The sequence below is a fragment of the Bacteroides fragilis NCTC 9343 genome (assembly GCF_000025985.1).
GTDB lineage: Bacteria > Bacteroidota > Bacteroidia > Bacteroidales > Bacteroidaceae > Bacteroides > Bacteroides fragilis.
This window is the reverse complement of sequence record NC_003228.3, coordinates 4,152,106-4,267,448: the sequence shown is the minus strand read 5'-3', so window position 1 is coordinate 4,267,448 and position 115,343 is coordinate 4,152,106. Positions and strand designations below refer to the sequence as shown.

Annotated in this window: 82 protein-coding genes, 2 tRNA genes and 2 pseudogenes (2 of these 86 only partly in view); 61 read left to right on the top strand and 25 right to left on the bottom strand. The window is 43.2% G+C overall.

Annotation, left to right across the window (positions count from 1 at the left end):
• Nucleotides 1-1,029: the 5' portion of an N-acetylmuramoyl-L-alanine amidase family protein gene (locus BF9343_RS17440; protein ID WP_005790917.1), read on the bottom strand. Its footprint begins 216 nt before the window's first position; only the first 1,029 of its 1,245 coding nucleotides appear in the window; it begins with the start codon at nt 1,027-1,029; the stop codon falls past the left edge of the window.
• A 107-nt stretch (nt 1,030-1,136) separates the two neighbouring features.
• On the opposite strand from BF9343_RS17440, the gene BF9343_RS17435 reads away from it, so the two are divergent.
• Nucleotides 1,137-2,054 carry a bile acid:sodium symporter family protein gene (locus tag BF9343_RS17435; protein WP_005790916.1) on the top strand — a complete coding sequence of 306 codons (918 nt, stop codon included), beginning with the start codon at nt 1,137-1,139 and terminating at the stop codon, nt 2,052-2,054.
• 17 nt (nt 2,055-2,071) lie between these two features.
• The gene (locus BF9343_RS17430; protein ID WP_005798182.1) at nt 2,072-2,527 is read left to right on the top strand and encodes a GNAT family N-acetyltransferase; all 456 of its coding nucleotides are present in this window, start codon (nt 2,072-2,074) and stop codon (nt 2,525-2,527) included.
• Nucleotides 2,528-2,554: 27 nt separating this feature from the next.
• Here the strand turns inward: BF9343_RS17430 and BF9343_RS24210 are convergent.
• A pseudogene (locus BF9343_RS24210) lies at nt 2,555-2,803 on the bottom strand (hypothetical protein); the annotation flags it as partial.
• Between the two features lie 137 nt (nt 2,804-2,940).
• The gene (locus tag BF9343_RS17420; RefSeq protein ID WP_010993485.1) at nt 2,941-5,247 is read right to left on the bottom strand and encodes a family 20 glycosylhydrolase; all 2,307 of its coding nucleotides are present in this window, start codon (nt 5,245-5,247) and stop codon (nt 2,941-2,943) included.
• A gap of 435 nt (nt 5,248-5,682) precedes the next feature.
• Here BF9343_RS17420 and BF9343_RS17415 point away from each other — a divergent pair, with 435 nt between their 5' ends.
• Together BF9343_RS17415 and BF9343_RS17410 are read left to right on the top strand one after the other, a co-directional pair.
• Complete coding sequence (locus BF9343_RS17415) at nt 5,683-6,219, top strand: HD domain-containing protein (protein WP_005790909.1); 537 nt, start codon at nt 5,683-5,685, stop codon at nt 6,217-6,219.
• Nucleotides 6,220-6,310: 91 nt separating this feature from the next.
• Nucleotides 6,311-9,049, top strand: coding sequence for a putative LPS assembly protein LptD (locus tag BF9343_RS17410; protein WP_010993484.1), 2,739 nt, complete (start codon nt 6,311-6,313; stop codon nt 9,047-9,049).
• A gap of 103 nt (nt 9,050-9,152) precedes the next feature.
• Here BF9343_RS17410 and ung read toward each other — a convergent pair whose 3' ends face one another.
• On the bottom strand, nt 9,153-9,815 hold the full coding sequence (ung, locus tag BF9343_RS17405; protein ID WP_005798174.1) for a uracil-DNA glycosylase: 663 nt from the start codon (nt 9,813-9,815) through the stop codon (nt 9,153-9,155).
• 6 nt (nt 9,816-9,821) lie between these two features.
• A complete protein-coding gene (gene asnA, locus BF9343_RS17400) occupies nt 9,822-10,859 on the bottom strand; it encodes an aspartate--ammonia ligase (protein ID WP_005790904.1) in 1,038 nt (345 codons plus the stop codon).
• Nucleotides 10,860-11,078: 219 nt separating this feature from the next.
• Here asnA and BF9343_RS17395 point away from each other — a divergent pair.
• A tRNA-Arg gene (locus BF9343_RS17395) sits at nt 11,079-11,150 on the top strand.
• 55 nt (nt 11,151-11,205) lie between these two features.
• Here BF9343_RS17395 and BF9343_RS17390 read toward each other — a convergent pair.
• Nucleotides 11,206-11,934, bottom strand: a complete 729-nt coding sequence (locus tag BF9343_RS17390; protein ID WP_005798173.1) for an HAD family hydrolase — start codon at nt 11,932-11,934, stop codon at nt 11,206-11,208.
• 97 nt (nt 11,935-12,031) lie between these two features.
• Here BF9343_RS17390 and BF9343_RS17385 point away from each other — a divergent pair, with 97 nt between their 5' ends.
• Nucleotides 12,032-12,538, top strand: a complete 507-nt coding sequence (locus BF9343_RS17385) for a DUF5035 family protein (RefSeq protein WP_005798172.1) — start codon at nt 12,032-12,034, stop codon at nt 12,536-12,538.
• A gap of 84 nt (nt 12,539-12,622) precedes the next feature.
• Here the strand turns inward: BF9343_RS17385 and BF9343_RS17380 are convergent, their stop codons facing one another.
• From BF9343_RS17380 to lysS, 3 genes are all read right to left on the bottom strand, one after another.
• Nucleotides 12,623-13,960 (bottom strand): glucose-6-phosphate isomerase, encoded by a 1,338-nt coding sequence (locus tag BF9343_RS17380; protein WP_005790898.1) that lies wholly within the window; start codon nt 13,958-13,960, stop codon nt 12,623-12,625.
• Nucleotides 13,961-14,007: 47 nt separating this feature from the next.
• A complete protein-coding gene (locus BF9343_RS17375; protein ID WP_005781396.1) occupies nt 14,008-15,003 on the bottom strand; it encodes an NAD(P)H-dependent glycerol-3-phosphate dehydrogenase in 996 nt (331 codons plus the stop codon).
• Between the two features lie 99 nt (nt 15,004-15,102).
• Nucleotides 15,103-16,830: a lysine--tRNA ligase gene (gene lysS / locus BF9343_RS17370; RefSeq protein WP_005790897.1), complete on the bottom strand. Its 1,728-nt coding sequence runs from the start codon at nt 16,828-16,830 to the stop codon at nt 15,103-15,105.
• 107 nt (nt 16,831-16,937) lie between these two features.
• Here lysS and BF9343_RS17365 point away from each other — a divergent pair, with 107 nt between their 5' ends.
• Entirely contained in the window at nt 16,938-18,329 is a 1,392-nt protein-coding gene (locus BF9343_RS17365) for an MATE family efflux transporter (protein ID WP_005798170.1), read from the top strand.
• A gap of 188 nt (nt 18,330-18,517) precedes the next feature.
• Nucleotides 18,518-20,728 (top strand): patatin-like phospholipase family protein, encoded by a 2,211-nt coding sequence (locus tag BF9343_RS17360; RefSeq protein ID WP_010993482.1) that lies wholly within the window; start codon nt 18,518-18,520, stop codon nt 20,726-20,728.
• Nucleotides 20,729-20,945: 217 nt separating this feature from the next.
• Here BF9343_RS17360 and BF9343_RS17355 read toward each other — a convergent pair whose 3' ends face one another.
• From BF9343_RS17355 to BF9343_RS17345, 3 genes are all read right to left on the bottom strand, one after another.
• Entirely contained in the window at nt 20,946-21,437 is a 492-nt protein-coding gene (locus BF9343_RS17355; RefSeq protein ID WP_008657524.1) for an HU family DNA-binding protein, read from the bottom strand.
• Nucleotides 21,438-21,721: 284 nt separating this feature from the next.
• Entirely contained in the window at nt 21,722-22,291 is a 570-nt protein-coding gene (locus BF9343_RS17350) for a Crp/Fnr family transcriptional regulator (RefSeq protein ID WP_005790890.1), read from the bottom strand.
• A 40-nt stretch (nt 22,292-22,331) separates the two neighbouring features.
• Nucleotides 22,332-23,684 carry an MATE family efflux transporter gene (locus tag BF9343_RS17345; protein ID WP_009292596.1) on the bottom strand — a complete coding sequence of 451 codons (1,353 nt, stop codon included), beginning with the start codon at nt 23,682-23,684 and terminating at the stop codon, nt 22,332-22,334.
• Between the two features lie 165 nt (nt 23,685-23,849).
• Here BF9343_RS17345 and BF9343_RS17340 point away from each other — a divergent pair, with 165 nt between their 5' ends.
• Nucleotides 23,850-24,479, top strand: a complete 630-nt coding sequence (locus BF9343_RS17340) for a cytidylate kinase-like family protein (RefSeq protein ID WP_011203450.1) — start codon at nt 23,850-23,852, stop codon at nt 24,477-24,479.
• Nucleotides 24,480-24,566: 87 nt separating this feature from the next.
• On the opposite strand, the gene BF9343_RS17335 is transcribed toward BF9343_RS17340, so the two are convergent.
• The gene (locus tag BF9343_RS17335; RefSeq protein ID WP_005790885.1) at nt 24,567-26,231 is read right to left on the bottom strand and encodes a putative transporter; all 1,665 of its coding nucleotides are present in this window, start codon (nt 26,229-26,231) and stop codon (nt 24,567-24,569) included.
• A gap of 248 nt (nt 26,232-26,479) precedes the next feature.
• On the opposite strand from BF9343_RS17335, the gene mutA reads away from it, so the two are divergent.
• Together mutA and scpA are read left to right on the top strand one after the other, a co-directional pair.
• Nucleotides 26,480-28,378 carry a methylmalonyl-CoA mutase small subunit gene (gene mutA / locus BF9343_RS17330; RefSeq protein WP_005790884.1) on the top strand — a complete coding sequence of 633 codons (1,899 nt, stop codon included), beginning with the start codon at nt 26,480-26,482 and terminating at the stop codon, nt 28,376-28,378.
• Nucleotide 28,379: 1 nt separating this feature from the next.
• Nucleotides 28,380-30,527, top strand: a complete 2,148-nt coding sequence (gene scpA / locus BF9343_RS17325) for a methylmalonyl-CoA mutase (protein ID WP_005790883.1) — start codon at nt 28,380-28,382, stop codon at nt 30,525-30,527.
• Between the two features lie 106 nt (nt 30,528-30,633).
• Here the strand turns inward: scpA and BF9343_RS17320 are convergent, their stop codons facing one another.
• Nucleotides 30,634-32,034: an alpha-L-fucosidase gene (locus BF9343_RS17320; protein ID WP_005798159.1), complete on the bottom strand. Its 1,401-nt coding sequence runs from the start codon at nt 32,032-32,034 to the stop codon at nt 30,634-30,636.
• 126 nt (nt 32,035-32,160) lie between these two features.
• Here BF9343_RS17320 and BF9343_RS17315 point away from each other — a divergent pair, with 126 nt between their 5' ends.
• The 5 genes and pseudogenes from BF9343_RS17315 to BF9343_RS17295 all read left to right on the top strand — a co-directional run bounded on the left by BF9343_RS17315 (nt 32,161) and on the right by BF9343_RS17295 (nt 37,012).
• Complete coding sequence (locus tag BF9343_RS17315) at nt 32,161-34,311, top strand: DNA topoisomerase 3 (protein WP_010993481.1); 2,151 nt, start codon at nt 32,161-32,163, stop codon at nt 34,309-34,311.
• Nucleotides 34,312-34,400: 89 nt separating this feature from the next.
• Nucleotides 34,401-35,123: a DUF4396 domain-containing protein gene (locus BF9343_RS17310; protein WP_005790879.1), complete on the top strand. Its 723-nt coding sequence runs from the start codon at nt 34,401-34,403 to the stop codon at nt 35,121-35,123.
• Between the two features lie 198 nt (nt 35,124-35,321).
• Nucleotides 35,322-35,718 (top strand): annotated as a pseudogene (locus BF9343_RS23780) (aldehyde dehydrogenase family protein); the annotation flags it as partial.
• A 13-nt stretch (nt 35,719-35,731) separates the two neighbouring features.
• A complete protein-coding gene (locus tag BF9343_RS23990; RefSeq protein WP_224223205.1) occupies nt 35,732-35,893 on the top strand; it encodes a hypothetical protein in 162 nt (53 codons plus the stop codon).
• A 63-nt stretch (nt 35,894-35,956) separates the two neighbouring features.
• Entirely contained in the window at nt 35,957-37,012 is a 1,056-nt protein-coding gene (locus BF9343_RS17295) for a linear amide C-N hydrolase (RefSeq protein ID WP_010993480.1), read from the top strand.
• 84 nt (nt 37,013-37,096) lie between these two features.
• Here the strand turns inward: BF9343_RS17295 and BF9343_RS17290 are convergent, their stop codons facing one another.
• Both BF9343_RS17290 and aroC read right to left on the bottom strand, forming a co-directional pair.
• A complete protein-coding gene (locus tag BF9343_RS17290) occupies nt 37,097-38,461 on the bottom strand; it encodes a dipeptidase (RefSeq protein ID WP_005790875.1) in 1,365 nt (454 codons plus the stop codon).
• Nucleotides 38,462-38,473: 12 nt separating this feature from the next.
• Nucleotides 38,474-39,550, bottom strand: coding sequence for a chorismate synthase (aroC, locus tag BF9343_RS17285; protein WP_005790873.1), 1,077 nt, complete (start codon nt 39,548-39,550; stop codon nt 38,474-38,476).
• A 260-nt stretch (nt 39,551-39,810) separates the two neighbouring features.
• Between aroC and BF9343_RS17280 the strand changes: the two genes are divergently transcribed.
• The 15 genes from BF9343_RS17280 to BF9343_RS17210 all read left to right on the top strand — a co-directional run bounded on the left by BF9343_RS17280 (nt 39,811) and on the right by BF9343_RS17210 (nt 69,342).
• A complete protein-coding gene (locus tag BF9343_RS17280) occupies nt 39,811-40,389 on the top strand; it encodes an RNA polymerase sigma factor (RefSeq protein WP_010993479.1) in 579 nt (192 codons plus the stop codon).
• Nucleotides 40,390-40,487: 98 nt separating this feature from the next.
• Entirely contained in the window at nt 40,488-41,684 is a 1,197-nt protein-coding gene (locus BF9343_RS17275; protein WP_005817455.1) for a FecR family protein, read from the top strand.
• A gap of 128 nt (nt 41,685-41,812) precedes the next feature.
• Nucleotides 41,813-45,265, top strand: coding sequence for a SusC/RagA family TonB-linked outer membrane protein (locus BF9343_RS17270; RefSeq protein WP_005798155.1), 3,453 nt, complete (start codon nt 41,813-41,815; stop codon nt 45,263-45,265).
• Between the two features lie 29 nt (nt 45,266-45,294).
• A complete protein-coding gene (locus BF9343_RS17265; protein WP_005798153.1) occupies nt 45,295-47,181 on the top strand; it encodes a RagB/SusD family nutrient uptake outer membrane protein in 1,887 nt (628 codons plus the stop codon).
• Between the two features lie 28 nt (nt 47,182-47,209).
• The gene (locus BF9343_RS17260) at nt 47,210-48,532 is read left to right on the top strand and encodes a BT_3987 domain-containing protein (RefSeq protein ID WP_010993476.1); all 1,323 of its coding nucleotides are present in this window, start codon (nt 47,210-47,212) and stop codon (nt 48,530-48,532) included.
• An 812-nt stretch (nt 48,533-49,344) separates the two neighbouring features.
• Nucleotides 49,345-52,560, top strand: coding sequence for a SusC/RagA family TonB-linked outer membrane protein (locus BF9343_RS17255; protein WP_010993475.1), 3,216 nt, complete (start codon nt 49,345-49,347; stop codon nt 52,558-52,560).
• A gap of 22 nt (nt 52,561-52,582) precedes the next feature.
• A complete protein-coding gene (locus BF9343_RS17250) occupies nt 52,583-54,424 on the top strand; it encodes a RagB/SusD family nutrient uptake outer membrane protein (protein WP_005790751.1) in 1,842 nt (613 codons plus the stop codon).
• An 835-nt stretch (nt 54,425-55,259) separates the two neighbouring features.
• Nucleotides 55,260-55,832, top strand: a complete 573-nt coding sequence (locus tag BF9343_RS17245) for an RNA polymerase sigma-70 factor (RefSeq protein WP_010993474.1) — start codon at nt 55,260-55,262, stop codon at nt 55,830-55,832.
• A gap of 73 nt (nt 55,833-55,905) precedes the next feature.
• On the top strand, nt 55,906-56,931 hold the full coding sequence (locus tag BF9343_RS17240) for a FecR family protein (protein WP_005790745.1): 1,026 nt from the start codon (nt 55,906-55,908) through the stop codon (nt 56,929-56,931).
• Between the two features lie 160 nt (nt 56,932-57,091).
• A complete protein-coding gene (locus BF9343_RS17235; protein WP_005798139.1) occupies nt 57,092-60,538 on the top strand; it encodes a SusC/RagA family TonB-linked outer membrane protein in 3,447 nt (1,148 codons plus the stop codon).
• Between the two features lie 12 nt (nt 60,539-60,550).
• On the top strand, nt 60,551-62,344 hold the full coding sequence (locus BF9343_RS17230) for a RagB/SusD family nutrient uptake outer membrane protein (RefSeq protein WP_010993473.1): 1,794 nt from the start codon (nt 60,551-60,553) through the stop codon (nt 62,342-62,344).
• Between the two features lie 104 nt (nt 62,345-62,448).
• The gene (locus BF9343_RS17225) at nt 62,449-64,905 is read left to right on the top strand and encodes an outer membrane protein assembly factor BamB family protein (protein WP_010993472.1); all 2,457 of its coding nucleotides are present in this window, start codon (nt 62,449-62,451) and stop codon (nt 64,903-64,905) included.
• Between the two features lie 13 nt (nt 64,906-64,918).
• On the top strand, nt 64,919-65,842 hold the full coding sequence (locus tag BF9343_RS17220) for an alkaline phosphatase (protein WP_005798135.1): 924 nt from the start codon (nt 64,919-64,921) through the stop codon (nt 65,840-65,842).
• Between the two features lie 78 nt (nt 65,843-65,920).
• A complete protein-coding gene (locus tag BF9343_RS17215) occupies nt 65,921-66,859 on the top strand; it encodes an endonuclease/exonuclease/phosphatase family protein (protein WP_005798133.1) in 939 nt (312 codons plus the stop codon).
• A gap of 611 nt (nt 66,860-67,470) precedes the next feature.
• Entirely contained in the window at nt 67,471-69,342 is a 1,872-nt protein-coding gene (locus BF9343_RS17210) for a PCMD domain-containing protein (RefSeq protein WP_010993471.1), read from the top strand.
• A gap of 517 nt (nt 69,343-69,859) precedes the next feature.
• Here the strand turns inward: BF9343_RS17210 and BF9343_RS17205 are convergent.
• From BF9343_RS17205 to BF9343_RS17195, 3 genes are all read right to left on the bottom strand, one after another.
• Complete coding sequence (locus tag BF9343_RS17205; protein WP_009292612.1) at nt 69,860-70,645, bottom strand: porin family protein; 786 nt, start codon at nt 70,643-70,645, stop codon at nt 69,860-69,862.
• 10 nt (nt 70,646-70,655) lie between these two features.
• Nucleotides 70,656-71,753 carry a PCMD domain-containing protein gene (locus tag BF9343_RS17200; protein WP_010993470.1) on the bottom strand — a complete coding sequence of 366 codons (1,098 nt, stop codon included), beginning with the start codon at nt 71,751-71,753 and terminating at the stop codon, nt 70,656-70,658.
• Nucleotides 71,754-71,902: 149 nt separating this feature from the next.
• Entirely contained in the window at nt 71,903-73,030 is a 1,128-nt protein-coding gene (locus BF9343_RS17195) for a glycoside hydrolase family 43 protein (protein ID WP_005790726.1), read from the bottom strand.
• Nucleotides 73,031-73,205: 175 nt separating this feature from the next.
• Between BF9343_RS17195 and BF9343_RS17190 the strand changes: the two genes are divergently transcribed.
• Together BF9343_RS17190 and BF9343_RS17185 are read left to right on the top strand one after the other, a co-directional pair.
• Nucleotides 73,206-74,492, top strand: a complete 1,287-nt coding sequence (locus BF9343_RS17190) for an L-cysteine desulfidase family protein (protein ID WP_010993469.1) — start codon at nt 73,206-73,208, stop codon at nt 74,490-74,492.
• A gap of 108 nt (nt 74,493-74,600) precedes the next feature.
• A complete protein-coding gene (locus BF9343_RS17185) occupies nt 74,601-75,119 on the top strand; it encodes a hypothetical protein (RefSeq protein WP_005790723.1) in 519 nt (172 codons plus the stop codon).
• Nucleotides 75,120-75,210: 91 nt separating this feature from the next.
• Here the strand turns inward: BF9343_RS17185 and BF9343_RS17180 are convergent, their stop codons facing one another.
• Nucleotides 75,211-75,801 carry an FKBP-type peptidyl-prolyl cis-trans isomerase gene (locus BF9343_RS17180; protein WP_005790721.1) on the bottom strand — a complete coding sequence of 197 codons (591 nt, stop codon included), beginning with the start codon at nt 75,799-75,801 and terminating at the stop codon, nt 75,211-75,213.
• Nucleotides 75,802-76,128: 327 nt separating this feature from the next.
• Between BF9343_RS17180 and BF9343_RS17175 the strand changes: the two genes are divergently transcribed.
• The 13 genes from BF9343_RS17175 to BF9343_RS17115 all read left to right on the top strand — a co-directional run bounded on the left by BF9343_RS17175 (nt 76,129) and on the right by BF9343_RS17115 (nt 95,350).
• Complete coding sequence (locus tag BF9343_RS17175; protein WP_005790717.1) at nt 76,129-76,977, top strand: helix-turn-helix domain-containing protein; 849 nt, start codon at nt 76,129-76,131, stop codon at nt 76,975-76,977.
• Nucleotides 76,978-77,008: 31 nt separating this feature from the next.
• The gene (locus tag BF9343_RS17170; protein WP_041926257.1) at nt 77,009-78,316 is read left to right on the top strand and encodes an OmpA family protein; all 1,308 of its coding nucleotides are present in this window, start codon (nt 77,009-77,011) and stop codon (nt 78,314-78,316) included.
• A 5-nt stretch (nt 78,317-78,321) separates the two neighbouring features.
• Entirely contained in the window at nt 78,322-80,478 is a 2,157-nt protein-coding gene (locus BF9343_RS17165; protein ID WP_041926256.1) for an FISUMP domain-containing protein, read from the top strand.
• Nucleotides 80,479-80,496: 18 nt separating this feature from the next.
• A complete protein-coding gene (locus BF9343_RS17160) occupies nt 80,497-82,647 on the top strand; it encodes an FISUMP domain-containing protein (protein ID WP_010993465.1) in 2,151 nt (716 codons plus the stop codon).
• Between the two features lie 16 nt (nt 82,648-82,663).
• Complete coding sequence (locus BF9343_RS17155; RefSeq protein ID WP_025814003.1) at nt 82,664-84,739, top strand: PL29 family lyase N-terminal domain-containing protein; 2,076 nt, start codon at nt 82,664-82,666, stop codon at nt 84,737-84,739.
• A gap of 386 nt (nt 84,740-85,125) precedes the next feature.
• Entirely contained in the window at nt 85,126-86,304 is a 1,179-nt protein-coding gene (locus tag BF9343_RS17150; RefSeq protein WP_010993463.1) for a DUF4221 domain-containing protein, read from the top strand.
• Between the two features lie 323 nt (nt 86,305-86,627).
• On the top strand, nt 86,628-88,430 hold the full coding sequence (gene ilvD / locus BF9343_RS17145; protein ID WP_010993462.1) for a dihydroxy-acid dehydratase: 1,803 nt from the start codon (nt 86,628-86,630) through the stop codon (nt 88,428-88,430).
• A 55-nt stretch (nt 88,431-88,485) separates the two neighbouring features.
• On the top strand, nt 88,486-90,183 hold the full coding sequence (gene ilvB, locus BF9343_RS17140; protein WP_005790701.1) for a biosynthetic-type acetolactate synthase large subunit: 1,698 nt from the start codon (nt 88,486-88,488) through the stop codon (nt 90,181-90,183).
• A 13-nt stretch (nt 90,184-90,196) separates the two neighbouring features.
• Complete coding sequence (gene ilvN / locus BF9343_RS17135) at nt 90,197-90,757, top strand: acetolactate synthase small subunit (protein WP_005790699.1); 561 nt, start codon at nt 90,197-90,199, stop codon at nt 90,755-90,757.
• Entirely contained in the window at nt 90,758-91,501 is a 744-nt protein-coding gene (locus BF9343_RS17130) for an acyl-[acyl-carrier-protein] thioesterase (RefSeq protein WP_005797964.1), read from the top strand.
• Between the two features lie 17 nt (nt 91,502-91,518).
• Entirely contained in the window at nt 91,519-92,103 is a 585-nt protein-coding gene (locus BF9343_RS17125; RefSeq protein WP_005790695.1) for a porin family protein, read from the top strand.
• Nucleotides 92,104-92,184: 81 nt separating this feature from the next.
• A complete protein-coding gene (gene ilvC / locus BF9343_RS17120; RefSeq protein WP_005790693.1) occupies nt 92,185-93,228 on the top strand; it encodes a ketol-acid reductoisomerase in 1,044 nt (347 codons plus the stop codon).
• Nucleotides 93,229-93,430: 202 nt separating this feature from the next.
• Complete coding sequence (locus BF9343_RS17115) at nt 93,431-95,350, top strand: LruC domain-containing protein (RefSeq protein WP_010993461.1); 1,920 nt, start codon at nt 93,431-93,433, stop codon at nt 95,348-95,350.
• A 112-nt stretch (nt 95,351-95,462) separates the two neighbouring features.
• On the opposite strand, the gene BF9343_RS17110 is transcribed toward BF9343_RS17115, so the two are convergent.
• Nucleotides 95,463-97,367: an AAA domain-containing protein gene (locus BF9343_RS17110; RefSeq protein ID WP_010993460.1), complete on the bottom strand. Its 1,905-nt coding sequence runs from the start codon at nt 97,365-97,367 to the stop codon at nt 95,463-95,465.
• A gap of 258 nt (nt 97,368-97,625) precedes the next feature.
• Between BF9343_RS17110 and BF9343_RS17105 the strand changes: the two genes are divergently transcribed.
• From BF9343_RS17105 to BF9343_RS17080, 6 genes are all read left to right on the top strand, one after another.
• Entirely contained in the window at nt 97,626-99,869 is a 2,244-nt protein-coding gene (locus BF9343_RS17105) for an aconitate hydratase (RefSeq protein ID WP_010993459.1), read from the top strand.
• A gap of 162 nt (nt 99,870-100,031) precedes the next feature.
• The gene (gene icd, locus BF9343_RS17100) at nt 100,032-101,222 is read left to right on the top strand and encodes an NADP-dependent isocitrate dehydrogenase (RefSeq protein ID WP_010993458.1); all 1,191 of its coding nucleotides are present in this window, start codon (nt 100,032-100,034) and stop codon (nt 101,220-101,222) included.
• Between the two features lie 12 nt (nt 101,223-101,234).
• Nucleotides 101,235-102,578 carry a citrate/2-methylcitrate synthase gene (locus tag BF9343_RS17095; protein WP_005790680.1) on the top strand — a complete coding sequence of 448 codons (1,344 nt, stop codon included), beginning with the start codon at nt 101,235-101,237 and terminating at the stop codon, nt 102,576-102,578.
• Nucleotides 102,579-102,783: 205 nt separating this feature from the next.
• Nucleotides 102,784-103,545 (top strand): DUF1295 domain-containing protein, encoded by a 762-nt coding sequence (locus BF9343_RS17090; RefSeq protein WP_008657484.1) that lies wholly within the window; start codon nt 102,784-102,786, stop codon nt 103,543-103,545.
• A 14-nt stretch (nt 103,546-103,559) separates the two neighbouring features.
• Nucleotides 103,560-104,792, top strand: coding sequence for an NADH:flavin oxidoreductase (locus BF9343_RS17085; RefSeq protein ID WP_010993456.1), 1,233 nt, complete (start codon nt 103,560-103,562; stop codon nt 104,790-104,792).
• Nucleotides 104,792-105,661, top strand: coding sequence for an SDR family NAD(P)-dependent oxidoreductase (locus tag BF9343_RS17080; protein WP_005790670.1), 870 nt, complete (start codon nt 104,792-104,794; stop codon nt 105,659-105,661). The genes BF9343_RS17085 and BF9343_RS17080 overlap by 1 nt, the downstream gene beginning before the upstream one ends.
• A 56-nt stretch (nt 105,662-105,717) precedes the next feature.
• On the opposite strand, the gene pfkA is transcribed toward BF9343_RS17080, so the two are convergent.
• From pfkA to cmk, 3 genes are all read right to left on the bottom strand, one after another.
• Nucleotides 105,718-106,698, bottom strand: coding sequence for a 6-phosphofructokinase (pfkA, locus tag BF9343_RS17075; protein ID WP_005790668.1), 981 nt, complete (start codon nt 106,696-106,698; stop codon nt 105,718-105,720).
• Between the two features lie 73 nt (nt 106,699-106,771).
• Nucleotides 106,772-107,644, bottom strand: a complete 873-nt coding sequence (locus BF9343_RS17070) for a 4-hydroxy-3-methylbut-2-enyl diphosphate reductase (protein ID WP_005797949.1) — start codon at nt 107,642-107,644, stop codon at nt 106,772-106,774.
• Nucleotides 107,645-107,756: 112 nt separating this feature from the next.
• Nucleotides 107,757-108,446 (bottom strand): (d)CMP kinase, encoded by a 690-nt coding sequence (cmk, locus tag BF9343_RS17065; RefSeq protein ID WP_008769932.1) that lies wholly within the window; start codon nt 108,444-108,446, stop codon nt 107,757-107,759.
• Between the two features lie 155 nt (nt 108,447-108,601).
• Between cmk and BF9343_RS17060 the strand changes: the two genes are divergently transcribed.
• The 9 genes from BF9343_RS17060 to BF9343_RS17020 all read left to right on the top strand — a co-directional run bounded on the left by BF9343_RS17060 (nt 108,602) and on the right by BF9343_RS17020 (nt 114,554).
• On the top strand, nt 108,602-109,285 hold the full coding sequence (locus BF9343_RS17060; RefSeq protein ID WP_005790660.1) for an energy transducer TonB: 684 nt from the start codon (nt 108,602-108,604) through the stop codon (nt 109,283-109,285).
• Between the two features lie 79 nt (nt 109,286-109,364).
• Entirely contained in the window at nt 109,365-110,339 is a 975-nt protein-coding gene (locus tag BF9343_RS17055) for a polyprenyl synthetase family protein (RefSeq protein ID WP_005802353.1), read from the top strand.
• Between the two features lie 7 nt (nt 110,340-110,346).
• Nucleotides 110,347-111,057, top strand: a complete 711-nt coding sequence (locus BF9343_RS17050) for a hypothetical protein (RefSeq protein WP_010993455.1) — start codon at nt 110,347-110,349, stop codon at nt 111,055-111,057.
• A gap of 3 nt (nt 111,058-111,060) precedes the next feature.
• Complete coding sequence (locus BF9343_RS17045; protein ID WP_005817413.1) at nt 111,061-111,837, top strand: TatD family hydrolase; 777 nt, start codon at nt 111,061-111,063, stop codon at nt 111,835-111,837.
• A gap of 161 nt (nt 111,838-111,998) precedes the next feature.
• Nucleotides 111,999-112,086 (top strand) — tRNA-Ser (locus tag BF9343_RS17040).
• A gap of 78 nt (nt 112,087-112,164) precedes the next feature.
• Complete coding sequence (locus BF9343_RS17035) at nt 112,165-112,986, top strand: MotA/TolQ/ExbB proton channel family protein (RefSeq protein WP_005790652.1); 822 nt, start codon at nt 112,165-112,167, stop codon at nt 112,984-112,986.
• Between the two features lie 6 nt (nt 112,987-112,992).
• Nucleotides 112,993-113,463 (top strand): hypothetical protein, encoded by a 471-nt coding sequence (locus tag BF9343_RS17030; protein WP_005790650.1) that lies wholly within the window; start codon nt 112,993-112,995, stop codon nt 113,461-113,463.
• Between the two features lie 36 nt (nt 113,464-113,499).
• Nucleotides 113,500-114,090, top strand: a complete 591-nt coding sequence (locus tag BF9343_RS17025; RefSeq protein WP_005790648.1) for an ExbD/TolR family protein — start codon at nt 113,500-113,502, stop codon at nt 114,088-114,090.
• Complete coding sequence (locus BF9343_RS17020; RefSeq protein ID WP_005781259.1) at nt 114,090-114,554, top strand: ExbD/TolR family protein; 465 nt, start codon at nt 114,090-114,092, stop codon at nt 114,552-114,554. Before BF9343_RS17025 ends, BF9343_RS17020 begins: the two co-directional genes overlap by 1 nt.
• A 508-nt stretch (nt 114,555-115,062) precedes the next feature.
• Here the strand turns inward: BF9343_RS17020 and BF9343_RS17015 are convergent.
• Nucleotides 115,063-115,343: the 3' portion of an IgA Peptidase M64 gene (locus BF9343_RS17015; RefSeq protein WP_010993454.1), read on the bottom strand. Its footprint extends 1,000 nt past the window's final position; 281 of the gene's 1,281 nt are visible here — the last part of the coding sequence; the start codon falls outside the window, past its right edge — the gene reads right to left on this strand; its stop codon occupies nt 115,063-115,065.

Below are 115,343 nucleotides of genomic sequence, written 5' to 3'. Positions count from 1 at the left end.
TTTATCATTTTTAGATAGTGGACGTGAAGAGGTCAGTATTTGTATCTTAAACGTAATTTCAGAGTCGTTTGTTGTGCTTTCTACAACAATTGGGCGTTGAGTTTTTGCTTCTGTTACAAGCTTGTCGGTGCGTGGAGTATTTTGGGGCTTTTTGTTTTCGCTTTCTGTGCTGTCTATCTGTGCAACCTCAGTATCGGTTACTTCATCATCATTGGGAAGTGCAGTGCGGCTGCTGCCTGTCAAACGGATTTCGTGTTCTCTTTTATAAGAGAGAAATGCCCGATATATACCTTTTGCCAAAGTAGAACTTCCTTCTTCTGTATTAAGATAACGTTCTTCTTCAGGCGTAGAGATAAAACCGAGTTCAACCAGAATGCTTGGCATGGCACTAGCCTTCAATACAAGGAATCCGGCCTGATGTACTCCCCGGTCCACCCGTTTACAGTGATGGCGGAATTGTTTTTGAACCAATGAAGCCAAGTGTACACTCTGCTCCATATATTTGTCTTGCATAAATTCGAAGATAATATACGATTCAGCGGAATTGGGATTAAATCCGGCGTAACGAGTTTTGTAATCATCTTCATATAAGATTACAGAGTTCTCCCGTTTGGCCACTTCTAGGTTGGCGTCTGATTTGGCTAGACCTAATGTCCATGTAGAAGCACCTTTTGCGGTCCGGTTATTGGCCAGAGCGTTAGTGTGGATTGAAATAAACAGGTCGGCTTTTGCATTGTTGGCAATCTCTGCACGGCGGTCAAGTGGTATAAATACATCTTTGCTACGGGTATAGACCACCTTCACATCATTGCAGTTTTGTTTGATCAGATTACCCAATTTCAATGCTACTTTCAGATTGATATTCTTTTCTTTGGATATCTTTCCGATGGCTCCGGGATCGTGACCGCCATGTCCGGCGTCAATAACTACAACGAAATCTTTTGCCCAGACGCTACTGACGTTTGATGGAGAAACGAGTAGCCAAAGGCAAATCAATATATATAATATGTGTGGTCTACGTAGTTCCATATAAAATAATGTGCAAATGTAGCAGAAATTTGTTGAAAACTCACTATTTAGTGTTAAGTTTTGAGTTTTTTACGTTACTTTGCACCTGAAATTTAAACGATATAACAATGCTGAAGTTCTTGAAAAATTGGACGCTTCCGATAGCTATGCTGGTAGGTGCTGTTGGTTATCCGGTATTTATCAGCTTTTCTTTCCTTACTCCGATACTGATTTTCACTATGTTGCTTCTCACTTTTTGTAAGGTATCTCCGCGTGACTTAAAACCGAAGCCGTTACACTTATGGCTTTTATTGATTCAGATATTCGGATCTTTGATTGTTTATCTGCTACTTTATCGTTTTAATAAAATTGTGGCAGAAGGAGCGATGGTTTGTGTTATTTGCCCCACGGCTACTGCGGCTGCCGTTATTACATCGAAGTTGGGGGGAAGTGCCGCCAGTCTGACAACTTATACATTGATAGCCAATATTGGAGCTGCAATTGCTGTTCCGATCCTGTTTCCATTGATAGAGGCCAATCCCGGTATTAGTTTTATAGATGCTTTTCTGGTGATTCTCAGTAAGGTTTTTCCTTTATTGATCTGTCCTTTCTTAGCAGCCTGGTTCTTGCAGAGGTTTATTCCCAAGGTGCATAAAGTGCTGTTGGGTTATCATGAACTGGCCTTTTATTTATGGGGAATTTCTCTTGCTATTGTCACTGCACAAACGCTTTATTCTTTGATTAATGATCCGGCAGACGGACTTACGGAGATTATGATTGCGGTTGTCGCCCTGATAGCATGTTGTCTTCAATTTTTTCTGGGCAAAACATTGGGCAGTATATACAACGATCGTATTAGTGGTGGACAGGCTTTAGGGCAAAAGAATACTATTCTTGCCATCTGGATGGCTCATACTTATCTGAATCCACTTTCTGCTGTAGGGCCGGGAAGCTATGTATTGTGGCAAAACATTATTAATAGCTGGCAACTTTGGAAGAAGAGAAAGAAAGAGAGTGAAAAATGCAGTAATAATGTAAGCGGCTAATAAATAAGATTATAATTATGGATATCATTTCATTACGGAAAAGCCCTCAATATTTAGAGGAGGCAATTGCTTATTTCCAAAGGAAGTGGGCTGACGAAAATAGTAGAATGGTTTATGATAACTGTTTCAGAACTTGTTTGGAGTCGGAATCTCCTCTGCCACAATGGTATCTTCTGATAAATGGAGAAGGAGAAATTATAGGTTGTGCCGGACTTGCCACAAATGATTTTAATTCACGTATGGACTTATACCCGTGGTTGGTTGCTTTATTCATCGAAGAGCAGTATAGAGGGCATAATTACGGAAACTTACTAATCAAAGCAGTAGAAGAGGATACCCGGCGGTTAGGCTTCGGGAATTTATACTTGTGTACAACTCATACAGGCTATTATGAACATTTTAATTTTGTATATATAGGAGATTGCTATCACCCTTGGGGGGAGCATACACGTGTCTATCAAAAAGAAATATAAATTCCCGGTTGCCTTCTATGACGGATTTTTTTGTTCTACAGAAGCGGAATCGTTATATAACTCCCACAACCGGAGAGCATCCGGATAGTCGTTCAAGGTTAACACTTTCGCCCGCAAGGACGAAGTTGTTTGAGAAAAGGCGGTCATCGATAGGCCGATCGCCCATACAAGAATGCTTAGTTTAAGTTTTATCATGATATCGATTTTTTGTGTTATGGAGCGGAACTGAATTATAATCCGTGTATCGGAGGGTGTACCTAAACTCGTATTCACCACAGAGTACACCGATTTACACAGATAAATATCATTTATCAATAATAGATTAAGTTCGATCTGTCGAATTCGGTGCTACTCTGTGGTGGATCATGACACACCCTTGTGTGTCATGTCAATTTATCCTTTGAGCAATAATGTTAGTTTGCATATAAGTCACTTGTCGGAATTTCGTTTCCTTCAGTGCCGGTTACCGTCATTTTCAGTTGGCCACCGTTTTGGTCAAAATAGCGTACTTCTATCGGATGATACCCTTTCGATAATGCTTTCTGGCCGATAACTTCACGCGGCCCGTGCGGTCCGTCGTTATCGATCACCTGTTCACCGTCTATTACCAGCGTACTGCCGTCATCCGACAAAAGGGCAAAGGTATAGATATCGTCTTTCGGCACATTAATAAACCCTTTGATAACCAGTCCTATATTTCCTTTTGCCTTTTCGGGAATCATAACTTTTTCTATCGGGTAAGTTCCGTTCAGCGGTGCTTTAGTGATGTCTGCACACTTGTTGCCTTTAAACTCATACCATTCAGCCTGCAATCCTTTGGCAGAGGGAGTGACAGTCGTAGCCGGAGCATATTCGCTCTTGATGAAGCGTGTCCGGGAGATGTCACCGGCTTTTCCGTTGGGACGGAAGGTGCGGAACGTAAAGTCCGTTGTTTCTTTTACTTGAATAGGCCCTTCGTATTTAGGCGATTGCAGAGTAGGAGTGCTGCCGTCCGTCGTATAATGAATTTCGGCATTGGGATCGAGGCAGGTTACCTTTACGGTTCCTTCACCGATAAAAGCATTGTTGCGATGGAAGCCTTCCAAGTCGGGGATGCGATAATTGATACCCATGATGTTGAGGCGTTCGAATTGGTTTGCCATGCGTTGTGCAAAGTCATTCCAGTTCTTTTGTGAGGGTTGGCTCCAACCCAGTTCGGCAATAGCCAGCAAGCGTGGAACAGCCATATACTGCATGCGTTCGCGTGAAGGAATCCATTCACACCAGATGTTTCCTTGTACGCCTTTGACTAATGCCTGTTGTTCGGAAGTCAATCCTTCGATTGCCGGATTGAAGTTATAAATATTGCGTACAGAGTTTTTGTCTTCCTGATAATCCAGATAGAACTGTCCGTTTGGAGTGAAAATGATGGAGTTCCCCTGTTGAGTTGTCTTTGCGGGAGCATCTTTTGCCCAGCTTCTCCACCACATTACGGTAGCCGTCGGGCTCAGTCCGCCTTCGATGATTTCGTCCCAGCCGATCATCTCTTTCCCCTTTGCATTGAAAAATTTCTCCATATCGTGGATAAACCAGGATTGCAGCTCTTCTTCGGTTTTCAGATGATTATCCCGCATACGTTTCTGGCAATCGGGACATTTCTTCCAGTTTGCTTTTTCAACTTCATCTCCTCCGATGTGTACATATTTGTAGGGAAACAGGTCGATCAGTTCACTATATACATTCTTACAGAATTCCATTGCCGATTCTTTTCCGGGGCAGACGGGTGAGGAGAAAGTGGTTCCCCAGCCTACTTTATCGGTACAGGCTACTCCGGAATAGTTGCTGACAGCAGCCAACATATGTCCCGGCATGTCAATTTCGGGAATGATATCTATCCCGCGTACTTTGGCATATTCAATCACTTCTTTGATATCCTCCTGCGTATAGTATCCGCCATATAATGTGTCGCCTTCGATGATGCGGAGTTTGTTTTCCGGAATCAGAAAATCCGGATTGTCTTCTGATTTAGCGGACTTCATACACGATCTGTCGTGTGAATTAAAGGTACGCCATGCGCCTTTCTCCGTCAGTAACGGATATTTTTTTATTTCGATGCGCCAACCTTGATCGTCTGTCAGATGCCAGTGGAACTTATTCATTTTGTAGAGTGCCATCAGGTCGAGTAATTCTTTTACCTCCTCTTTGGTGTAGAAGTGACGGGATACATCGAGCATAATCCCGCGCCACTCGAATCGGGGGGCGTCTTGAATCTCTGCCGTGGGAATGGCCCATGCCACACTGTCTACGATTTGTTTGGATTCGATTTGCGGTGGGAATAACTGGCGAAGCGATTCGATACCGGCTATCACCCCTCCATAAGAGTTGCCTGTGATGTCTATCCGGTCTGATTTTGCCGAAAGTGTATAGGCACCTTCTTTTCCTTCGATGTTGGCTTTCGCAAGAGTGATTGTCCCCTTGCCCTCTTTAACCTGAAGGTCGTAGCCCGTGGCGGCCGAAAGAATTTCTTTCAGGTATTGGGCGGCTGGCTGTAATTCCGGGTCGGTGGTACCGATTGTAGTGTTCGGGGTTAGTACAAAAGCGTTGCCGGATTGTTGAATTTGGTTAGGCAACGGTACGATTGATGCGTCTCTGGTAACGGGAGCGGAACCGCAAGCTCCCAATAGCAATGTACTCGTGAGAGTACAGGCTGCTATCCACTGTTTGTAAGAAGGTTTTGTCATAGGAATAAATATTGGATTGTTTTTAATATGATATCAGATCCGTTTTCCGGGTTACTATGAAATGCACAAATATACAATCAATTCTTTTGATTATCTTCATTCCGTATTAAAAAACAGTTGTTATCTTTGCCTTTGGCAGGAACCTTCCTCATTCATGACTTGTTTTCTATGTGGGAGAAGTTAATTTGTTTAGCCGGTTTGCCCTCTTGGATAAGCCTGAATGGGAGTATTAACGACTTTTGACTTGTTCATCAGCGGGTTCGGGTATCCGAGCTGATGGGTACATGAACCCGGGCCCACTAAACAAGGCCGGGAAAGAGGGGTAAAGAAGGAAAGAAATGTGCTTAAGAAACCAATCGAACACACTTGGCTTATGAAGGGGTTCCATTCCGGAAACCAATGGCAAGTGGTTTTTGAATTAATGAATAATAGAATATGAAAGTGCTTGATTTGATAGACAAATATTATCCTCAGGATAATGAACTGAAACATATTTTGAACGTGCATAGCCGGTCGGTGGCTGATAAAGCTCTATGGATCGCCGGAAAACATCCGGAACTGAATCTGGATACTGTCTTTCTGGAAGAAGCCGCCATGCTGCATGATATTGGTATCTTCCTGACACATGCTCCGGGTATTCAATGTTTTGGGACGGAACCTTACATTTGTCATGGATATCTCGGAGCCGGGCTTGTCCGTAAGGAAGGTTTCCCTCGACACGCATTAGTCTGTGAACGGCATACCGGGGCGGGACTTTCACTGAAAGATATTATGGATCAAAAACTTCCTGTCCCCCATCGCGAAATGTTGCCGGTGAGTATGGAAGAACAAGTGATTTGCTTTGCCGACAAGTTTTTTTCGAAAACCCATCTCGACCGTGAGAAAACTGTGGAGGGGGCTCGTAAGAGCATCGCCAAGTATGGAGATGAAGGTTTGCAACGTTTTAACAATTGGTGTAAGCTATTTCTTTAGTGCCTAAAAAAGAATTAAAAATGAAGATTCTCAAGTATATTTGGTGAAGATTGTGTACTTTTGCCCCTTCAAGCGTAAACTCTATTAGTTAATGACGCCATTGAAAGCAAATACGATAATATCATCCATACTACTGTTGATCCTCCTGATGCTTCCGTACGAAGCTATGGCTCAGCGTCGCCGTGTCAGGGAGTTGAAAGGGCCGGTGGTCTATTCACCCCCTAAGAACGATTCACTGAGAGTCGACACACTGAAAAACGATACATTGAAAGCCAATGTATTGAAGGCCGATACATTGTCGGCGGAATCGGTGAAGAAAAAGAAACAACCCCTGGACGCTCCCGTTGTATATTCTGCCAATGACTCTATTGTCTTTACACAAGGAGGATTTGCCCATTTGTATGGAGATGGAAAGGTGAACTACGAGAACATCGAACTGGGAGCCGAAATTATCACCATGAACATGGACAGCAGTACGGTCTATGCCCGTGGAGTGATCGACTCTGTGGGAGTGGAGAAGGGGAAACCGGTGTTTAAGGATGGAGAGACTCCTTATGAAACGAAGGCTATCCGGTATAACTTCAAGAGTAAAAAAGGATTTATCAATAACGTCGTTACCCAGCAGGGGGAAGGCTACGTGGTAGGTAACAATGCGAAGAAAGGCGCAAACGATGAACTGTTCATGGAGAATGGACGATATACGACCTGCGACCACCACGATCATCCGCACTTCTATATGCAGTTGACCAAAGCCAAGGTCCGTCCTAAGAAAAATGTGGTAACGGGGCCTGCTTATCTGGTAGTGGAAGATGTACCGTTGCCTTTGGCCGTACCGTTTTTCTTCTTTCCGTTTTCCAGCAGCTATTCTTCGGGCTTTGTCATGCCGAGTTATATGGATGACTCCAGCCGTGGTTTCGGTTTGACCGGTGGTGGTTACTATTTTGCTGTCAGTGATCTGATGGACCTCAAGCTGACTGCCGATATTTTTACCAAAGGTTCATGGGCCGCCAATATGGAAACCAATTATAACAAGCGTTATAAATATTCCGGCTCGTTACAGGCCGGCTATCAGGTAACCAAACTTGGGGATAAAGGTATGCCGGACTATTCGGTTGCTAAAGACTTCAAGATTGTGTGGAATCACCGGCAAGACCAGAAGGCGAGTCCCAACAGCACTTTCTCGGCAAGTGTAAACTTCGCTACCAGTAGTTACGAACGTACCAATATCAACAACCTCTATAATTCTCAGTTGATGACCCAGAATACAAAAACTTCGAGTGTAAGCTACTCTCGTAGTTTCCCGGATCAGAAGCTGACACTCGCGGGTACTTTCAACATAGCGCAAACCATGCGTGACTCTTCTATTGCTGTCACCCTGCCTGACTTGAATATTACTCTGAGTACTATTTTCCCTTTTAAGCGTAAACGTGCGGTAGGTGAGGAGCGTTGGTACGAAAAGATCTCATTGCGTTATTCGGGACGTTTGACCAACAGCCTGAAGACAAAAGACGACCGTTTGTTTAAAGCCGGTTTCAGGGAATGGGAGAATGCAATGCAGCATAACATCCCGGTACAGGCAACTTTCACTCTTTTCAAGTATTTGCAGGTGGTACCTTCATTTAATTACACTGAACGTTGGTATACCCGTAAGGTGATGAAGAGCTATGACGAAACTACCCAGAAATGGGATACACACCCCGGCGATACGATTCATGGATTCTATCGGGTGTTCAACTATTCGGCCAGCCTGGCTTTAAGTACCAAGATGTATGGTATGTACCAGCCGCTGTTTATGAAGAAAAAAGAGATACAGATTCGCCATGTCTTTACCCCGCAGATTTCATTGAATGGCTCTCCAAGTTTCGGGCAATTCTGGGAATATTATCGTGATGCAGACGGTAATGATCAGTATTACTCGCCTTATTCCAGTCAGCAGTTTGGTACAGCTCCGCGTGAAAAGTCCGGAACGGTTAGTTTTGATGTGTCGAACAACTTGGAGATGAAATACCGTAACAAGAAAGACTCTCTTGTGAAAGTCAGTTTGATTGATGAAATCGGTTTCAATCTTTCTTATAATATGGCTGCAAAGAAGCAACCATGGAGTAACCTGAATATGCGTTTGCGTATGAAGTTCAAGAAGTTTAATAACTATACGCTGAATATGAACGCGGTATTCGCAACCTATGCCTATACATTCGATAAGTCGGGTAATGTAATAGTGGGTGACCGCACCGAATGGTCTTATGGCCGCTTCGGGCGTTTCCAGGGATGGGGATCTTCCATCAACTATACATTCAATAATGATACCTGGAAGAAGTTGTTCGGGAAAGATAAGGATAACGATCAAAAGAAGAAAAAGGACGGTGTCGACGAAGAAAAAGGAAATTCTACCGGTGACGAAGCGGTTACTGAGAAGAGGGTAGAAAAAGCACAGGCGGATCGTGACGGTTATCAGGTATTTAAGATGCCATGGTCGCTGAATGTGAACTATTCGTTCCGTATTTCCGAGGATCGCAGTAAGCCGATCAATCGTAATACGATGCGTTATCCGTTTAAGTATACGCAAAATATCAACATGTCGGGTAACCTGAAGATTTCCAATAATTGGTCGTTTACATTCAATTCCGGATATGATTTCGAGGCAAAGGAGATCACTCAGACTTCTTGCACGATTACACGTGATTTGCATTGTTTCAATATGTCTGCCAGTATTTCGCCTTTCGGCCGTTATCGCTATTATAATTTTACGATTCGGGCTACGGCAAGTATCCTGCGTGACTTGAAGTGGGATAAGAGAAGTCAGACTCAAAGTAATATTCAGTGGTATTAAATATCTGATGGACGAACGATAAACAGCCGGCAATTTATGCTTAAAATTTCTATAGCATAAATTGCCGGCTGTTTATCGACTATCGTTTGATAGTTTGCTCTGTTTACCAGTTTATTTCTGTTTTTCCATGGGCTTTCAGGTATTCGTTTGTTTTACTGAAATGCTTATTCCCAAAGAAGCCATTGTAGGCAGAGAGGGGAGAAGGATGTGCCGAACTGAGTACCAAATGCTTGTTACGGTCAATGAAGGCACCTTTCTTTTGTGCATAACTTCCCCAAAGGATGAATACCAGATTTTCTCTTTCTTCGGCCAGGACACGGATGGCAGCATCTGTAAACTCTTCCCAACCGCGACGTTGGTGTGAACCGGCCTGGTGGGCGCGTACTGTCAGGGTGGCGTTCAGCAACAGGACACCCTGTTCAGCCCATCTTGTCAGGTTACCGGTGGACGGGGCTGGCGTGCCGATATCTTCTTTTATTTCTTTGAAAATGTTCACCAGAGAAGGTGGAAAGGCTACTCCGTCATTCACCGAGAAACAAAGGCCGTGTGCCTGACCGGGACCATGGTAGGGGTCCTGACCGATAATGACTACTTTTACTTTATCAAACGGACATAAATTGAATGCATTGAATATCAACTTTCCCGGAGGAAAGATCTGATACTGGCTATATTCACTTCTGACAAATTCAGTCAGTGTGCGGAAATAATCCTTCTCAAATTCTGGTTCTAAATGAGTTTTCCAGCTCTCTTCTATTTGTACGTTCATAGGCTATTAAATAAGGTGTATATTAAGGGCTGTACATTCACGACGCATTTCTTCTGGCCAGATACTTGCCTGAATCTCGCCGATATGAGCTTTGCGTAAGTAGAACATGCACAAGCGTGATTGTCCGATACCGCCGCCGATAGAGAGTGGAAGCGTATCATTCAATAATCTTTTATGGAAATAGAGTTCCAGTCTTTGTTCCTGATTCTCTTGCTTCACCTGGCGTAAAAGAGCCTCTTTGTCTACACGGATACCCATTGAGGACAACTCAATGGAGCGTTGCAGCACATCGTCCCAGAGCAACAGGTCACCATTCAGTCCGGGTAGGTCGTTCAACCCTTTGCTGGTATAGTCGTCATAGTCCGGGGCGCGTCCGTCATGTTTCTTGCCATCACTCAGCTTGCAACCGATGCCGATGATAAATACGGCTCCATACTTTTTACAGATGGCATGTTCGCGGCATTTAGGTTCCATATCGGGATACAACTGGCGTAATTCTTCCGAATGGATAAAGTGCAACTTCTGTGGCAGGCAAGGTTTGATTTGCGGGTACATTTCGTACACCATATATTCCGTACGGATCATAGCGGCATAAATGCGGTTTACGATCTCTTTTAAGAAGTCGGCATTACGGTCTTCGGCAGTAATTACCCGTTCCCAGTCCCACTGGTCTACATAAAGTGAATGCAGATTGCCCAGTTCTTCGTCCGAGCGGATGGCATTCATGTCCGTATAAATACCATAACCCGGTTCAATGTGATAATCTGCCAAGGTCAGGCGCTTCCATTTAGCGAGTGAGTGTACTACTTCCGCTTGTGCATCGCCCAGGTCCTTGATGGGAAATGAGACAGGACGTTCTATACCGTTCAGGTCATCATTGATACCCATTCCTTTGAGTACGAAGAGTGGGGCTGTGACACGGCGTAGACGCAGCTCCGAAGAAAGATTCAGCTGGAAGAACTCTTTAATTTGTTTGATGCCCAGTTCTGTCTGTTTCAGGTCAAGCAAAGGTTTATAATTCTGAGGTTTTATTAGGTAACTCATAGGTTTATTGATTGTTATTTGTCGGCAAAGATATGAATAATATCTATATCTGTATGAACAATAGGCTAAAATGTTATCAAATTGATCGTTTTATATAGCATAAGAGTTGCAAAATAATATTTGATAATATAGCGTTCGGTAGATGAATACTACAAAAAAAGGTGAATCATTAGGAAAATGCGAAGATTTTTTATACTTTTGTCGTCGCATAAAAACAATGCTCCTGTAGTTCAACGAATAGAATGTAGGTTTCCGGTACCTAAGATAAGGGTTTGATTCCCTTCGGGAGTACAAAGAAATGGCTGATAATTAAACAATTATCAGCCATTTTAGTTTTATTGGCCAATTAATGTAGGAGTCGGACTAATTTCTCCCAGGATTCACATAAGGCTTGCATTGAAGGGAATAATAAATCGGCACCGGCATTCAGCAGTATTTCCCCGTTCAGAGGTCCGGTGTTGACAGCAATGGTGAATATTCCGGCTTTATGTCCGGCTTCTACACCTAAAGGGGCATTTTCGATGACAATAGCTTCATTAGGTTTCAATCCTCCTTTTTCCAATGCCATCAGATAGGGTTCCGGATTCGGCTTTCCGTATTTGACATCGAAGGCAGTCACCATCAATTCCTGACGAAACATTCCCGGAAAGTTATGCTCGAGTCTATCCAGCAGTGAGGCTTGTCCGGAACCGGTAACCACGGTCGGGATGATACCTTCCGCTTTGATTTTTTGTAGTAATTCCCATGCACCCGGCATGCGTTCGGCTTGGGGATGCTTGTTGAATTCGATGCTCTTTTCGAGATAAATACTCTCTATTTCTTCTTGAGTGGCGTCACGTCCCAATTGACGTTGACATACGATGTTGATAGTTCCGGCCCCCGTACGGCCTTCGTGCATGTAAGCTTCTTCCCGACTTAAATTCAGCCCATGGGCCTTCATGGTCTTGTGCCATGCTTCGGCATGATAAGGCATGGAGTCGAAAAGTACGCCGTCCATATCGAAAAGCACGGATTTCAGTTGGATAGATTCATAATGATTTTGCTTGAGATATTGCGCAATTGCTTCCTGAAACATGATATATACCTATTGATTTGGAGTGCAAAGATACGATTATTTTGGTGAATCGAACAGAATATGTATTTTTGCAAAATCTATTAAGTGATATGATTGCATGAAAAAACTATTTTTCCCTTTACTGTCGTTATGCTTGCTGACTACCGCTTGCAAAGATTCTGTTCCAAGTCCTACGATCGAAATGCAGGGACTGTACGTCAATGACGGAGAGATGGATTATACCCGGCAAATGGAGGCCTTACCTCCTCTCAAAGTAGATGATGAACTCGAAATTTCATTGAAACTGGACGGCAATGGAGAGGAGTTGAATACGTTTCTGGTAAAAGAGGAAACTCCGGGTAGTAAAGAGACTGCTGTGGAGATTGATTTTAATGATTTGCCGGAAGAGACGCTCAGTGATGATAAAGAGTTTACGGATAAGGATAATGGCAAGTTAGGGTTTAAGGATGGAGTTTCTCAGACTCAAATAGGTATCAGGGCAAAGGTGCAGCAAGTGACCGAAGATGGAGTGAAACTTAAATTCTACCTTTTCTCCAAACCTGTTAATTGTGAAGGGGCCAAGTATGAATTGGAAATCAAAACTTCCGATAAACAAGACGATTGATCTGACGGATCGGTATATAATAGAAAAGAGCGATACTTCCGATAGTACCGCTCTTTTCTATTATATACCTGTTTTATTGGGCTCTTACAGTCTTGCCTGAATAGCTTTTGATTCTTCTTCGTATCCGGGTTTGTTCAGTAAAGCAAACATGTTCTTTTTGTATGCTTCTACACCCGGCTGGTTGAACGGATTTACGCCCAGCAGATAGCCGCTGATACCGCAAGCTTTTTCGAAGAAATAGAGTAATTGTCCGATGCTGAATTCGCTCAGTTCCGGAATCACGATACGCATATTGGGAACTCCTCCGTCTACGTGAGCCAATTGGGTTCCCAATTCGGCCATTTTGTTTACTTCGTCTACGCGCTTGCCGGCCAGGAAGTTTAAGCCATCCAGGTTAGCTTCATCCGAAGGTACTTCTAACTTATGGTTCACTTTGTCTACAGAGATCACTGTTTCGAAGATTGTGCGTTCACCTTCCTGAATCCACTGACCCATCGAGTGCAGGTCTGTAGAGAAATCGACTGCTGCCGGGAAGATACCTTTATTATCTTTTCCTTCAGATTCTCCATAAAGTTGTTTCCACCATTCGCTTACGTAGTGAAGCTTCGGGCAGAAATTAACAAGAATCTCTATCTTCTTGCCGTTCTTGTATAACTCGTTACGAGTAGCGGCATAAATCGCTGCAGGGTTTTCTGCGAAAGGAACATCGGCTCCACAAGCTTTCTCCATGTCGGCAGCACCGTTTACCAGTTGCTCGATATCGAATCCGGCTACTGCAATGGGCAATAAACCTACCGGAGTCAACACGGAAAAACGTCCTCCTACATTGTCAGGGATAATGAAAGATTTGTATCCTTCTTTATCTGCAGTAACGCGTGCCGCACCTTTCTTGGCATCTGTAACGGCTACGATTACTTTCTTTGCCATCTCTTTGCCGCGTTGATCTTCACACTGTTTCTTCAGTAGGCGGAATGCCAGAGCGGTCTCTGTAGTTGTACCGGATTTAGAGATATTGATTACACCGAATTTTTTATCTTTCAGAAACTCAGTCAGTTCGTACAGATAATCTTCACCAATATTGTGGCCGGCATAAATCATGACCGGTGCTGTTTTCTTTTCCTGTAACCAAGTGAAGCTGTTTGACAATGCCTCGATCACCGCACGGGCACCCAGGTAACTTCCTCCGATACCGGCTACGATCACTACCTCACAATTGTCTCTCAATACTTGTGCGGTAGCTTTCAGGTCGGCCAGGTGCTCTTTACTGATAGAAGAGGGCAGATGCAACCACCCCAGAAAGTCGTTACCTTTACCAGTGCCGTTTTCCAGCGCTTCCTGTGCGGCTTTTACCTGAGCTTCGTAGGCAGAAACCGATTCCTTGGAAATGAATCCAAAAGTTTTTTCAATGTTCAAACTAATCATATCTTTCTTTATTTAGGAGTTAAAGAGTTATTTGTCTGCTTTCTTGTTTATCTAAACGAGTCAGTCAGCAATTTTATTTCAATCATCGGAGATATGCGCTCATATAAGATGTTGTATACAGCATCCAGTATCGGCATATTTACGTGATGATGTTTATTGATTTCCTTAATACACTTTGTTCCATAATATCCTTCCGCTATCATCTCCATTTCGATTTGGGCACTTTTTACAGAGTATCCCTTACCGATCATGGTACCAAACGTACGGTTACGGCTGAAGTTAGAGTAGCCGGTCACCAACAAATCACCCAGATAAACAGATTCATCTACGTTTCTGTTTATCGGATGTACCGTATTTAAGAATCGATTCATCTCTTGGATAGCGTTTGATATCAGTACGGCCTGGAAGTTGTCTCCATATTTCAAACCGCTACAGATGCCTGCTGCTATGGCATATACATTTTTCAGTACGGAACTGTATTCAATTCCTATCACGTCATCGCTAACAGAAGTCTTGATGAAACTGCTGCCCAGTCGACGGGCAAAAACGCGTGCTTTATCCTTGTCCGGACAAGCGATGGTGAGATAAGAGAGACGTTCCAGAGCCACTTCTTCGGCATGACATGGACCGGCCAGTACGGCAATATTTTCGGGAGGAACGCCATATTCCTTGTTAAAGTATTCCGAAACAATCAGATTGTCATCGGGGACAATACCTTTGATAGCGGTAATAATGAACTTGTCTCTGATCCGTGTTTTCAGCTTTTTCAGGTGAGCTTTCAGATATGGAGAAGGGGTGACGAAGATTAGCGTATCAGACTCTTTCACCACATCGTTGATGTTGGAGCTGAAATTGATGCGCTTCATGTCGAACTTTACGCCTGTCAGATAGGCTGGATTATGCCCGAGCCGTTTGAAATCGGCGATGCGGTCGTCGCGCCGCATATACCAATTGATAGACTCTTCCTGAGCCAGACACATCTTTGCGATGGCTGTAGCCCAGCTTCCTCCGCCCATTATCGCTATCTTACCGGGTAATTTCATTTCTATAAATTAAGAATTAAAAATGAAGAATGAAGAATGGTGCAGGGAAGGCCGGAGGTCAAATGCTCCGGCTCCTCATCGCCATTCTTCATTCTTAATTTATTTAATTTTCTGTATCCACTCGGCTACATCGTTAACTGACGGATTGGTCAGTTCCAATTTGTATTTCTTGTTGATGCCACAAATATCCTGGTGGAATTTCTGCGGATTAACCTCTTTCATGTCGGCCACCTGATTGTATCCTGCTTTCTGGATGACAGGTACCCACTCTTCGGCAATGCCCAGTTCCATAAATTTGGAAGCACTGTCTTTCGGTACGACTTTCTCCGGACGCATCTGCGGGAAGAACAATACTTCCTGAATGGTCGACTGACCGGTCATCAGCATAGTCAGACGGTCCATACCAATACCCATACCCGAAGTAGGAGGCATACCATATTCCAATGCACGGACGAAGTCCTTATCGATGATCATCGCTTCATCATCTCCCTTTTCGCTCAGCTTCATCTGGTCTTCGAAACGTTCCAACTGGTCGATCGGATCGTTCAACTCAGAATATGCGTTACACAACTCTTTACCGTTTACCATCAACTCGAAACGTTCTGTCAGTTCAGGGTTGTCACGATGCTTCTTGGTCAGAGGAGACATCTCGATCGGGTAATCCGTGATGAATGTAGGCTGTATATAAGTGCCTTCGCAGAACTCACCGAAGATCTCATCGATCAGTTTACCTTTACCCATCGTATCATCGATTTCCATGTTCAGTTTCTTGCAAACTTCGCGAATCTGCTCTTCATTCATTCCTGTCAGATCGTAACCGGTGTGCTCTTTGATGGCTCCCAGCATAGTGACACGCTTATAGGGCGCTTTGAAATTGATGATGTTGTCGCCTACTTTTACTTCGGTAGTACCGTTTACGTCCAGACAGATCTTTTCGATCATTTTTTCAGTAAATTCCATCATCCAATTGTAGTCTTTGTAGGCTACATATATCTCCATACAGGTGAATTCTGGATTGTGTGTACGGTCCATACCTTCGTTACGGAAGTTTTTACCGATCTCGTATACACCTTCAAAACCGCCGACAATAAGGCGTTTCAGGTAAAGCTCACTGGCGATTCGCATGTATAAAGGAATATCCAAAGCATTGTGGTGAGTCATGAACGGACGCGCGGCTGCTCCTCCGGCAATGGCCTGCAGGATCGGAGTTTCCACTTCCATGTATCCCTTTGAGTTGAAGTATTCGCGCATGGAACTGTATACTTTGCTGCGTTTGATGAAAATATCTTTAACACCTTCGTTGACAGCCAGGTCGACATAGCGCTGGCGGTAACGCAATTCAGGATCTTCAAAAGAGTCGTAAGTTACGCCGTCTTTGTATTTAACAATAGGCAGTGGTTTGATCGATTTGGCGAGCACCGTCAGCTTTTGTGCATGGATACTGATTTCGCCCATCTGTGTGCGGAATACGAAGCCTTCGATTCCGATGAAGTCGCCTAAGTCGAGCAGGCGTTTGAACACAGTGTTGTACATTTCCTTGTCTTCTCCCGGGCAGATGTCATCACGGGTGATATATACCTGGATGCGGCCTTTAGAGTCCTGCAATTCAATGAAAGAGGCTTTACCCATTATGCGGCGGCTCATCATGCGACCGGCTACGGATACCTGGCGGGGTGTCTCGTCATCTTTGAATTCGGCTTTAATATCAGTTGAGAAAGCATTGGTTACATACTCTGCTGCGGGATAGGGTTCGATGCCCATCGCGCGAAGTTCATTCAGACTGTTACGTCGGATGATTTCCTGTTCACTTAGTTCTAATATGTTCATTTCGTTAGATATTAACTCAATTTTGGAGGCAAAAATACGAAACTTTTCTTAGAAATACGGCATTGTAACTCTTATTCTTTATTCTTCACCTTTAATTCTAAATAGATTTGTATCTTTGCACCCTCAAAATAATAGGTATGACAGGACAAAAGACGCCCACTGCGCTGGGCACCGAAAAGATTGGAAAACTCTTGATGCAGTATGCCATTCCGGCTATTATCGCTATGACCGCATCTTCACTTTACAACATGGTAGACAGCATTTTTATTGGTCACGGGGTTGGTCCGATGGCTATTTCGGGGCTTGCTCTGACATTTCCGCTGATGAATCTTGCGGCGGCTTTCGGTTCGCTGGTCGGAGTGGGGGCTGCCACGCTGGTTTCGGTAAAGCTGGGACAAAAAGATTACGATACGGCGCAACGTGTGCTGGGAAATGTATTGGTGCTGAATATCATCATCGGGCTTGCTTTTACGATACTTACCCTTATTTTTCTCGATCCTATCCTTTATTTTTTCGGAGGCAGCGACGAGACTGTGGGGTATGCCCGCGATTATATGAAAGTGATCCTTTATGGTAATGTCATTACCCATCTTTACCTGGGACTGAATGCCGTGCTTCGTTCGGCCGGTCATCCGCAAAAGGCAATGTATGCCACTATTGCTACAGTGGTTATCAATACGATTCTCGATCCTCTGTTTATTTACGGCTTCGGCTGGGGCATTCAAGGAGCAGCCATAGCCACTATCCTGGCACAGGTCATTTCTCTGATGTGGCAGTTCAGGCTATTCAGCAATAAGGAAGAGTTGCTCCATTTTCATCGGGGCATTTTCCGGTTGAAACGGAAAATCGTATTCGACTCGCTCGCCATCGGTATGGCTCCTTTCCTGATGAACCTTGCGTCGTGTTTTATCGTAATCCTGATTAACCAGGGGTTGAAAAAATATGGCGGAGATCTTGCTATCGGTGCGTTTGGTATTGTCAATCGTCTTGTTTTCTTGTTTGTGATGATTGTGATGGGGCTGAACCAAGGGATGCAGCCCATAGCCGGATATAATTTCGGCGCCCGGCTCTATCCCCGGGTGACCCGTGTGTTGAAGCTTACCATTTATGGAGCCACCATTGTAACAACTACGGGTTTCCTGATGGGAATGTTGATCCCCGGCTTGGCCGTATCTATCTTTACTTCCCACGAAGAATTGATCCGTCAGTCGGCCGAAGGACTTCGGATTGTGGTGCTGTTTTTCCCGATAGTCGGGTTCCAGATGGTGACGTCGAACTTCTTTCAAAGCATCGGGATGGCGAGTAAAGCTATCTTTCTGTCTATCACCCGTCAGGTGCTGATACTGATTCCCTGCCTGTTGATCCTGCCCCGGTATTTCGGTCAGACAGGCGTATGGGTAAGTATGCCTGTTTCCGACTTGATAGCCAGTCTGATCTCGGCAGGGATGTTGTGGTGGCAGTTCCGCTTGTTCCGTATCCATGGCAGACAGGCTGCCTGACTTCGGTGGCAACTGCCGGAGAACGTTGCGGCGTATACCATGCGGACCGTCTTCCTTCATGCACACCTTATTCTATTCTTTCGGTTGAAACAAAAATAAGGATTGACTACTTTCATGCCGGTGGGCTAAACAAATTGCAGCCGGCATTTGTCTTTTATCTGTAATGATCAGAAACCAATGTAGTAGTCATGAAAAAGCGAATCTGTTTTGTCCTTATCCTGTGTATCAGTCTGTTTGTTTTCTCACCTGTACATGCCCAGCAGCGTAAGAGTGTTGCTGTGGTCTTGAGTGGTGGAGGTGCCAAGGGAGTGGCCCACATCGGCGCTCTGAAAGTGATTGAAGAAGCAGGTATCCCTATCGATTATATTGTCGGAACCAGTATGGGGTCCATCATCGGCGGGCTTTATTCCATCGGTTATACTCCCCATCAGCTCGATAGCATGGTCAATCATCAGAATTGGCCTCTCTTGCTCAGCGACCGTATCAGTTGGGAAGACCAGACCATGACCGAACGTCAGAACTCGGAAACCTACGTCCTCTCTGTTCCTTTAAAGAAGAATCTGAAGGCCAATGTGTTCGGAGGCGTTATCAAAGGCCAGAATCTGGCCAATCTTTTTTCGGAACTGACAGTCGGTTATCACGACTCCATCAACTTCAATAAACTGCCTATCCCGTTTGCCTGTGTTTCGGAGAATATAGTAAACGGAGATGAAGTCGTATTTCATAACGGAGTGTTGGCTACCGCCATGCGCGCCAGTATGGCTATTCCCGGCGTATTCACTCCGGTGCGCCTGGGTGATAAGATTCTTGTGGACGGTGGCATGAAAAATAATTTCCCGACCAACATAGCCCGTACCATGGGAGCTGATGTCATTATCGGTGTCGATGTGCAGAATGATCTCCGGACTGCCGATGAACTGAACAACCTCAGTGAAATCTTCAATCAGATTATCAATCTGACCGGGCAGACCCGATACGAAGAGAATATCAAACTGGCCACTGTCTATATCAAGGTGGATGTGAAAGGGTATTCTGCTGCAAGTTTCAATATTCCCGCGCTCGATACTTTGGTGAACCGGGGCGAAGAGGCTGCCCGTGAACAGTGGACCGCTTTGCAAAAGCTGAAGAAGGGAATAGGACTGCCTGAGAACTATGTTGCCCCGCGTCATGGCCCGTTCAGTTCATTGTGGTCTTCGAAAGACATTTTTGTTAAGGAGATCACTTTTGACGGCATCGAGGATAGTGACAAGAAATGGATCATGCATCGCTGTCACCTGAAGGAAAACAGCAAGATGCGTATGGAACAGCTTTATGAAGCTCTGACCACCTTGCGCGGCAGTCAGGCTTACTCCAATGTCAGCTATAAACTGACCGACACCCCTCAGGGATATCAGTTGCACTTCATCCTGGAAGAGAAGTATGAACGTAATCTTAATCTGGGTATCCGTTTTGATTCGGAAGAGATTGCCTCGCTTCTGTTGAACGTCAGGAGCCGGCTCGATACGCGTGTTCCTTCGTGGGTTTCGGTGACGGGAAGGCTGGGAAAACGTTATCTCGCCCGGGTCGAATATACATTGGCACCGATGCAGATGCGCAATTTCAATTTTGCTTATCAGTTTGAGTACAACGATATCAATATCTACGATCACGGAAGGCGTTCCTATAACACTACTTATAAGTATCATTCGGGTGAGTTTGGATTCTCGGATGTATGGTTTCGCAACCTGCGCTTTGGCGCCGGGCTGAATTTTGAGTTCTTTAAGTATAAAGACTTTCTTTACAACACCGGCGGGCAGCGTCTGGAGGTGAAGCCCCAACACTTCTTCAGCTATTTTGCACAGTTGCATTACAATACGTACAACAAGGGATATTTCCCTTCCAAGGGGACCGATGTGCAGGGACGCTACTCGCTCTATACCGATAATCTGACACATTATAAAGGCCATGCTCCCTTCTCTGCCCTTGCGGCATCATGGGCCGGTGTCTTTTCACTGACCGATCGTTTTGCCCTGATTCCCTCTTTGTATGGGCGGGTGCTTATCGGTAAAAATATACCTTATCCGTATCTGAATGCCATGGGAGGCGAGAATTTCGGGCACTATCTGCCTCAACAACTTCCTTTTGCCGGCATCACGAATCTGGAGATTGTGGACAACTCTGTTCTGGTGACAAGCCTGAAGTTGCGGCAGCGTATCGGTAGCAAGAACTATGTCACCTTTACCGGAAACGTGGCTTTCCGGAATGATAACTTTTTTGATATCTGGGGAGCAAAACCGGTTTGGGGCGGTAGTGTGGGATATGGTTACGATAGTCTGTTCGGTCCGCTCGAGGCTTCTTTGGGATACTCCAGCAGATCTCACAAGGTGGGATTTTATGTAAATCTGGGATATGTCTTTTGATAAACCGGTTCGGGAACGAGACAGAGAGCTTGTCCCGGACCGGTCTCCTTTGCCGCAGACCACCGGATGACGCAGGCCTGAAGTTCAAGTCGGTTCGTCAGTTTACTCATGAATCCGGAGGGCTGCTGTCATCTGGCTGTAATGGGGTGTATCAGATTCCTCTTTTGATCGGGCAGAGATGCCGGACAAGCTCCATGTTTTTTATGCGGTATCCGTTTCATTCGTCATCGTCAGGAATGAACTCCGGTTCCTCTTCCCGAGTCTCTTCTTCCCTGATTGTTTCGGGTCGTAACAAGTCCTTTGGGAAATATTTGGATAGTGGGTAGCGAAAGAATTTCATCCGGCTGACACGTTGGGTAAACTTGCGGTCGGCAATGAAATATACTTTGGATACCCGTACCTCGTGAGGCAATACATCTTCCGGATGCTCGAAGCCATTGCTTGTAATGGAGGCATGAAACGATCCCAACCCTCTGATGGATACGGATTCTCCATTTTTCAATATCTCTTCTATCACGTCCGGCAGATCGGTGAGGATGCTCAATACTTCCCCTTTGCTTCGTGAACTGTTTGCCGAAAGGATTTCGGCAAGGTCTTCTTCGTTCTTGCCGCCTCTTTTCTGAAGTTTCCGCTGGATGGCAAAATAGAGTTCTCTGATCCCTTCGGCTGTTCTGAACTTTTTCTTTCTGACTAAATAAATGAGTCCCATAGTGCTTTGTATGAAAGGTTAATATGATTCGATGTACCGGTTACACAACTTGTACGTTACCAGTTGTACAACTCGTCGTATACCAGTTGTGCAACTCGTCATGTACCAGTTGTGCAACTCGTATTCGGTTCCTTACAAAGGTAACTAAAAAGAGATAGAAAGGAAAGAGATTGAGGACTAAATGGAGCGAATGATTGGTATAACGAGAGAAATATGGAAAGAGGAGTATGGCAAAGCCTCTGTTGAGGTCTTCACCCGCTCTGTCGCTGTGTCAAGCTCCGAAATTACATTTTCATTTCTCTCCGGATTCTGCTCAGCGACTGTGGTGTAATCCACAAATAAGAGGCTATATGCTTTAAAGGCACATTTTGTAATAGTTCGGGATGTTCTTTGATAAGGGTCAGATAACGTTCTTTAGCTTTGGGGCTTCCGGCGCTGATCAGCCAGTTTTCGAGGCTGAGCAGTTGCCGTTCCATCAGTTGCCGTCCCAGGTTGGCGAGTCCGAGCGATGAAGCATAAAGATTGTTCAGGGTTGATCCCGGAATACAGTAGGCTATGCTATCGCACATGACTTCAATCGTGATGTGCGATGCAGTATTTTCCACATATCCCCATACCGAAAAGGCAGCTTCGCCTGCACCGGCAAACCAAATGGTAGTGTCCACTCCATCTTTCAGATAATGGGCACGCCAGATGCCCTGCTTTATCAGATACAGATTTCCGTTTTTGGAGCCTTCATGGACGATGACTTCTTTCTTTTTGAAACGGATCTCCTCCATATAGCTGAGCAGGGTTTGCGTGTCGTTTTCTGAAAGATGATAGCTGTTTCTGAACTTTTCAATAAATGTTTCCATAAGACTCTTTGCATCTGTTTGAATGATGCAAAGATACGTATCATCGGCGAACGGCGAAAGAGTCCTTCAGGTAAATTCCGATAATAAGCAATAAGGTCAGCAGTTCGGCCAAAGGAACGGCCAGCCAAATGCCCCTTACTCCCAGCACCGGAGGCAAGAGCAGGAAACCTGCCAGCATGAACAATGTTCCCCGGAAAAGGGTGATGACAGTGGCGCGCCGGGCACGTTCGATACTTTGATAATAGCCGATGCCCACTATGTTGAGCGCAAAAAACAGATAGCCGACTGCAAAGTAAGGAATACCGTTTACCGCAATATCATAGGCTTGGTAGCTTTTATCGATAAACAGCCCGACTATTTGGTGATTGAATACCAGAGTGGCAGCAAAGAAAAAAATGCCGCAGCCTAAAGCTGTCTTCAATGCCAACCGGATGGTACGTGCGACCCGTCCCGGGTTCTGTTGTCCGAAATTATAGCTGATGATGGGTTGTGCCGATTGGGCGATGGCATTGTATACCATAAAAATGATAGGAAAGAAGTAACATACAATGCTGAATGCGGCTACACCGCTTTCTCCCAAATGGCTGATAAATACATAATTCCCCAGGAACATCATGCTGGCAATGGATGCCTCGCTGATAAAGGCGGAAGATCCCAGCCTGATCATGTAGCCGATGTTACGGCAGGTAAGCCGCATGCTTTTCCGGCTCAGCTTGATACGGTAAATACCTACGTTACGGGAAAAACGGAGGAGATAAATGAGTGTCATCAATCCGCCGACCATAGTGCCCAGGCTGGTGGCAAAAGCAGCTCCCATCATTCCCCAGCCCAATTGGAAAATGAAGACATAATCGAGTATGATATTGATAATGGCCGATACGGCGTTGCACATCATGGCATAGTTGGGCGATCCGTCCAGGCGGATGTAAAACATGCCGGCGCTTAGGAGCAGGTAGAATACGAGGAAAGGTACGTACCAATTCATATACTCCACCACCAGAGGCAACAACCGTTCCGAGCTGCCGAGTAATCGGCCGATAGGCTCTGCGAAATAGCAGCAGAGTGCCGATAGCACTAGAATAAGTAAGGCCGAAAAGGCAAGTGCCTGTGTGATGTTGATACTCGCAACTTTTCGTTTACCTTGTGACAGGTGAATGGAAGCTACAACAGATGCGCCCACTCCAAACATCAGTCCGATGCCGGTGGTTATCATAAATAGCGGAGCCGTGATGTTGACCGCTGCCAGGGCATCACTGCCTATACCTTTACCGACAAATATACCGTCGGTGATTACAAACACGGCGGAAAAGACCATTCCAAGTACTGTTGGAATCAATAATTTCCTGAATAGTCTCGGAATTTCCATATTTCCGAAGTCAATGCTGTCCTTCATAAAAACAATGTTTATTTTTTTGCGGCTGCAAAGATACGACTCTGAAAATGGATAAAAGTTACCAATTGATAAGAAATGCGGCACTCTGTATATTGGTACATTATTTATTTTCTTCTTTCGGAAATAATGTGTATGTTTGCTATTGAACCAATATACAAAAGTACTATGAATGGTAATTATGTCATCAATATCGGCCGTCAGTTGGGCAGTGGCGGAAAAGAGATCGGAGAAAAATTGGCAGCCAGGTTAGGCATCGATTTCTATGATAAAGAGCTGATTAATCTGGCTTCGGAGGAAAGCGGACTCTGTCGGGAGTTTTTCGAGAAAGCCGACGAGAAAGCCTCTCAGGGTATTATCGGCGGGTTGTTTGGGATGCGTTTTCCTTTTATTAGTGATGGTGCCATGCCTTGCACCAATTGCCTGAGCAATGATGCTCTTTTTAAAATCCAGAGTGATGTCATCCGGCATCTTGCGGCAAATAAATCCTGTGTGTTTGTGGGGCGGTGTGCCGATTACATCTTGCGTGAACATCCCCGTTGTGCCAATATTTTCATTTCTGCTTCGCAAGAGGATCGTATAGCCCGTCTGTGTCGCATCCACGGAATTTCTGAAGAAGCAGCCGCAGAAAAAATGAATAAGGCGGATAAGAAGCGTTCAGAATATTATAATTACTATAGCTATAAAACCTGGGGAGCAGCTGCGACCTATCATCTTTGCATCGATTCTTCGGTATTGGGAATTGATGAAACGGTAAGGTTTATAGAAGAATTTGTGGTGAAGAAACTGGCTTTGTAATAGAAGCTGTTACCATATAGAAATGGCCAATTACTATGTAAATAAAAACATGGTAACTGGCCATTGCTGTATCAGGGTGTATAGTTATCACATCATTAGCAACAATATCATTTGTCCCGCAAGGATACGGAGAAACATCGATAGCGGATATACGGTAGAATAACCTACTGCCGGTGCGTCGCTACCGGTTGCCTGATTGGAATAGGCCAATGCGGGAGGGTCGGTATTGCTACCCGCAATCAATCCCATCAGCATGAAGTAATTGATTTTATAATACGAACGTGCTATGACCCCGATTATCAGCAAAGGAATAATCGTGATCAGGAAACCGCAACCTACATAAAGCAGACCATCTCCATGGATTACCGTATCCACGAAATTTGCTCCGGCTTCGATACCTACACTGGCAAGGAAGAGAACGATACCGATTTCACGTATCATCAGGTTGGCGCTTTGAGTTGTATAAGTTACCAGATGTAGTTTGTGTCCGAAACGTCCTATCAGAATGGCTACCACCAGCGGTCCGCCGGCAAGGCCGAGCTTGACAGGAGTCGGCATACCCGGAAATGCAATGGGAAGACTACCGCACAGGATACCCAGGAAGATGCCCACAAACAATGTGATAATGTTCGGTTCGTTGAGGCGTTTCAAAGAGTTACCAAGCACGCTGGCTACCCGTTCTACAGCGTCTTCGGAGCCTACTACCATGACACGGTCACCCACTTGCAGTATCAGGTTGGGGTTAGCAAACAGGTCGACACCCGAACGGTTGACACGGGTAATGTTGACATTATACATGCTGCGGAAGTTCAGCATACCGAGCTTCTTTCCGTTTATTTCCGGTTTGGTTACCAAGATACGACGTGATACCATCGGCATATCCTGTTTCTCCCAGTCTACTTGCACTTCGCGTCCGATAAAGGCTACAATGGCATCTGAATCTTCTTCTGAACATACCACAAATAACTGGTCATTCTGTTCCAGGATAGTGCCGTGGTTCGGAATGCTGACGTGCCCGTTTTTACGGATGCGCGAACAAACAAACGGACGTCCGAGGAAGCTGCTGATTGTGCCCAGGGTTTTTCCGTAGATGGCTTCGTTGTGTACTTCCAGACTCATAAGGTGTGGCTTGTGGTGAGTGCCGTCAGTCTCTTGATTCCAGTTCTCTTCTTCTTTGGCGAAGTTGATGCGGAAGATGTAACGCACTGCGATGATAGAGCCTATGATACCTACTACTCCCAACGGATAAGCACAGGCATAACCTAATGCAATCTGCGGGCCGGAGTAACTCAATTGATTCAGTGCTTCTTGTGCGGCACCGAGTCCCGGGGTGTTTGTGACTGCGCCGTACAGGATACCTACCATCATGGGGAGCTCGATTCTGCCTCCCAGAATGAAATAGAGCGCCATTGCTACGGCAATGTTCAATACCACAATTCCTACGGCCAGCATGTTTAGGGTCATTCCGCCTTTCTTAAATGAAGAGAAGAAAGAAGGCCCCACCTGAAGACCGATACAGAATACGAACAATATCAATCCGAATTCGCGGATGAAATGTAGGATATGGGTATCGCCTGTGAAGCCAAAATGTCCCATTAGGATGCCGGCAAACAAAACAAAGGTAACCCCTAAAGAGACTCCGAAGATCTTGATCTTTCCCAAATAGACACCTGCCGCCACTACGAAAGCGTAGAGGAAGACGATGTGGGCTACGGAGTTGGGGTTCCATAATAAATCTTGTAACCAATCCATAATATAGTAGTTTATAATTTTATGTAAACGGGTGCAAAATTAGCTATAACCTCGGAGGTAATCAAATATTTGCCTGCCTTTTATTTGGGGAAGTCACAGGGGTAGCAGGTAGTGCGAATTTTCCCTAAAAAAAGCGTGAGGTTTAGAGTATTTCAGTATATTTGCAAGTCGCAATCTTACATTTTGATTAAAGAATTAGAGACATAAATTGAGATAACAATCTTATTTTAATTTAAAATAAATAAACTATGGCAGACAGTAAAGAAAAACTCTTCTCAGATTTTTCTCCTGTTTCCACCGAGAAGTGGATGGAGAAGGTCACAGCTGACCTGAAAGGAGCTGATTTTGAGAAGAAACTCGTTTGGAAGACAAACGAAGGATTCAAGGTAAAACCTTTCTACCGGATGGAAGACCTGGAAGGACTTAAAACAACCGATGCGCTTCCCGGAGAATTCCCTTATTTAAGAGGCACGAAGAAGAATAGTAATGAGTGGTTGGTTCGTCAGGAGATTAAGGTGGAATCTCCGAAAGAAGCCAATGCGAAAGCTCTGGATATTCTGAACAAAGGCATCGATTCTCTTTCTTTCCATGTAAAAGCAAAAGAACTCAATGCGGAATACATTGAGACATTGTTGAACGACATTTGTGCAGAATGTGTTGAACTGAATTTTTCTACCTGTCAGGGACATGTAGTGGAGCTTGCCGATTTGTTGGTAGCTTATTTCCAGAAAAAGGATTATGATTTGACGAAGTTGCAAGGCTCTATCAATTATGACTTCTTCAATAAGATGCTGGCCAAAGGCAAAGAAAAGGGAAACATGGTGCAAACAGCCAAAGCCCTGATCGAGGCTACTGCACAATTACCCAAATATCGTGTGCTGAATGTGAATGCACTGACCCTGAATAATGCGGGTGCTTATATTTCTCAGGAACTGGGATATGCATTGGCATGGGGCAATGAATATATGAATCAGTTGACTGAAGCCGAGATTCCCGCTGCCATCGTGGCTAAGAAAATTAAGTTTAATTTTGGTATCAGTTCTAATTATTTCCTTGAAATTGCAAAATTCCGTGCTGCCCGTATGTTGTGGGCGAACATTGTGGCTTCTTACAATCCCGAATGTCTGCGTGATTGCGAAAACAAGGGACCTAACGGTGAGTGCCGTTGTGCTGCCAAGATGAAGGTACATGCCGAAACATCTACTTTCAATCTGACATTGTTTGATGCTCACGTGAATCTGCTTCGTACACAAACAGAAGCAATGTCTGCTGCATTGGGAGGCGTAGATTCAATGACGGTAGTTCCTTTCGATAAAACCTATGAAACTCCCGATGAATTCTCCGAACGTCTGGCCCGCAACCAGCAGTTGCTGTTGAAAGAAGAATCACACTTCGATAAAGTGATTGACCCGGCAGCCGGTTCTTACTATATTGAAAACCTTACGGTATCTATCGCTAAGCAGGCATGGGAAATCTTCCTTGCCGTTGAAGAAGAAGGCGGCTTCTATGCTGCTTTGAAAGCCGGTACTGTTCAGGCGGCTGTAAACGAAAGTAACAAAGCGCGCCATAAAGCGGTGGCTCAGCGTCGTGAAGTCCTGTTGGGTACTAACCAGTTCCCTAATTTCAATGAAAAAGCCGGTGATAAGAAACCGGTAGAAGCGACTTGTTGTTGTGGCGGGCACGATACTTGCGAAAAAGATGTTGCTACATTGAACTTCGATCGTGCTGCAAGTCAATTTGAGGCATTACGCCTGGAAACGGAAGCCAGCGGCAAACGTCCGAAGGCCTTTATGCTGACAATCGGTAATCTGGCTATGCGTCAGGCACGTGCACAATACTCTTGTAACTTCCTGGCTTGTGCCGGATATGAGGTGATTGATAATCTTGGTTTTGAAACGGTTGAAGCAGGCGTGGAAGCAGCGATGGCTGCCAAAGCTGATATTGTGGTGCTTTGCTCAAGCGATGACGAATATGCAGAGTACGCTATTCCGGCCTTCCGGGCCTTGAACGGTCGTGCCATGTTCATCATTGCCGGAAATCCGGAATGTGCCGAAGAGCTGAAAGCTGCCGGTATCGAGAACTTCATCCACGTACGTGTCAATGTACTGGAAACGCTTAAAGAGTTCAACGCTAAATTATTGAAGTAAGATGAGAAAAGATTTTAAAAACTTAGATATCTACGCAGCATTCCAGCCCGCTAACGGTGCGGAATGGCAAAAGGCTAACGGAATCGAAGCCAACTGGAAGACTCCGGAACACATCTGCGTAAAGCCTGTTTATACCAAAGAAGACCTTGAAGGAATGGAACACCTGGACTATGCTGCCGGTCTTCCTCCCTATTTGCGTGGTCCGTATTCAGTGATGTATACTCTTCGTCCCTGGACTATCCGCCAGTATGCCGGATTCTCTACAGCTGAAGAGTCAAATGCTTTCTATCGCCGTAACTTGGCTTCCGGACAGAAAGGTCTGTCGGTTGCGTTCGACTTGGCTACACACCGCGGCTATGACCCCGACCACGAACGTGTGGTAGGTGATGTGGGTAAGGCCGGTGTATCCATCTGTTCACTCGAGAATATGAAAGTCTTGTTTGATGGTATCCCTTTGAACAAGATGTCCGTATCTATGACTATGAACGGTGCTGTACTCCCGATCATGGCATTCTATATCAATGCCGGACTGGAACAAGGAGCTAAACTCGAGGAGATGGCCGGTACGATCCAGAATGATATTTTGAAAGAATTTATGGTGCGTAATACTTATATTTATCCACCTGCATTCTCAATGAAAATCATCTCTGATATTTTTGAATATACCTCACAAAAGATGCCGAAGTTCAACTCTATCTCTATCTCCGGTTATCATATGCAGGAGGCTGGTGCGACAGCCGATATCGAATTGGCTTACACATTGGCTGACGGTTTGGAATATCTCCGTGCAGGTGTTGCCGCAGGTATCGATATTGATGCTTTTGCTCCGCGTCTCTCTTTCTTCTGGGCCATTGGAACGAATCACTTTATGGAAATTGCCAAAATGCGTGCAGCACGTATGTTATGGGCGAAGATTGTGAAGCAATTCAATCCGAAGAACCCGAAATCTCTAGCACTGCGTACGCACTCTCAGACTTCCGGTTGGTCATTGACAGAACAAGATCCGTTCAACAATGTGGGACGTACTTGTATCGAAGCCATGGCTGCTGCACTGGGACATACCCAGTCGTTGCATACCAATGCTCTCGATGAAGCTATTGCTTTGCCGACAGACTTTTCTGCACGTATTGCCCGTAATACTCAGATCTATATTCAGGAAGAGACTTATATCTGCAAGAACGTAGACCCGTGGGGTGGATCTTATTATGTGGAATCTCTGACCAATGAATTGGCTCACAGTGCTTGGGAGCATATTCAGGAAATCGAGAAGTTGGGAGGTATGGCAAAGGCTATCGAGACCGGTATTCCGAAAATGCGTATCGAAGAAGCGGCTGCCCGTGCACAAGCACGTATCGACAGCGGATCGCAGACCATTGTCGGTGTAAATAAGTATCGTCTTGAAAAAGAAGATCCGATTGATATTCTTGAAGTAGACAATACTGCTGTTCGTAAAGAGCAGATCGAGAACCTGAAACGTTTGAAAGAAGGTCGTAATCAGGCCGAAGTGGACAAGGCACTGGCCGCTATCACTGAATGTGTGAAAACCGGTAAGGGCAATTTGCTCGAGTTGGCGGTAGAAGCTGCCCGTGTTCGTGCTACATTGGGTGAAATCTCGTATGCTTGCGAACAAATAGTAGGACGTTATAAAGCAATAATCAGAACTATATCAGGCGTGTATTCATCAGAAAGCAAAGGCGACGCTGACTTTAAGCGCGCTTGCGAACTCACTGAGAAGTTTGCAAAGAAAGAGGGACGTCAACCCCGTATTATGGTTGCAAAGATGGGCCAGGACGGTCACGATCGTGGTGCCAAAGTAGTAGCTACCGGATATGCCGATTGTGGCTTCGACGTGGATATGGGACCGTTGTTCCAGACTCCTGCCGAAGCAGCTCGTGAGGCGGTAGAGAATGATGTTCATGTAGTGGGAGTTTCTTCGTTAGCGGCCGGACACAAGACCTTGGTTCCGCAGATTATTGAAGAACTGAAAAAACTGGGACGTGAAGATATCGTAGTAATTGCCGGTGGTGTAATACCTGCTCAGGATTACGATTTCTTGTATAAAGCTGGTGTGGCTGCTATTTTTGGTCCGGGTACTCCGGTGGCCAAGGCTGCTTGTCAGATTCTGGAAATCCTGATGGATGAGGATTAAAGACCATCTTTAAAGAATGACAATAAAGAGGCGAAGTATTTTTTTATACTTCGCCTCTTTTGGGTTCTATCCGTTGGCTTATTATCGGATGTTTGTCCTTTGCGCTTTATTGAATAGCTTGTCTGGTAAAAGAGAATGCGAGTGCATTAACTTCTGTCTTTAGGTTTTGAGGCAGGTAGACACGTACTCGGTTATTCTTTATTTCCCATTTTACTTTTTTCCCGTTCTGTAAACAATAGATGGCACTTCTTTTTGCAGGGATATTGTTTTCCCATTCTATATAGTCGGGAAACTTTTCAGTTTCCGGATTACTATATAATGCATACATCGTTTTTCCATCTTTATTCATGGTAAACCAGATACCTTCACTATAATATTGGGGTGTTGTAACAGTGTTGTAAATAGCCGTACCATTCTTCTTCATCCATCCTCCTATGGTTTGCAGACGGCTGACAATCTCATCCTGTAATATCCCTTCGGGGGTAGGACCTACACCAAGTAATAAACTTCCTCCTTTTGCTACGATTTCCATTAGTTTTGCTATTACTGTAACTGGTGATTTGAATACTGCATGCGGAGTATATCCCCAGTCTACTCCCAGTGTCATACAAGTTTCCCACGGGTAGGGGAGTTGTTTGTCTGGAATTTGCTGTTCCGGGGTCTGATAGTTTTCATATTTGCCATGGATGGTACGGTCTACGAATAAAATACCCGGTTGTGCCTGTCGTGCCATTTGTGAAATACGGTCCATGTCTAAAACTGACTTCGTTCCGGGATTGTTTACCCATCCGCCGTCTAACCATAAAATGTCGATCGGACCGTAGTTATGCATTAACTCTCCGATTTGATTGTAAGTGAACTCTTTGAACTGATTCCAACGCCAGGGATTCTTGTCAATGTTGTAATTTTGTGTACGTCGGGGAGTGGCGTAGCGTGGCCACCAATAATATTCCGAATGCCAGTCCGGTTTAGAAAAATAGGCTCCTACCATTAAATCATTGTTACGGAAAGCCTCAAACACGTATTTGGCAACGTCTGCCCGGGGATCTGTTTGGAAGGGACCTTTGGCTATTGAAAAATCGGAGAAAGCCGTATTGAACATATTGAATCCGTCGTGGTGCTTAGTTGTAAATATTGCATAGCGCATACCTGCTGACTTCGCCGCTTGTGCCCATTGCTCCGGATCGAAACGGGTAGGATTGAATGAATCTTTCAGCCCCCAATACCATTTTTTGTAGTCTTCATAGGCCATAGTGCTGTCGCGTGGAATCCAATCTGCCTCTTCCGAACAGATAGACCATGATTCTACGATTCCTGCAACGGAATATAAACCCCAGTGAATCAGCATTCCAAATTTCTGGTCCTGCCAGTGATGTAGTTTTTGTATTACCAGACTATCTTCAGGAGGCGTATATTGGTCGGAACGTTCGTGAACGTATTGTGCTTTCATATTGAAAGCAAATGCAAGGAATAAGGTAAATGCCAATAATAATTTGTAGCTTTTCATGTTTTTTCGGATTTTAAAGATTATACGAAGCAAAGCTACAAAATAAATGGAGACGGATTACTACTTCTCCCTTCCTATTTTTTTGTACCTTTGTCTGCTCAATTCTCATTATAATAAGAAAAACAAATGATAGTTTGCATAGCCGAAAAGCCCTCTGTGGCACGTGATATTGCTGATATTTTAGGAGCCCGCGAAAGGAAAGAAGGGTATATTGAAGGAAACGGATACCAGGTTACCTGGACATTCGGTCATCTTTGTACCCTGAAAGAACCTCACGAATATACTCCCGGCTGGAAGTCATGGAGCCTGGGCAGCCTGCCTATGATTCCTCCACGTTTTGGCATCAAACTGATAGAGAATCCTACTTACGAGAAACAATTCCATATTATTGAGGGATTGATGCAAAAGGCTGATGAGATAATAAACTGCGGTGATGCCGGTCAAGAGGGGGAACTGATTCAGCGGTGGGTGATGCAGAAAGCCGGAGCGCGGTGTCCGGTAAAACGTTTGTGGATCTCTTCACTGACAGAAGAAGCTATTAAAGAAGGATTTGCGAAACTAAAAGATCAGAAAGATTTTCAACCACTTTATGAGGCGGGGATGTCCCGGGCTATTGGTGACTGGTTGCTGGGGATGAATGCCACGAGGCTCTATACTGTAAAATATGGGCAGAATCGGCAAGTGCTTTCGATCGGACGAGTACAGACCCCTACACTCGCACTGATCGTCAACAGGCAACTGGATATTGAAAATTTTCAGCCTAAACAATATTGGGAACTGAAAACCATGTATCGTGATACAACTTTCTCGGCCCTTATTCGTAAAAGTGATGAAGAGCTGGCGGCTGAAGAAGAAAAGTCCGGTGGTAAGGCTAAGAAAACAGAGAACCGGGGCATTGATCCGATAGCTAATCGTGAAGAGGGGATGGCATTGGTGGAACGCATTAAAGATCTGCCTTTTGTCGTGACTTCTGTGGCTAAAAAAGACGGAAAGGAGTATGCTCCCCGTCTGTTCGACTTGACTTCTCTTCAAGTGGAATGCAATAAGAAATTTGCCTATTCTGCCGATGAAACTCTGAAACTTATCCAATCTCTTTATGAAAAGAAAGTGACCACCTATCCACGTGTAGATACTACTTTCCTGAGTGACGATATTTATCCTAAGTGTCCGAATATCCTGAAAGGACTGAAAGATTATGAAGTACTTACTACGCCGTTGGCAGGAGCTTCATTGCCTAAGTCGAAAAAGGTTTTTGATAGTTCGAAAGTAACCGATCACCATGCCATTATTCCTACAGGAGTTCATCCGCAAAACCTGACGGATATGGAGCGTAGGGTATTTGATTTGATAGCTCGCCGGTTTATAGCGGTTTTTTATCCTGATTGCAAAGTTTCTACTACAACAGTGATGGGAGAGGTTGATAGTATCGAGTTCAAGGTAACCGGTAAGCAGATTCTGGAACCGGGATGGCGGGTAGTATTTGCCAAAGACGTAAAAGATCCGAATGAAGAAAAAGAAGGTGAAGATGAAAACGTGCTTCCTGCTTTCGTGAAAGGGGAAAGTGGTCCGCATATACCGGATTTGAATGAAAAATGGACTCAGCCGCCTAAACCCTATACGGAAGCTACCCTGCTTCGTGCGATGGAAACAGCCGGTAAGCTGGTGGATAATGATGAACTTCGGGATGCATTGAAAGAAAATGGTATCGGCCGTCCTTCTACTCGTGCAGCTATTATCGAAACTCTCTTTAAACGTAACTATATCCGTAAGGAAAAGAAGAATCTGATAGCTACCCCTACCGGAGTGGAATTGATTCAGTTGATTCATGAAGAGTTGCTGAAGTCGGCTGAACTGACGGGTATCTGGGAAAAGAAATTGCGTGAGATAGAAAAGAAAACTTACGATGCTCGTCAATTCCTGGAAGAATTGAAGCAAATGGTGTCTGAGATAGTAAATAGTGTGCTATCTGATAATACGAACCGTCGTATCACCATTCAGGAGGCTACAGTGGTAGAAGAAGAAAAGAAAAAGAAAGAACCGAAAAGACGGGAACGGAAATCTGCTACTCCGAAGGAAAAGAAAGGTAAATCGGAGCCTGCAACAGTCGATGTGTCTTCTACCGGTCAATCTGTTCGGGCGGATGCCTTAAAAGAAACAGATTCTTTGGTAGGGAAACTTTGTCCGGTTTGCGGAAAGGGAATGATAATCAAGGGTAAAACTGCTTATGGCTGTTCCGAATGGAAAAATGGATGCACTTATCGGAAAGCGTTTGAATAGGGCTTCTGTTTTGTTAATACATAATTTTAACTGAACTATTTTATAAAAAGCTCGTTATTAATACCACTTATCAATTAATAACGAGCCTTATGAATACAATGTTTTTCAACGCGGTATCTTGTTTTTTTGTATGCGCCGGTCTTATCATAGCCCTTATTCTGGCAATTAATGTAATATTTCACAGGCAATCCATGAAAATAATGAATATAGTGTGGGTACTTACCGGATTGTGGGGCCATTATTTCGCTTTGTTTGCTTATTATACTTTTGGTGTCCGAAAAGATAATATGGTGGCAACAGTACCTATGGAGAATATGAAAATGGATATGAAGATATCGATGGAGATGGATATGTCTGAAGTACGTCCACAATGGCAGTCTATCACTTTGTCGGCACTTCATTGTGGAGCCGGTTGCACTTTGGCGGATATTATCGGAGAATGGTTTACATACTGGGTACCTTTGCAGATAGGAGGAAGTTTAATAGCAGGTAGCTGGGCACTCGATTTTGTATTGGCATTGATTCTCGGTGTTTTCTTTCAATTTATTGCAATTCGCGAAATGGAAGCTATCTCTTTTCGTGAAGCTGTTTCTCGTGCCTTTAAGGCCGATTTTTTTTCATTATTAGCTTGGCAGGTAGGGATGTATAGCTGGATGGCTGTTGCTACTTTTATACTTTTTAAAGATGAATCTCTGGAAAAAACATCCTGGACATTCTGGTTTATGATGCAGATTGCCATGCTTTTGGGATTCATGGTGTCCTATCCGGTGAATGCATGGTTGATTAAATCGGGTATCAAAAAAGGAATGTAATTTCCGACTTCTGGAAAAACATCAAAAAGATGATGGATTATTGGTGAAATATCTATGCATTTGCAGATACACATCTCCTTAAATATGTTATTATGAACCGACATCTTCTTTTTGATCGGTTTTCACAGCAGGCATTGCAGACTTTGCATAGCTATCGTGCCGTTATGTTCAGCCCTACGATGTTTTTGTGATTGTAAGGTGAAACATATTATCTTGACTGGTGGAACGGATACGGCCCGTAGCATAGCAAAAGCTATTCCGGCTACTCCGCTTTCGGCAGAGACCGGAGGGAAGAATGTCATTATTTTGACTGCCTCGGGGGATCGTGATCATACTATTATGAATATTGCCACATCAGTTTTTGGTAATGCGGGACAGAAGTGTTCTGCTTGTTCGTTGTTGTTGGTTGAGCGTTCGGTATATGAAGATAAGAACTTCCAAAAGAAACTGATTGATGTGGCTACCAGCATGAAAGTGGGAAGTGTTTGGAATCCGGGTAATGTAGTGGGGCCAATGATAACGAATAAAAAATGAAAAATTACTGCGGGCATTGACATTGGAACCGGGAGAATCATGGTTAGTACCGTACTTGTTCCCTTGAGATACCGATGAAAATATATAAGGCGGCTGCACAGGCTGACAAACATATTGCAGCGGCGCCTCCGGTGAAAAACGGAAGGGTAGAGCTGATACATTATATTAAGGAGCAAAGTATTGCCTTTGAATATCATAGATACGGAAGTATTTCGGAAGTACCCGCCTTTGAATAAAACTAATACTCTATGGTTTTGTTATCTAAATGCAGATAACAAAACCATTTTAATATAAAGAGTATGAGAAGAAAAATAATGATGGCAACATTGATTGTCATAGCTGTAAATTTTATCTGGAGTGGACAACCGGTAAAAGCATGTACGCGTGCAGTATATATTGGTCCGGACAATATGGTAATCACCGGGCGTACAATGGATTGGAAAGAGGATATTCAGTCTAACCTGTATCTTTTCCCTCGCGGTATCAAACGGGCCGGATATAATAAAGGAAATACGGTAGAGTGGATTTCGAAGTACGGTAGCATTGTAGCAACCGGATATGATATCGGTACTTGTGACGGCATGAACGAAAAAGGACTGGTTGCCAGCTTATTATTCTTGCCGGAATCTATTTATGTCCGTCCTAATGATACTCGTCCTGTTATGGGTATCAGCATTTGGACGCAGTATGTGCTGGATAATTTTGCTACGGTAAGTGAGGCTGTAGAAGAGTTGAAGAAACAGACTTTCCGTATTGATGCTCCGGATATGCCTAATGGTTCGGCATCTACATTGCACATGGCTATCACTGATGAAACGGGTAATTCCGCTGTTTTGGAATATATCGATGGAAATCTGATTATTCATGAAGGTAAGGAGTATCAGGTGATGACTAATTCACCCCGTTATGATCTACAGTTGGCTGTGAATGATTATTGGAAGGAAGTAGGTGGTTTAAATATGCTGCCGGGCACTAATCGTTCAAGTGATCGTTTTGTACGCGCTTCTTTCTATATTCATGCTATTCCGCAGACCTCAGATGCAAAAATTGCCGTACCGAGTGTGTTGAGCGTCATGCGTAATGTTTCTGTTCCTTTTGGAATTACGACTCTGGATAAGCCTTACATTTCTTCCACTCGTTGGCGTTCGGTTTCCGATCAAAAAAATCGGGTATACTATTTTGAGTCTACTTTAACTCCTAACCTTTTCTGGATAGATTTACATAAAGTCGATTTTAGTCCGAATGCAAGTATTAAGAAATTGTCTTTGACTCACGGAGAGGTTTATGCAGGAGATGTAGTGAAAGATTTCAAAGACAGTAGATCGTTTACATTTATGTTTGAATTACCCAAATAAAAATGTCTACCGAGGCAGATACAGATTAATACAGAATTCAACTAAAAAATTCTGTATTAATCTGTGTTATCCGCAGTGGATATATTATTTCTTTCCATATATCAGATGGAATTCTACTACAGCTTCAATTCCTTTTCTGAATATATCCAAAGAGAAGTTTTCGTTAGGAGAATGGATAGCATCCGATTCTAGGCCAAATCCCATTAATACAGTTTTTATACCTAACACCTGTTCGAAAGTTGATATAATAGGTATACTTCCTCCTCGGCGTACTGCCAATGGCTTTTTCCCGAAAGCAATTTCAAATCCTTTTTCCGCTGCCTGATAAGCAGGCAGTGATATGGGACATACATATCCCTGGCCTCCATGCATGGCAGTCACTTTTACTTCTACCGTAGCAGGAGCGATCTGCCGGATGTAGTCAGCAAAAAGTTTTGAGATCACATGATGATCTTGATGGGGAACCAGGCGGCATGATACTTTGGCATAGGCTTTGGAAGGGAGTACAGTTTTAGAACCTTCCCCGGTGTAACCTCCCCAAATACCACAAATGTCGAATGAAGGCCTGCAACTGTTTCTTTCGAGAGTGCTGTATCCTTTCTCACCGAAAAGTTCTTTTACTCCGATGGCTTCCTTATATTTTTCTTCATTAAAAGGGATGTGGGCAATCATTTCTCGTTCTGCTTGTGGAACTTCTTCTACAGCATCATAGAATCCGGGTATTGTGATACGTCCGTCGGTATCAATTACCTTACTTAACATACCACAAAGTACGTTGATCGGATTGGCTACCGCTCCACCAAAGTGTCCCGAATGGAGGTCACGGTTAGGACCTGTTATTTCGATTTCCCAGTAAGCCAGACCACGCAGTCCGGTGGTTAGTGAAGGAAGGTCGGCCCCCAACATACTGGTATCTGATACCAAGATAACATCGGCTTTTAGTAATTCTTTATGCTCTTCACAGAAAGCTTCCAGGCTTGGTGAACCAATCTCTTCTTCTCCCTCAAAGATAAACTTTACGTTATTCTCCAGCAGGTTATATTTTACGAGATATTCAAATGCTTTCACCTGGATAAATGCTTGTCCCTTATCATCGTCGGCTCCGCGCGCCCAAATATGTCCGTCACGTATTTCCGGTTCGAACGGTTGGCTCTTCCACAGGTCGAGGGGCTCGGCAGGCATCACGTCATAATGAGCGTATATCAACACTGTTTTAGCATTCGGATCCACTATCTTTTGCCCAAATACAATCGGATTACCTTTCGAAGGCATAACGATGGCTTCGTCTGCTCCGGCCTTGAGTAGCAATTGTGTCCAGCGTTGTGCGCATGCCAGCATATCATCATGGTGTTCCGGCAATGCACTGATACTGGGAATACGGATGAGGCTGAACAAGTCTTCCATCATCGTCGATTCATTCTCTGCAATGTATTTCTGAATTTCGTTCACGTTCAATAGTTGTTAAAGTTGTGTCATTCTATCTAATAAATAATAGTCGAGTATGGTCATTGCTGCCATAGCTTCCACAATAGGCACTGCACGTGGCAATACACACGGGTCATGGCGTCCCCGGGCCTTTAGTGTTGTATCAATACCGTCTATGTTTACAGTTTCCTGCTCCATCAAAACAGTAGCCACCGGTTTAAACGCTACCCTGAAAAAGATGTCCTGTCCGTTGCTGATGCCTCCCTGTATACCTCCGGAGTGGTTGGTACGTGTTTCAATCCGGCCATTATTGTTGTAGAATACGTCATTTTGTTCCGATCCCTTTTGTTTGAGCCCCTTGAATCCGTCTCCATATTCAAAAGCCTTTGCGGCATTGATGCTTAGCATAGCATTGCCCAATGCAGCATGGAGCTTGCCGTATACGGGTTGCCCAAGTCCGATAGGACAACCTTTGATGACACAAGTCAGTACACCGCCAATGGTATCTCCTTCTCCTTTGATTTTGTAAATCAGGTCTTGCATTTCTTTTGCTTTCTCCGGATCGGGACAGCGCACCGGGTTGGTTTCGATCAAGTCCAGATCGTAATCCGTGTAATTACCTTCCAGTTTTATAGGACCTACCTGTGAAGTATATGCCGTGATGTGAATACCCAATTGGCGTAATGCTAATTTGGCCAATGCACCGCCTACTACCCTTGAAATGGTTTCACGTGCCGAAGAACGACCACCGCCACGGTGATCGCGGATTCCATACTTTACGGTGTATGTGTAGTCGGCGTGTGACGGACGGTATACTTTCTCCAGGTTATTGTAGTCATTAGAATGTTGGTTTTCGTTCCATACGATAAACCCGATAGGGCATCCGGTAGACTTTCCTTCGAAAATGCCTGAAAGGAATTCTACTTTATCAGCTTCTTTTCGGGAGGTAGTAATTACCGATTGTCCCGGACGACGACGGCTTAGTTCCTGCTGAACAAACTCCTCATCGATGACGATACCTGCTGGAAATCCATCGATCACTCCTCCGATTCCTTTACCATGGGATTCGCCAAAGCTGGTTAGTCTGAAAATATTGCCAAATGAATTGAACATATTGAATAAGGCTTTAAAATTTAGTATATGCAAATATAACAATAAAATTCAGGAAAGAGTTGTTCTCTTAAGTTTTCCTTTATCCGTGGAAGATGAATCTTATTGTAATTGGCATCAAACATAGTCCGCTCTCTAATTATTCCGATAGAGGAAATTAGCAACTATAAAGGAACTTTATAATTAAAAAGAGAGCTGCATTAACTACATTTGATGATTTTTTATTTATTTTGCGCAACTGATATTGTTAGAAGCCGTGCAATATGTATAATGATGAACTTATTGAAAGTAGTAAGATAAAATGGCAGTTGTTTCTGAAAGGAGATGATGATGCCTATGCATGGCTATATTCCCGGTATGTTCAGCAACTCTATCAGTACGGATGCCGTTTTACGACGGATACAGAGATGGTGAAAGATTGTGTTCAAGATGTTTTTGTGAATGTTTATAGGCAGAAGGATAGGTACTCTTCTCCTCCGGATAATGTTAAAATCTACTTAATGTCTTCATTAAGAAATTCTATTTTTAATGTTTTCAATAAAGGGAATTTGCATGACACTTATATCTCCAATATCAATTATGAATTCGATTTGTCGGTTGAAGAAAAACTGATTGAGACAGAAGATGAAACCTCTCAGAAGCATACTGTTGCTCATTTGCTAAATACACTCTCTCCCAGACAGCGAGAGATTATTTACTATCGTTTTTTTGAAGGATTAGATTACAGTGCCATTTGTGAATTGATGGGGCTTAATTATCAGTCAGCCTATAATTTACTTCAGCGTTCTCTCTCCAGATTACGTGAAATGTATGGTATATTACCATTCTTTTTTCTATTTTAATATTCTGTTTATCAGTAGATAATAAAAAAGTAATAAAAAAATCCATTTACACTGAGTAGATTTCGAAACTCTGTTTGTCTTTTTATGAAAAGAAGAAAATGGAGAAAAATCACTATATACATTATACTGCTGCCGATTTGTTGAATGACGGGACTTTCCTGGATTCGATGCAACACCCTACGGAGCAAAGTGAAAAGTTCTGGTCACAACTGGAAAAGGAAAATGAAACTTTTGCCGGAGAATTACGTATGGCCCGAAGCTTTTTAATGGCTGTGGCGGAAAGCCCTCAAAAACGGATGACAGACGATGAAGTGGGGACACTTTGGGAGCGAATTAGCCGGCAGGTAGCGATGGAAAAAAGAGTGAAAAGAAAAAAACAGTTGCTTTTCTTACGTGTGGCCGGGATTGCTGCTTGCATATCAGTGTTGGCATTGAGCAGTTACTTTGTTTTTTCACTTATTTCATTTTATGAAGAAAGTTCTTGTTACAGTTTGGCCGGTATTTCCGAGCCGGATAGCAGTAATGACATACAGCTGATTTTATCGGAAGGACGTAAGTTGGTTATGGATGGGAAAGAAAGCAGGTTGCACTACAAGGAAGGTGGTAAGATAGCTATTAGTTCCGGAAAGACCCAATTGGACGAAGAAAATGAAACCGGTTACAATCAATTAATTGTTCCTTCGGGGAAACGTTCTTTCATAACTTTCTCCGATGGTACCCGAGTAGCCGTAAATGCCAATACCCGTGTAGTATACCCGTCAGAGTTTTCGGGACATAAGCGGGAAATTTATGTGAATGGAGAAGTCTATCTTCAAGTATCTCCTGATAAAAAGCATCCTTTCGTTGTGAAAACCAATCGCATGGAAGTAGAAGTGTTGGGTACGGAATTTAATGTAAGTGCTTACGATTTTACAAAAAATCAATCGGTGGTTCTAGTATCAGGTAAAGTAGAAGTGGATACATATAAATATCCTAAAAAAGTTCTGAAGCCCAATGATATGTTGACTTATGACGGACAAGACGACGGGCTACGGGTAAATACAGTAGATGTGTCTGAATATATAAGTTGGGTGGATGGTTATTATTGTTTCAACCATGAGAAGATTGAAATCATAACCGAAAAGCTATCTCGATATTATGGAAAGCGTGTCATACCTGATTCCGGATTGATAGGATTGACTTGTAGTGGTAAGCTCGATTTACGAGACGATTTACGGGATGTTCTGGAAGTATTAAGTAAAACTATACCTGCACAAATAGAGACCAGAGATAATTATTTTTTATTAACCAAGTGATTTTTAATACTATGAAACAAGGACCTTAAATTTTAAAAGAAAGGGTTGGATAATACCCTCATATCATCCAACCCCTGATTAGATTAAACTACGTAAAAACAAATTTGTTAATCAAATCGTACAAATGTATGAATAATCATGGAATTTTTAGTCCCGATAGGACTAAAGTAAGAACTTTATTATCAATAAAAAGTATTTTTTTGTTTTTGTTATTCACTTTTGCATTCGAAATGGCTTATGCTTCAAGTGTTTACTCTCAAACCAAAGTCTTTACTATGCAATCTGCCGAGAAAACCGTATTACAGGTTTTTAAAGAAATAGAGAAGAATAGTGAGTTTATAATCTTTTATAGAGACGGTGTTATTGACTTAAACCGGAAGGTTAGTGTAAATGTGGTTAACCAGTCTGTTGATAAAATACTGGAGCAGTTACTGGCACATACCGATAATGGTTTCACCATTAAAGACCGTCAAATAATCATTTATAAAAAAGAGACTTCTGCGACACCTTCGGTTTCACAGCAAAAAAACAAAATTAAAGTAACCGGGGTTGTTACTGATGCAAAAGGTGAGTCTATCATCGGTGCTAACGTTGTCGTAAAAGGGAATCCTACCATAGGTGCCATTACCAATATGGAAGGACGTTATGAAGTGATGCTTCCCTCGGACGATGTCATTTTATTGGTTTCATATTTGGGATATAATACCGAAGAAATCAAAGTAAAGGGACGTCGTAATATCAACGTTGTTTTGCATGAGGACTCAAAAGCACTCGATGAAGTAGTGATAGTTGGTTACGGTAAGCAGAAGAAGGAAAGTGTGGTGGTCTCCATGAGTTCTATCAAGCCCAAAGATATTGTTGTTCCTTCCCGCAGCCTTAATAATAGTCTTGCCGGTCAGGTAGCAGGTCTGATCGCCGTACAACGTTCTGGAGAACCCGGTTATGACAATGCTGAATTCTGGATTCGTGGAGTCAGTACTTTTGCCGGGGGAACTTCTCCGCTCGTACTTGTCGACGGAGTGCCGAGAAATATGAGCGATATTGAACCGGATGAAATAGAAACATTTTCTGTTCTGAAAGATGCAGCTGCTACTGCTATTTACGGCGCAGAAGGAGCTAACGGTGTAGTATTGGTGACTACTAAACGTGGCCGTGTTGAAAAAGCTAAAATATCTTTTAAGACCGAACACACCATTTCATCACCTACCCGCCTTCCTGAGTTTGTAGGTTCTGCCGATTATCTTAGTTTATATAATGAGGCATTGCGTAATGATGGTGAAGGACCGCAGTTTTCAGATGAACTGATAGCCCATTACCGTAACAACGACGATCCGGATTTGTATCCCAATACCAATTGGATTGACGAACTTCTCCGGAAGAACACCTTTAGTCATCGCTATACACTCAATGTACGCGGCGGTACTGAGAAAGCCAAGTATTTTGTGTCGGGAGCCTATTATAACGAAAGCGGATTATTCAAGAACAGGCCGAATGGGATTTATGATACCAATATTGGTATAGACCGTTTTAACTTGCGTTCGAATATCGATATGGCTGTATCTTCCACCACTACTGTAGGGGTAGATCTCGCTATGCAATACCTTATTAATAATTATCCGGGAACGGGTACTTCCACCATTTTCCGTTCTATGTTAATCACGCCTCCTTATGCTTTCCCCGCAGTGTACAGTGATGGTACCGTAGCCACGTATGCCCAGGAAAGAGATGCGAACATGCGTAACCCTTATAACTTATTAATGAATTCCGGGTATGCCAAAGAATATAGGACAGGTATACAATCGAAAGTAAATGTCAACCAGAAACTTGATTTTATTACTAAAGGTTTGTCTGCAAACTTAAATGTAAGTTATGACTACGATAGTGAGATGATTATTCGTCGCGAGTATAATCCGACACGATACCATGCCACAGGCCGTGATGAATTAGGGCAGCTGATTTTTTCCACAGTAGTATCGGGTAATCCGGATATTCAAGATCCCAAAAACAGTGCGACATCTGCTACCAAGAAAATTTATATCGATGCATCTATCAACTATAAGCGTACATTTGGAAAGCATGATGTGGGAGCAATGTTACTATATATGCAAAAAGAAACGCAACAGCATAATGTTCCCCTTCCATTCCGTAAGCAAGGATTCGTAGGACGTGCTACATATGGCTATGATGGGCGTTACTTTATTGAAGGTAATTTTGGTTATACCGGTTCTGAGGCATTTGCTGAAGGCAATCGTTTTGGCTTTTTTCCGGCAATAGGTGCTGCTTATTACCTTTCCAATGAATCATTTTATCCGGAAGCAATAAAAAAAGTGGTAAATAAACTAAAGCTAAGAGCGTCTGTCGGGCGGACTGGTAACGATAAAACCGGACAGGAACGTTTTTTGTATCGTCCCACTTTTACTACCAATGCCGGCGGATTTACGCAGGGTATCGGTGATACGGGCGGAACTAACGGAATTGGTAACGGAATTGTTGAAGGACGTTTCGCCGCTCCTTATCTGGCTTGGGAAATTGAGGACAAGCAGAATTACGGTTTCGATCTGGGACTGTTTGATAACCGCATCGATATTATCTTCGATTATTTCCGTTCTGAACGTAGGGATATTTTGTTACAGCGTCGTACTGTTCCACAATTGGGCGGGCTTCGTCAAGACCCGTGGCAGAATTTTGGTAAAGTACGTAATCAGGGGATAGATATGTCGATGAATCTCAATCAACAGATAGGTAAACTGAAACTTAGTGCTCGGGGAACCTTTACTTTTACCCGGAATAAAATTCTTGAATATGATGAACTACCTCAGAAGTATGGATATCAAGCTGTTACCGGTACAAGAGTTAGTGAGAATACTCTTTATATAGCCGACCGCCTTTATACAGAAGACGATTTTATAGTCAGTACCAATGCTAACGGATTGAAAACCTATAAACTCCGTTCGGAACTTCCACGTCCTACTTTAGGAGGACTGATTGGCCCGGGTGATATCAAATATGTCGATGTAAATGGTGATGGCGTGATTGACTCTTATGATCAGGTAAGAGGAGTGGGTAATCCGAGTACTCCTGAAATTATTTATGGATTTGGTCTTAACGCTGAGTACAAAGGCTTCTATGCGAGTATCTTTTTTCAGGGAGCAGGCAATACATCTGTTCTTCTGGGAGGAGCCACTTCCGAAGGATGGTATCCGTTCTCTTGGGGCGTCGACCAGTCCAATTATCGCACGTTTGCTTTAGACCGCTGGACTGAAAACAATCCCAGTCAGGATGTTATTATTCCGCGTTTGCATAAGAACAATGCCAATAATGCCAATAATCGGGTGGCAAGCACTTGGTGGTTGCGTAATGGTTCCTTCTTACGACTGAAAAATATAGAGTTCGGTTATCAGCTTCCTAAGAAATTTATGGATAAGATTGGTTTTGAGGCTGCCCGTATTTATATTATGGGATATAACCTTGCTGTGTGGGATGACATTAAATATTTCGATCCGGAAGCCGGTAATGCCAATGCGGGTTTGAATTATCCTTTGCCCCGTACTTTCACTCTCGGTTTAGACTTTACATTCTAAAAAGACAAAATTGATTAATAAATAGAAAGATGAAAAAGCAAAATTCTATATACACTTTGTTGATAGCGCTATTGTGCTTTGTTAGTTCTTGCGACTATTTGGGAGTTTCCGATCAACTTGCAGGAGGTTTGCAGAATACCGAACAGGTGTTTGATAATGTATCGTATACAAAGAGATGGTATGCCAATGTTTTTGCCGGTATCCCCGATTATTCAGGGATTAACAGCGTGAATGTGGGAGCTTTCAAAAATCCCTGGACGGGTATGTGTGATGAGCTGGTCGTTGGGTATGGAAACTCTTCCAAATACAATAATTCGGATAGAAATGCTGCCAACATGGGTTTTCATCGTTATGGTGACTGTTACAAATACATTCGTCAGGCTAATATTTTTTTGCAGAAAGCACATCCGATAATGACTACGGGAACCCAAGGAGACCAGTTGTTGGAAGACGAGCTGACACAGATGAAAGCCAATGTGCGTTTTATGCGGGCATTTTATCACTATTTGTTGTTTGAACAATACGGTCCGATCATCTTGGTAAAGGACAAAATATACAATGCGACTGAGGATCAGGATGTACCCAGGAATACAGTAGATGAAGTAATAGAGTATATTGATTCCGAGCTCACAGCTGTTGCTTCTGAATTGACTCAGGAGCCTATTTTTGAAGATAAGGACTATCGTGCCTGGCCGACTAAAGGAGTTGCTTTGGCTGTTCGGGCAAAATTGTGGTTGTATGCTGCAAGTCCTCTTTTAAACGGTGGATACCGCGAAGCTCTGTCGGTGACAAATCCGGATGGTACCCGTCTGTTTCCTGATTATGACGCCGGTAAGTGGGAGAAAGCTCTTGCTGCTTGTAAAGACTTTATTGACTATGCTGAGGCCGGAAGATATGAATTATACAAAGAGTATAAAGACGATAACGGTGCTGTCATTGATCCGGATAAGTCTGTGTATAATCTGTTTCAGAAATATACACATGAGATTATCTGGGCTACGGCAAATAATGATTGGGGGGGAATGAATGGTGATGCTTTCGACCGTCGTATTGCTCCCCGTTGCGAAAAAAATGGCTTAGGTTCCACTGGAGTTACTCAGGAACTGGTCGATGCTTTTTATATGAAAGACGGTTTCCCTGTTTCGGCTACAGCCTATTTGCCGCAGTCTACACTTTATCAGGAAGAAGGGTATGGGACTTACAAAGATCAGAATGATAACTTTTCTAAGAAGTATACCAATGTGACTGTCAGCAATCGCTATCTCAATCGTGAACCTCGTTTTTATAATACAGTCTTTTTCAATGGACGTCAATGGCCAGTGAGCTGTAATCAGGTATTATTTTACAATGGTGGTAACTCCGGCGTACAGGAAGGACAGGCTACCCTGACCGGTTATATGCTTTTCAAACGTTTCAATCGTTCGGTCAGTTTAACTAATCCGGGAGTAGCCTCCCAGTTCCGTCCCTCTATTATTTTCCGTTTGGCAGATTTCTATTTGATGTATGCTGAGGCAGCCAATGAAGTCAATCCTAATGACGCGAGAGTTTTGAAATACCTCAATCTGGTGCGTGAGCGTGCAGGATTACCCGATATAGAGACTTTGAATCCGGCTATTCGTGGTAATCAGGAATTGCAACGGGCTGCCATTCAACGTGAACGCCAGATTGAACTGGCCACAGAGGGGCAGCGCTATTTTGATGTGAGAAGATGGATGATTGCTGATAAAAACGGGGAAGGTCGTCAGAATGGCTATGTGCACGGAATGAATGTACGCGGTGAGTCGAATGATAAAGAAGATTTCAATCGCATAGTGGAAGCAAGCCAGATTGTATTTAACCGGAAAATGTATCTGTATCCCATGCCTGATTCCGAAATGAGAAAGACCAAGAATCTGGTACAGAATCCGGGATGGTGATTTTTGAATAAATAAAAAAGATGTACTTATGAATAGATTTAATTACATAGGAATGTTAGCTTACGTCGCACTGTCTATGAGCAGTTGTGATGATAGTTTTGATGTAAGTTCCAAAGCCGATGGGGTTTTGGCTGTTTCTCAGGAAGGGTTTAATACATTGCAATCTTATAATGTAGGCGAAAAGTATACGGCAGATTTATGGATACAGCAGGGGGGCTTGAAGTCAACTGCCAGTGTAGTAAGTTTTTCTGTGGACAAAGCTTTGCTCGATTCAATGAATATTGCCGATGGAACCTCATATGAACTTCTTCCTGCTGACTGTTATCAATTAACAAAAAGTTCTGTCGATATTCCCGCAAACGAAAGGCTGTTGAAAGGTGAGCTCACTTACGACCCGGCTAAGATACAAGAGCTCTCCGGATATGATCATTTGAAATATGTGTTGCCTTTACGTGCTACATCCAGTGGAATGCCTTTTGTTTCAGGACGTTCTGTTTTATTGTTGGGTTTTAAAGTTTCAGAGCCGATTGTAACTATTATGAATGCCGGAGTAGAAGAGATCAACCTGGCAGAAGTAAAGGAGTTACCTGTACAGATCGGGGTCCCATTCACCAATAAATGGGAAATCAGCTGTCGCTTGGAAAGCCGCCAGTCGGTGATTGATGCCTATAATACGGCTCACGGTACTTATTTCAGCATGCTTCCGTCCGATGCCTATGTGACTCCCGAAACTCCGATTCTTCATAGTGGAGTAAATCAGGTTACAGCAACTTATAAACTGAAAGACGATATCCTGCCGGGAAATTATATGTTACCCGTGCAAATAGCAGAGGTAACTTCTGATGCTACTATACGGGCTGATAAGGATGTTTATGCAGCTTATAGCATTATTAAAGAAGGGGATAAACTTTCTAAAACAGATTGGAAAATTGTATCGTTCACTACCGAAGAGGCTTCGGGTGAAGGCAGCAATAATGGACATGCCAAACATTTAATTGACGGAAATATCGAGACTTTCTGGCATTCGCGTTGGCAGGGAGGATCTGATCCTTTACCTTATGAAATAATTATCGATATGAATCATCGGGTCAAAATAGCTCAGATAGAGTTATTGCCACGTGGGCGAGGAAGTAATAATCCGATAAAGGTGGTACGTTTTGAAGCCAGTGAAGACGGGACGAATTGGGAATCGATCGGTCAGTTTGGTTTTACGAATCAGGATGCCGCACTAAAATATTATGTAAAATCATCCACGGCACGCTATATCAAATTGGTCATTCCGGATGGGGTGGGTAATGGTACAGTAGCTGCGATTCGTGAATTGGATGTAAGGGGTACAGTCGTCAACTGATATAAATAAATTAATAATGCGAGTTAATAGTTGTAAATTCAATTATTAACTCGCATTTATATTTTAGTGTAATGTCATCAGATTGTTTTCATGCTACCAAAGATATACCGTATACAACTTTTGACTTAGTAATTATTTTACAATGATCTTCTATAAAAATGTTATTAATATGCACTTCTGTTGGGAAATAAATAAATTCAAAAGTACTTGAGAAAAGTTCCTGTAGAACTTGGAAAGTTTTATGCATTATACATACAGATGCTACCTTTTAGATTGTGAAGTTAACAGTTTTAAAAGTTCGTAATAAATGGTTCTTTTTCGTGGCAAATATACTAATAACTTTAATAAAACAATTATTTAAGCATATCTTTTTTTAAAATATCGTAATTATGACTCTAAAAGTTCCTTTCTATAAGATGGCTTTCTATACTATTTACTATCAATGATTTGACCATCTAGCTTTTGATTATATACTTTTTCATAGAAAATATCCAGGGGTGGAAAATAGGTATATTTCTTTAGGATTCTGAACTACACTTTACAATTTCTCCTTTTCGTTTATATCGTTTACCTGTTTATTTCATAGGTTTTTTCTTTTCTTAAGTTCTACAGGAACTCTGATAAAATCAGCCGTTTTGTGCAAATTAATATCAGCATGGTTCAGTATAGATGAAGTATAAACCATATTTATTACGCCTATGAAAACATAAGAAAGACCCGATCCCAGACAGAACTATGCATCGATAGATGGATAGTATCTCTTTTCTTGAAAATTAATTTTAAAACCTACACAACAAAAAAGATTTAAGCTTATGAGAAAACCTTTTATGCTAATATCAGTTTTACCGATAACTGTTCATATTAGTCATGATACCGATACTGCCAGTAATCGTATCGGTGGGATACCAGAAAAATATGCGCTTAAGAATAAAGTATTAAGATCAATTTGCTTTGTTCTGTTTTTATTATCTATCGGACTCAATTCAGCCTTTGCCCAAGTCCGTAATGCCGCCGGACTTGTGGTGGATGAGAATGGCCAGCCCTTGATTGGAGTACAAATTAAATTGGAAGGAACTACTACAGGAGTTATTACCGATGTAGATGGCAATTTTTCGATAAATGCCAAAAAAGGGGACATACTTCTTTTTTCGTATGTGGGCTACGAACCACAGCGGATAACCTATAAAGGTGAAAAGATTTTGGCTATAAAAATGCTTCCAAACACCGAATTGTTGGATGAAGTAGTGGTAATTGGTTACGGCAAACAGAAAAAAAATAGTGTAGTAAGTTCTATTAATGCCATCGGGCCTAAAGAACTGGCAGTATCATCTAACAGAAATCTGACTAATTCCTTGGCCGGACAGGTGCCGGGCCTGATTGCCGTTCAACGTTCGGGTGAGCCGGGATATGATAACTCTGAGTTTTGGATTAGAGGTGTAAGTTCTTTTAAGGGAGGTACGAATCCGTTGGTTTTAGTTGACGGTGTGCCTCGTAATATGCAAGATATCGAACCCGACGAGATTGAATCGTTTACTTTGCTGAAAGATGCTGCTGCGACGGCTGTATATGGGGCAGAGGGTGCCAACGGAGTTATTTTGATCACTTCTAAGCGTGGAAATTCACAGAAGCCCAAAATATCTCTTCGTGCCGAGTCCACTTTGCTTACTCCGACTCGTCTACCTAAATTCATGAATTCGGTGGAGACACTCGATCTGTATAATGAAGCTTTAAATAATGAAGGAACAGCCAGTATACGCACAGCGGAAGAAATTGCCATGTATGGTCCGGGAGCCGATCGTGATCTTTATCCCGATACCGACTGGTTGAAGGAGATGTTGAGAGAGCATACTTACAATATGCGTTATACTCTTAATGTAAGGGGAGGTTCCGAACGTGCGCGTTATTTTGTTTCCGGAGCGTTTTATCAGGAGAACGGTATCTTTAAAGAAGGTAAGAAAAACGAGTATGACAATAATATCGGGCTAAAACGTTATAATTTACGTAGTAATATTGATTTTGATGCAACGAAAACGACTTTAGTAAAAGTAGATATAAGTGGGCAATATTTGCAGACAAACTATCCGGGGACAAGTACAAATACTATTTTTAATTCGATGTGCCGCACCCCGTCTTACCTGATGCCTGCTGAATACTCAGACGGGACAATTGCCGGACATCCGCGTCCTTCGGGTAATCGGGTGAATCCGTATAACTTGCTTATGAATTCCGGATATGCCAAAGAATGGAGAACATCTATCCAGTCGAAACTGGAAGTAGACCAAAAATTAGACTTTATCACCAAAGGACTGAACTGGAAAGGTCTGATCAGTTTCGATGCAGACATGAAATATATAGCAAAACGTACAAAGACACCTACTCAATATCTGGCGACCGGACGTGATGAAAACGGTGGATTGCAATTTAAGAAAGTAGTGGAAGGCAGCGACGTATTGACCGAGAAACTGGAAAACTCTTCGAATAAAAAGATATATTTTGAGACTTCGTTCAACTATAACCGGACTTTTGCGCAGAAACACGATGTGACTGCTATGGTTCTTTACATGCAAAAAGAGACTCAATATCATAATAATGCTCTACCTTACAGAAAGCAGGGACTTGTGGGACGTGCTACATATGGCTATGACGGGCGTTATTTTATAGAAGGAAACTTCGGTTATACAGGTTCCGAAACCTTTGCCAAAGGATATCGTTTCGGCTTTTTCCCGGCAATGGGATTGGCATGGTATGTCAGTAACGAACCCTTTTATCCGGAGGTATTGAAGAAGGTGGTCAATAAGTTGAAATTTAGATTTTCTATCGGCCGTACGGGAAATGATGATACCGGTGGCGACCGTTTCTTGTATCGTGGTACGATGAAACAGGATAATGGAGGATATGATCTCGGTTTCAGCGATACGGGAGGTATGGGAGGTATTGGTAATGGAATAACCGAAGCCCGGTTTGAAGCTCCTTACCTTTCATGGGAAATTGAGGAAAAGAAGAATTACGGTATTGATCTCGGGTTATTCGACAACCGTATTGATTTGCAAGTTGACTATTTCAATAATAAGCGTAAAAGCATTTTGTTGCAGCGTAATACAGTGTCCAATGTAACCGGCTTCCAGCAGATGCCTTGGCAGAATTTCGGTATTGTGAAGAATCATGGAGTGGATGCCAGTCTGATCCTTAACCAGAAAATAGGGCAGGTCAATCTGAGTGCACGTGGAAACTTTACGTTTGCCCGTAATGAAATTATCGAATACGATCAAGTGCCACAGGTATATCCTTGGTTGGAGAAAAGAGGCACCCGACTCAACTCAAATAAACTATATATTGCCGAGGGGCTTTATACATATGATGACTTTATCATCAATGGTGAGGGGCTCAACCGTACTTATGAATTAAAACCCGGGGTCGTTTCCGGCCTTTCAAGCGGTGTGCGTCCGGGTGATATCAAATACAAAGACCTGAACGGTGATGGTAAGATTGACAGTAATGACCAGAAGGAAGATGTAGGAAATCCTACTGTTCCCGAAGTGGTCTATGGTTTTGGATTTAATGCTGAATGGAAAGGTTTTTATGCAGGTATCTTTTTTCAGGGAGCCGGTAACACTTCGACAGTATTGGGAACCGGAGCTGACGCAACTTTTTTCCCTTTCCAGTGGGGAGTTGAAGAATCTGCTGTGCGTTCGGTGGTAGCCGATCGCTGGACAGAACAGAATCCGAGTCAGAATGTAATGTTTCCCCGTATGCATAGTAACAACTTCCAGAATAATACGGTAGCCAGTACGTGGTGGTTGCGTGACGCAAGTTTCCTGAGATTGAAGAACATCGAATTAGGTTATAATTTTGATAAAAAGTTGCTGAAAAAGTTGAATATAGAGGCATTACGTTTCTATGTGCAAGGAAACAATCTGTGTGTATGGGATCATATTAAAATGTGGGATCCCGAACAAGGAAACAGCAATGGAGGATTCCCTTATCCTTTGAACCGTACATTTACTTTTGGTCTTGACTTTACATTCTAACTAAATTAATAATAGTATTTATATGAAAGTATTTAAGAATTTATCCACCTATATACTGGCACTTGGATTTAGTGCGACTCTCTTTTCCGGTTGTGAAGATTATCTGAATGTTTCTGATGATCTGGCTGCGGAGATGACTATGGAAGAAGTTTTTAATAACACAAGTTATGCACGTCGGTTTCATCGCTACATCTATACGGGTATTCCCGATGTGTCAAACATCATTATAACGAGTGCTTATGCCGATCTGACCGGTTTGGACAATCCTTGGCCGGCTGTTTCTGATGAATTGAAATCTGCACAGAACAATGTGAAGACGATTCCGACAATCGGTTATCATGCCGGATCGGCAACTTTGTCACGCTGGAGTCTTTATAAACAGATACGACAGGCGAATGAGTTCATTGCCTATGCCCACGTTATTCCGCAGAATGGCGATGTGGCTGACTTTATTGATGAAAAAGAACTGGCTCTTTTGAAAAATGAAGCACGTTTCTTACGTGCCTATTATCATTACCTGTTGTTTGAGTTATATGGCCCAATTCCTATTATGACCGAAATCGCTGATCCCTCGGCCGCTGATTTGGACTATTACAGAAATTCGGTAGATGAAGTAGTCGCTTTTATCGATAAAGAACTTAATGAATGCTATGACCTACTTCCGGAGAAAGAACTGAATCCGGATGGCACCATCAATAATGAGCGTGCGGCAGCGCCAACCAAAGGGGCGGCATTGGCTATCTTGGCTAAATTGCATGTATATGCGGCAAGTCCGTTGTTCAATGGTGGTTATCCCGAAGCTATTGCTTTGAAGGATAATCAAGGCAAGCAACTTTTCCCGGCAAAAGATGACACGAAATGGAAGACTGCATTGGATGCTTTACAACGTTTTATCGATTATTCAAAGGGACGCTACTCTTTATACCAAGTAATGAAAAATGGTGAAATCGATCCGGCTGAGTCACTTTATCAGTTGTTTCAGGTAAGCGTTAACAATTCCGAAGCTGTTTGGCAAAGTAGTAAGAACTCCTGGGGAGGCGTAAATGGTGAGGGTCGTGAGCGTAGATGTACACCGCGTGCAATTTTTAGCGGATTCAGTTGTGTCGGAGTCCTCCAGGAAGCCATCGATGACTTTTTGATGAGTGATGGCAAGAGCATTGAAGAATCGGGTTTGTATAAAGAAGAGGGCATTGGTGAAGACGGTATACCGAATATGTATAAGAACCGTGAACCTCGTTTTTACCAGGATATAACTTATTCCGGCAAAGTATGGCAAAAAACAGATAAGAAAATTTATTTTTATAAAGGAATGCCTGACGATAATTCTAAAGCAGATATGAGTTATTCGGGATACTTACTTTATAAAGGCATGAACCGTGACTTGTTGAATCAGGGAAACAATCCGAAATCCAAATATCGAGCAGGTATGTTGTTCCGTTTGGCCGATTTCTATTTGTTATATGCAGAAGCTTTGAATCATGTAAATCCGGGTGATGCACGCATCATTCAGTATGTGGACAGTGTTCGTTATAGAGCCGGTATTCCTTTGCTGAAAGATATTAAGCCGGAAATTATCGGTAACCGGGAGTTGCAGGAAAAAGCGATCCGTCACGAGCGTCGTATCGAATTGTTTGCCGAAGGACAACGCTATTTTGATGTGCGCCGTTGGATGTGTGCTGAAGAGGAGGGTTATAAACAAGGTGGTCCGGTTCATGGTATGGATATGAATGCTACCGATCTTGAAGGTTTCATGAAACGTACTGCTTTTGAAACTCGTATTTTTGAAAAACGTATGTATCTGTATCCCATTCCGTTGGCAGAGATACAAAAGTCAAAAAAACTGGTACAGAATCCCGGATGGTAAGAGAAAACGCACATAATAGGTATCACAACTTGTTTTTTCATGATCACTTACAATCCTGTCATTTTGTATTTTGAAAATGTGTAGAAACTCTTTTTTACGGTCCGAAGGAGATGGGCTGAATAAAAATGTGTGAATTTTGCGATAGTGTAATTCACGCGTCTTCTGATTGGGTGATATCTTGATTATAAAGAAGAGTTTTTGGTTTTGTAAGGTAATAAAATGAAAGGCAGAAATATTAGAAAGATTTCAAAATGCTATTTGTGTGATACTCGTTTGTGATTGGATTCTAGAAGAAAATACTCTTTTTCGAGGGCCATTTATTCTGTTTTCTACGACGTGGCCTTGCTTTTCTTTCTGGAAGACAGATATCGTGGAAGCAGGAAGTTAACTTCCTGCTCTCACGATGTTAACTTTCTCTTGGTAAGAAGTTTGTTTTTTATCTTTACGATGTTAACTTCCTGTTTCCTGCTTTCGGATTTCAGGGTATAAACAGACCCGATATTCACATTTTGTTTGCCGATTCGCTCCTGTTTCGCCGTTTTTGGTAAAATGAATAGTTAGTATAAAATGGCTTTTTGCAATTTTTTAATACGGATTTCGGAATATTGCTTTTATAATGTCAATCGGTAAGTATGAGTACGGACAGTGCTTTCAATGGCTATGGCTATCTAAGCCCTTATGCAGATACCTGCTTTTATAGAGATGAGAAAAACGGTTTGTTTGAAAACTGTCACAACTTATTTATTGCAATTGCTAAAACCGTTTCTTAAAATTTTGAGATTATTATTATTATTTGTTACTTTGTCAATGCCTTTTTATTAACTAATACTTTAAAATGAAGGAAAATACAATGTATTCGAATCTTGAATCGGTAGAACAATTATTTCGGCAATATTATAAGGTGTTGCGGGTATATGCGTTCCGTTTTGTGAATGATTGGGATATTGCAGAAGACGTAGTGCAGGATGTTTTTGTTGCTTTATGGAATAAACGTACAGATATTGAATTTGATGGCGCGGTAAAAGCCTATCTTTTTAAGGCTGTCTATAATAAATCGCTTAATATCCTTTCCAGTAAGAAATATACCGAAGAAGAATCCGTAGAACAATTTTCCGATCAAATCGAAGCACTGCAAATTCTGGAGAATAATCAGGAAAACTCGTTGTTCATGAAAGAACTCCAGGGTGAAATTGAAACTTTTATCGAAACACTTCCTACGCAAGTAAAAAAGGTATTTATATTAAGTAGAAGCTATGGTCTGAAAATAAAGGAAATCTCCGTTCAGCTCGATCTTTCTCCAAAAACCGTAGAAAAGTATTTGACCCGTGCTTTGTTGGAACTACGTACTCATCTTAAAAACAAGGATTTAATGAGTCTTTTATTCTTGCTTTATCTCTGCTCTAAATAATATTTAAAAAAAAGTATGTTTTTGGAGGAGGGTTTTTTAAATTTCACTTGTATTACTAATAGAGGAGCTAAAAATGAAGAATGAAATTAAAGACATAAATGAAGTTATCATACGTTTTCTGGATGGTACGGCTACCGGTGAAGAGAAAGTTTTTCTGTTCAACTGGCTGAAACAATCAGAAAAGAACCGGAATGAATTTTCCGAAGTCCGTGATTTATGGCTTTTAGGCAACACGATAGCTACCGACGATCTGGAAACAGAGATAGCGCTAGAGCGATTTAAAAATCGGATACAGTCAACAGAATCCGGTTTACGTAAAAACAGATTCGTTTTCAGGAAACACTTCGTTCCGTTCTTGCGTGTGGCAGCTGTCTTTTTGATGTTATTTACTGTAGGGTCTGTCTTTTATTATTGGGGTAGCAGTTCGGTCCCGAAACAGCCGGATGTCATGAATCGTTTGTTGACTGCCAATGGAAGTAAGGGACGATTTGTTTTGCCGGATAGTACGGTTGTATGGCTTAATTCCAATAGTTTATTGGAATATCCTGAAACGTTTAGTTCATCAGCCCGTGAAGTCAGTTTGTCCGGTGAAGCCTATTTTGAGGTACGGAGGAATGAGAAGCTTCCTTTCCGTGTGCAAGCCGGAGAGATGAAAGTAGAGGTATTGGGGACTCGTTTTATTGTTGACAACTATCGACGGAAATCCGGGGTCGAAGCAGTATTGGTAGAAGGTAGTGTGAAGATTGCCGGTTGTAAGATGAATCATTCGGTAGTATTGACTCCCGGGCAGTTGATTAATTATGATAAGAAGAGTGAACGTACGAAAGTACAAATGGTGAATACGGATGATTATATCAGTTGGATTCAAAATGAACTGACTTTTGATAATGATAAGTTGGCTGATATTATTATTAATTTAAATAAGTGGTATGGGGTGGATATTGAATGTCCGTCAGAGTTTGCTGAAAAAGTATTTATGTCGTTCTCTGTCAGGAATGGAGAGAATCTGGATGAAATTCTGAAAGCGATGACTTTGGTTGCTCCAATAAGATATTACTGGGAGAATGGTATCTTACATATTCTTCCCAGAAAGCGATAGGCAACACAAGTATTAATCTTAAAATGAATTGAAAATATGTAGAAACACACATCCAAGCAAAAAAATAGGTAAATGTTGCAGCACTTACCTATCTCTGAGTTTTTTTAATCACGTCTCTTGCAGGAGGCGCAATTATTTACTTTAAATCTTTTACAAAGATATGAATAAATTTAAATGGAGAAGCTTTTTAAGCTTTTTCTTAACAGAAAGAAACATTCGTTTAGTTAGACTAATGTCTTTTATTTTGTTTCTATTTGTTTTTCAGGGAGTTTATGCTCAGCAAACCCGCATCAATCTTCATGTGAAACAAGTTCCCCTAAAGCAAGTGCTTAAATCGATCGAATCGAAGAGTGAATACACTTTCTTCTACAATGATGCCGAAATTGACATGAACCGTAAAGTTACGGTACAAGCCAATAACGAACGTATTGATGTGATTTTATCCAAAATTCTTCCGGACTGCAAATGTGTAGTGGAGAATAGAAAGATTATTTTGGTTCCCGGTGCGGAGAAACAAAATACCCCAAATGATAATACTGCGAAAACGAAAGAGATAACCGGTACGGTTACAGACACACGAGGCGAAACGTTGATAGGTGTAAATGTAACGGTATTGGGAACTACTACCGGTGTTATCACTAATATCGATGGGAAATATTCGTTGAAGGTTCCGGCAGGTAAGTCACTTAAGTTTTCATACGTCGGCTATATCGCCCAGACTGTAAAAGTAGGTGATAAATCAGTGATAGACATTGTATTGGAAGAAAACAGTAAAGCGCTGGATGAAGTCGTGGTAGTTGGCTATGCTGTTCAGAAGAAAGTTAATCTTTCGGGTTCGGTAGCAACTGTTTCTACCAAAGCGATCGAGGACCGTCCGGTATTGAATATGGGACAAGCGCTGCAAGGTGCTGTTGCCAACCTCAATGTATCGGTCGGTGATGGTGAAGCAGATGATTCTCCTTCTTATAATATTCGTGGTACCACCTCATTGAATGGAGGTTCTCCGTTGGTTGTCATCGACGGTGTGGTCTCTACCAGTGATCAACTGAATCGTATGAATCCTGTTGATATAGCAAATATTTCTGTATTGAAGGATGCTGCGTCATCTGCTATATATGGTTCACGTGCTGCGTTTGGTGTCATCCTGGTGACAACCAAGGATGGTAGCAATGAAAAACTTACCGTCAATTATAACAATAATTTTGTATTACGTACCAATACCCGCATGCCGGAAATTATAACAGATCCTTATCTGGTGGCAACCACTCGAAATACGATGGCATATCCATGGTATAATCTTTATAACGAGGAGCAACTGGCCTATGCGAAGAAATGTTCTGAGGATCCTTCTACTTCTCCTTATTTCTTGAATCCGGATGGATCTTATACTTACTTTGGTCGGACAAACTGGGTTGACGAGGCTTACAACGATGTAGGTTTTTCAACTATCCACAACATTGATATTTCCGGAAAAACAGATCGTATTTCCTATTACTTTTCGGGAGGATACAATCGGCAGAACGGTATGTTTAAGTATGGTAATGACATTTATAACCGATATAACCTGCGTACCAAATTACAGTTTAAACTGACAGACTGGTGGAGCTTGAACAGTAATGTCAGCCTGACGACTTCCGATTATGATTATGCAAATGCCATGACCAACACTTATAAACAGATGTATCGTAAGAATCCGATGGATATGGTTAAGAATCCTGATGGAACTTGGACAGATGCCAGTGTCGGTACATTGGGAGCATTGGCCGAAGGTGGTCGTGCTACCGACTGGAAAACAAATACAAATATCAACTTGTCGACTAAGATAGATGTGATCAAAGATGTCTTTTTTGTACAAGGAACATTTGCCTTTTCAAATACAAAAACCAGAAGTAATTGGTATAATTTGCCTGTGACTTACCGTAACGGACCGGAATTACCTGTTTTGACATTTAATCCGATTTCGACCGTATCCGATGCTTCAAGCAGTAACTCCGATACGAAACATATTCTATTTGATGTATATGGTACCTTCCAAAAAACATTTGCGAAGAAGCATGCTGTCACTGCTGTTGTGGGTTTCAATCAGGAAGAGTATAAATATGATTACGTAAAAGCAAATCGTAAAGAACTGATTTCAAGTTCACTGCCTACTATTAATCTGGCTACAGGTGATATGAATATGTCCCAGAGTATAACGACCTGGGCTCTGAGAGGTGCTTTTGCGCGTTTGGGATATATTTATAACGACAAATATATTTTTGAATTCAACGGACGCTATGACGGTACTTCACGTTTCCCTAAGAATGACCGTTTTGTATTTAATCCTTCTGTTTCTTTAGGATGGGTCATCTCACGTGAAAAGTTCTTTGAGCCTTTGACCGGAGTGGTCAGTTTTCTGAAGTTGAGAGGTTCCTATGGTAGTTTAGGAAACCAGGATGTGGATGCTTATGCATATCTTGCCACGATGGGATCAGGAAAAATCAGTCAGATACTGGATAAGCAGCAACCGGTATATGTGGGAGCTCCCGGATTGGTTGCCGGTAACTTAACCTGGGAAAAGGTAACTACTACCAATCTTGCCTTGGATGCCAATTTCTTTGATAACCGTTTAAGCATAACAGGTGAGGTATATGTACGTCGTACAAAAGATATGTTAACCCCCGGAGTTACGCTTCCAAGTGTTTTGGGAACCGACGTGCCCAAACAGAATGCAGCCGATTTAAAGACGGAAGGATGGGAATTGACTGTGGGTTGGAAAGATCAGTTCAAGTTGGCCGGAAAACCGTTCTATTATGATGTAAACTTCAATCTGGCGGATAGCCGTGCTTATATTACAAAGTACGAAAATCCCAAGGGATTGCTGGGCGATTATTATGTAGGAAAAGAGATTGGTGAGATATGGGGTGTAGAAACTTTAGGGTTCTTTACTTCCGAAGAAGACATTAAGAATCATGCCGATCAGTCATGGTGTACTTCTTATCCGGGTACCCGTCCTTTGGCACCGGGTGATCTGAAGTTTAAAGATGAAAACAAGGATGGTAAAATTACTGACGGAGCATGGACTTTGGAAGACCATGGCGATTATAAAATTATAGGTAATAGCCGTGCTCGTTATACATTTGGTTTATCGGCCAATGCACAGTGGAATGGATTCGATCTCAGCTTGTTTGCCCAGGGAGTAGGTAAGAAGGATTATTATCCGGGTACCGGTGACCTCTATTTCTGGGGTATCTATGCACAGCCTTGGACCAATATCACCAAAGGTAATATGTATGACCATTGGACGGAGGAAAATCCGGATGCGTACTTCCCCCGTATGAAAGCTTATGTGGCGGAAAATACGGATAGAGAATGTGGAGTGGTACAGACCAGATATTTACAGAATGCAGCTTATATGCGTCTGAAAAACCTCACAGTAGGTTATACACTTCCTAAGGTATTGTTGAATAAGATAGGAATTGAGCGCTTGCGCATTTTCTTCTCCGGTGATAATTTGTGTGAATTTTCGGGTTTATACAAGCATTACAAAGTAGATCCGGAGAGCTTAGGTAACATTGTCTATCCTCTTCAGCGTTCTTATTCATTCGGTTTAAATGTTACATTCTAATTTAGATAAACTATGTGTTCAAAAATAAAACATATATTACTGGCTGCGTGCTGTTTCACAGGCGCAGGACTGATGACAAGTTGTAATGACGGGTTTATGGATCGCTTTCCGGAAACGAGTATTACAGAGAAAGTCTTTTTTTCTTCTCCTGCTGATTTGGAGACTTATACCAATGGCATGTACGGCTATATCGGTGCAAGCTATTCGGATACTCCTTCCGACAATATGCTTTACCCAGAAGATACCGATATTTATAAAATGATGCGCGGCGAATATCGGGCGGATAATATAGGTAAATGGAGCTGGAGCAACATTCGTACAGTCAATTTTATGTTGGCTCGGACAGGTCGTGTAGAAGGAGATCGCGGTGAGATTAATCATTATATTGGGTTGGCACGTATGTTTCGTGCACTGGTCTATTATTCAAAGGTGAAAGATTATTCGGATGTACCTTGGTATAGCCATGACCTGCAAACGACAGACATTGATTTATTGTATAAGCCGCAGGACCCCCGAACATTGGTGGTAGACTCTATTATGGCAGATCTTGACTTTGCCGTAACTCATATGAAAACGACTAAAAGCACGACTCGTATTTATCGTGATGCGGCTTTGGCTGTACAGGCACGGATTGCTTTGCATGAAGGAACGTTCCGTAAATATCATCCGGAACTGAAGCTGAATGACGGCGACCGATTCTTGAAAATAGCGGTAGAGGCATGCCAGAAGATTATGGACACAAAAAGTTACAGTTTGTCTACAACCAAAGAGAGTGGTTTACCGGCCTATCAGTCACTTTTTTGCAGTACGGATCTTACACAGAATCCGGAAATGATTCTGGTAGCTGACTACGACAAGGCGTTAGGACGTCTGCACAATGCTCAGGCTCAGTTTGACTACAACACCGGTCTTTCCCGTAGCCTGATGGAAGATTATTTAGTTGTTAAGGATGGACATACCGAGTATTTTCATCAAGTGGAAGGCTATAAAACGAAGACAGTACTTGAAGTCTTTGAAAACAGAGATCCCCGCCTGGAACAAACATTTATGAAACCGGGTGTTTTGAATGTGGGAACCACTGAACCTCATCGTACGAAATTGAACTTGGGAGGATATCCTCAGATTAAGTTCCGTCCGCTGACATTCGATCAGATTGACTGGGGAAAATCGTATACAGATTTGCCTATTATCCGTTATGCCGAGGTTTTGTTGATGTATGCAGAGGCAAAAGCCGAGCTGGGTATACTCACACAAGATGATGTCAACCAGACAATTAACCTGATCAGGCAGCGTGCAGGCATGCCGGATGCTTCGTTGGATGATTGGTTGGCTAATATTGATCCGGTACAGGATGAACGTTACTCCAATGTACAGTCAGCACAGAAAGGTGCTGTTTTGGAAGTGCGCCGTGAACGGAGAATCGAGTTGGCATGCGAAGGGTTCAGATATGGCGATTTGATGCGTTGGGGATGTGGAAAGTTGTTTGAAGCAGCTCCCGAAGGAGCTTATATTCCGGGGATGGGATACTATGATGTGACAGGTGACGGTCAACCGGATGTCGCTATAGTAGAAAAGAAAGCAGATATAGATAAAATTCCCGAAGAAGACAAGCAAAAGTATAAACTGACAGTTTATGCTTTGGAAGGTAATACCATCGGACTTACCGAAGGAACAAAAGGCTATATCTATTTGGTTGCCCAACATAATAAGTATACTTTTGTATCTCCAAAATATTATTACTATCCGGTAGCTACCAAAGATATAACTGTTAACGAGAACCTCTATCAGAATCCATTCTGGGAATAGGTTTATCTTAATCAGAAAACAGGAAGGGCTGCTTCGGCAGTAATGAAGGGGCCCTCTTGTTTTCGTTAAGTGACAAGGGCAATTAATATGATAAATTAATAAATATGTTGAAATTATTTATAAGCATGGCTGCTTTATTCCTGGGAGTCGGTAGCTCTGTGTTCGCACAAATAGAAGGAAAAGTTTATATCGATGCGAACGGTAATGGCATTTGTGATGCGGGAGAGAGGGGGCTAAAAGGAGTCTGCGTACAAGATGGTCTCAATGTGGTGAAAACCACAGATGATGGTCATTTCATACTTCCGGGACATAAAGATACACGTTTTGTAACTTTGACTGTTCCCGATGGGTATCAGGCATCAACCTCCCATTACCTATCTTTTGACGGAACCGGAAAAAAGTATGAATTGGGTATCTGCAAGACCTCGGTAAATACCGGGAATGGATATTCGTTTGTACAAATTACAGATACGGAAACTTCTCTATACGGTGATTGGATCGATAACTTGAAAGAGTACGTGAAAACCAATCCGACTGCTTTTATTATCCATACCGGTGATATTTGTTATGAAGCTCATCAGGATTTTCATGGACGTTATCTTCGTTCCGTAGATTTGGGAATTCCGACCTACTATTGTGTGGGGAATCATGATCTGCGTGCCGGAAAATACGGTGAAGAGTTGTGGCAAAGTCATTTTGGTCCTTCATGGTATTCGTTTGATGTCGGTAATGTACATTATGTAGTAACTCCGATGCTGGGTGGTGATCATGCACCTTCGTACAGGCGTTCCGACATCATCCGTTGGCTGAAGAATGATCTTGCACAAACGGATAAAGGGAAAAGAATTGTTTTATTTAATCACGACTTATGGTTTTGGGGAGACGATTTGCTCTTCAAAGATAAAAATGGCGAACAGATAGACTTTGCTGATTACAATCTGGATGCCATGATTTACGGACACTGGCACAATCATTATTATAAGCAGTTGAAGTCAGGACTTCATACTTACTGCTCATCCACTCCGGACAAAGGAGGAATAGACCATGGAACTTCTTGTTTCAGAATTTACAATGCTGATACCAAAGGTAAATTAAGTTCAGCAACTCGTTATACTTATATAGACGGAATATTGACTTCTGCCTATCCGGCGGAAGGTGAAACTGTTTCAGTTCCTGACGGAAAAATGACGGTCCGGATCAATGCTTACCGTACTATATCGGATGCGAAGAAGGTGACAGCTTCTGTTGAACGAAACGGAAGGCTTGTATCGACTGTGACGCTTATGCCTGAAACAGACTGGGGATGGAGCGGGGCGGTCCGGGTATCCGGCGGTAAGCAACGCCTGTTGGTGACTGCTGAGTTTGAAGATGGAACTCGTTTGACGAAGAGAGTAGACTATACTGTAACTAAGCAGCCGCTATCGGTCATTGCGACATCTGATGTCTGGGCAGGGCTTCGTGGAAATGCCGCACACAACCAACTGGTGAATGACAGTGTATCTTTACCCTTGCAAACCAACTGGATTCAGAATGTCGGCAGCAACATTTACATGTGCTCGCCGATTGTTGCGCAGAACAAAGTCTTTATCGGAACCATTGATGATGACAAAGCGAAGAAATGCTATGTAAAAGCCTATGATGCGACCACAGGACATCTTTGCTGGACCTTTGTCACTTCCAATTCGATAAAGAATACCATTGCCTATGAAGATGGCCGTATATTCGCTTCGGATGCTTCGGGAATGCTTTATGCCATAGATGCTGAAAAAGGAACAGCTTGCTGGCAAACGCAATTGCCGGTTTCTTTGCTGCCGCTTCTCGACGAAGGATTGGCCGTAGCCGATGGTGTGGTATATGCCGGACATGCAAAAGGTACTTGTGCTGTGCAGGCTGTCGACGGAAAAATTTTATGGCAGAATAAAGCCTGGGACGGAGGCGAGGGAACCACTTCCACTTTTACCGTGGGTGCGGGAGTGTTAGTTGCATCGGCCCATTGGAACGGGCTTTTCGGACATGACATCAGTAATGGTGCTTTGTTGTGGAAGAAGCGTGATAGTAAGATTCGTTTTCGAGACGGATCAGCTACTTTCTATGATGGTAATTTCTATTTAGCTTCATGTGAGAATCTGTATGTAATCAATCCCCGTTCGGGAGATATTCTGAAAATGGCAGAAACTTCTTATGAATTTAATTCGGCTTGCGCTCCGCTTGTGACGGATAAATATCTGATTGTTTCTACTTCCAATAAAGGTGTGGTCGCTTTTGACCGCCTCACTTTTAAGGAAGTCTGGAATTATCGTACCGGGACAAGTCTTTTCTATACCGTTCCGTATTCACATAATCAGGAATGTACGGTCGAGGTTTCGCCTGTCCTTGTAGGTTCGGCTGTTCTCTTTGGCGCCAGCGATGGATATTTGCATGCCGTTGACCTGAATACGGGGGCTTATCGCGGTAAGCGGGCCTTGGGAGCACCTGTATTCTCAAGCGTGGCAGTTAGTGGTAACTGTCTGTTTGTTGCCGATTTTGGCGGCAATATTTATAATTTTAAGTTACACAATTAAATGTATATACAAAATGAAAAAGATATCTATACTATTTATATTTTCCTTGATTCTTGGTTTATTTGTCAGTGAAGTAAGCGCGGCCGGCCCACGTTTGAAGAAACGTCCCAAGCATGTGGTATTGGTTGCTTTTGACGGATTGAGTGCTGTTGCTATCCGTAATCATCCCATGCCCAATTTCAATCGGTTGATGAAAGAAGGAGCTTCTACATTGAATAACCGTTCTATCCTCCCTTCATCGAGTGCTCCTAACTGGGCTTCCATGTTTACCGGAGTAGGACCGGAACTTCACGGTTACACTACTTGGGGAAGCAAAACGCCGGAAATTCCTCCTTTTATCACCAACCAATATGGCCGTTTTCCGGGACTGTACGGATTGTTGCGCGATACACATCCTAAAGCGGAACTCGGTTATATTTACGAATGGGATGGCATGAAGTATTTAGTCGATTCGCTTGCCATCAATCATTTCGTACATGCTCCACAGACAAAAGATCATCCCAAGGGAGCGACACAATTCGCCGTCAATTATCTGAAAGAGAAAAAGCCGATGTATTGTGCTGTTATATTTGAATATCCTGATCATACCGGACATACCTATAAATGGGAATCTAAAGAGTATTATGAAAAGTTAGATGAATTGGATGGGTATTTAGGTGAAATAGTAGCAGCTATTGAAGAAGCCGGTATGATGGACGAAACAGTGATTATTTTGACTGCAGACCATGGTGGCATCGGTACCAATCATGGAGGAAAAACGCTCAATGAAATGGAGACTCCACTTGTCTTTTATGGAAAGGGTGTGAAAAAGAATTATAAGATTACTGAAAGCACGATGGTTATTGACGTACCTGCCACAGAAGCCTGGTTGTTGGGCGTAGAGCCTCACGAAGCTTGGTTGGGCAATCCGGTAACAACTGCATTTTTTACTAAATAATTAATTCTTTTTGTGGAGGTGTGACAGGAGGTAACTTCTGTCATATCTCCATGTATTATTTTCAATAATAGAATAGGTATGAATAAGTTTATATATATTTTTGTTGCTATTGTTGCAATAAGCTTTGCTTCCTGTACGCAAGAACGTGCAAAAGAGAAAGAATTAAAAGTTTTGTCATGGAATGTATGGCATGCGGGACATGCTAAAAATTATCCTGAAAAAGGATGTGAAGGTACTATCGGGATTCTGAGAAAGAGTCAGGCCGATGTTATTTTGATGATTGAGACTTATGGTGCGGCTCCAATGGTTGCAGACTCTTTGGGATATGATTATGTATTGTTATCGGACAATCTGTGTATTTATAGCCGCTATCCGATTAAAAAAACATATCTTTTCCCTGACTCCATTTCTACATTCAATTTTGGAGGAGTCGAAATAGACATGGATGGCACACCGGTCCGTTTATTCGATACCTGGTTGCATTATTTACCTGATATGCGCTTGGTACCTACCGAACAATCGGAAACAGATATTCTCGCATGGGATGATGCCGGTACCCGGGATAATGAAATACGCCGTATACTCTCTGTCTTGCAGCCGATGATTCGTCAGACTGACAGTATTCCCATGATTATGGGTGGAGATTTCAATGTGCATTCCCATCTTGATTGGACTGATGCAACGAAAGACATGTATCATCATGGTGGTGCAGTTGTGGAGTGGACTGTATCTAAAGAGATGCAAAATGCAGGTTTCAAAGACAGCTTCCGCGAAATACATCCCGAACCGGAAAAAAATATAGGGACTACATGGATCTATGATAATGAAGATAAACCACTCCGATCCGACCGTATTGATTTTATCTATTACCAAGGCAAGACCATTCGTGCAATTACCTCCGAATCTTATAATCAGGAGTTGACCAAGCCTTTGAAATTTATGGGAGAGGAGTTCTTTTATCCTTCCGATCACGGCTTTGTGATGACTACTTTTAAGATATCACCATTAGAAAAATAGTGCCGGACTGTTTCATATTGAGTTTGTATGAATATTAGATATGTATGTTCTGCATTACTTGTGCAACGGCAGACCTTCATGAGCTGGCCGGTGTAAATTCATTCACAGTCCTAAGTATCCTGAGATTGTCAAAAAGATTGGTGAGATTATGAGACAAGAGCATACGGTCCCGGTATACCTCGCATTTCGGGTGAAAGTATTGGACGAAATATACTGATTCTTAAAAAATAGGATAATCGGTAGCAGTAATTAAAAACGCATATATACAATTATATTATTATGTGTGAAAGCAGATGAAGGGTAAGAGATCTTTTTTGATAGATAGGATCTCCTACCCTTGTTTTCGTATAATCAGTGTAATATAAGTAATTAGCAGGAGAAAACAATTCTATCATTATCTTATTAAAGATGATGATGGAGATATATTATATTTGCTCGATTCGAATCATAGATTAATTTTTTTTTAATACGATTTCGCTCGATAACCAACTTAATCTTAAATTTAGAACATAAAATACGTAAGATAGACCTTGTTTGGATGGAAATAAAGCTGTTACTTTGCTCCGTTTTAGAATGAAAATTAAAAATTACTAACTAAACGTGATTAATTTATGAAGAAAAATTTATTGTATTTATCTTGCGCTCTTATGTGCATGTTAGGCTTTTTATCATCTTGTAAGGATGATGAGAAGGAAATTCCTCCTGTGGTAGAAGATGTAGTAGCTCAATATACTGGTGATAAGGTAAAGGTTACATTAGGTGGAGAGGCAGTATCGGGTGATGCACAAATTGACTTGGTACAACAGGATGATAAATCGCTTACTATAAAGTTGCTGAATATAATTCCGGATGTAAAGGAGTTTTCTATACCCAATGCAGAATTTGAAGCAACTACTCGTAGTGCATATATTAGTAAGTTGAGTGGAAAAGTATCTAATGCAGTAGTTGGTTATGATGTTACTTTTGAAGGAGTGGTAGATGAAGGTGTACTGACTGCAAGTATTACAGCTACTGAAATTAAAGGTGACAGCATTAATGCGAAGAAAGCGGGACTTACTGGAAAAACTTTCAAAGGCAAGATGACCATTAATGTGTCTAATATTCCGACTCCTATTGAGATGGAACAGAGGGTTTATACTTCTGTAGTAAGTAAAGATACCTCTGCTATTAAGTTGAAAATTAATGATTTCGCATTCCAGGGATTGAAATTAGGTGATATCTCATTAGATACTGTTGCTGTACGTCATAGAGGTGAACAAGATGGTAAACCGATCTATGGTTTTAAGACAAAGAGTCAGGAAATGACATTGGAAGCTGTTGGCAAAGTATTGATTGATGCAAATGGTACTATTATTGGTGAGAAAATGGAGCTGAGCCTGAATGTAAATGCTGTTACTGCCGGATTGACTGTAGGGGTAGACTTCAGTGGTAATATAGTAGAAGAATCAACAGATACGAAGGCAACGATTACTGTAACAGGTGATGCTGTTGCAGAAGGAGTTACAGTATCTGGAAATACTTATACCTTTAAAGTTTGGGAATCGACTCCGGATGATCAATTAGTGTTTATTCCTAAAATCGAAATTCCTGCTACCGCAGTCTTGGATTCTATTATTATTTATGATAATAGAAATAAGAAAGTTAGTGCAGTGGAACCCAATACAGCTATTGATTTTTCTCAATTGAAGGAAAATTATTATGTAGGTTATCATGTAACTCCGGAAGATATTCGTTATCCGTCAAAGAAAATGTTGAAAATGGTTCGTATTGCAGAATTGAATCCTGTGTACGATATGGCAACTTGGGTTGCTGACGGTGATTTTGAAAAACCTAATGGTCTGACTACATCTAATTTAGCAGCTGCTTTCTTCCCTATGTTTGGGATAGATGTACCAACTCCTGTGGTAAAAGCAAGTGATAACGCTGCTGAAATTACTACTTCTCGTACAGTAAGTGCTACATTACCAAGTACTTTGGTTCCGGGAGTAACTGCTGGAACGATGTTCTTGGGAGAATTTAAGGTTGATATCACTAACACGCTGAAGAGTACTCATTTTGGTGTGCCTTACCGTGTGAAACCTGTCAATTTCAAGATTACTTATAAGTATACTCCGGGAACAACATTTTATAAAACCGTAGTGAAGAATAATGCGAATGATACAGAGGTTGTGCCTAATGAAAAAGATGAATGTTCGATCAATGCTTATCTTTATGAAGTAGACTCGTATGCTGAGACTTTGGATGGTACAAATATTAATACTTCTAATAAAGTGATTATGAAAGCTGTACTGGAAGATGGTTCCGCTAAAGCTGATTATGTGACTTTAACCATTCCTTTTAAAGAAACAGGAAATGGAAGTTTTGATCCTACTAAGAAGAAGTATAAGTTAGCTATCGTTTGTTCTTCAAGTAAAAAAGGAGATCAGTTTATGGGAGCTGATGGAAGTAAATTATGGGTGAAGTATTTGGAAGTAACCCGTTGATTTAACTACGATCAGAATTAAAAATATAATTTGTAAGTCGATGAATAAAAAGGGCCGCACAAGAAATTGGGTGGCCCTTCTTGTTTTGTCATTACTTGAATTTGAGTTTTATTTAGCAATAGTAAACTATGATATTTTTTTCTATTAATCTTAATGCGAGATATGGACAGGCAGATGATTAAAGAGATACATTGACAAAATGAATCGCGAGACTCTGTTTTCTAATGTATTTCAGTAGCAGAACTAAGTCTTAAATTACTTCGTGTGTAAAACTATAAGTATGATTCTGTCATGGGGTGGAGATGGTATGCTTTTTCGATATTGCTGACTAATGATAATCTAGAGGAGTGGGTAAACCTAAGGATAGCGTATCTGATTGTGAATTTATTGTATATGAAATCACTACAGTAGTTGCAGAAGGTCCGAGAACAAAAGTAGGAGGAAAACTTTTTGACTGTTATCCTCCTACTCGATAATTTGCGGAAAATGATTAAATTATTTTCAGTATTCTATTTTTTTAGAATGCATAGCCAAATCCTGCATTCAAATATATCGGATACATATTGAATGTTATTGTTTTAAATTCCTTTTTGAAAATATCGTTCAAGCCCCATTCTAAATCGGCATGTACTGTCAAGTGTTTGAAGGCTTTCCATTCTGCTCCGGCTTGCATGCCCCATTGGAAACTTCGTAAGTCCTTTGAAAAATCATAAGGGGCTGTATTTCCATCTTTAAATTCCACTTTAGTACCAGTGGGATCACCTTTTCTTAAATAACCATCGGATACATATCCATTGAAATCACCGCTGGTCATGAATGACACATAGGGTCCGGCACTTAGTCTGACACGGGGACTTAACTGATAAGCTGCTAAGATTGGAATTGAGAAATAGGAGGCTTTAAATTTAGTTTTTACTTTTCCTGTCCAGTTCCCGGCCAAATGTTCGCCACCATCACCAATGATTTCCATCCCGTAATTTTTTACACGAGCTTTGGTTTCCATCCCTTTGTTCTCTAAGCGGAGTCCTAAAATCATTCCCCACTTTTTATCTTTATCAAACCATTTGGTGACATTACCTTCGATTGCGAAACAGACATTCGGACTATATCCAGTGATAGCTCTGATCTCTTGTGGCAAAGGTAAGGGAGATGTTCCTCCGATATTAAATCCTGCTTTCACTCCATACTCCAGTCCGTGCAATGATGACCAAATGATGCCGTGATTTCTTTCTTCTTGCGCCTGTACTTTAGCAAGTGTGCTTGCTAAAGTGAGAAGACAAATAAATAATATACTTTTTTTCATTGTTACTTTCCTATTTAATATCCCTATAACTTAGTTCAACTTCATCAATGTATAGTGTGCTACCGGCTGCACCTTCAAATAAGTCACCTTTGATACTTGAAGAGAATACGATTGCAACATTGTATTTTCCATCTTCCAATTTCTGTGAATCAACGGTTTTACCCGGTAGTGTGATAAAGGGTAAATTAAATTCGGTCCATTGTTCTGTCTCTTTAGCATTTGAAATTCGTGCTATTGAAATAAGATTAGGGCTGGTAAATACATTCGTTCCATCCAGAGACTTTACTTTATCGTCTGTTTCATAAAATACGGCATATATGTCACAAATATCTTTTCTTCCGGATACAGGTTCTCCTTTTACGGTGAATACTTCTCCTGCTTTGTATTTGTAATACCCCTTGAACGAAGTAGGAATGTGCGTAAAAGGAACGCCAAATTTGGTCGCTCTTAATACATTTCCAATATCCAGAGTGAAACTTCCCATAAATAGGTTACCTGCGGCAATGTACATTTTGAGTAAAGCTCCTAATGATCCCGTGTCTTTAGTTGTTAATTTCACACAATTACCTTGTACACCGTCAGGGGCCGGGCTGGTGGGGTATTCTTCCGGCTTGGCTTGTACTCCTGTATAGTTGAAACCTTCATTGGCGTTTGCCCAATTCAGTATATTGCCTATTGCATCAGATTCTTGGAAATTGTAATATAGAATATTACCTTTTTTATCTTTTACTGGCAAAGCATTCTCAAAATGATAACTAGTTGGTATACCAGAGAATAGGGCTGTTACCTCATATTCTTTTTTCCATTTTCCATCTTCGGAAGTAACCACATATTTTTGTGGTGTGGAGAAGTCGCGTACAACCCCACTTTCCGGATTAATGGTAGCGCCGGGAGTGAGTGTAAATTCCGGAGCAAGTTTACTGATATTCGTTCCTTTTTTTAGTGGCAAGGTTATTTGGTCATTTCCGATAATCGGATCTCGATTGAGCACATCACCCGGTACTGTACAAGTCTCAATGTCTGCTTCTGCATTAGGTGCTTCGTCTTGTATGCAAGAAACCATTATAAAGCCCAGAAAGAAACAGGCTATCAGATTCTTTAATTTCATTCGATTCTGTTTTTGATTAATAATCCTTTTAGTTTAGTTGATTTTTTGTAAACTTGGCTGCAAAGTTAAGTTTCTTTTTTGAAAAGATACATTTGAATGCCTACAATACAACATTTTATAACGGTCATAATGTTCAGAATGGTATGTTTTTAGTCTAAAGTCCATGAATCTTTCCATTCGATAATCGGTTTGGGACCTTCAAAATGGATGGGAAGCCAGATGTAGCGTCCGTCAATAGCGTTTTGCGGAGTCCAGCGGTCACCCATGTATATAAACTGATTTTTCTTACCTTGTACCGGTAGGATATAAGTGCTTTGAGAATGAAAAGTAAGGTCTGCATCCTGACCTATACAAGGATTTCCTAACTCTTTCCATTCTCCCCAAATGGAAGAAGCTATGGCAGAGCGTGCGGCATTGGGATTCCATCCGCTACAGCCGGACATAATAAGGTAATAGTTACCATCTTTCTTGAACATGGCCGGAGCTTCCATGAACCGGTTAATAAAGACCCGGATATATTTGCCTGTATAGCCTGTATAGGTCGGATCCAGTTCGGCAATGTGCAACGTACTATTCTCTTCGGAGGAGTAGATGTGGTAAGCTTTACCGTCATCATCGACAAACAGATTCATATCACGCGCCATTTGCCCCTGCTCCATGTCGCGGCCCAATATGTTGAGGCTGTCCGGATGGGCAGGAAGACTACCTCCGGTGCATTGACGTTCTTCTTCTGCAGAAGGTCTGCGGGTGGTTTTATGAATGGGCAGTACGTTGATGGGCCATGAACCGGCATTGGGACGGACAGCTTTTAGAAAGGTGTAAGGGCCTGTAACCCGGTCGCTAAGGGCAATTCCGCTTAGTGCTCCCGAATATCCTGCACCTTTGGGTTCAAGATGAAACCACATGACATATTTCTTAGTGAGAGGGTTGTATATAACTTTAGGACGTTCGAGAATACACCCTTTAGAAATGGGATGTCCGGGATCATTTTCTATCACTGATAGTGCAATGCCACAGTCTTTCCAATGATATAAGTCATCGGACGAGTAGCAATGCACCCCTACATTGGCTAAATTTCCGGCTTCACCTTCTGTTTTGTGTTCGCCAAACCAATAATAGGTTCCGTTTTCATATAAAATGCCTCCGCCATGCGCATTGATATGTACCTGGTGATTATCGGGCCATATCTCTCCGGGAGTGAAAGATTGTCCTTGGGCTGTTTGTGAGAAAAGAAAGCATAACAGAAACAGGGCTTTTAGTATAAATCCTTTATTCATTACTCTTTTTTATTAAGTATTTGTAATTGAGAGGCAAAGATACATGATAATTATTAAATAACCAGAGGATAGAGTGTAAAACCATTCACTCATCCGGATAGGATATTCTTTGGTTAAATGGATGGTTTATAAGAGTATATTTCCTACTTTTGTGCAAAATATAAACCTTGGACAGATGACTGAATCAGAAAGAAAACAGATAATCGCTTTAATACAGCGGGAGGTGATTCCTGCTATCGGATGTACAGAGCCGATTGCAGTTGCATTGTGTGTAGCAAAAGCTACAGAGACTTTGGGGGCCAAACCGGAGAAAATAAAGGTATTGTTGAGTGCTAATATCTTGAAAAATGCAATGGGAGTAGGAATCCCCGGTACGGGAATGATCGGGCTGCCCATCGCTGTGGCTTTGGGTGCGTTGATCGGGAAGTCCGATTATCAGCTCGAGGTGCTGAAAGACAGTACTCCGGAAGCTGTAGAAGAGGGAAAGAAACTGATTGATGAAAAGCGTATCTGTATTTCGTTGAAGGAAGACATTACGGAGAAACTTTATATAGAGGTGACGTGCGAAGCCGGTGGTGAACAGGCGACGGCTATCATTTCCGGTGGGCATACCACCTTTGTTTACGTGGCAAAGGGAGATGAAGTACTGTTGAATAAACAGCAGACTTCCGGGGAGGAAGAGAAAGAAGAGACTCTGGAACTTACTTTACGGAAGGTGTATGATTTTGCGTTGACTGCTCCGTTGGATGAAATCCGCTTTATTCTTGAGACGGCACGGCTTAATAAAAAAGCGGCAGAACAGTCTTTTCAGGGTGATTACGGACATGCGTTGGGTAAGATGCTTCGGGGCACTTATGAACATAAAATTATGGGGGATAGCGTTTTCTCACATATTCTTTCGTATACGTCGGCAGCATGTGATGCCCGTATGGCGGGAGCCATGATTCCTGTTATGAGTAATTCGGGCAGTGGTAACCAGGGGATTTCTGCGACTTTGCCCGTAGTGGTATATGCCGAAGAAAACGGAAAGTCGGAAGAAGAATTAATTCGTGCTTTGATGATGAGTCATTTGACTGTGATTTATATTAAGCAGAGTCTGGGACGCCTATCCGCCCTCTGTGGCTGTGTAGTGGCGGCAACCGGGTCGAGTTGTGGCATTACTTGGTTGATGGGAGGCTCTTATAAGCAGGTGGCTTTTGCCGTTCAAAACATGATAGCCAATCTGACCGGAATGATTTGTGACGGAGCTAAACCCAGTTGTGCTCTGAAGGTGACGACAGGAGTGTCGACAGCTGTGTTGTCGGCGGTAATGGCAATGGAGAATCGTTGTGTTACTTCGGTCGAGGGGATTATTGACGAGGATGTCGATCAAAGCATCCGAAATCTGACGCGGATTGGATCACAGGGTATGAATGAAACAGACAGGGTGGTGCTCGACATCATGACACATAAAGGGTGCTAATGTTAAACTATATGTTAAAAAATAGAAGACAAGCAGTAAAAGACTAATTCTTTCATTTTCTTGATATAAAGAATCTTGTTGGAGTGACGAACTATTAATGCTGTATATATGAAAAAACATTTTGTATGGTTGCTTTTATTATTTCCGCTTCTGCTGACCGGATGTTATGGAGAAGAAGATAAAGAGAAGGACCAGGGAGATTATATTTGGGATTTCATAAACTATAATATTTATTTTTCTGTGAAGGATGCCGCCGGCAATAACTTGCTGGACCCACAGGTTGCGTCGAATATATTGGGTAATGAGATTACTGTGGAATATGGGGATAAATCCTTTCCATTGGAAAATTCTGTGGATACCCGCTTTAATATGCCCCGCCCGTTGGGATTGAGAAAAGAAGTGCTGGGTGAAGCGAAAGAGCGTGTGCTTTCTTTTGGTGAGTTTTCTCCGGAACATCAATATAAGGGAGAGACCTTTACGATTCATTGGGGAGATGGAACGAAAGATGTGGTAAAATTCGACTTATATATCACCTGGAAGAAACAGAACCCTACAATACATAAAAGGCTTTACTTGAATGACAAAGAATACAGTAAGGATTCTTTCCTGATAAAGATCGTGAAATAGATTGTCTGTCCTTAGGTATAATAAAACGGTGAACATACGATGCAGTTGCAGTATGTTCACCGTTTTTCGTTTTATAAATTACCGCTCGGGATTAATGGCAATGTCCACAACCGCAGCTGTCTCCACAACTGTCTCCGCAGTCGTCACCGCAACCGTCGCCACAGCTTCCGCAACTGCATCCGCCTTCGCCGGTCATCATTTTAATCATTTCCTGAATTTCTTCGTTTGTAGCCGGACGGCTCTCGGTAACCTCGCCCACGAAAGTCAAATCTTCACCGGCCAACGGATGGTTCATATCCATCACTACCGTATCGGCTTTTACTTCAACTACACTACCATTCAGGCGCTGGCCTTCTGAGTTCATCAAAGGAATGATGTTTCCCGGATAGATATGTTCGTTATCGAATTTTCCGTCAATCTCAAAGATATTTTTGGGAAGATCGATTACATGTTCTTCGTCATATTCACCATAAGCTTCGGCAAAAGGAATAGTAAATTCAAATTTGTCTCCTTTATGAAGGTTTACTATCTGTGATTCAAAAGCTTCGAGCGTAGTGCCCAAACCTGAAATGAATTGGAAAGGATGTTCGGCTGCTGTTTCTTCTACTAAGTCTCTTTTACCATCTTCTGTTGTATACAGTTTGTAAGCTACAGTGATGTACTTGTTTTCTGCTGTTTCCATCTGTTCTTTATAATGTTATTAATAAAATTCGGATTTTCCGTGGGGACAAATATACGAATTAATCGTCAGAGATTTATGGACTGGTGGGGAGTTTATTCTTTCGTAGTAGAAATTAATACCTGTTGGCTGATAGGCGATGAATAACGAAAATGAAAGAAGTAGTATATCTATATGTCGTTAAACTGAAAAAAAAGTTTTTCCATTTGTTATTATATATAACAAATTAAATAAAATGTATAAACGAACTGACCTGTTAAAAGCCTTCCTTTGTACTTCTAAATGTAAGATATTGGTACATTTTTGTTTTTTTATAATATACATCAACCTATGAAAACCTTAATTGAAAATTTGACTTCTGATTTGCTACCCAATCAGATTTTTCAAACCGGATTTAGCTTTTTAATCATCTTAAAAGGGAACTCCTTATTGAAGTTGGATAGCAATGTTTTGATTTTTATTATGAGTGGTACTATGAAAGTTTCTTCTGCTCAGCAAGAGTTGGCTACCGTCAGAGAGCGGCATATCTTTTTCTGGGATAAAGAAGATGACTATACCTGCGAGATGCTTTCGGACTCACAGGTCATCTTATTTGCATTTGGTGATTTAATAGTACATGATTTATTGACATTCCGTCCTTTCGGAGCCATTTCGGATAGTTCTGTTTCAAAAGATGTGGGACTTAAATTTGCCGAGCCTTTGAATTCTTTTTTACAGCTTCTTGCACAGTACATGGAGATGAATTTATATGATCTCTCATTGTATATAGCGAAGCAGCGGGAACTGTTCTATATCCTGAATTCTGTTTATAATGAGCAGGAACTCGCCATTTTGTTCAGTTCCTTGACGGAACAGTCGTCCAGGTTTAAAGAACAGATACTGGAGAACTATCTCAGTGCAAAAAATGTGGGTGAGTTGGCCAGCCTGTTAGGCTATGGTGTCACTAATTTTCGGGCAAAGTTTAAAGAACAGTTCGGAGTGTCGGTCTACCGTTGGCTTCTCAATCGGAAATCGCAACATATCATTTACCGTATTACCGTATATGGTGATGAGTTTAGTCAGATTATCGATGACTTCGGATTTTCATCTCCTTCACACTTTAATAAATTTTGCAGGTCACAATATGGACTGACACCTTGCGAACTTCGCAAGAAATTGAAAACAAACAATAATTCTTAAATTGAAGCTTATGTTAAAAAATCATTGTTGTATGGAGACAGGATGCAGAAGAGCCATCCTTTTCCTTCTTTTTTCTCCGCTGTTTGGTATCGGGTTTGCCCAGACGGAAACGCCGGTTAAGGTCGATAAACCTCTTAAATCGTATTCACATTGGTATTTTGGAGCAGAATATGGTGTCCCTTTCCTGTTTGGCGATTTTACTTCATTCTCGGCGGATAAAACCTATGTCGGATCTCAGTTTGGAGGGTTTGCCGGTTATCAGGTCAATTCGTGGATAGGCATAGAGGCATCTGCGCGAACCGGATATACCAGAATGGGGGCGAAATCTTACGCGGGTGATTACCTTATGAATGCCGACGGGATGACTTATTATACGAATCAGGATTTTAATACCTGGAAGTACAAGGATGTGTTTTCGAAAGTACACTTTACGAATATTGGTTTGCAGATGAATCTGAATGTGAATAATTTCTTTGGCCCTAACCGGGGAAATCGTCGCTGGACGGTATTACTGAGTCCTGCCGTCTATGCACAACATTTCTCTACAGAGTTAATAAATAAGGCAGATAAAAGCCCATTATCGGGAAAAAAGACGGATAAGTGGAACATCGGGATAGGGGGAGATGTGTCTTTGCGTTATAAGATTTCCCGGGCTTTTGATGTACAGTTGCGTACGGGAATTATATGGGTCAATAACAATAAGATGGATGGTATATCTACGCTGATTAAGTCGAAAGACCACTTTATGACCAGTGCCGGACTCTCTTTGATATGGAAGGTGGGTAAAAAGAAAGAAGACAATGTTCTCTATGCCTCAAGACGAGCGGCGGATGTGGAGATCAGATATATAGAGGAGCGTGCGGTCAGCTTGCCTGCCCCTGCTTGTTGCGTTGAAGATTCGATAGAGAAGGAGCGGATGAAACGGGAGATTGCTTCTTTAAATATGCAGTTGCAACAGGCGCACACGGTAGTGAAGGAGAAGACCGGTTCTGATCCGATACTGGGATTCAACGAATTGCCTCCGGTCTATTTTAAGAGAGGATCGGCTTATCTGAATGTAGCCTTGTACAAAAATGAATTATGCCGCATCGTGCAAACCCTGAAAAAGTATCCTGAGCTGAAAGTTATTCTTTCAGGGCATGCCGACCATACCGGGAATCCGGATATTAATCAAAAAATCTCTTTACAGCGTGCCGAAGCACTGGCAGCCTATCTTGAAAAGAAGGGGATAGATGGCAAACGTATCGCCGTGAAAGGAGAGTGCATAGATATGCTTACTTCCGATCCGAATAATTACAGCGTACTTGCCAGGCGAGTTATTGTTGAAATCCAAAAATGAAAACTATGATTAAAAAGAAAATATATCTGTTGTTGTTATTGATACCTTTGCTGCATGGCTGTAAAGAGTCCGATTTCAACGATTTACTTGACAGACAGGGTGATCAGAGGAAAGAATTGCAGGAATTGACAGATCTATGTAAAAAACTGAATGAGGATATTTATAATCTTCAGGTGATTGTCAATACCGACAGGATAGGAGATAACATTACTCATATCGAGGAACTGGCGGATGGTGCGGGGTATACTATCTCCTTCTCCCAAAGTGCTCCGATTACTATCCGTAACGGGAAGAAAGGAGATACCGGTCCGGATGGAGATGCCGGGAAAGACGGCATAGACGGTACAGACGGTAAGGATGGCGTAGATGGTACGGATGGTAAAGATGGTGTGGACGGTACCGACGGTACGGACGGAAAAGATGGTGAGAACGGTACCGATGGTAAAGATGGTGCAGATGGTACGAATGGTACGGACGGTAAGGATGGCGTGGATGGTACCGATGGCAAAGATGGTGTCGACGGTACCAACGGGAGTAAGGGGGAGCAAGGTGACTCCGGACAGAATCCGGTGGTTGGCATTATGCAGGATCCCGCTGATTCGGAATATTACTGGACTATAAAAATAGGTTCCGGTGAACCTTATTATCTGGCCGACAATGATGGAAACAGAATAAAGGCAACCTCTACGGTACACGATGGACAAACCCCTCAACTGGGAGTGAAGCAATGGGAAACGTCCGACGGGGGCGACGATAACTATTACTGGACGCAAAAGATTGGAACCGGTCCCGAGACATGGATTGAAGCGGATGGAAAGAAAATAGTTGCCAATGCAAAAAATGCTGTGTCCGTGTTTGAGAAGGTGGACTTGAAGGAGCCGGATTATGTGGAATTTACTTTAAGCGGTGGGGCAACCCGGTTCAGATTACCTATAGGAAGACCGGTTATTGAGGTTCCGGAGGGACGTAAACTGTTTTTTTTCAACCGGGGCGGGTCTCAGGCGATTGCTTTCAGTTGTAAGGGTATCTCAAAAGAGCAATTGTCGGTAGATGTTCCGAAGGGGTGGAAAGCGACAGTCGATTTTGAAGCGGGAGCTTTGACTCTTGAGGCCCCTTCGGCGGGAACAGCGGACGTAGCATTATCAGGAGATGTGGTACTGCGAAGTACGAATACCGCAGAAGAAACGGCGCGGACTTCTTTCACCGTGAGTATGCTTTATAAGATAATGCTTCCGGATTTTAGAGGTTCTTATGTGTACAACATCCGTCTTTGGGGTAAAAAGGTAGGAGAACTTTGTCGTGAATACCAGCGGGAACTGGGATTGTCTGCAACGGTTGTCTATCCTTATTTGACAGGAGGAGTTTATGGATCGGGACTTATCACGAATACCGGTGCTTCGGTGAAGCACGACGGTACGGGTTATCATGCTTCAGTTTCTGACAGGCCGGCAGTTATGTATATCTATACTGAAAATGGATCGGAATTCTATACCGACAGTTCGTTGAAAGGACGTGAACCGGATTTCGGAGACGGCCTGCAGGCGGAAAGGCTGACTGATGCGGATGGCAATGCCTACCGCATTGTGAAAATAGGTAAACAGTACTGGACAGCGGAGAATTTACGGACACTTACTTATCCTGACGGAACTCCTGTTGCCACCGGCTTGTCGGGGCGTGCCTGGAGAGAGAGTGGATTTGATGATAGCGGTTCGGGTGCCTGTGCCGTGTACGATTATGAGAATGCTGCTGCAGCAGGGGCATTTGCCAATAAGGTATCTTATGGAGTTTTGTACAATAGAGTTGCTGCCAGAAAAGTGGTGCCTGCCGGATGGAAGCTTCCAACGGAATCGGATATCGTATCCACATTACGGGCTTTTCTGGGTTCTAATGCCGGTACATTATTGAAAGAGTCCGGAACAGAGCATTGGCTGGCAGGGGGTGGAACCGATCTCACAGGTTTTTCCGGTGTCGGAGGAGGATACAGAGGTGCTGACGGTCTTTCGTTCAACGATTTTCAGCAAGTCGGTATCTGGTGGAGCAGTGCCAGTCTGGAGAGTGTCGGTGCTGTGTTCAGATTGTCCGCAAACTCATCCGTACTCGAGTTTAACAGCGGAGACAATAATTCGACAGGCTACAGTGTACGGCTTTTGAAAGAAGATTAATCTTTAAAACAGGAAATCATGAAGAGATATAAAAAATATATGTTTATCATTTTGTCGGTTCTGTTGGCGGGAGGCTGTGTTCAGGAGGACATTAACGAGGCCCTGCGCCGGGAAGCCGAACTGAATGTACGGATGGGAAAACTCCGGGAATGGATATCCGATACCAATAATGAAGTGAGGCTGCTTGCCACGATAGTGAATACGATACCGACTCATGATTACATTGAGAGTGTGACCGAATTGCCTGATGGAAGCGGTACACTGATTGTTTTTCATAAAGGAGGAGATATTCTTATAAAGAATGGCCTGACGGGGAATAAAGGAGAAAATGGCAATGACGGTGCCAATGGTGAGAATGGCAGTGATGGAGCAAACGGCACGGATGGTACGGACGGTAAAGACGGCGTTGACGGTCAGAACGGAGCCGACGGTCAAAACGGGTCGAACGGAACTGATGGTACCGATGGGCATAATGGCAGTGACGGACAGGACGGTGTCAATGGTGAGGATGGCAAAGACGGAGTTGACGGTAACGACGGTAAAGACGGCGTGAAAGGTCCTGCAGGAGATACTCCGTTGCTGGGTGCCAAACGGGATACGGATGGCAATTATTACTGGACTGTACAAATAGGTGGCGGAGCGGTAGAGTGGCTGACGGATGGAGAAGGTAACAAGGTGATCATGACTCCTGTGAATGGTGTCACTCCATCTGTCGGCATAGCTAAAGATACCGATGGTGAATACTATTGGCAGGTTACTGTCGGAGGTGTAACGAAATGGATCACAGGAGGAAGCGGAGAGAAGATAGTGGCTACGGTGACAGATGGCAGCCCGTCCATCTTTGCTTCTGTGAATACCGGTAATCCTGAATATGTCGTGTTTACCATGACTGACGGGAGCATCTATAAAGTGGCCAAAACCGGAGACAGTAAATTGATATTCAATGAAACGGGGCCACTTTTCTTCCATCGTGGAGTAACGCAGGACGTTACGTTTGATTGTAGCAGTTTCCGACAGATAGTAAAAGTGGCAGGAACATGGGATGCTACGATTAATTATCAGCCGAAAGCTTTGCAAGGGACGCTGACTGTGAAAGCACCTGCTGCCGGTTCGACTCTGCCGGCTTCGGAAAGAATAACGATAGAAGGCACAGATGCTTTGGGAAATACTGTCCGGGCAGATATCCTGGTAACGTTGTATTATCGTATTGAACTTCCGAAGTTCAATAGTTCTCTGGTTTATGACGTATTGATGGAGGGAGTTAAAGTAGGAGAAATATGCCGGGAGTATGTGCCGGCGTATTCCACGACGGACCGGGCTACAGTAGTCTATTCTTATAATGCTGCTTCGCGTACTTTTGGTTCCGGACTGATCTTGGAAAACGGAGCATCGATACAGCATGACGGAACAGGATATATGCCGGTGGCCGGCAATCCGTCGTCCACTGCCATACTTACGGAAGACGGTAGCCGGTATGTGATGGCGGCAGATGGGGCAGACGGACTGGTGAGCGGGACTGTTTGCGGGCTGAAAGCTTCCTTGGCTGTCGATGTGCAGGGATATGCTTACCGGGTTGTAAAAATAGGTAGTCTCTACTGGATGGGAGAAAATCTGAAGACAACCCAATTTAATGATGGTACTCCTATTCCTACCGGTTTTGCCACATCTCTGGATTGGGGAATTCAGTGCGGGAAAGGTTTTCCGGCCTGTCAGGTCGACCGGGCGGTTAATGCCAATGCTCCGGGAGCTATGCAATATCGCAACCTGTACGGTGTACTTTACAATCAGTTTGCAATGAAAGGAAATATAGCTCCCCAAGGATGGCATGTTCCTTCTAAAGCAGAACTGCAAGCATTGGTAGACTTTGTGGGGGCAGATGCACGTAAACTGAAGTCGACAGCTGTTGGGAAAGGAATTGGAAATTGGTTGGAGGATACGGGAATAGAGGCGAACAATCTGACCGGTTTTACGGCTTTGCCTGCTAATACGGTTGATGGCGGTAATGGCAGTACCGGAGCCCAGGAAACAACAGGGCAATGGTGGTCGACGGAAACGAGTTATCGCATCCGGATGTCCTACAAATCTAATTCTGTAGAACTGTTGACTTCTGGCAATGCGTTGGCGGGTGAAGGTAACAGCATTCGTTGTGTCCGGGATGCAAATTATTAATTTAACTCTAATGAATATGAATCATATAATCAAACTATTGTTTCTCTGTCTGTTCTTCGCAACCGCCTGTAGCCAGGAGGAGATGAACGAGGTGTTGAAGAATCACGCGGAAATGGAGGGGCAGGCAAACTCTATCGAGGAGTTGTGCAAAAATATGAATAGGGATATCGTTGCTTTGAAGCTGATCATTAATTCGTCTGAATCAGGTGATTATATTACCGGTTTCAAGGAACTTGCAGACGGAAGCGGCTATACCATCAGTTTTTTCAAAAGTGGTACGATTGTCATCAAGAATGGCGAGAAAGGAGACGATGGTAAAAAAGGAGAAGATGGTCAGGATGGTCAGAATGGTCAGAACGGTACCGATGGCAAAGACGGTCAGGATGGTACCGACGGTAAAGACGGTCAAGACGGTATCGATGGGCAAGACGGACAGGATGGTACTGACGGTAAAGACGGTCAGGACGGTACCGATGGCAAAGATGGCCAGGACGGTACCGATGGTAAAGATGGCCAGGATGGAACAGACGGTACGGACGGTCCGGAAGGAGACAAAGGACAGAATGGGACAGCTCCCGTCGTCACTATGAAAATGGATACGGACGGACATCTGTATTGGGCTATCAAGAATGCCGATGGAACATCTTCTTTTCTTTTGGACAACAACGGGCAAAAGGTCAGAGCTTCGGGAACCGATGGTATTGTTCCGGTCATTGGGGTCAATGCGGCAGGATACTGGACGCTTGATTATGGGAGCGGTCCTGTCGAATTGAAAGATGCTGCGGGCAATCCGATGAAAGCGAAAGGTGCGTCCGGTGATCCTATGTTCCGGAAGGTGGTCAGTGAAGACGGTTATATTGTATTTTATCTGACTGATGGAACCATATTTAAAGTGCCGGAGTGGGGAGGGGCACAGGTAGAATTGGCGGCTTCGGGAGTGACGTATTTTCATCGGAGTGAGTCTCTGACCTTTACGTTTACTTGCAGTGGCGTAAATAAAAGTATTGCTCCGGTATGTACGGCTCCGGTCGGTTGGACAGTTACGGCCCAATATACGTCGGACACCACCGGGGAGATGACGGTGATTGCTCCTGATAAAAGCTCGGCCGATGGAGCCTTGTCCGGTACTGCTATTCTTGAATTGACAGCCAAGGACGGCAAGAAGTTGTCGGCAACGCTCGGAGTCACTTTATTGCTTGAATTTAAAGTGCCCGATTCTTCCCGTTCGTTTGTTTATGAACTTTATGTTGAGGGAGTGAAAGTAGGAGAACTATGTCATGAGTTTATTCCCGATTATTCATTTGGATCGGGTAAAAGTGCCTCGGTCTTTTATCCTTATAATGTTTATAACAAAGCGTTTGGCGAAGGAATGGTATTGGATAACGGAGGGAAAGTAGACTATCTGACTACCGTTTATACGCCGGGTACCAATACGCAACCATTCACCTCCCTGTTTACAGAAGACGGAGTGAGTTTTATAACCGGCGATTATATCGGCTACTCGGATAGTCAGGCAAACGGACTCCGTCCTTATCTGACTACTGATAATGAAGGCAACTCATATCGGGTGATGAAAATCGGTACCCAATATTGGATGGCGGACAATCTGCGGACGATAACAAACAGTGCAGGAGTCATTTCTTCGGAATGGAGAAAAGATGCTAACCCGAGATATGCTGTATATGGTTTTCCCGCCGGCATTACGGAAGATAGCCGGACCATTCGCAATCAATATGGACTGTTGTACAATGCAGGTGTGTTTTCCGGTTCTACGTCTTTAGTTACTGAAGGCTGGAAAATACCGAATCATTTGGGCGATTGGGATAAATTGCGGAATTTCCTGGGTGGGGATTCTAAAGTGGCCGAGGCATTGAGTATTGCCGGGTTTGTGGGAAAACCCGGTGGACGGCGTGATGCTGATGAACCTTTTGCTTTCCAGGAAAAAGATGAAGTCGGGTATTGGTGGTTTAGCAGTGTCGATGGGTATAATTGCTGGGCGCTCTCCATCAATCCTTCGAATGTATCCGTACCACAGTCTACGAATACATATAGTCGTGGTTACGGATTTAGCATACGTTTTATTCGTCAGTAATATGCCATTGTTTACTTTGAAACTTTAGACTCTTTGCGTAAAAACATCCGGATGTTGTTGTATAAAACATCCGGATGTTTTGTGCTATAACATGGGGATGTTTTACTGCACAACATCCCCATGTTTTATTGGTTTGGTCTTAATCTGCTCTTTCCGCTCTTTTCTTCTTTCTCTGTTTATGATTGATGTTTCTCTGCTTTGTTCCTGAGAGAACTATCGCAAAATAATTGTTTAGGATGCATTGTGTCTTGCTCTTGGAAATATTAATTAATGGTCTCAGGGCATTTTTTATCTGTTGATTTTATTTTCAGTTAAATAATTGTTTAATTTAGGGGAAAATAATAATGGCTTTGGTATAGGTGATTACATGATTAATAATAGTAAACATGAAAAATATAATTGGGATTCTGGGAGTTTTTATTTTGGCAATATCCTGTTCCGGCGGTAAGAAGGAGTCTGCGGATGCCGGTCTGGAACTGACAGAAGATTCTGTTGTTTATTTATTGGCCGATAATGTGACGTTAGGAATAAAGGCTCTATTCCCTTTTATTGATAAAGATGGGCATGAATACCTAACTTTTCAGAATCAATTGGAACCAGAGATTTGTGTTTATGATTTGCAGTCGGGAGAGTTTGTGAAAAGCATCTTCTTTGATAGAGAGGGGGCTAATGGTGTTGGTATGTTCGGAGGATATCATATTATTGATTTTGATGAAATATATTTGCCCAGTTTGCAACAAAGTAAAGTGTTTGTGATGGAAGAGTCGGGCAAGAAAAAACGTGAGATTATAACAGAGAAAACGGATGATGGGATACCTCTATTGCCTTTCGGAGCCATAACCTTTGCATATCGCCCTATTTACTTTAATAACGGGAAAATGTATATACCCCAAACCGTCAATATGCGTTTAGGGAACAAAGTGATGGAAAAATCTCCTGTCTACGTCGTGGTTGATACGGTTAAAAATGTGCTCAGTCCTTTTTCAATTAAGTTTCCTCCTATTATGTCTTCGGATGATGTTACTAAACCATCCTTAGGTAATGAACTCTCATATAGTTGCTGTTTAAATGACAAGGATCAATTTGTATTCTCTTTCTTTTTTGATGAAGATATTTACGTAGTTTCTCTACAAGATGGAGAAATGAAAAAAATCAAAGTAAAGAGTCGATATATCGATAAGCCTGCAATCAAGGAGAATCCTCCACAGGATTTTGATGGGGCGATGAAAGCAAGCTCAGAAATTCCTTGTTACGGAAATCTGATTTATGATAAATATCGGAAAGTCTATTACCGTTTTGTATACTTGAAAGCGGATTTGGACGGGGAGAAAAATTATCTGAATATATGGCAATATGGGCGTAAATCTTTCTCTATAATGATTCTGAATGAAGATTTTGATGTTATCGGGGAGACTCGTTTTCCGGATTTTACGTATATATCTACCTTGCACTATATAGGTAAAGACGGCTTGTATTTAAGTGACAGCCATTACAAGAATCCGTCTTTTGATGAAAACAAACTGAGATTCCGGCGTTTTAAATTAGTACATTATAATAAGAAATAGTTGGGAATATAGGTTTTTGAATGATAAATACATATTTAAAGATGGGCTTTGCTTACAATTATTTTGTTTTAGGTGATTTTTTTCTTCAATTTGTTTGGAGTTTATAAAAAAGCACTTACCTTTGCAGCAATCAAAGAATAGAAAATAGAAGTTATGAATAATCATACATCAATTAACCTGGCAGTCCTGCATATTATTCGCGTCGTGGTGATTCCATCAAGAGCGTGAGAAAGGTTATGTATGTATTCGTACAGATAGAAGATATGATTTAGAGCCTTTCTCACTACAGTGGGGAAGGCTCTTTACTTAAAAGGAATATTGAAATGAAAAAGCAGTTACGCAGTTCGTTCAGCACACAGGGTCGCCGCATGGCAGGCGCCCGGGCACTTTGGGCAGCCAATGGTATGAAAAAAGAGCAATTAGGCAAACCTATCATTGCCATCGTCAATTCGTTTACTCAGTTTGTTCCGGGACATGTACATCTACATGAAATAGGTCAGCTGGTGAAAAAAGAAATTGAGAAGCTGGGATGCTTTGCTGCGGAATTCAATACGATTGCCATTGATGATGGTATTGCCATGGGACATGACGGAATGCTTTATTCCCTTCCTTCCCGGGATATCATTGCCGATAGTGTGGAATATATGGTGAATGCCCATAAAGCGGATGCCATGGTATGTATCAGCAATTGTGACAAAATCACTCCGGGGATGTTGATGGCGGCTATGAGACTGAATATTCCTACTGTATTTGTATCCGGAGGTCCGATGGAAGCCGGTGAACTGGATGGACAGCATTTGGACCTGATTGATGCGATGATTAAGTCGGCCGACGAAAGTGTGAGTGATGAAGAAGTCTCCAAGATCGAGAATCGGGCCTGTCCCACTTGCGGATGTTGTTCGGGAATGTTTACCGCCAATTCGATGAACTGCCTGAACGAAGCGATCGGTCTGGCTCTCCCCGGAAACGGAACGATTGTGGCGACTCATGCCAACCGTACCCAATTGTTCAAAGATGCTGCGAAACTGATTGTAGAAAATACCTATAAATATTATCGGGACGGTGATGAAAGCGTACTTCCCCGGAGCATTGCCACCCGTGAGGCATTCCTGAATGCCATGACGCTGGACATCGCGATGGGAGGATCTACCAATACGGTACTTCACCTGCTGGCGATAGCCCATGAAGCGGAGGCGAACTTTAAAATGGACGATATCGATATGCTTTCACGCAAGAGCCCATGCTTGTGTAAGGTGGCGCCGAATACACAGAAGTATCATATTCAGGATGTAAACCGTGCCGGAGGTATCATGGGGATTATGGGACAACTTGCCAAAGCCGGATTGATCGATACGTCTGTAGTGCGTATCGACGGGATGACATTGGGTGAGGCGATAGATAAATATGATATAACTAGCCCGAACGTATGTGAAGAGGCTATTAAAAAGTATAAGAGTGCGGCTGCCGGAAAGTTCAATCTGGTGCTCGGCTCTCAGGACGTCTATTATAAAGAGCTGGATACGGACCGTGCCGAAGGGTGCATTCGAGACATAGAGCACGCATATAGCAAAGACGGAGGACTGGCCGTACTGAAAGGAAATATTGCCCAGGATGGTTGTGTGGTGAAAACGGCCGGAGTGGACGAGAGCATCTGGAAGTTTACCGGTCCGGCAAAGGTGTTCGATTCACAGGAAGCAGCCTGCAATGGGATACTCGGAGGAAAAGTTGTCAGCGGAGATGTAGTCGTCATCACGCACGAGGGTCCGAAGGGAGGTCCCGGTATGCAGGAAATGCTTTATCCTACCTCTTATATCAAATCGCGCCACTTGGGCAAGGAGTGTGCGCTGATAACCGACGGCCGTTTCAGCGGAGGTACATCGGGACTCAGCATCGGGCATATCTCTCCCGAAGCAGCAGCCGGAGGTAATATCGGAAAGATTAAGGATGGTGATATCATCGAAATCAATATCCCCGAACGGACTATCAACGTGCGACTGACCGATGAAGAACTGGCTGCACGTCCGATGACTCCGGTCACTCGTGAACGCTATGTGCCTAAAAGTCTTAAAGCGTATGCCAGCATGGTAAGCTCTGCCGATAAAGGAGCGGTGAGACTGATTGATTAACCACAGAGTTGTTTCAATCGTAAATTGTAAATCGTAAAATCGTAAATTTTAGTACATGAGTAAAGATATAATTTCAGGCGGTGAAGCATTAATGCGTTCTTTGGAATATCATGGTGTAAAGACGATCTTTGGTTATCCCGGAGGATCTATCATGCCCGTATTCGATGCCTTATACGATCATAGAGAGACTTTGAATCATATTTTGGTTCGCCACGAACAAGGGGCGGCACATGCGGCTCAGGGATTTGCCCGTGCTTCGGGTGAGGTCGGAGTTTGCCTGGTGACGAGCGGCCCCGGTGCTACCAATACCATAACCGGTATTGCAGATGCAATGATCGACAGTACACCGATTGTAGTCATTGCCGGACAGGTGGGAACAGCTTTTTTGGGGACAGATGCTTTTCAGGAGGTCGACTTGGTAGGCATCACGCAGCCAATTACAAAATGGAGTTATCAGATCCGTCGTGCCGAAGATGTGCCATGGGCGGTGGCCCGCGCCTTTTATATAGCGAAAAGCGGACGCCCGGGACCGGTAGTGCTCGACTTTGCAAAAAATGCCCAGGTAGAGAAAGCCGAATATATGCCTGCGAAACTCGATTTCATACGCAGTTACGTGCCTGTACCCGAGACTGACCCGGAGGCCGTGAAAGCGGCTGCCGAATTAATTAACGGTGCAGAGCGCCCGTTGGTATTGGTGGGGCAAGGTGTGGAACTGGGCAACGCACAACAGGAATTGCGTGCTTTCATCGAAAAGGCAGATATGCCCGCCGGATGTACGTTGTTGGGACTGTCGGCTTTGCCAACCGAGCATCCTTTGAACAAAGGTATGCTGGGAATGCACGGTAATCTCGGACCGAATATGAACACTAATAAATGTGATGTCCTGATTGCTGTCGGGATGCGTTTTGACGACCGTGTGACCGGAAACCTGGCTACGTACGCCAAGCAGGCGAAAGTGATTCATTTTGATATCGATCCGGCTGAAATTAATAAGAATGTACATGCAGATGTAGCGGTTCTGGGTAACTGTAAAGAGACGCTCTCTGCTGTTACGGCATTGCTGCAGCCCAACGAGCATAAAGAATGGCTGGATAGTTTCCTGCCTTATGAACAGGTGGAAGAAGAAAAGGTAATCCGTCCGGAATTGCATCCGATGGGAGATACGCTTTCGATGGGGGAAGTGGTGCGTGCGGTAAGCGATGCGACCAATCATGAAGCGATATTGGTGACCGATGTCGGTCAAAACCAGATGATGTCTGCCCGATACTTTAAATATTCAAAAGACCGGAGTATGATTACTTCCGGAGGACTTGGTACCATGGGATTCGGGTTGCCGGCTGCTATCGGTGCAACCTTTGGCCGACCGGACCGTACGGTTTGTGTATTTATGGGTGACGGTGGTCTGCAAATGAACATTCAGGAGTTGGGAACCATTATGGAACAGAAGGCACCGGTTAAAATTATCGTATTAAACAATAATTTCCTGGGCAATGTACGCCAATGGCAGGCAATGTTCTTCAACCGTAAATACTCGTTCACACCCATGCTGAATCCCGATTATATTAAGATTGCTTCTGCTTATGATATACCGGCCAAAAGAGTCTTTACCCGTGAAGAACTGGCTGATGCGATTGACGAGATGATTGCGACAGACGGTCCGTTCCTGTTGGAAGCTTGTGTGATTGAAGAGGGAAATGTGTTGCCGATGACCCCTCCGGGAGGTTCAGTTAACCAGATGTTGTTGGAATGCTAATAAGTTAGGAATTATGGATAAGACATTATATACATTAATTGTTCATTCAGAGAACTTTGCCGGATTGTTGAATCAAGTTACGGCAGTATTTACCCGTCGGCAGATTAATATAGAAAGCCTGAATGTTTCGGCTTCATCTATCAAGGGGGTGCATAAATATACTATTACGGCTTGGACCGATAAAGATACGATAGAGAAGGTTGTCAAACAGATTGAGAAGAAGATCGATGTGCTTCAGGCACATTATTTCACTGAAGATGAAATCTATTTTCATGAAATAGCTCTTTATAAGGTGTCTATGCCCGAATTTCAGTCACAGCCGGAAGCTTCGAAGGTGATTCGTCGCTATAATGCACGGATTGTGGAAGTGAATCCGGTATTTGCCATCGTCGAGAAAAATGGAATCAGTGAAGAAATTACTTCTCTCTACGAAGAGTTGAGTGCATTGAATTGTGTGTTGCAATTTGTGCGTTCGGGACGTGTGGCAATCACTACCAGTTGCTTTGAACGTGTGAACGAGTTTCTGGCAGATCGTGAGACCAAATATAACTTAAGCAAGAAAGAGGAAAAGTGAATGAGTGACGATAAGAAGATAGGGAGTTATAAGTTTATTGCGGAGCCTTTTCATGTAGATTTCAACGGACGTTTGACAATGGGGGTGCTTGGCAACCATCTGTTGAACTGTGCCGGCTTTCATGCCAGTGAACGCGGCTTTGGAATCGCTACATTGAATGAGGACAATTATACATGGGTATTGTCTCGTCTGGCCATCGATCTGGAAGAGATGCCTTATCAATATGAGGAGTTTACTGTACAGACATGGGTGGAGAATGTATATCGTCTTTTTACTGATCGTAATTTTGCCATTATAGACAAGGACGGCAAGAAGATCGGATATGCCCGTTCGGTATGGGCCATGATTAATTTAAATACCCGCAAGCCGGCTGATTTGCTGACGTTGCATGGCGGTAGTATTGTGGACTATGTATGTGACGAACCTTGTCCGATCGAAAAGCCTTCGCGTATCAAAGTGGCTACTGACCAACCTTGTGCTAAGTTGACAGCTAAATACAGCGATATCGACATCAATGGTCATGTGAACAGCATTCGTTATATAGAACATATCCTCGATTTGTTTCCGATCGATTTGTATAAATCGAAACGGATTCAGCGATTTGAAATGGCCTATGTGGCAGAAAGTTATTATGGCGACGAGCTTTCTTTTTTTGAAGAGGAAGTAAGTGAGAATGAATATCACGTCGAGATTAAGAAAAACGGCAGTGAAGTTGTATGCCGGGCAAAAGTGAAGTTTGTGTAGTTTAAAATGTGATTAAAATGAAGAAGATTGTTTTTCTTTTGCTGCTCTGTGTTGCTTGCTGCATGAATGCACAGGAGTTTCATCTGATTCCGAAGGTCGGTTTGAATCTGGCAAATACTACCGGGGAGGTGGATTCTAAAGTGCGTCCCGGACTCAATATCGGTCTGGGAGGTGATGTCATGCTGACCGAACGGTTTGGAATAGAAACAGGAGTGTATTACTCCATGCAGGGAAGCAAATATAAAGGGGGCGGAGTCTCTTATACGGATAAACTGGATTATATCAATGTTCCGGTATATGCGAAAGAATTTATATATAAGGGGCTGTATGTGTTTGGAGGGCCGCAGTTCAGTTTCAATGTGAACTCAGAGAACAAATCATCCTCCGACTATGGTACCACAGTCATAGGCATGAATGTGATTCGCAAGTTTGATTGTGGAGTGGGGCTTGGAGCCGGTTATCAGTTTGAACGTGGTCTGCTGATCTCTCTAAACTATAACATCGGACTGATTAACGTAAACAAATCTTGGGCAAGCGACTCTAATCCTAAAGCAAACAATAGTGTGGTCCAGCTAAATGTCGGTTGGCGTTTTGCACTGTAAGATAAAGAATATAAGTTTAATTATTAATAATCGGTTTTGTTTTCGTCCGAACGGAACAAGACTTTTAAAACAAAAAGAAAAATGGCACAATTGAATTTTGGCGGTGTTACGGAAAATGTAGTAACCCGTGAAGAATTTCCTTTGGAAAAAGCTCGTGAGGTATTGAAGAATGAAACAATCGCTGTTATCGGTTACGGTGTGCAGGGACCGGGTCAATCACTGAACCTGCGCGATAATGGCTTCAATGTAATCGTTGGTCAGCGTCCGGGAAAAACATATGAAAAAGCAGTGGCAGACGGCTGGGTTCCGGGTGAAACACTGTTCGGCATCGAAGAAGCATGCGAGAAAGGTACTATTATTATGTGTCTGTTGTCAGATGCTGCCGTAATGTCTGTATGGCCTACTATCAAACCTTACCTGACTGCCGGGAAAGCACTCTATTTCTCTCACGGTTTCGCAATTACATGGAGCGATCGCACCGGTGTTGTTCCACAGAAAGATATCGATGTCATTATGGTCGCTCCGAAGGGTTCGGGTACTTCACTCCGTACGATGTTCCTTGAAGGTCGCGGACTGAACTCTTCGTATGCCATCTATCAGGATGCTACCGGCAGAGCTATGGAGAGAACCATCGCATTGGGTATCGGTGTAGGTTCCGGATATCTGTTTGAAACGACTTTTGTCCGTGAAGCTACTTCCGACCTGACAGGTGAACGTGGTTCGCTGATGGGAGCTATACAAGGTTTGCTGTTGGCTCAGTATGAGGTTTTGCGTGAGAACGGTCATACTCCATCTGAGGCATTTAACGAAACGGTTGAGGAGTTAACTCAGTCATTGATGCCGCTGTTTGCTAAGAATGGTATGGACTGGATGTATGCCAACTGCTCGACTACGGCTCAGCGTGGTGCTCTTGACTGGATGGGCCCGTTCCACGATGCTATTAAACCCGTTGTTCAGAAATTATATAATAGTGTAAAGACCGGTAACGAGGCACAGATCTCTATCGACTCTAATTCAAAACCGGATTATCGCGAGAAACTGGAGGCCGAACTGAAGGCATTGCGTGAAAGCGAAATGTGGCAGACAGCTGTTACTGTTCGTAAACTTCGTCCGGAGAATAATTGATCTGAATAGATTATACAACTTATGATAAAAGGAGGAAACTGCTGTTTCCTCCTTTTATTTTGCTTGTAATTAGTGTTTTGTGTCTGAGTTGTTAGAATGGTATGTTGTAGAATATGAAAAATAGATAGATTGTTTGGATAGATAAATCAAGTTTAATATATATCTTTGTGCCCTGATCAAACAACAAACAATATTATATCATATGAAAAATCGTATTTATACAATGAAAGGGATGCTGGCTACATTACTGAGTGCTTTTTTACTAGGGTATGCAGTAACAGGTTGTATTGATGAAAAAGATCATTATAAACCGGACGATAAAACATCAGGAGTGCCTAACTCTTTTGATTTTGCGACTACTCAGGATGTCCAATTGGATCTAAAGTATGATGTTCCTGCGAAAGATTATCAGATTCTGTTTGAACTCTATTTTGAAAATCCGTTGACGACAGATGCCGATGGGCAGGTGGTGAAACGTACTGATGTCACTCCTAAAGTTGTGAGAATGACTGATGGAACCGGAAAATATCGTGCCAAGGAGACGGTACCGGCCTATGGGGAGGAGGTTTATATCTATACTTCTTATATCGGAGTGCCGATGTTGTATAAGACTAAAGTAGTAGGGAATACGATTACAGCCGATATAAATTGGGATACGGCGGCAGAGGAGTCTGTTCAGACACGTGCCGAAGGCGAGTATCAGACAGTGCCTCAGGGATTTTATACTTTAGGAAGTTGGAACGTGAAGGGACGCCCTAATTATCTGGATAGTGAAGGGGTAATAGAATTGACTTCTTCGTTTTATCAGACGATTAATCAAACAATTCCGGAAGGTGGAAATTGTCCTCCGAAATATCGACAATCGGCTGACATTGTTATCAACGATGAATTGGGAGCTGAAGTGAAGGTACGTTTTGTCGGAGGTACAAGTGCTGCGTACAGTGCTTTCGGATATTATTGTTATCCGGAAGGAGCGGCTAAAAAACAGATAGAGAATGCTAGGAAATATGTGGTGTTTCCCAACACGAAAACCGGAGTCGGCATAAAAGGCGGAGAGTGTGTGAAGCTGCATTATATCGATGAAAATGGTGAAGACCAAGGGACTACTTTTCCAAAAGGAACAAAGATAGGTTGGTTTATCAGTAATGATGCATTTACGAAAAAGGGTGAAAAGACCGGCAGTGTTGGTAAAGGACTCGGAATGTTTTATTCGACCACTGCCTTGAATTCGGATGGTCGTACCCATACGGCTGCATTCAAGATCAATGATTTTATAGTTTTATCATTTGAAGATTGGACTGATCAGGATTACAATGATGTGATGTTTAACATCTGGTCTAATCCGATTGAAGCTATTGCTCCGGATGTACCTTCGGTAGATCCGATAGATCCGGATGATGCGTCGGTTGCTTATCGCATGACTTATAAAGGTATTTTGGCTTTTGAAGACAATTGGCCTTCTAAGGGTGATTACGATTTGAACGATGTAATTGTGAAATATAGCTCTATATTAGAGTTCAATACCAAGAATCAGGTGCTTTCCGCTGAAGATACGTTTACGGCGATGTGGTCCGGAGCTCTCTTTAAGAATGGCTTTGCCTATCAGTTGAATACCGATAGAAGCAATGTGGAATGCAGCATATTGGAAGGAAAGTCGGGATGGGACAAACAAGGATTAGACAAAGACTTGGAGCAGGCCACCATTTCGGTGTTTGCCAATGCGATTGAAGAGACGGGAGAGAACACTAAGACTTCTACTTTTAAGATTCAGAACAAATTTAAACAGCCAGTCGATCATGAAACTTTCGGAGTGGCACCCTACAATCCTTTTATCTTCTTGCATCAGAATACGGACAAGAACCGTACAGAGGTGCATTTGGTAAATCACGGACCAACCTCTAAAGAAAATATGGATCTGTTCAATACCCAGCAGGATTTGTCAGATAAAGATAAAGGCATCTATTATGTGTCCGATCAGAATTATCCGTTTGCCATTCATCTGTCGGATGTCGAGTCATTCAGTACAACGGAGAAGGAAGCTATTGATAAGTCGTATCCTCGTTTTGCTTCATGGGCACAATCCGGCGGAACGACAGATAAGGATTGGTATTTGAAGAAATAAGTTGATGTCGTTTTTATGCTATAGAACAAGGGGCTGTCCGAAAATCCGACAGCCCCTTATTTTATGGTTTTAAATGGAAACAGAAGTTACGACTGAAATAAGGAGATCGGCATCAGAGTCCTTGGCTGATGTGCCGGATATATCCGATCAATTTCTTATAGAAAGCATGCTTGCTCATTGTGACCGCATCTCCTAATATAACCAGTTTCATTCGGGCGCGGGTGATGGCTACGTTCATTCGGCGCAAGTCGTTGAGAAAACCGATTTGTCCATCTTCGTTAGCGCGGACGAGGCTGATGAAAATGACATCACGCTCCTGTCCCTGAAAACCATCTACTGTATGGATGGTGATCTGGCTACGGAAGGGGCGGAAGAATAAACAGCCTTTGAGTTTTCCTCTCAGATACTGTACCTGCGCTTTGTAAGGGGAGATAAGGCCGAAGTCTATACGCTCTTCCAATACACGCTTCTCACCGATTTTGCGGATGTATGCTTCAAGTTCTTGCAACAATAAGTTTGCTTCCGGTTTATTGATGCGGCCGAAGCTTTCTCCTACAAATTCTTCGTGGAACTCCATTTCGGAGGTGTCAATCCAACTCATGGGCAGGTCCAGATCGAGTATCCCCCGGTTGGTCACTTCGGGGGCGGCTTGTAGTTCGCCTTGGTAGAACCATTCGGAGGAGAATTGCATAATAGACTGATGCATGCGGTACTGAACTTTCAGGAGTGAGACCGTTTCCTGCTTGTTGGCTGCTACTTTTTCCATTAATGTTTGTTCCAACCCGTTCCGGGCCGCTTCTATGCATTTTATTGTGGGAGGCAACTGACAATGGTCTCCGGCAAAGATGACGCGGTCTGCTTTTCGGATGGCTATCCAACAGGCAGCCTCAAGGGCTTGTGCTGCCTCGTCGATAAAGAGTGTGGTAAATCGCCGGCCGGTCAGGATACGGTGGTTACTGCTGACCAATGTGGAAGCGATGACCCGTGCCCCCGAAAACAGATCTTCATTGATTTGTATTTCCAGCTCCGTGGCACGCTCCCTCAGATGATTGATGCGGCTACGTGCAGCTTCCCGTTCCGAGTAACTGCTTTTGCGCATCCGGTTTCCCATTTCCCGGATCGATTTACGTATTCCCCAGAGTTCGGTATAGGCCGGATGCCCCTCGAAACGGCGTTCGTAAGTAAATGAAAGCATCTTGTCATTTACCCGGCTCGGATTGCCGATACGCAATACAGGTACTCCGCGGTCCACCAGCTTCTCGGCAATCCAGTCGACGGCCGTGTTGCTTTGTGCACAGACCAGGACTTGATTTTCGCGGTGCAAGGTCTCGTAGATGGCTTCTACAAGAGTGGTGGTCTTTCCGGTCCCCGGAGGACCGTGAACGATGGCTACGTCTTTGGCGCAAAGTACTTTGTTGACTGCTGCTTCCTGAGTGCTGTTCAACCAAGGGAAACGGACCGGATAGGTTGCCCTCCAGCAGGAGGGTTGCTTGCTTAGCAATATATCACGTAGTTCGGCAAGGCGGTTGCCTTTGGCGCGAATCACATCTTCCAGCGCTTCGAACATGGTACGATAGGAGGTTTCATCAAAATAGAGTTGTACTCCCAGACGTTCTGCTCCTTGTATTTCAAGTAGAGATCCGGCACCGGGTACGGCTACTACCATACGCTCCTCGTCGGCATAACTGACTGTACAGATGGAATTGAAATAATGTATTTTTCCGTCATATCCCTGTTCGAAAAAGCAAACCGGACGTCCGAATTCGAATACATGTTCGATGTCTTTATCTTCTTTCCTTTCTATTTCGATGACCAATTGGTTCAGTGAATTGTAGAAACTCCGTCCCGTCCCGACCGGATACCAGCAGAGCCCTCGTTTTACTTTCCGTGCAATGCCCATCGTCTCTGTCTGCCGGCGGAATTCTTCTTTCTCGTATTCATATTCCATGCGTAGCAAAAGTTGCTGATGCTGAAGATCACTGAGTGGAGAAGAAGACTTTATTTTATTATCATTCATCTTGATTGGCTGTAAGTTATATGCTAAGAACTATAGTTATGGAATGACTACAAATTACGAAAATTATGCAGAACCTGTCACAGTCACTTGTAGCTTGTAGCATCTGATTTGTAGCAGCTATACTTATAGCTTCTCACAAAATTTCCCGCAAAGATAACAATTCTGTTTCCGGGTTGGAATAAACATTTCAATTTGTTAAACCTTTCTTTCATATTATTGGTTATAATAAATAGAAGAACAGATAAAACCGAAATTGTTATGGTATATGATTTGAATATGTTGAAGAGCTTCTATGCTTCCTATAAAGGGAAGATGGAGCATGTTCGTGCAGCCTTGAAACGTCCTTTGACGTTGGCTGAAAAGATTTTGTATACACATTTGTATAATGTGGCGGATTTAAAAAATTATGAAAGGGGTGAAGACTATGTCAACTTTCGCCCGGACCGCGTTGCTATGCAGGATGCTACTGCTCAGATGGCTCTGTTGCAATTTATGAATGCGGGTAAAGAAGCGGTGGCAGTACCTTCCACGGTTCATTGCGACCACCTGATACAAGCTTATCGGGGGGCTGAACGTGATATTGAAACTGCTACACAAACCAATCGGGAGGTGTACGATTTTCTGCGTGATGTCTCTTCCCGTTATGGCATCGGTTTCTGGAAACCGGGAGCGGGTATCATTCACCAGGTAGTACTTGAAAATTATGCTTTTCCGGGTGGGATGATGGTCGGTACAGACTCACATACTCCCAATGCAGGAGGTCTCGGAATGGTAGCTATCGGTGTAGGCGGAGCCGATGCTGTGGATGTAATGACAGGTATGGAGTGGGAACTTAAGATGCCAAAACTGATTGGAGTCCGTTTGACAGGAGAGTTGAACGGATGGACAGCTCCGAAAGACGTGATACTGAAACTGGCGGGCATCTTGACCGTGAAGGGTGGGACGAATGCCATTATCGAATATTTTGGCCCGGGTACAGCTTCGCTATCGGCTACAGGAAAGGCCACCATCTGCAATATGGGTGCCGAAGTGGGGGCAACCACTTCACTATTCCCGTATGATGAACGGATGGCTGTTTATCTGAAAGCAACCGGACGTGAAGAAGTAGCTGCGATGGCTGACAGTGTAGCTGCCGACTTGCGTGCAGATGACGAAGTGATGGCACGACCGGACGATTTTTATGACCGGGTTATTGAGATAAACCTTTCCGAACTGGAACCTTATATTAATGGTCCGTTTACTCCGGACGCTGCTACTCCTATTTCAGAGTTTGCAGAGAAAGTGGTAACAAACGGTTATCCCCGGAAGATGGAAGTGGGGTTGATAGGATCTTGTACCAACTCTTCTTATCAGGATATCAGCCGTGCCGCTTCTGTTGCCAGGCAGGTGAATGAAAAGAATCTGGGAGTGGCGGCACCGCTGATTGTGAATCCGGGATCCGAACAGATTCGTGCTACGGCCGAGCGTGACGGCATGATGGATGTGTTCGAAAAGATGGGAGCTACGATTATGGCTAATGCCTGTGGTCCCTGTATCGGACAGTGGAAACGCCATACGGACGATCCGACCCGTAAAAACTCGATAGTGACTTCCTTTAACCGTAATTTTGCCAAACGTGCCGACGGTAATCCGAATACTTTTGCTTTTGTGGCTTCTCCTGAAATTGTTTTGGCATTGACTATTGCCGGAGACCTTTGTTTCAATCCGCTGAAAGACCGTTTGGTGAATCATGACGGTGAAAAGGTGAAACTCAGTGAACCTCAAGGTGACGAACTTCCATCAGCCGGATTTGTAGCTGGTAATCAGGGATATCAGGCTCCCGGCGGTGAGAAAAACGAGATCAGAGTGGCTCCCGATTCTCAACGGTTGCAGTTGTTGACTCCTTTCCCCGCGTGGGATGGCAATGATTTTCTCAATATGCCGTTGCTTATCAAAGCACAGGGTAAGTGTACGACAGACCATATTTCGATGGCGGGTCCCTGGCTTCGGTTCCGGGGGCATCTGGAGAATATATCTGATAATATGCTGATGGGAGCGGTGAATGCTTTCAATGGCGAAACGAATAAGGTATGGAATCGTTTGACCAATACCTATGAAACTGTTTCGGGTACGGCTAAACAGTATAAGGCGGACGGTATCTCTTCCATCGTTGTGGCCGAAGAAAATTACGGTGAAGGTTCCAGTCGTGAGCATGCCGCTATGGAACCGCGTTTCCTTCATGTAAAGGTGATCCTGGCTAAGAGTTTTGCCCGTATCCATGAGACTAATCTGAAAAAGCAAGGTATGCTGGCTGTTACATTTGCAGACAAGGCCGATTATGACCGGATTCGTGAGCACGATTTGATCTCGGTAGTCGGATTGAAAGAGTTTTCACCCGGACGCAATCTGGAGGTGATATTGCACCACGAAGATGGTACGGAAGAACGGTTCGCTGTACAACATACTTACAATGAACAACAGATCAGCTGGTTCCGTGCCGGTTCTGCTTTGAATGCAAAATAGCCTTCAGGAGGCTTTCAGCGGCCCGCTTTTAGGTTTGAAAATCAATAGGACTTAGGTTTAAAACCAACGGGCCTTTAGTTTAAAAGGTAAGGAGTGTTGGTTCTAAACCAACGAACCTTTACTTCGGAACACGATTGGAGGAGTATATAAAAAGATAAATAGATGAGTAAAATTACCAAACAGCAAAATGGAGTATTGTCAGTGCCGGATGTACCGACAATACCTTTTATAACGGGTGATGGAGTAGGAGCGGAAATAACTCCGGCCATGCAGGCGATAGTAGATGCGGCGGTAGACATGTCGTATGGTGGTGTCCGGCGCATCGAATGGAAAGAAGTACTGGCCGGTGAACGTGCTTTCCGGGCTACCGGTTCGTGGTTGCCGGACGAAACGATGGAGGTTTTCAAGGAGTATCTGATAGGCATCAAAGGACCGTTGACTACTCCGGTAGGAGGAGGAATACGTTCGTTAAACGTGGCTTTGCGCCAGACACTCGATTTATATGTCTGCCTGCGTCCGGTACGTTGGTTCCGCGGAGTGGTGTCTCCGGTCAAAGAGCCCGAAAAGGTGAAAATGTACATCTTTCGTGAGAACACGGAAGATATCTATGCCGGTATCGAATGGGAAGCAGGCACTCCGGAAGCTAAGAAGTTCTACCGGTTCTTGCACGAAGAGATGGGAGTCAGTAAAGTACGTTTCCCCGAAACCTCTTCTTTTGGTGTGAAACCGGTTTCGCGTGAGGGGACGGAGCGTCTGGTACGCGCTGCCTGCCGTTATGCGTTGCAGCATGAATTGCCCTCGGTCACCTTGGTGCACAAAGGTAATATCATGAAATTCACAGAAGGAGGTTTTAAGAAGTGGGGGTACGAATTGGCTGAGCGGGAGTTTGCAGATGCTCTTGCCTCAGGTAAACTGGTGATCAAAGACTGTATAGCCGATGCCTTTTTGCAGAACACTCTTTTGATTCCTGAAGAATATTCGGTCATTGCCACTCTGAATCTGAACGGAGACTATATTTCCGACCAACTGGCTGCGATGGTAGGTGGCATTGGTATTGCACCGGGAGCCAATATCAATTATGATTCCGGACACGCCATCTTTGAGGCCACTCATGGGACAGCCCCCAATATTGCCGGAAAGAATGTGGTGAATCCCTGTTCACTGATACTTTCGGCCGTTATGATGCTTGAATATATAGGCTGGCAAGAACCCGCCGATCTTATCGTCGAGGCGCTTGAAGCCAGTTTTGCCGAGGGGAAAGCCACTAATGACCTGGCACGTTTCATGCACAAAGGCCAGCCGCTCTCTACTTCGGAATTTACCCGGGAAATCATTAACCGAATTAAAAATTAATACCTTCAGGACATGAAAAAAGAATATTTGATTTATAAACTCTCCGAGGCAATGAAGGATTGTACCCGGATTGATAACGAATTGTTTCCAAAATTTGACGTTAAACGGGGGCTTCGCAATGAAGACGGTACAGGTGTATTGGTCGGATTGACTAAGATTGGTAATGTCGTAGGATACGAACGAATCCCCGGAGGTGGTCTGAAGCCGATCCCGGGAAAGTTATTTTACCGTGGATATGACCTGGAAGATTTAGCCCACGCCATTTTAAAAGAAAAACGTTTCGGATTTGAAGAGGTGGCCTACCTGCTGTTATCCGGCAGTTTGCCCGATAAGGAAGAACTGGCTTCGTTTCGCGAGCTGATCAATGATAATATGCCTTTGGAGCAGAAGACCAAGATGAATATCATTGAACTTGAAGGAAACAATATTATGAATATTCTAGCGCGCAGCGTACTCGAGATGTATCGTTTCGATCCTAATCCGGATGATACTTCACGTGACAACCTGATGCGTCAGAGCATCGATCTGATCTCGAAATTCCCGACCATTATTGCTTATGCTTTTAACATGTTGCGTCATGCCACCTTCGGGCGTTCGTTACACATTCGTCATCCGCAGGAGAATCTGTCGATTGCCGAAAACTTTCTCTATATGCTGAAACGCGATTATACCGAGCTGGATGCGCGTACACTCGACCTTTTGTTGGTGCTTCAGGCAGAGCACGGAGGAGGTAACAACTCTACGTTTACTGTCCGGGTAACTTCGTCTACCGGTACAGATACATACTCGGCCATTGCCGCAGGCATCGGGTCGCTGAAAGGCCCGCTTCACGGAGGAGCCAATATTCAGGTAGCCGATATGTTCCATCATTTACAGGAAAATATTCAGGACTGGACCAATGTAGACGAAATCGATACTTACTTTACCCGTATGTTGAATAAGGAGGTTTACAATAAGACCGGATTGATATATGGCATCGGGCATGCCGTATATACCATTTCCGATCCGCGAGCTGTGTTGCTGAAGGAACTCGCACGTGACTTGGCACACGAGAAAGGTCGTGAACGGGAGTTTGCTTTTCTTGAACTTTTGGAAGAACGTGCTATCGCTACTTTCGGTAAGATTAAGAATAATGGGAAAACAGTATCCAGCAACGTTGATTTTTATTCCGGTTTTGTTTATGAGATGATTGGCCTGCCGCAGGAAATCTATACCCCCTTGTTTGCCATGGCGCGTATCGTGGGTTGGTGTGCCCATCGCAACGAAGAGTTGAATTTTGAAGGTAAACGTATCATTCGTCCGGCTTATAAAAATGTGTTGGAAGAAGAACAATATGTACCGTTAAAGAAACGGTAAAAGAGAAGCTTGAAGTCAGAAGTTCACCGCAGATTTACAGATTGCACAGACCGGTACCGGCATTGATTAGCTGTCAGTTCTATGTTTGTACCGTCTGCCAATCTGTGGTAGAACAGACTTTTGTGATACGCTTGCTTTATTTTCGTAAACTATTTGTCCCTTTAAAGTTTTTCTTTTAACTTTGTCCTTGTATAAAATCTTGGATATGAGTATAGAAAGCTTTAATCTGCTTCTTTTAGTAATGGGCCTGGTGGCTTTGGTCGTATTCATAGCCCTTTATTTTGTCAGGGCGGGATATGGCATGTTTCGCAGCCGTTCCTGGGGAATCTCGGTGAATAATAAGATAGCCTGGATTCTGATGGAAGCTCCTGTCTTTCTGGTTATGGGATGGTTGTGGTGGCATTCCGACCGACGTTTTTTACCTGTCGAACTCACTTTCTTTCTTTTTTTCCAACTACATTACTTCCAAAGGGCTTTTGTTTTTCCTTTCCTGATGAAAGGAAAGAGCAAGATGCCGGTACTCATTCTTTTGATGGGAGTGATCTTTAATATTCTCAACGGACTGATGCAGGGAGAATGGATATTCTATCTTGCTCCCTCGGACTATTATACACCCGGATGGTTGCTGACTCCTTGCTTTTGGATAGGAACCCTTTTATTTTTTGCCGGAATGGGGATCAACTGGCATTCGGATTCAGTCATCCGTCATCTGCGTGCTCCCGGAGATACCCGTCATTACCTTCCTCAAAGAGGCATGTATCGATATGTGACCTCTGCCAATTATTTGGGTGAAATTGTAGAGTGGGTAGGCTGGGCTATTCTCACTTGGTCTTTGTCCGGATGTATTTTCGCCTGGTGGACTGTTGCCAATCTTGTTCCGAGAGCAGATGCTATCTGGCATCGCTATCGGGAAGAGTTTGGGACGCAGGTCGGATTGAAGAAACGAATTTTTCCTTTCTTATATTAAAATACACAGTACTTATGAACACACATTCTGCTTCTAAGCTTTTCACGCCGGTTACCATCGGACCGCTCACTTTGCGTAACCGTACCATCCGTTCGGCGGCTTTTGAAGGCATGTGCCCGGGAAATGCTCCTTCCCCCATGTTACTCGATTACCATCGTTCTGTGGCCGCCGGAGGCGTGGGAATGACTACCATTGCCTATGCTTCGGTAACACGCAGCGGACTGTCGTTTCCACGGCAATTGTGGCTCCGTCCGGAAATTATTCCCGGTTTGCGTGAAGTGACTGCCGCTATTCATGCCGAAGGTGCCGCCGCCAGCATACAGATAGGGCATTGCGGCAATATGTCTCATAAGAGTATTTGCGGAGTTACCCCAATTTCTGCTTCGTCAGGTTTCAATATTTATTCGCCTACTTGGGTGCGGGGGATGAAACGCGAAGAGTTGCCGGAGATGGCAAAAGCTTACGGGCGTGCTGTCTGCCTGGCTCGCGAAGCCGGTTTTGATGCCGTCGAGGTACATACGGGACACGGCTATCTGATCAGTCAGTTTCTGTCGCCTTATACCAATCACCGGAAAGATGAATACGGAGGATCGTTGGAGAATAGGATGCGTTTCATGACGATGGTGATGAACGAGGTGATGAAGGCGGCCGGTAAGGATCTGGCAGTATTTGTGAAGATGAATATGCGTGATGGCTTTCGGGGCGGAATGGAAATAGAAGAGACGCTCGAGGTAGCCAGGCGACTCGAATCTTTGGGGGCTCATGCGTTGGTTTTGAGCGGAGGATTTGTCAGTAAAGCCCCTATGTACGTCATGCGTGGGGCCATGCCTATCAAGACCCTGACACATTATATGGATTGTTGGTGGTTGAAGTTCGGCGTCAAATTGGCGGGGAGGATGATGATACCGACTGTTCCTTTCAAAGAAGCCTATTTTCTGGAAGATGCTCTGAAGTTTCGTTCGGAAATTAAAATTCCTTTGATCTATGTCGGCGGACTTGTTTCCCGTGAGAAAATAGATGAAGTGCTGAACGAAGGGTTCGAAGCCGTGCAGATGGCACGTGCTTTACTCAACGAACCGGGGTTTGTCAATCGGATGCGTCGGGAAGAGAAAGCACGCTGTAATTGCGGTCATAGTAATTATTGCATTGGGAGGATGTACACGATCGAAATGGCTTGCCATCAGCATCTGACAGAAGAACTTCCTCTTTGCCTGAAAAAAGAAATAGAACAGTTGGAGAATAAATGATGGAACGTAAACTTGCTGTTATTACCGGTGCCGACGGCGGGATGGGAACGGAGATTACCCGTGCCGTGGCTTGTGCGGGGTATGATGTAATTATGGCCTGCTATTCATCGTCAAAAGCTGAAACCAAATGCCGGGAGTTGGTGAAAGAAACGGGAAATGAAAAGATAGAGGTATGGCAGATCGACCTTGCTTCACTGGCTTCGGTGAGGGCTTTTGCCGACCGGATGTTACGGCAAAAGACTCCTGTCGCTTTGTTGATGAATAACGCCGGGACCATGGAAACCGGATTGCACATTACGGAAGATGGTTTAGAGCGGACGGTCAGTGTAAATTATGTAGGTCCTTATCTTTTGACGCGTCTTTTGCTTCCCTTGATGGGAGAGGGAACCCGCATTGTCAATATGGTGTCTTGTACCTATGCAATCGGTAAACTGGATTTCCCGGATTTTTTTCTTTGGGGGAGAAAGGGAAGTTTCTGGCGTATTCCTATCTATAGCAATACCAAGCTTGCTTTGTTGCTTTTTACCATTGAACTGGCTGAACGTCTTCGGGCACGCGGGATTACTGTCAATGCGGCCGATCCGGGCATTGTGTCTACCAATATCATACGGATGGACCAGTGGTTCGATCCGCTGACAGACATTTTTTTCCGTCCTTTTATACGTACTCCCCTCCAGGGAGCAGCTACTGCAATCGGATTATTGCTCGATGCGGAAGTGGAGGGACGGACGGCAACGTTTAATTTGAATAATCATTGTCGTCTTCTACCGGAAAAATATACCCGTCCTGACCGAAGGGCACAGCTATGGGAAGAGACGGAACGGATCTTGTCGGAAAAGGGCTTCTTGCCGATAAATGATAAACGGTGAACCATAAACATGTATGTTTACCGTCCACCGTTTATCTTATTACTGTTGTACTGCTATCAAATAGACAGTTCTCTCAATACATTGACGAGATCTCTCTTGACAGGTTTATCATTCTTGATGGCTTTACTGAACGGAACGTATACAATCTCGTCGTGTTCAATGCCAATCATGACATTTCGTTGATCTTCCATAATAGCGTCGATAGCGGCTGCGCCTAGACGGCTGGCCAAAATACGGTCGTGTGCCGTCGGACTACCCCCGCGCTGCAAGTGCCCTAAAATGGTGACACGGACGTCGTATTGAGGGTATTCGTTTTTCACGCGTTCGGCATAATGCATAGCTCCTCCGGTGAGTTCGCTTTCGGCTACCAGTACGATACTGCTGTTCTTTGATTTACGGAAACCGCTCTTTATAAATTCTTCCAATTGGTCGACTTCTGTACTGAATTCGGGGATGATGGCAGCTTCTGCTCCGGAAGCAATCGCACCGTTCAATGCCAGGAAACCGGCATCACGTCCCATCACTTCAACGAAGAACAGACGTTCGTGAGAAGTGGCCGTGTCACGGATTTTGTCGACAGCATCCAAAATAGTGTTCAGCGCCGTATCGTATCCGATGGTCGTGTCGGTGCCGTAAAGGTCATTGTCGATGGTTCCCGGAAGTCCGATGCATGGAATGTCATACTCTTGTGCAAAGATGCGTGCTCCGGTCAGCGAACCGTCGCCACCGATCACTACAAGGGCATCGATTCCTTCTTTCACCATATTGTCGTATGCCATTTTACGTCCTTCGGGAGTTGTAAACTCTTTGCAACGTGCTGTCTTCAGGATCGTTCCTCCCAGTTGAATGATGTTACTTACATTCTGGCTCTTAAACTCCTTGATCTCTCCTGTTACCAAGCCTCTGTATCCTCTATATATACCTTTTACTTGCAGTCCGTTGTAGATTGCTGCACGCGTTACTGCACGAATAGCAGCGTTCATTCCCGGTGCATCACCACCGGAAGTTAAAATACCAACACACTTAACTGTTCCCATAACAATCATGTTTTTTAATTGACGTTGCAAAGATAACAAAAAGGAGTGCCCTGTATGATTAAATAACGTTAATTCATTGTCTTTTAATCTGTGCCTTTATAGCTTCAGAGATTTCTTCCATCAGCCATTTAGGAGTCGATGTAGCCCCGCATACACCGATAGAATTGACACCGGGTAGTAAAGAGTCGTCAATTTCGTCGGCACTGTCTATCAAATGTGAATTCGGGTTGACTTTTTTGCATTCTTCGAATAACATTTTGCCATTTGAACTTTTTTTACCACTGACGAAGAAGATCAAATCGTGTGATGCGGCAAACTTTCGTAGGTTGGGCATACGGTTGGCCACTTGGCGGCAAATGGTATCGTAGTACTCAAAAGTTACGTCGGGAGAGATGTGCTCCTTGATATATTCCACAATTTCCCAGAATTCATCCAGTGATTTGGTTGTCTGCGAGTACAGGCGTATGCTTTTGCTGAAATCCAGCCGGCGAGCCTCGTCGAGCTTTTCTATCACAATAGCTTTGCCGGTTGTCTGCCCTACCAAACCTAAGACTTCCGCATGTCCGTTCTTTCCGTAAATTACGATTTGTTTTTCGTCGAGGTCCTCCTGCATATACTCTTGTTTGATTCGTTTTTGCAGGCGGAGTACCACCGGACACGTGGCATCGATGATTTCAATATTATTTTCTTTGGCAATGATATAGGTTTCGGGTGGTTCGCCATGGGCACGCAAAAGCACTTTGGCGTTATGGAGTTGTTTGAACTCTTCATGATTGATGGTAATCAGCCCCATCTCTTTCAGGCGTTCCACTTCACGGCTGTTGTGTACAATGTCTCCCAGGCAATAGAGTGTTACCCCTTTTGCGAGTTCCTCTTCGGCTTTGTGGATAGCTGTGACCACTCCAAAGCAAAAACCGGAACCTTCATCTATTTCTACTTTTACCATAATGATTACAAATGTATGATTAAAAAAGGGTGTAGCCATACTGACCGGATGGCTACACCCTTTCTTTAGGATGGCTACACCCTAACAGGCGGATGGTTACACCCTTTTGTTTTTATGCTTTTATCGCTTTCTGATATTCTGCCATCAGCCACTCTTTTTGCTCGGCGATGGTGAGATGGCTGTTGTCTAATAGCAAAGCATCGTCGGCTTTCTTCAATGGGCTGACTTCACGTGTCTGATCGATGTGGTCACGTTGCTTCACATTTTCCAGTATCTCTTCGAAGCCGGTTTCCTGACCCTTGGCTTTCAGTTCGTCATAGCGGCGTTGGGCACGGATTTCGGCGGAGGCGGTTACGAATATTTTTAATTCCGCATCCGGGAATACGGTCGTCCCGATGTCACGACCATCCATAACAATACCCTTGGCTTTTCCCATTTCCTGTTGCTGAGCCACCATCGCTTCCCGGACAAAACCGAGTGCACTGATCGGGCTTACTTTAGAAGAAACCTCCATTGTGCGGATTTTGTTCTCTACATTCACTCCATTTAAGTAAGTGTTGGGGCGTCCTGTCTCCGGATCGATCCGGAAAGAGATGTGGATGTCGCCGATACGTCGTTTTAATTCATCCGTATCGATTGTATCACCGTGAAAGATGCCATTTTCTATACTATATAATGTAACGGCACGATACATCGCTCCACTGTCGATGTAGATGTATCCTATTTCTTTGGCTAAATCTTTAGCCATGGTGCTTTTCCCGCACGAGGAAAAGCCATCAATTGCAATTGTTATCTTTTTCATTATGTTATGCAGCAGGTTTACTCCCTTTTTTAACGTATTATCTAAATTTTTTCGCCAAATATACTGTATTTTTAAAATATCTGCGTTATATTTGTGCCACAAAAGCAATAACAGCTTAAAAACCAGAAGAACACCAATTTTTATATACTAATTTTATGGAAGTAAAAAAATCGCCCAAAGCAGACCTCGAAGGTAAGAAAACCCAGTGGCTGCTGATCGGTTACGTGGTGGTGCTCGCCTTTATATTCGTTGCGTTCGAATGGACGGAGCGTGATATAAAGATCGATACAAGCCAGGCGGTAGCCCAGATTGAGTTTGAAGAGGAAATGATTCCTATCACACAACAGGAAGAAAAACCGGCCCCACCTCCTGTCGAGGTTCCCAAACAGGCTGAAATCCTGAAGATTGTTGATGACGAGGCTGATGTACAAGAAACAGCCATTGCTTCAACAGAGGATACCGGACAGAAAGTGGAAGTAAAATATGTACCGGTTGAGGTAAAAGAAGAAGAACCCTCGGAACAAGAGATTTTTGAAGTAGTAGAAAATGCACCTGAATTCCCGGGTGGTATGCCTGCTTGTCTCCAGTTCCTGTACAAGAATATCAAATATCCGCCGATCGCTCAGGAAAACGGTACTCAGGGACAGGTTGTCCTCCAGTTCGTTGTTGAACGTGACGGTAGCATAGGTGATATTAAAGTTGTAAAGAGCGTTGACCCCTACCTTGATAAAGAAGCTCTTCGTGTGGTTAAGACCATGCCTAAGTGGAAGCCGGGTATGCAGAGAGGTAAACCGGTTCGTTGTCGGTTTACATTACCTGTACGATTCAGACTGCAATAATCATTGTATAGTATAAGAAGAGAGGCTGCCGTCCAAGCAGCCTCTTTTCATTCAATCTCTCTTTTATAATTTATTTATTATGTATACAGCATCTCAGCTTCTCGATAAGATCAATTCTCACATTTCAGATATCCGGTTTACACGTACTCCGGCAGGTTTGTATGACCCTATTAAATATGTTCTTTCCATGGGAGGGAAACGTATTCGGCCGGTTCTTATGCTAATGGCATACAACCTCTACAAGGAGGATGTGTCCTCTATTTATGACCCTGCTACGGCTATTGAAGTTTATCATAACTATACTCTTTTGCATGACGATTTGATGGATCGGGCTGATATGCGCCGCGGCAAGACAACTGTCCATAAAGTATGGAATGACAATACTGCGATTTTGTCAGGAGACGCTATGCTGGTGCTGGCCTATCAGTATATGGCTGCCAGTTCATCGGAACACCTCAAAGAAGTGATGGATTTGTTCAGCCTGACAGCACTTGAAATTTGTGAGGGACAGCAAATGGATATGAATTTTGAGTCCCGTGAGGATGTAAAGGAAGAGGAGTATCTGGAAATGATCCGTTTGAAAACGGCGGTTTTGTTGGCTGCCAGTTTGAAAATCGGAGCTATTTTAGGTGGAGCTTCTCCTGAGGATGCCGAAAATCTGTATGATTTTGGCATGCAGATCGGAGTAGCCTTCCAATTGCAGGATGATTTGCTGGATGTATATGGTGATCCTGCTGTGTTTGGTAAAAACATTGGTGGAGACATTCTATGCAATAAAAAGACGTATATGCTGATTAAAGCACTGGAACGTGCCGACCGGGATCAGTTGGAGGGATTAAATCATTGGTTGAGTGCAACTTCATTCTGTCCCGAAGAAAAAATCAGTGCTGTGACCGAATTGTACACTCAGATTGGCATCAAGGCTGTTTGCGAAAACAAGATGCGTGAGTATTACACTCGTGCGATGACAAGCCTGGGCGCCGTGTCTGTCATTGAGGATAAGAAGAGTGAGCTGAAAAAGTTGATGAAGCATTTAATGTACCGCGAGATGTAATATCGAGATGCCCTATAGACGTTTGCCAAATACAGATCAAGCCAGGATACGGGCGCTGAAAACAGCGGTCGTGAAGGGCGATATGTGTGGTGTCTATGATTTGCCTGTTTCACTCAAGACATTGGGAGAAGCCCGTATATTTCTGTCTAAATTTGAAACGGCGCATTCTTATTATGTACACTGTTACGGAGAGCAAAGCAGGAACAGTAAGAAACACCAGGCGAATGTAAAAACGGCCCGGCTTTATATTTCTCACTTCATACAAGTCTTGAATTTGGCTGTGATTCGTATGGAAATCAAAGAATCTCATAAGGCTTTGTATGGCTTGCCCGTAGATAATTTCAGTGTACCCGATTTAAGTAGTGAAGCGTCTCTGGCCGAGTGGGGACAAAAAATTATAGAAGGGGAGCGGAAACGCACCTCTCAAGGCGGTATTCCGATTTATAACCCCACGATTGCTAAAGTGAAAGTGCATTATGATATATTCATGGAAGGATATGAAAAACAGAAAAGCCTTCAGTCTCTCACCAATCGTAGTTTAGAGCAACTTGCATCCATGCGTGTGCAAGCCGACCGGCTGATTCTGGATATCTGGAATCAGGTGGAAGCCAAATTCCAGGATGTATCGCCCAATGAGAAACGCTTGGAAAAATGTCGTGATTATGGTCTGATTTATTATTATCGGACCGGAGAAAAACAGAATAAGGAGATTCTTTAAAATATGCTTGTCGATTCACATTCCCATCTTTTTCTGGAAGAGTTTGCCGAAGATTTACCTTTCGTTATGGAACGTGCCCGTGCTGCCGGTGTGACGCATATCTTTATGCCTAACATAGATAGTACGACGATTGAACCCATGCTGTCGGTTTGTGATACCTATCGGGACTTTTGCTTTCCGATGATCGGATTGCACCCTACCTCCGTGAACGAGTCCTATGAAAAAGAGCTTGAAATCGTTGCCGCAAATCTGGAAACTTCCGGCCGGTTCGTTGCTGTGGGCGAGATTGGAATCGATCTTTACTGGGATAAAACCTGGCTGAAAGAACAGTTGATTGCTTTTGAAAAACAAGTGCAATGGGCCCTTCATTATCAATTGCCCATAGTGATTCATTGCCGCGAAGCTTTCGATTATATATATAAGGTATTGCAACCTTATAAAAATAGTGGACTGACCGGAATCTTTCATAGCTTTACGGGAACTCCCGGTGAAGCTGCCCGGATGATGGAGTTTCCGGGATTTAAGATCGGTATAAACGGTGTGGTGACTTTCAAAAAGTCAACGTTGCCGGAGACATTGAAGTCTGTTCCGTTGGAACGTATCGTATTGGAAACCGATTCGCCTTACCTCACTCCGGTTCCTAATCGTGGAAAGAGAAATGAGAGTGCGAATGTGAAAGATACATTAATAAAAGTTGCCGAAATATATAACGAAGATCCGGAAAAAGTTGCGGAATTGACCGCTGTTAGCGCATTAAAAGTGTTTGGAATGCTCAAATAAGCTCCACAAGATTTTAAATTTTATTAATTTAGTTGATTTATTAAAGATAAAAGAAGGATAATGCTGCAGAAGAAGAAAAAAAAGAATACATTTGTAGCTGAAAACGCTTGTGGTTCGCATTTTTTTTGTAATTTGCACCCGATTTGAAGAAAGCGCCAATTGGAGAGATGCTCGAGTGGTTGAAGAGGCACGCCTGGAAAGCGTGTATACGCCAAAAGTGTATCGCGGGTTCGAATCCCGCTCTCTCCGCAGGAAGTATAAACAAGAGACGATAAGTAAATACAATAATAATAATTTAATTAATTAATCTTAAAAATTAGACACACAATGAAAAAGTTATTTGCAATTGTTGCTGTGATGGGAGTCTTAACATTTGGCTCAACTCAACTCGTTCAGGCTCAGGATGCTGCTGCTACCGAACAAGCTGCTCCTGCAGCAGACAAACCGGTTGCTGATGCTGTAGCTGAGGCTGCTGAAGCTTCTGCTCCTCTTGCAGGCGCTGAAGAAGGTGGTATCCACAAAGAAATTAAAGTAAAATTCATCGAAGGTACTGCATCTTTCATGAGTTTGGTTGCTATCGCATTGGTTATTGGTTTGGCTTTCTGTATTGAACGTATCATTTACTTGAGCTTGGCTGAAATCAACACTAAGAAATTTATGTCTTCTATCGAAGCAGCTCTGGAAAAAGGTGATGTTGAAGCTGCAAAAGACATCGCTCGTAACACAAGAGGTCCTGTTGCTTCTATCTACTATCAGGGTTTGATGAGAATCGACCAGGGTATCGATGTTGTTGAAAAATCAGTAGTATCTTATGGTGGTGTTCAGGCCGGTTACCTTGAAAAAGGATGTTCTTGGATCACACTGTTTATCGCAATGGCTCCGTCATTAGGATTCTTGGGTACTGTAGTAGGTATGGTTATGGCGTTCGATAAGATTCAGCAGCAGGGTGATATCTCTCCGACAGTTGTTGCCGGTGGTATGAAGGTTGCCTTGATTACTACTATCTTCGGTTTGGTTGTAGCTTTGATCCTTCAGGTATTCTATAACTACATCCTTGCTAAAATCGAAGCTCTTACAAGCGAAATGGAAGATTCTTCTATCTCTTTGCTTGACATGGTAATCAAATATAACTTGAAATACAAAAAATAATCTGAGATGAGTAAGTTAACATATAAAGTATCGTATTACGTACTGTACGCGATGTTTGCTCTTATCGTGATCGTATTGGGCTTGTTCTACTTCGGTGGACAAATGGAAACTCCAATTGTATACGACATGGATAATCCCGCAAACACAGATGCCTTGCTGTACTTGATGTATGGTCTGTTTGGCATTGCTGTAGTTGCAACTGTGGTTGCTGCTATCTTCCAGTTCGGTTCTGCTTTGAAAGATAACCCTAAAGGTGCTATCAGATCATTGCTCGGACTTATTCTTCTGGTTCTTGTATTGGTCGTAGCATGGTCTATGGGTAGTGGTGAAACACTGACCATTCAAGGATATGAGGGAACGGATAATGTTCCTTTCTGGTTAAAACTGACTGATATGTTCCTTTATAGTATCTATTTCTTAATGTTGGTAACAGTTCTTGCTATCATCGGAAGTAGTATCAAAAAGAAATTATCATAACTAATTGAGGAAACTCAATAAAATACAGTAACTACAATGGCAAAAGGAAATAGAAAAGTTCCTGAGATTAATTCAAGTTCAACAGCGGATATTGCTTTCTTATTGCTTATCTTCTTCTTGATTACGACATCTATGGATACTGACCGTGGTTTGGCAAGACAGTTGCCCCCACCTCCTGAAAAGGATCAGGTTGATAATGACGTAGTTGTTAAGGACCGTAACGTTTTGCAGATTTTTCTGAACTTTCAGAATCAGCTGATGTGCGGTGGCGAAATTGTTGATGTGAAGCAATTGAGAGAAAAAGCCAAAGAGTTCATTGCCAATCCATATAACGATGAAAAATTACCGGAAAAACACGCTAAAGATGTGCCTTTCTTTGGTAATGTCATGGTTACGGAGAATCATGTAATCTCTTTGCAGAGTGACCGTGGATCTTCTTATCAGGCCTATTTTGATGTTCAGAATGAGCTGGTTGCTGCTTATAACGAGTTAAGAGATGAATTGGCTCAGGAAAAGTGGCAGAAGAATTATGCTGATTTAAATGAAGATCAGCAGAAGGCTATTCGTGATATTTTTCCTCAGAAGATATCTGAGGCTGAACCTAAAGGAGTAAAAAAGAATAATTAATGGGAAAATTTAATAAAACAGGTAAGCGCGGGATGCCTACGCTGAATACTTCTTCACTGCCTGACTTGATCTTTACATTGTTGTTCTTCTTTATGATTGTAACAACAATGCGTGAAGTTTCATTGAAGGTTGAGTTTAAGATTCCGCAAGGTACTGAGTTGGAAAAGCTTGAAAAGAAATCTTTGGTTACGTTTATCTACGTAGGTAAACCGACAGCAGAATTTCGTAAAAAACTGGGGTCTGAAAGCCGTATCCAGTTGAATGATGCTTATGCTGAAGTTGACGAGATTCAGGCTTACGTGACTAACGAGCGCTCAAGTATGAAAGAGGAAGACCAACCCTTTATGACTGTGTCTTTGAAAATTGACCAGGATACTAAGATGGGTATCGTTACCGATATTAAACAGGCTCTTCGTCAAGCTTATGCACTGAAAATTAACTATTCTGCGAGAGCTCGCGAATAAGTTGATTCTACACATAGAAAAGGCCGTCTGAGGATAATCAGACGGCTTTTTTTTTATGAGTATGTTTGGGGGCTGCAGAGGTTCTCGTAGTGCTGTGTTATTCGTAGGGACTATACCATTCGTAAAGCTATGTATTTATAGGAACTATATTATTCGTAGAGCCATGTATTTGTAGAATCATCTCATTCGTAGGCTTTATTCAGAGTTGTGTATACAATATCTGTATGGATTCAGAGGAAGAGCGGTTTACTGTTCTTGGTGCGATTGGATTACGCAGGGGAGGATTATTGCCAGGTGGTGGATTGAAATGATGGATAGCCGGAATAAGGAAAGTGGAGGCATTGTAGAGGCGAATGAACAGTAGATAATATAGGAGTAGTGATCAGACTTACGGTCTTAGGGGCTAAAGTTCAATACGCCTGTTGACCGGTTGGAAGTTGGTTCTCTAATTCTGTTTGGCTGGCGTGCAAGACGATAGTTCCATCACTACTCCTATATTAAGTTCAGGTTATTTACCTGTGTAAAACTCTATGATCCGTTGGATAGCTCTTTGGCAAACCGGACAGAAGGTAGGATATTCGTTGGTACGCATGCGGCAGTCGAATGCCGGGCGATAAATACCTTTGGCTGAGTAGCCTCCTCCTTCGTATACGCCTATGGGATATTTGGCCTTATCTGCTACCGGAGTCGGAACAGGAGTAGTTTTGGTGAGCATATCTTCCCATTTAGAGGCAAAGTTGATGCGGGTGGTAATGTTCTGCTCCCATGGTTCAATGTTGAGAGGATAGA

Excerpts from the sequence above, each read along its gene's own strand:
- lysS (WP_005790897.1), bottom strand. The coding sequence starts at position 16,830 with ATGAACATATTAGAACTAAGTGAACAGGAAATCATCCGACGTAACAGT.
- BF9343_RS17240 (WP_005790745.1), top strand. The coding sequence starts at position 55,906 with ATGAAGAATGAAATTAAAGACATAAATGAAGTTATCATACGTTTTCTG.
- BF9343_RS17195 (WP_005790726.1), bottom strand. The coding sequence starts at position 73,030 with ATGAATAAAGGATTTATACTAAAAGCCCTGTTTCTGTTATGCTTTCTT.
- asnA (WP_005790904.1), bottom strand. The coding sequence starts at position 10,859 with ATGAGTTACCTAATAAAACCTCAGAATTATAAACCTTTGCTTGACCTG.
- BF9343_RS17295 (WP_010993480.1), top strand. The coding sequence starts at position 35,957 with ATGAGAAGAAAAATAATGATGGCAACATTGATTGTCATAGCTGTAAAT.
- BF9343_RS17355 (WP_008657524.1), bottom strand. The coding sequence starts at position 21,437 with ATGGGACTCATTTATTTAGTCAGAAAGAAAAAGTTCAGAACAGCCGAA.
- BF9343_RS17260 (WP_010993476.1), top strand. The coding sequence starts at position 47,210 with ATGAATAGATTTAATTACATAGGAATGTTAGCTTACGTCGCACTGTCT.
- BF9343_RS17085 (WP_010993456.1), top strand. The coding sequence starts at position 103,560 with ATGAACACACATTCTGCTTCTAAGCTTTTCACGCCGGTTACCATCGGA.
- BF9343_RS17030 (WP_005790650.1), top strand. The coding sequence starts at position 112,993 with ATGAGTAAGTTAACATATAAAGTATCGTATTACGTACTGTACGCGATG.
- BF9343_RS17090 (WP_008657484.1), top strand. The coding sequence starts at position 102,784 with ATGAGTATAGAAAGCTTTAATCTGCTTCTTTTAGTAATGGGCCTGGTG.
- BF9343_RS17200 (WP_010993470.1), bottom strand. The coding sequence starts at position 71,753 with ATGAAATTAAAGAATCTGATAGCCTGTTTCTTTCTGGGCTTTATAATG.
- scpA (WP_005790883.1), top strand. The coding sequence starts at position 28,380 with ATGAGAAAAGATTTTAAAAACTTAGATATCTACGCAGCATTCCAGCCC.
- BF9343_RS17055 (WP_005802353.1), top strand. The coding sequence starts at position 109,365 with ATGTATACAGCATCTCAGCTTCTCGATAAGATCAATTCTCACATTTCA.
- BF9343_RS17230 (WP_010993473.1), top strand. The coding sequence starts at position 60,551 with ATGTGTTCAAAAATAAAACATATATTACTGGCTGCGTGCTGTTTCACA.
- BF9343_RS17270 (WP_005798155.1), top strand. The coding sequence starts at position 41,813 with ATGAATAATCATGGAATTTTTAGTCCCGATAGGACTAAAGTAAGAACT.
- BF9343_RS17430 (WP_005798182.1), top strand. The coding sequence starts at position 2,072 with ATGGATATCATTTCATTACGGAAAAGCCCTCAATATTTAGAGGAGGCA.
- BF9343_RS17410 (WP_010993484.1), top strand. The coding sequence starts at position 6,311 with ATGACGCCATTGAAAGCAAATACGATAATATCATCCATACTACTGTTG.
- BF9343_RS17415 (WP_005790909.1), top strand. The coding sequence starts at position 5,683 with ATGAAAGTGCTTGATTTGATAGACAAATATTATCCTCAGGATAATGAA.
- BF9343_RS17435 (WP_005790916.1), top strand. The coding sequence starts at position 1,137 with ATGCTGAAGTTCTTGAAAAATTGGACGCTTCCGATAGCTATGCTGGTA.
- BF9343_RS17235 (WP_005798139.1), top strand. The coding sequence starts at position 57,092 with ATGAATAAATTTAAATGGAGAAGCTTTTTAAGCTTTTTCTTAACAGAA.
- BF9343_RS17315 (WP_010993481.1), top strand. The coding sequence starts at position 32,161 with ATGATAGTTTGCATAGCCGAAAAGCCCTCTGTGGCACGTGATATTGCT.
- BF9343_RS23990 (WP_224223205.1), top strand. The coding sequence starts at position 35,732 with ATGAAAATATATAAGGCGGCTGCACAGGCTGACAAACATATTGCAGCG.
- BF9343_RS17130 (WP_005797964.1), top strand. The coding sequence starts at position 90,758 with ATGAGTGACGATAAGAAGATAGGGAGTTATAAGTTTATTGCGGAGCCT.
- pfkA (WP_005790668.1), bottom strand. The coding sequence starts at position 106,698 with ATGGGAACAGTTAAGTGTGTTGGTATTTTAACTTCCGGTGGTGATGCA.
- ilvN (WP_005790699.1), top strand. The coding sequence starts at position 90,197 with ATGGATAAGACATTATATACATTAATTGTTCATTCAGAGAACTTTGCC.
- BF9343_RS17205 (WP_009292612.1), bottom strand. The coding sequence starts at position 70,645 with ATGAAAAAAAGTATATTATTTATTTGTCTTCTCACTTTAGCAAGCACA.
- BF9343_RS17280 (WP_010993479.1), top strand. The coding sequence starts at position 39,811 with ATGTATAATGATGAACTTATTGAAAGTAGTAAGATAAAATGGCAGTTG.
- BF9343_RS17035 (WP_005790652.1), top strand. The coding sequence starts at position 112,165 with ATGAAAAAGTTATTTGCAATTGTTGCTGTGATGGGAGTCTTAACATTT.
- BF9343_RS17265 (WP_005798153.1), top strand. The coding sequence starts at position 45,295 with ATGAAAAAGCAAAATTCTATATACACTTTGTTGATAGCGCTATTGTGC.
- mutA (WP_005790884.1), top strand. The coding sequence starts at position 26,480 with ATGGCAGACAGTAAAGAAAAACTCTTCTCAGATTTTTCTCCTGTTTCC.
- BF9343_RS17110 (WP_010993460.1), bottom strand. The coding sequence starts at position 97,367 with ATGAATGATAATAAAATAAAGTCTTCTTCTCCACTCAGTGATCTTCAG.
- ilvB (WP_005790701.1), top strand. The coding sequence starts at position 88,486 with ATGAGTAAAGATATAATTTCAGGCGGTGAAGCATTAATGCGTTCTTTG.
- ung (WP_005798174.1), bottom strand. The coding sequence starts at position 9,815 with ATGAACGTACAAATAGAAGAGAGCTGGAAAACTCATTTAGAACCAGAA.
- BF9343_RS17335 (WP_005790885.1), bottom strand. The coding sequence starts at position 26,231 with ATGGATTGGTTACAAGATTTATTATGGAACCCCAACTCCGTAGCCCAC.
- BF9343_RS17250 (WP_005790751.1), top strand. The coding sequence starts at position 52,583 with ATGAAAGTATTTAAGAATTTATCCACCTATATACTGGCACTTGGATTT.
- ilvC (WP_005790693.1), top strand. The coding sequence starts at position 92,185 with ATGGCACAATTGAATTTTGGCGGTGTTACGGAAAATGTAGTAACCCGT.
- BF9343_RS17340 (WP_011203450.1), top strand. The coding sequence starts at position 23,850 with ATGAATGGTAATTATGTCATCAATATCGGCCGTCAGTTGGGCAGTGGC.
- BF9343_RS17385 (WP_005798172.1), top strand. The coding sequence starts at position 12,032 with ATGAAAAAACTATTTTTCCCTTTACTGTCGTTATGCTTGCTGACTACC.
- BF9343_RS17215 (WP_005798133.1), top strand. The coding sequence starts at position 65,921 with ATGAATAAGTTTATATATATTTTTGTTGCTATTGTTGCAATAAGCTTT.
- cmk (WP_008769932.1), bottom strand. The coding sequence starts at position 108,446 with ATGAAAAAGATAACAATTGCAATTGATGGCTTTTCCTCGTGCGGGAAA.
- BF9343_RS17255 (WP_010993475.1), top strand. The coding sequence starts at position 49,345 with ATGAGAAAACCTTTTATGCTAATATCAGTTTTACCGATAACTGTTCAT.
- BF9343_RS17360 (WP_010993482.1), top strand. The coding sequence starts at position 18,518 with ATGAAAAAGCGAATCTGTTTTGTCCTTATCCTGTGTATCAGTCTGTTT.
- BF9343_RS17190 (WP_010993469.1), top strand. The coding sequence starts at position 73,206 with ATGACTGAATCAGAAAGAAAACAGATAATCGCTTTAATACAGCGGGAG.
- BF9343_RS17225 (WP_010993472.1), top strand. The coding sequence starts at position 62,449 with ATGTTGAAATTATTTATAAGCATGGCTGCTTTATTCCTGGGAGTCGGT.
- BF9343_RS17185 (WP_005790723.1), top strand. The coding sequence starts at position 74,601 with ATGAAAAAACATTTTGTATGGTTGCTTTTATTATTTCCGCTTCTGCTG.
- BF9343_RS17155 (WP_025814003.1), top strand. The coding sequence starts at position 82,664 with ATGAATCATATAATCAAACTATTGTTTCTCTGTCTGTTCTTCGCAACC.
- BF9343_RS17245 (WP_010993474.1), top strand. The coding sequence starts at position 55,260 with ATGAAGGAAAATACAATGTATTCGAATCTTGAATCGGTAGAACAATTA.
- BF9343_RS17165 (WP_041926256.1), top strand. The coding sequence starts at position 78,322 with ATGATTAAAAAGAAAATATATCTGTTGTTGTTATTGATACCTTTGCTG.
- BF9343_RS17020 (WP_005781259.1), top strand. The coding sequence starts at position 114,090 with ATGGGAAAATTTAATAAAACAGGTAAGCGCGGGATGCCTACGCTGAAT.
- BF9343_RS17045 (WP_005817413.1), top strand. The coding sequence starts at position 111,061 with ATGCTTGTCGATTCACATTCCCATCTTTTTCTGGAAGAGTTTGCCGAA.
- BF9343_RS17095 (WP_005790680.1), top strand. The coding sequence starts at position 101,235 with ATGAAAAAAGAATATTTGATTTATAAACTCTCCGAGGCAATGAAGGAT.
- BF9343_RS17070 (WP_005797949.1), bottom strand. The coding sequence starts at position 107,644 with ATGGTAAAAGTAGAAATAGATGAAGGTTCCGGTTTTTGCTTTGGAGTG.
- BF9343_RS17150 (WP_010993463.1), top strand. The coding sequence starts at position 85,126 with ATGAAAAATATAATTGGGATTCTGGGAGTTTTTATTTTGGCAATATCC.
- BF9343_RS17375 (WP_005781396.1), bottom strand. The coding sequence starts at position 15,003 with ATGAAATTACCCGGTAAGATAGCGATAATGGGCGGAGGAAGCTGGGCT.
- BF9343_RS17320 (WP_005798159.1), bottom strand. The coding sequence starts at position 32,034 with ATGAAAAGCTACAAATTATTATTGGCATTTACCTTATTCCTTGCATTT.
- ilvD (WP_010993462.1), top strand. The coding sequence starts at position 86,628 with ATGAAAAAGCAGTTACGCAGTTCGTTCAGCACACAGGGTCGCCGCATG.
- BF9343_RS17210 (WP_010993471.1), top strand. The coding sequence starts at position 67,471 with ATGAAGAAAAATTTATTGTATTTATCTTGCGCTCTTATGTGCATGTTA.
- icd (WP_010993458.1), top strand. The coding sequence starts at position 100,032 with ATGAGTAAAATTACCAAACAGCAAAATGGAGTATTGTCAGTGCCGGAT.
- BF9343_RS17345 (WP_009292596.1), bottom strand. The coding sequence starts at position 23,684 with ATGAAGGACAGCATTGACTTCGGAAATATGGAAATTCCGAGACTATTC.
- BF9343_RS17080 (WP_005790670.1), top strand. The coding sequence starts at position 104,792 with ATGGAACGTAAACTTGCTGTTATTACCGGTGCCGACGGCGGGATGGGA.
- BF9343_RS17060 (WP_005790660.1), top strand. The coding sequence starts at position 108,602 with ATGGAAGTAAAAAAATCGCCCAAAGCAGACCTCGAAGGTAAGAAAACC.
- BF9343_RS17160 (WP_010993465.1), top strand. The coding sequence starts at position 80,497 with ATGAAGAGATATAAAAAATATATGTTTATCATTTTGTCGGTTCTGTTG.
- BF9343_RS17380 (WP_005790898.1), bottom strand. The coding sequence starts at position 13,960 with ATGATTAGTTTGAACATTGAAAAAACTTTTGGATTCATTTCCAAGGAA.
- BF9343_RS17180 (WP_005790721.1), bottom strand. The coding sequence starts at position 75,801 with ATGGAAACAGCAGAAAACAAGTACATCACTGTAGCTTACAAACTGTAT.
- aroC (WP_005790873.1), bottom strand. The coding sequence starts at position 39,550 with ATGTTCAATTCATTTGGCAATATTTTCAGACTAACCAGCTTTGGCGAA.
- BF9343_RS17175 (WP_005790717.1), top strand. The coding sequence starts at position 76,129 with ATGAAAACCTTAATTGAAAATTTGACTTCTGATTTGCTACCCAATCAG.
- BF9343_RS17115 (WP_010993461.1), top strand. The coding sequence starts at position 93,431 with ATGAAAAATCGTATTTATACAATGAAAGGGATGCTGGCTACATTACTG.
- BF9343_RS17170 (WP_041926257.1), top strand. The coding sequence starts at position 77,009 with ATGGAGACAGGATGCAGAAGAGCCATCCTTTTCCTTCTTTTTTCTCCG.
- BF9343_RS17125 (WP_005790695.1), top strand. The coding sequence starts at position 91,519 with ATGAAGAAGATTGTTTTTCTTTTGCTGCTCTGTGTTGCTTGCTGCATG.
- BF9343_RS17105 (WP_010993459.1), top strand. The coding sequence starts at position 97,626 with ATGGTATATGATTTGAATATGTTGAAGAGCTTCTATGCTTCCTATAAA.
- BF9343_RS17220 (WP_005798135.1), top strand. The coding sequence starts at position 64,919 with ATGAAAAAGATATCTATACTATTTATATTTTCCTTGATTCTTGGTTTA.
- BF9343_RS17420 (WP_010993485.1), bottom strand. The coding sequence starts at position 5,247 with ATGACAAAACCTTCTTACAAACAGTGGATAGCAGCCTGTACTCTCACG.
- BF9343_RS17275 (WP_005817455.1), top strand. The coding sequence starts at position 40,488 with ATGGAGAAAAATCACTATATACATTATACTGCTGCCGATTTGTTGAAT.
- BF9343_RS17390 (WP_005798173.1), bottom strand. The coding sequence starts at position 11,934 with ATGTTTCAGGAAGCAATTGCGCAATATCTCAAGCAAAATCATTATGAA.
- BF9343_RS17050 (WP_010993455.1), top strand. The coding sequence starts at position 110,347 with ATGCCCTATAGACGTTTGCCAAATACAGATCAAGCCAGGATACGGGCG.
- BF9343_RS17025 (WP_005790648.1), top strand. The coding sequence starts at position 113,500 with ATGGCAAAAGGAAATAGAAAAGTTCCTGAGATTAATTCAAGTTCAACA.
- BF9343_RS17310 (WP_005790879.1), top strand. The coding sequence starts at position 34,401 with ATGAATACAATGTTTTTCAACGCGGTATCTTGTTTTTTTGTATGCGCC.
- BF9343_RS17350 (WP_005790890.1), bottom strand. The coding sequence starts at position 22,291 with ATGGAAACATTTATTGAAAAGTTCAGAAACAGCTATCATCTTTCAGAA.